Source organism: Novosphingobium sp. Gsoil 351 (assembly GCF_009707465.1).
Lineage (GTDB): Bacteria > Pseudomonadota > Alphaproteobacteria > Sphingomonadales > Sphingomonadaceae > Novosphingobium.
Map to the genome: position 1 here is coordinate 1,520,918 of NZ_CP046120.1, position 110,527 is coordinate 1,631,444.

Consider the following 110,527-nt stretch of genomic DNA (forward strand, 5'->3'; position numbering starts at 1 on the left):
CGGTCGCTTGATCAGGCGTGGCAGCGCGTCGCGCTTGGGCTTTGCGGTAAACCGCGCGGTGGCGACCCCGTTGGGGATCAGGTGGACCTTGGAAAGCGGCTGGCGCCAGGTCTCGAGCGCGATGTTGCGGAGGATCGTCGAGGGTACGACCAGCGCCTGCGCCCGCGACAGCGCCAGGATGCGGTAGGCGTTGCGTGTCGCCATCAGCCCATCGGCCTCGTCGGCGTTGAACCCGTCCTCGTGGTGGATCAGCCCGGCGAGCCCAAGCGACGGGCCGAACGCCGAATGCGCAAGAACCGCATTCATCGCTCCCCAGTTGTAGGTCAGGATCAGGTCGTAGGGCTTCATCGCATTCGCCAGCGCGCGCAGCTTGAGCGGACCGGGCTTGCCGCTAAGCCCGGGGAGGTTGATCGCGAGCACGGGGATGCCCCGTGCGACATGGCGCATCGCCCCGGTCGCGCCGGGCACGGCCGAGACGATCGTATGCATCACGCCCTTGCCGAAGCGGTTGATCAGCTGGACGGTCCGCAATTCCTTCCCGCCGGGATCGAAGCTGGAAAGGACGTGGAGCAGGCGCAGCGGGCGGCCGCGCGATGGATCGGCCACTACTCCGCCCGGTCGAGCAATCGCTCGATTCCCGCGACCGCCTCGGGCTCATCGAGCGTCGGGGCGTGCCCCACCCGGGGCAGCGTGACGAGCTCGGCCTCTGGCAGTTCGGCGATCATCCGGGCCGCGGTTTCGGGGGCGAGAATGTCGGACAGCTCTCCGCGCAAGACAAGCACCGGACGCCCGCCCAGCGCCCGCCAGCAGGGCCACAGGTCGGGTGGCGCAGCGTTGGAGGGCGTGGCAAACGGCTCGGCGATCTTCATGTCGTAGTCGAACACGATCCTGCCGTTCGAACCCAAGGTCATCGCCCGCTTGGCAAGCGTCAGCCAGTCGGCGATGTCGAAGCCGGGGAACATCTCGCCCTGGCCTTCCTCCAGCGCGCGCGCGGCATGCATCCAGGTCTCGAAGCTGCGCCCCTGCCCGACATAGCCGCCGATCCGCGCGATCCCCACACTCGACACCTCGGGACCGACATCGTTGAACACGGCCCCGGTAAGGCGATCGGGCCGGGCGCCCGCCAACAGCATCGTGACCAGCCCGCCGAGCGAGGTTCCCACCGCGACGAACCGGGCGATGCCCGCCTGATCGAGCAATGCCTCAAGATCGGTCACATACGTCGGCGGGGTGTAAGTCGCCGGGTCCTTGGCATAGGCGCTGTCGCCACGCCCGCGCAGGTCGAGGCACAACACTCGGCGGCGCTTGGCCAGCCGCTCCGCCAGCAACTCGAAATCGCGGGCGTTGCGGGTCAGGCCGGGAAGGCAAATGACCGGAGCCTTGTCTTGCCGCCCGGCGCCCGGCCCCGCGTAGTCGCGATAATGCAGCCGCAGGCCGTCCTCGCTCGTCCAGTGGCGATCTTCGAACTCGGCCATTGCTGGTGATTTACGCCCCCGGGATATGCGCGGCTTGCGCAGGGCGCCGCCGCCTTCCACTATCGCGCGATGCGCGCCGAACCGCAAGCCGCCCCGTATCTCGCCGAGCCGCGCATCCTGCAATTGGCGGGGTGGATCGGCGACGAGGTCGCAGGGGCCGATTTTCCCGAAACGGTCGTGCGTTTCCGCAACGATGCACACGCCGCGACGGTGGGCCTGGCCGGGCTGACCGACGCCGAATGGTGCGCGCATTTCGGCCGCTTCGCCGCCTTGCCGGACAATCTGCCGCGGCCGCTGGCGCTGCGCTATCACGGCCACCAGTTCCGCGTGTACAACCCCGAGATCGGCGACGGGCGGGGTTTCTCTTCGCGCAACAGCGCGACGGGACGAACCGTTTGCTCGACCTCGGCACCAAGGGGTCCGGAACCACCCCGTGGAGCCGCCAGGGTGACGGGCGGTTGACGCTGAAGGGCGCGGTACGCGAGATTCTCGCCACCGCGATGCTGGAGGCGCAGGGGGTCAACACCAGCAAGACCTTTTCGGTAATCGAGACCGGCGAGGCGCTGTGGCGCGGCGATGAACCCTCGCCCACCCGCTCGGCGGTGATGGTCCGGCTCAGCCATGGGCATATCCGCATCGGCACCTTCCAGCGGCTGGCGGCGCTGGGCGAGGTCGGGCACATGGCCGAGCTGGTCGACTACTGCCTAGAGACGTATCCGGGACCGCAAGCAGGCGAGAGCCGCGCTGCGGTCTTGCTCAACCAGGTGGTCGAGCGGCTTGCCGATCTGGCCGCCTCCTACATGACCGCGGGCTTCGTCCACGGCGTGCTCAATTCGGACAACATGAACATCTCGGGCGAAAGCTTCGACTACGGGCCGTGGCGCTGGGCGCCTACCTGGGACGCAAGCTTCACCGCCGCCTATTTCGACCACGCCGGGCTCTACGCCTTCGCTCGACAGCCAGAGGCCCTGCACTGGAACTGCGGCCAGCTCGCGGTGGCGCTGCGCCTGCTCTCCGATCCGCCGCCGCTGGTCGCCGCGCTGGAGCGGTTCCCCGCGCTCTACCGGACCAACCTGGCGCGACGGTTCCTGTGGCGGCTGGGCCTGGAGCCGCGCGGCGAGGAAGCCGACCTGGCGGTGGTCGTCGCCGCCGAAAAGGCCATGCGCGAGAGCGGCGCGGGCATCGACGAGTTCTTCTTCCGCCACCGCGGCGGTCGCGAGGCGGACGCGGAGCTAGCGACCGCATGGGCAGGCCATCGAGGCGAGGCCGAGCATCCCTTCTGGAGCGATGCCAGCCCGCAGTCGATGCTTATCGACGAGGTCGAAGCGATCTGGGCAGCCATCGCCGAGCACGACGATTGGTCGCCGCTCCACGCCAAGCTGGCCGCGCTCAAGCGGATGGGCGAAGCGCTGGGTGAGCCGCCGGTTCCGGCTGGGCACGCCGCCTGAGTTAGAGTCTTTTCTATCGATTGCGCCGCTTGGGCGGAGAAGACGTCGGCGCGGGCTGCGGCTGCGGCGGGGCTGGCTGGGACATCGACCCGGGCTGGACACTGATCCCGAATAGCTTCCAGCGGCCCTGCTCCCACTGGAAATAGAAATCGAAGAATATCGGCGAAGGTCGCAGCGGAAAGTAGCCCTGAACGCGGAATACGTCCGGCTGAAGCAGCGTAGGTCCGCCGGTATAGGTCGGAGCCACGATCAGCGCGTTGCTGAGATCGACTCGCAGCGCGCGGATCGGAGCGAATATTTCAGCCAGCCGCGCGGGATCGTTCTGGATCTGGAAGCCGCTGGCGCTGGAATCGCGGAGTACCGAATAGTTGCCCGATCGGTTGGCGTGATCGACCATGGCCATCGTCGACCAGACCAGCTTGGCCAGTTCGAGTTCGCTCGGCACCGGCTGGCTCGATACCGCTGGACGACCGGGTTGCGCGGCTTGCGCAAGCGCGCTCACCGGTATCGCCGCGACGACCGCGGCGGCAAAAAAAATGGCCGGGGCACGAAGCCCCGGCACGAACAGTCTGCTATTGGTCATTTGGACATTCGGTTCCTTGGGCGATCTCACCAGGCGAACTGGAAGCCGCCTCGCGCGCCGACTTCGCCGCTGTCGACACCGAAGCCGATACCCGCCGAAATCGCCGCATTCTCGCCGACCCGCGCCGCGAACGCCGCGGTCGCCGCAGCCTTGTCGTTATAGTAGCCGACGCCGCCCGAGATTCCGAAGGTGGTCCCCGCCGGAAGCGACGGCGATTCCATCGCCAGCCCCATCGCGACGCCCTCATAGGCCTTGTCGACACCCTTGAACAACGAGTTGATCTGGGCGCCCTGGGCCGCGGTGAGCGTCTGTAGGGTGGTGATATTGGCGGTATTGGCAGCGACACTGGTCTGCAGCGCGGTGAGGTTGGTCGCAGTGGCGAACGACGAAACCAGCGGTCCCGCGCCCAGAGTTCCCGAGGCATCCACCGTCGCGAACGAGAGCGCCCCGGTCTGGGCCGCTGTGCTCGCCGCGATGTCGCCCACGGTCACCGAACTGCCCGTGCCGCCCAGCTTGACTTGGTTGGCGCGCGTGGTCGTCGCGCCGAAGCCCAGCGCAGTCGCTCCGGCCTGCGCCGCATTGGCGTTCTTGCCGATCGCGCTGGCATTGGCGCCGGCCGCATTGGCCTGGTGACCGGCCGCCAGACTGGTCCCGCCGCTAGCGTTGGACTGCCAGCCGAACGCCTGCGCGCCGCGGCCCGAAGCAACCGATTCGCCCCCGACCGCGGTCGAGTGAAAGCCACTTGCCGCGGCCAAGTCGCCGACCGCGACGCCATCCTCATCGGTCGCCGCGGCACCATTCCCGAGCGCGGTAGAGGTCAGGCCAGAGGCCGTCGCGGTCCGCCCAACGGCAACCGCGGTGACCCCGCTCGCCACCGCCGTGTCGCCGATAGCCACTGCGCTGTCGCCGCCTGCATTGGCGGCGAAGCCGAAGGCGGCGGCGTTGGCGCCAGCGGAATTCGCGTTCTTGCCCACGGCGGACGATTGAACGCCGGTGGCGACGGCCTGGTGCCCGGCCGCCAGGCTTAGGTTCCCGGACGCATTCGATTGCCAGCCGAACGCCTGCGCGCCGCGTCCGCTCGCCTTGGCCTCACCGCCGACCGCAGTCGAATGGAAACCCGATGCCGCGGCCTGATCACCGATGGCGACAGCGTCCTCGTCCGACGCCGCGGCGGCGTTGCCGATCGCTACCGACGTGCCCAGCGATGCGACATTGGCGCTTGCGGTCGTGGCGCCGTTGCCGAGTGCAACCGACGAAATCGCCGAGGCGACCGAGTTGCTCCCGCCAGCGAACGAGTTCGCGCCCGAAGCCGCCGCGGTGTCGCCCACCGCGGTGGAGGAAACTCCGCTGGCTGCCGCGGCCTTGCCCAAGGCGGTGGCGCGGACCGCGGTGGCAAGGGCCTGGTGACCCACCGAAGTCGAAAACTGCTGCGTGGCCTGCGCTTGCCAGCCGAACGCCTGCGCGCCGGTTCCGGATGCCAGGGCTTCCCCTCCGATCGCCGTCGAATGGAAGCCCGAGGCGATCGTCTTGTCGCCCAGAGCTACCGCATCCTCCGCGGTCGCCTGGGCAAGGTTGCCGACAGCGACCGAGGTACCTTGCGAGGCCGCGCCCGAGGGCGTGACCCCGTTGGCGGTCGTCGCACCGTTGCCGACGGCGACCGAACTGATCGCCTGGGCGCTGGCAGCGGCGCCGCATGCCAAGCTGGTCGCGGTGCCGTCCGACGTCGCACCGCCGTCCGTGTCGCCCGCGCTCGCCACACCGTTGCCGTCGGTATCGAGCAAGCACTCCGCCGCGGCAGCGCTGGGCGCGCCAAGGCCTGAGAGTGAAGCGAAAGCGAGAACGGCGGCAGACGCACCTAACAAACGGCCCGCGATCCGGGATTTGGCTGGAATGGACATGAAAATTCCCCTGGTTGCTGCTGGCGCGCGGAGTGATCCGGACACCCGTCAATGACCACCCGCGGAGCGTGGCGGCCTGCGTGCGATGCGACCCGCAACTTTCTAGGTTGTCAGCATTGTGCCAAACGGTGCGCGCGAGTCAAACCCTTGTTAGGCCTCGCTGGTTGCGGCATCGACCGCGGCAAAGCTCCTGTTTCGCAGCGCTCCGGCGCGGCGCGCCCATCCTAGAATTCTTTTGTCGCGACAGCGACGCTGTGGCATCTGCCGTGGCATTCCAAGGCTTCGGATGATGGGACTGCAGGGCTTGGCCAGCGAAGAAATCGTTAGTTACGAACCTGCTACCGGGGCCGAAGTCTGGCGCGGCAAGACCGGTGACGTCGACGAAATCGTCGCCCGCACCCGCCGCGCATGGCCCGCCTGGGCGGCGCAGCCGCTGTCCACCCGGATGGAGCTGGTCCGCCGCTTCGCGAACGAAGTGCGCAAGGACGCCGAAAAGCTCGCCACGCTGATCGCGCGCGAGACGGGCAAGCCGATGTGGGAGGCGCGCACCGAGGTCGAAAGTGTTGTCAACAAGGTCGAAATCTCGATCCGTGCGTTCGCCGAGCGGACCGGCCAGCGCAAGCTGGACTCCGCGCTTCAGGGCACTGCCGCGCTGCGCCATAAGCCGCACGGGGTAATGGCCGTGCTGGGGCCGTACAACTTCCCCGCGCATCTTCCCAACGGCCACATCGTGCCCGCGCTGATCGCCGGCAACGCAATCGTGTTCAAGCCGTCCGAAAAGACGCCGGCGACGGGGGAAGCGCTGGTCCGGTGCTTCCATCGCGCCGGGATCTCGGCCGAGGTCGTCCAGTTGGCGATCGGCGGTCCGGACGAGGGCAAGGCGCTGGTCGCGCATGACGGGATCGACGGAGTGCTGTTCACCGGATCGGCCCATGCGGGAATCGCGATCAACCGCGAACTCGCCGGCAACCCGGGCAAGATTCTGGCGCTCGAAATGGGCGGCAACAACCCGATCGTGGTGTGGGATACGCCGAAGATCCAGGACGCCGCGGTCCTGATCGTCCAGTCGGCCTTCACCAGCGCCGGCCAGCGGTGCACCGCGGCGCGGCGGCTGATCGTCAAGGGCGCTCTCTACGACGCGGTGGTGAGCGAGGTGAAGCGCCTCGCCGACCGGCTGATCGTCGGCGCGCCGTTCGACGAGCCCGCGCCGTTCATGGGCCCGGTGATCGACAACGACGCCGCCGACGGCCTGACCGAAAGCTTCCTCTACCTGCTCGGCCACGGCGGCAAGGCGATCAAGCACATGGCGCGTCCGGTCGAGGACAGGCCGTTCCTTTCGCCCGCGATCATCGATGTGACCGCGATGAAGGAACGGCCCGACGTCGAACTTTTCGGGCCATTGCTACAGGTGATCAGGGTCGACGATTTCGATGCCGCCATCGCCGAAGCCAACGCCACCCGTTTCGGCCTTTCGGCCTCGTTAATCGGCGGGAACCCGCAGGACTACAACCGCTTCTGGGCCAACGTGCGCGCCGGCGTGATCAACTGGAACCGCCCGACCAACGGCGCCTCGTCGGCTGCGCCGTTCGGCGGGGTCGGGCTCTCGGGTAATCACCGCGCGAGCGCCTATTATGCCGCCGACTATTGCGCCTATCCGGTCGCTTCGGCCGAATTGGACCAACCCCGCGCGAGCATCGCGGTCGGTTTGCGCGAGGGCTGAGGGCCAAGCCAGGAAGCGAACGGACGAGGACCGCTTCGCGACGCGAAAAGGCCCCGGATCGCTCCGAGGCCTTCGGGTGGGCGCGGGGAAGGGGAAAGCCACGCCCGTTATCGCAATGCCTGCTGCTTAGCGGCAGCGCGACGAACTGTTGCGCTCGACCGAGCGACCGAGCAGCGCGCCACCGGCGGCACCCAGAATCGTGCCGAGGGTGTTGTCGCCGCGCCCCGCGATCGAGCGGCCGAGCAGCGCGCCCGCCGCGCCGCCAACGATGAGGCCGGTCGTGCCGTTCTTCTTCTTGCAATAGTACCGCCCGTCGTTGCCGCGCCAGGTCTGGTATCCATCATTGCTGTAGTACGGCTGCTGATAGGTGCGCTGGCCGTAGCCTTCGTAATAACGCGAGTCGCGATAGTCGCGCTCATGTTTGTCATAGACCATCGACTGGTCGGTGCTGGCGGGCTGCCAGGTGGCGGCGGCGGCAGGCAGGCTCGCGGCCATCACGCCGGGAAGCGCCAACGACAGGGCGGCGGTGCGGAGAGCATTGTTCATTTCGTTTCTCCTTTCGGGGAGTGGCGACCAACCCTTATGGATCGGCTTCGCGTTCATGCTTACGACCCCGAACATGAACGGACCACAACCCCATCGTCAGGATCGAAATTTGCGGCGAAGCGATCCTCGACAGCGCCGGATCGACCTGCCAAGCGCCCGCGATGGCAAACCCCTCCCCCGCCCGAACGGCCTCCCGCTGGCGCTCGGGGCGTATACGATCTGGGGATTCCTTCCGCTTTACATTGCCTTGCTGCGCCATGTTCCCGCGTTTGAGCTGGTCGCCTGGCGGGTCGTCTTCACCTTGCCGCTGTGCCTGGCGATCGCCGCGGTGCGCCGCCAGCTAGGCGAGATCGCGCGCGGGCTGGCGGATTGGCGCGTGTTGCGGCTGATGCTCACCAGCGCGGGGCTCATCGGGATTAATTGGGTGATCTATATCGCCGCGATCAACGGCGGGCACATCTATGCCTCCAGCTTGGGCTACTACATCAATCCGCTGGTCAACGTCCTGCTCGGCACGGTTTTCCTCGGCGAGCGGCTTAGCCGCCTGCAGTGGGGCGCGGTAGCGCTTGCAGCGCTGGGCGTGGGGGCGCTGTTGCTGGGTGCAAGCGACACGCTGGGGATCAGTCTCGCGCTGGCGCTGAGTTTCGCGCTTTACGGCCTGGTCCGCAAGGTCGCCCCGGTCGGCGCATTGCCCGGGCTGACGATCGAGACGATTCTGCTGCTGCCGTTAGCCGCCGCGACCACGCTGTGGTTCGCGCACGGTGAGGGCGTCTCCAGCTTCGGCCACGATCCGCGGATCAGCCTGCTGCTGGCGGGAGCGGGGGTGCTGACCGCGACGCCGCTGCTTCTGTTCGCGCTGGCGGCGCGGCGGATGGACCTGTCGACGCTCGGCTTCGTCCAGTTCCTCTCGCCGACCATCGTCTTCGTGCTGGGGCTGACCGTGTTCGGCGAGGCGCTGCGTCCGGCGCAGCTCGCCAGCTTTGTGTTCATCTGGGCGGCACTGGCGCTGTTCAGCTGGGACCTGTGGCGGCGCCACGCCGGCTCAGCGAAGCCGCCAGCCTAGCGTTTCGCCGAAGTGGAACGGCACAAGCGTGGTGCCACCCACCATGATCTTCGCGGGCACTGCGGTCGCGCCTCGCTCGAGCGTGACGGTGCCTTGGTTGAGCGGCAGACCATAAAAGCGCGGACCGTTCTCGCTGGCGAAGGCTTCGAACCTGTCCAGCGCGCCCTCTTCGTCGAACACCGCAGCATAGCTTTCCAGCGCGAAGGGCGCATTGAAGATGCCCGCGCAGCCGCAATCGGTTTCCTTGGCGCTCTGCGCATGGGGTGCGGTGTCGGTGCCGAGGAAGTACTTGGCCGAACCCGAGGTCGCCGCCCGGCGCAGCGCGAGCCGGTGCTCCTCGCGCTTGACCACGGGCAGGCAGTAGGCGTGCGGACGCAGGCCACCGGCGAACAGCGCGTTGCGATTGAGGTGAAGGTGCTGCGGGGTAATCGTCGCCGCCACGTTCGGCCCAGCGCCGTCGACGAACGCGACCGCCTGTGCGGTGGTGATATGCTCGAACACCACCTTCAGCGCCGGCATGGCCTCCACCAGCGGGGCGAGCACGCGATCGATGAACACCGCCTCGCGATCGAACACGTCGATTTCCGGCGTGGTGACCTCGCCGTGGACCAGCAACGGCATGCCTATCGCCTGCATCGCCTCCAGCGCGCCGCGGATGTTGGCGACATCGGTCACGCCGTGGGCGGAATTGGTGGTGGCATGCGCCGGGTATAGCTTGGCGGCGGTATAGACCCCTTGCGCAAACCCGCGGCGCAGATCGTCGGGATCGCTCGCGTCGGTCAGGTAGCAGGTCATCAGTGGGGTGAAATCGCTTCCTTCGGGCAAAGCCGCGATGATCCGCTCGCGATAGGCGGCGGCCATGGCGGTACTCGTCACCGGCGGCGAGAGGTTGGGCATCACGATGGCCCGCGCGAACTGGCGGGCGGTGTGCCCGACCACGGCCGCCAGCATCGCGCCGTCGCGCAAGTGGACGTGCCAGTCGTCGGGGCGGCGGATGGTGAGAATCGTCGGGTCGGGCATCGGCTTGCCATAGTGATGGGGTGGCCTATCTGTCACCCATGCCTGCAACCCGTCTTTGCGACCGTGCTGTCGTCCGCGTTTCCCCGCTCGAGCCGGACGAGGACGTGGCCGGGTTCCTCCAGGGCCTCGTCACCAACGATGTCACTGGAACGCAGCCCGTGTGGGCGGCGCTGCTGACAGCTCAGGGCAAGGTTTTGTTCGACTTTGTCGTCTGGCCGTCGGGTGCGGACCTGCTGCTCGATTGCGAGGCCGATGCGGCCGAGGCGCTGGCCAAGCGACTGTCACTCTACCGGCTGCGACGCAAGATCGGGATCGCGGTCGATCCTGCGCTGGCGGTCCACTGGCGCGATCATGCCGGAGACGGTGTGGCGAGTGATCCCAGACTGTCGGCGCTGGGCGAACGCTGGATCGCTCCGCTCGCCGACGGCGGCGAACCCGCCGATGCCGCCTGGCTCGCCCACCGCCTGAAACTGGGCGTCACCGAAGGCCGCGCCGAATTGGGCAGCGACGCGACCCTCTGGCTCGAATGCAATGCCGCCGAACTCAATGGCGTGTCGTTCTCCAAGGGCTGCTACATCGGCCAGGAAAACACTGCGCGGATGAACTGGCGGCAAAAGGTCAACCGGCGGCTGGTGGTGGTGCCGCTGGCGGACAGCGACCCCAAGCGGCAGCGCGCGGCCTATCCCGATTTGGGGTTGGCGATCGATCACCGGCGGGTCGAGGATATCGATCCGGCCACCGTGCCGGGCTGGATGGAACTGGCCTGAAGCTACTCCGCCGTCGCGTGCGCCCGCGCGATCGAATCGATCAGGAACCGTTCCGCCGTTTGGCGCGCGGCTTCGCGCGGGAGATCGAGCGCCTTGGCCATCGGCCCGCCCAACAAGGCATCGCCCAGCGCCATCAGGACCAGGGTCAGCGTCGAACGGTGCATCGTCTCGACGCTCTCGCTAACCGGCCCCAACCGGTCGACCAGATCGTGCACCGCCTCGACGATCGGATCGAGCGCGTCCTCGTTGCCCGACAGCAGCATCCACGAGGCAAGCGCGCCCGCGCCCTCCTTGTCGAACGCGTCGAACGTCAGATCGACGATCTCGCGCGCCGAGCCGTGCCCCGCGCGCTGCGCCAGCACGGCTTCGGCAATCGTCGCGCAGACGCTTTCCGACAGATGCCGCGCCAGCGCCTTCTGCAACCCCGAGGCAGAGCCGAAATGATGGAGCAAGTTGGCGTGGGTTCGCCCGATGCGGCCTGCGACCGCCTTGAGCGTCACCGCCTGCGGACCGGTCTCGATCAGCAATTCGCGCGCGGCGACGACCGCCGCGGTGCGGCTCTCGTCCGGGGACAGGCGTTTTCTTATTGACATTGATGTCAGTTAATCTATTGCGACCGTCATGAACGCACCCTTCAAGCCCGATACCGCCCTAGAGTTCGCAGTCCCGGCTCGCAAGGCCCCGACCCCCGCGGACCTGACCATCACCGTGCGCGATCGCCGCTTCGGCCGCGACCAGGCGCCGCCAGCGCGTTGGTGGCTCAACGGCGATCCCATCGGCAGCGCCTGGCACAATGCGCTGTCCGCCACCTTCCCGCGCGGCGAAGCCTATTTCATCGAGTCGGTGAAGGCCAACCGCGCCGATGCCCCACCCAAGCTGGAGGCCGAGATCCGCGCCTTCGTGAAGCAGGAAATCAACCACACCCGCGAACACATCGCGTTCAACCGCACTGCCAAGGATGCCGGCTACGATCTCGACAAGATCGACCGCCGCGTCGCCGACCGGCTGGCGCAGATCGACGGCCGCGCGCCGATTCTCAACCTGGCCGCGACGATGGCGCTCGAGCACTTCACCGCGATGCTCGCCAACGAGCTGCTGTCGAACCCGCGCCACCTGGCCGGTGGCGGCGAGACTTCGGACCTGTGGCGCTGGCACTCGGCCGAGGAGATCGAGCACAAGGGCGTTGCCTACGACACCTGGCTCCACGCCACCCGCGACTGGACGCGGTGGAAGCGGTGGAAGGTCAAGAGCCTGATGATGCTGGTCGTCACCCAGACGTTCGTGACCCACCGCTTCGGCGATACCATCAACCTGCTAGCGCAGGACGGGCTGACCGGCGCGAAGTGGAAGGCGAAAGTGGTGTGGTATCTCGTCGGCAACCCCGGCCTGCTGCGCCGCATCTTCCCCGCGTGGGCCGCGTTCTTCCTCCCCGGCTTCCACCCCTGGAACCACGACGACCGCGCGCTGATCGGCAAGTACGAGAGCGAGTTCGCCGACGCGGTGATGGGGTGAGTAAAGTCCTCCCCGAGCTGGCTCGGGGAGGATGTACAAACTAGGCAGCTCGCATCGCGGCCCAGTTGGCGCTGGCCCCGTCGCAATCGCTGGCCGCGCCGAGATCGCTTGCATATTCGACCGACTCGACCTCGCGCCCGCGGGCCAGGCTGAACCGGTTGACGATCCTGCCGGTGGGCCGGAAGCCGACTTTGGCAAGCACCCGCCCCGAAGCCGGATTGTCGACGAAATGCCCCGCGACCAGCCGCCGGTGCCCCAGCGTCTTCGCCAGGCGCAACACTGCGCGCGCCGCTTCGGGCGCATAGCCGTTGCCCCAATGGGGCCGCGCGATCCAATAGCCGAGTTCGGTCCGGCCTTCGTCGTCACGGCCCAAGCCGACGCTGCCGATCAGCTCGCCGTTGTTGGCGGTGCTGACGAAGAAGTTCGGCCGGCGTGAATCCTGCGGGCGAGCGGCGAAATCGCGGGCCTGATCGGGGCCGTAGGGCCATGGCGCCCGCGCCAGGTTGCGGACGATCGCCTCGTCGGCGATCGCCGTCAGAAGCTCTTCCCAATCCTCTGGCCAGGCCGGCCGCAGGAACAGTCTTTCGCTGCGAATGAACACGTCGTCTCTCCTCGTCGGTCCCTGCGAGAGAGGTCCTAGCCCACCCGCATGACACTAGCGTTGCGCGTTGCGCCAGGTTGTCGGCCCGGTGCGGTTGGCTGAGGGAGACGTGCAAAGAGGGAGACGGGCGGGGCCCCTCTCCCTCGTGACGCTGGACGATTTCACATGTCCAGCGGGGGGCCATCCCGTCGAGGATGGCCCGTTATCGACCATCCGTTATTCGGCTGCTTCGGCCATCATCATGTCTACCGACACGTACTTGCGGCCAAGCTTGCCACCGTGAAATCGGACGCGGCCTTCGCCGAGCGCGAACAGGGTGTGGTCCTTGCCGATGCCGACGTTGGCGCCCGGATAGACCCGGGTGCCGCGCTGGCGAATGATGATGTTGCCGCCGATCACTTCCTGACCGCCGAACTTCTTCACGCCAAGGCGGCGGCCCGCCGAATCGCGACCGTTGCGCGAAGAGCCGCCTGCTTTCTTATGTGCCATCTCGAACTACTCCGGATTCTTATTCAGCAGCGGCTTCGGCGGCAGGCTTGGCAGCCTTCTTCGCCGGGGCCTTCTTGGCAGGGGCGGCATCGGCCGACTTTTCCGCCGGAGCGGCTTCCTTGTTGGCAGCCTTCTTCTCTTCCCCACCAACCGACAGGATGCGCAGCAGCGTCAGCTGCTGGCGGTGGCCGTTGCGACGGCGATAGTTGTGGCGGCGGCGCTTCTTGAAGACGATGACCTTCTCGCTCTTGGCCTGAGCGATGATCTCGGCCGAGACGACGATGCCCGCGGCATCGACGACTTCGCCGCCGTCACCAGCCAGCAGGACTTCGCCCAGGCGAATCGTGTCGCCGGCTTCGCCCGCCAGCTTCTCGACCGCGATCTTGTCTCCGGCGGCAACCCGGTACTGCTTGCCGCCTGTGCGCAACACTGCGAACATCGTTCGATTTTCCATCTATCTGCTTGCCCCGTTTCCGGGGAACAATGCCGGACACCCCGCAAGCGCGAGGGGCCGCAAAGAACGCCGCCGTTAAGCGACCGGCCCTGTGCTGTCAACCACGGGCGAGCAGGATTCGCCAACTCTCCCGACCGTGCTATGGCCGCGCAATGCGCGTCGCAATCCTCTTTCCAATCGTCCTGCTGGCCGCCTGCACGAGCACCGGCGCGGGCAAGTATCCGTCGCTCGCCACGCGTCCCGGCGAGCGCGTGAGCGGATCCGCCGAGCCGGTCGCCACCCCCGCCCCGCCCCCGCCACCGCGGCGACCGGCAGCCGGATCGCGCGGTTGCGGGCCGAGGCCCAGGCGGCGCACGCCCGCTTCGGCGAGCGCCGGGGAAATGCCGCGGCGCTCTCCGCCGTCGCGCAGGGCGCCGCGGTTGGCAGCGAGGCGTGGTCGGTCGCCCAAGTCGCGCTGGCGAGCCTCGAGGCGGCGCGGAGCGAGGCGATGATCGCGCTGGCCGATCTCGATTCGCTCTATGTCGATGCGAAGAACGAGGCGGTCATGACCGGCGGCTCGGGCGATGTGGACGCCATCGGCGAGACCCGCGACCAGGTCATCGCGCTGATCGGCGAAGAAGACGCGACGCTCGCGAGCTTGCGCGGACGCCTTCGCGAGTAGCGATGAGCGTTGCCCTCGCCTGTGCGGGATGCCCGGTTCGCGATCGCGCCGCCTGTGCCGCGCTGTCACCCTGCGAGCGCGCGGAACTTGCCGCAGCGGGCCGTATCGTCGAACTTGCCCGCGGGGAAACGCTGTTCGCGGCCGGCGATGACAGCGACCGGTGCGCGACGCTGATCGAGGGCGCGCTCAAGGTCACCAGCTTCGACCGTGAAGGCACCGAGCGGGTGCTCGCGCTGGTCCATCCGGCGGGCTTCGTCGGCGAGTTGTTCACCCCGTTCGCCCGCCACGACGTCGTTGCGTTGACCGACAGCCGCCTTTGCGTGTTCGGCACGGGCGCGTTCCAGGCGGCGTTGCACCGCTATCCCGCCCTGGCCGAAACCTTGCTCCGCCGCGCTAGCGCCGATCTTTATGAGACCCGCGAGCTGATCGGGTTGATGGGGCGCCGTCAAGCCAGCGCCAAGGTAGCCGGGCTGCTGCTCGCGTTCTCGCGCGCGGCGAGCGAATCGCCGTGCCACGGTGCGGACGCCTTCGATCTGCCGCTGTCGCGCGGCGACATGGCGGGGCTGCTGGGGCTCACCATCGAGACCGTCAGCCGCCAGCTTTCTGCGTTCGAGCGCGACGGACTGATCCGCAAACACGGCGCGCGCGGGATCGAACTGGTCGATCCCGCGCGACTGGGAGGTCTGGTGAACTGAGGGGTCAGGTGAATGCGGCGATGGTCGCCACCGCTACCGCCCACAGCAGGATGAGGGTCGGCAGGACGAGGACCTGGGTCGTGGCATCGGCTGCATTCATCCGCCCGGTGTAAGTCATGATCCCGCGATTGCGGAACTCGCTCCAGCCCATCGCCCGCCCCTTGGTTTCCGGCCGCATCCTTGCCCACAGCGCCGGAACCCCGAAGCCCGCGCCGATGAGGATCGCAATGACCGCGATCGGCAGGATCAGCTCACGCGTGGCGAAGGCGGTTGCCAGAACCGCGACGAAGGACAGATACGCCGCGGCGGTCAGCGCGTAGAGCCGCGGCGGCATCTCAAAGGTGCGCGCCGGGTGCGCGACTGCTCGCGGCGCGGCGGCTTCGTGCGCGACGATCCGCGCGACATCGGCAATCTGGGTGCGGTCGAATTTGCGGGTCATCGTTCGGCTCCTTGTCTCTGGAGCGGTCTGTGCGCGAATCGGATGTCGCGCCTTGATATCCGTCAAACCGGCGGCGAACTTTCCCAGCGTGATTTGTCCGCGTGATCCTCGCTCCGGGGCTCTATCCATCGCCAGCCTGCCGCGGTGCGTTCGCGCTTCCAGAACCAGGCCTCGCTCTTGAGGTGATCCATCGCGAAATCGGCGGCGAGAAACGCGTCGCGGCGGTGGCGCGCCGCCGCCGCGACCAGCACGATCGGCTCGCCGGGAAGCAAGGTGCCGGTGCGGTGCAGGAGGAGCAGGCCATCGAGCGGCCAACGGCTGTGGGCTTCGTCGGCCAAATCCGTCATTCCGGGCAGGGTCAGTGGCGAATAATGGCTGAGCTCGAGCTCGAGCACCGCCGCCTGGCCCGCTTCGGCGCGGACCTGCCCGATGAAACTGGCGATCCCGCCCGACTGCGGGTGCGCGGCGGCGAATCGCGCCAGTTCGATCGCCGGATCGAACGGGCTATCGAGCAAACGGGCATCCCGCGGCATTAGCGGGCTCAGCCGCCACTGACCGGAGGCAGGAACGCGACCTCATCGCCATCCGTCAGCACGCTCGCGCCGATCGCCCCGTTGACCGCGACCCGCACTTTGGGGGAACGCAAGGCTGCCGCCAACGCAGGCTCGAACGAATCGATCAGTCCCGCCACGTGCCGGCGGTATTCCACCATGCGCTCGCCCGCCCCGGCCGCGTCCTGCAGCCGGCCGAGGAACAGCACTTTGAGCGTCACCTCAGCCTCCGGTGACCGACATATGCCGCGCCAGAGCCGGGGCCTCGCCGCGGCGGTCGATGCGAAAAGCGTGGCGCTCGGGCTTGAGCACCATTGCCCGGTCGAGCGCGCTGTCGAGCGCGCCGGCCTCACCCGAGCGCAGCGCGGCGCGCAGATCGACCTGCCCCTCGCCGCCCAGGCACATGAACAGTTGCCCGGTCGCGCTGACGCGCACCCGGTTGCAGCCATCGCAGAAATTGCTGGTCAGCGGCGTGATCAGACCGAGCCGCCCGCCGGTCTCGCGAATGTCGAAATAACGCGCGGGGCCGCCGCTACGGTGTCCGCTGGGGCTCAGCGTCCACAGCCGTTCGAGCCGCTCGCGAACCGCGCTGAGCGGCAGGTAGTGGTCGAATCGGTCGCCTTCGATCTCGCCCAGCGGCATCACCTCGATCAAAGTGATCGCGTGGCCTTCGCCGTGCGCCCACTGGATCAATGTCGGCAGTTCGGCCTCGTTCAGCCCCTTGAGCGCGACGGTGTTGAGCTTGACCTCCAGCCCGATCGCCTTCGCTGCGGCGATACCGGCGAGGACTTGCGACAGCCCATCGCGCCGGGTCAGCTTGGCAAACAGTTGGGCATCGCGGGTATCTAGGCTGACATTGACCCGCCGCACGCCCGCATCCCTCAGCGCGGGCGCGAATTCGGCGAGGCGCATGCCGTTGGTGGTGAGGGTCAGCTCGTCCAGTCCGTTTCCAATCTCGCGCCCCAGCGCATGGACCAGATCGATCATGTCTCGGCGGACCAGTGGTTCGCCTCCGGTCAGACGAATCTTGCGAACACCGCGCCCGATGAACGCCTGCGCGAGCATCCGCAGTTCCTCGAGAGTCAGCACTTCCGCCTTGGGCAGGAAGGTCATCCGCTCGGGCATGCAATAGGCGCAGCGCAGGTCGCACCGATCCGTCACCGACAGGCGCAAGTAGGTGATCGGACGCTTAAAGGTATCCACGAGCGGGGTCATTCACGCCCCATATACACGAAATCGCGCGGGAATGCCTCAAGATTGGCGCCGCTATCGACATAGATAGTCTGCCCGGTGACCGCCTGCGCTCGGGCGAGGTAAACCACCGCGGCGGCGATGTCGGCCGGAGCGGCGAGCCGTTCGAGCGGCATCAAGGCGGTCAGCCTGGCCCATTGCGCGTCTTCGTAGTCCTCGGTCGGCAGCACCAGTCCGGGCGCCACCCCGTTGACGCGCATGCGCGGCGCGAGATCGCGCGCTAGGTTGCGTATGCTCGCGTGAAGCGCCTGCTTGGACAGCGAATACGACAACTGATCGGGCACCGGATTGCGCACCCGTTGGTCGAGCAGCATGACGATCGAGCCCCGTCCATCGTCCAGCGCCGCGGCGAAGGCCCTGGTCAGCAGCAACGGGGCGGTGAGGTTGGTGCGCATGTGCAAGTCGAGCGATTCGGCGGTCAACGTCGCCAGCCGGTCGTCACGAAAGATCGAGGCCGAGTTGACCAAGAGCGTCGGCGCGCGCCCGAACGCCGCGGCGACCTCGTCCACCAACCGCCCCGGAAATTCGGGATCGGCAAGGTCGCCCGCAAAGCCCTGCGCGCGCGACCCGCCGCGCTCGAGCCGCGCGATCATGTCGCGGTCGAACGCCTCGGGATGGTGCGCGTGGAGCGCCAGGTCCCAGCCGTCCGCCGCCAGCGCCTCTGCAATCGCCGCGCCGATCCGCCTCCAGCCGCCGGTGACGAGCGCGAGCGGTCGCACCCTCAATCCCGCCGTTCGCGGGTCAGCGTGATGCCGATGCGTTCGCCGCCCTCGCTGATCGCCAGCTTGACGATCCGCACTGTCACCGCCTCGACCCGCTTGTCCTGGATGAACAGCGTTTCGCAGATGTGGTCGGCGACCGCCTCGATCAGCTTGAAATGGACGCCATCGGGCAGCGCGGTCGAGGCCGCGAACTTGAGGTCCATGTAGTTCTTGCTGCGATTGAGCGGGGTGTCCGGCTCGAACCGGTCGGCCGGTTTGAGCCGGGCCGAGATCGTGAAGCGCAGCGGCTGCGGACGCCCGGTCTCTTCGGAATAGATCCCGGTGAGCACGTCGTGCTCGAAGTCGGCGATTTCGAGGATCAGGCTGTCGGACATCGCGAGGCTCCTAGCGGCGGCTCAGCCGTTGCGCCAGCGCGCGAAAATGGCCGTGGGGAGGAGGCGGCCGTCTGGCGGAGATTCGCGCACCGCCAGATCGCCAAACTCGACCTTGCCGGGAAGGTCGGCGAAGGTCTCATGCAGCAGCCCGGCCAGCGCCAACGCGCTCATCCGCACCGCGTATACGGTCAGGAACAGGAACCGGCTGTCACCGTCGAGCAGTCGCACGCAATCCGCGATCAGCGGGGCGAGGTGATCCTCGAGCCGCCACACCTCGCCTTCGGGCCCTCGCCCGAACTTGGGCGGGTCGAGAATGATCCCGTCGTAACGCCGCCCCCGCCGCACCTCGCGCGCCGCGAACTTGGCGGCATCGTCGACGATCCAGCGGATCGGGCGATCGGCCATGTTGGAGAGCGCAGCATTCTCGCGCGCCTGGGCGACCGATTTCTTCGAGGCGTCGACGTGCGTGACCGGACCGTGGTCGCTCAGCGTCAGCGAACCGACGCCGGTATAGCTGAACAGGTTGAGCGTCTGCGCGTCGGTTCGCCCCGCTAGCTGCTCCCCCATCCAGTCCCACACGGGGGCCATGTCGGGGAAGAAGCCGAGGTGGCGGAACGGGGTACATTGCGCGGTGAACCTCACCTTGCCCCGAGCGAGCGGCCAGCCTTCGCGGGGTACCGGCTTGCGGAACTGCCAGCGCCCTCCGCCGTCCTCGTCCGAGGCGGGGACGAACTCGCCGTCGGCGTCCCACTCGCCCATTTGTGGCTGCCACAACGCCTGCGCATCGGGGCGAATGAAGCTGTACGGGCCGTAGCGCTCGAACTTCAGGCCGTTGCCGCTGTCGAGCAACGCGTAGTCGTCCCAGCCCGCGCCTTCCAGGATCAGGGGACTTGGAGAAAGCTCAGCCAATCCGACCTCCGCTCGCGTCGAGCGAATTGCTTGTCCCTCACGAGCGGGCCACCGCGTGGGCGGTCACGTAATCGACCATCGCTGAGTAGTCGCCGGGCAGCTCGATCATGCGCTCCTCGCGCTTGAACAGGTCGCCCACCCGCGCGGGTAGCGGCGGACGCTGACCGGTGGCGCGTTCGACCGCGTCGCGGAACTTGGCGGGGTGCGCGGTGGCGAGCGTGACCACTGGCACCGCCGGATCCAGATCGGTCTGCGCGTGCGCGGCATGGAGACCGCAGGCGGTGTGCGGATCGATCGTCTGCCCGCAGGCCTCGCTCGCCCAGCGCATGGCCTGCGCCATGTCGCCCGCCTCGGCGCGTGCGCTGGCGAACAAGCCCGCGGCGCCCTCGCGCTGGGCGTTGGTGAGCTGCATGGCGCGGCTCGCCTCGAAGCCCTTCATCTGCGCCGCCAGCGCGATCCCGTCGCGCCCACCCAGGTCGAACAGCAGGCGTTCGAAGTTGGAGCTGACCTGGATGTCCATCGAAGGCGCGATCGTCGGCTCGACGCTGCCTGCCGAGTAGTCGCCCGTGGTCAGCGCGCGGTGAAGGATGTCGTTGACGTTGGTGGCGACGATCAGCCGCTCGATCGGCAGGCCCATCCGCGCCGCGACGTATCCGGCGAACACATCGCCGAAGTTGCCGGTCGGCACGCTGAACGCGACCTTGCGCCGCGGCGCGCCGAGCTGGAGCGCGGCGGCGAAGTAGTAGACGACCTGCGCCATCAACCGCGCCCAGTTGATCGAGTTGACCGCCGACAAGCGCAGCCGCGCGGTGACGGCGGGGTCGCCGAACATCCGCTTCACCATCGCCTGGCAATCGTCGAAGCTGGCGCCCTCGACCGCGATGTTGTGGACGTTGGGGGCGAGCACGGTGGTCATCTGGCGGCGCTGGACGTCGCTCACCCGGCCCTTGGGGTGGAGCATGAAGATCTCCACGTTCTCACGCCCCGCAACCGCGTCGATCGCCGCCGACCCGGTATCGCCGCTGGTTGCGCCGACGATCGTCAGCGGGGCGTCGCCCTGCGTCAGCAACTCCTCGAACAACAGCCCGAGCAGTTGCAGCGCGACGTCTTTGAACGCCAGCGTCGGACCGTGGAACAGCTCGAGCAGCCAGTTGCGCTCGTCGAGCTGGACCAGCGGGGTCACCGCGGCGTGGGCGAAGCGGCCATAGGCGGTCTCGCACAGCGCGAGCAGGCGCTCGGGCGCGATGCTGTCGCCGACGAACGGCTGCATGATGCGCTGAGCCAGCCGGGCATAGGGCAGGCCTGCCAGCGCGGCGATCTCGTCAGGCGTGAACCGCGGCCACTCGCGCGGCACATACAGCCCGCCGTCGGGAGCGAGGCCGGCCAGGGTGACCCCGGCGAAGTCGAGCGGGGGCGCGGTGCCGCGGGTCGAGACGTAGTCCATCGCGGGGGCGGTTAGCGACCCCGCGCCAATCTCACAACCTCCGCTCGCGTCGAGGCGGTCAGGTCGAGCGCAATCGCTTGCGCAAGGCGATCGCGTAGATCGCCGCCGCCACCCCGGCGAACAGGAACCACTGGATCGCGTAGGCAAAGTGGTTGTTGGGGATGTCGTTGGGATCGGGCCGGACCAGCGGTTGCAGCCCGGCAGGCGGCTTGCCCGCGATCAGGCGGACGCTGCCGCCCTCGCCCGGGGCGACCACGCCCTCGATCTCGCCGCCGGGCCACGGGCGGATCGCGGGCGACTGGGTCCAGCCGAGCGCCACGCTCGCCTCGCCGCCGCCGTCGAGGGCACAGCGGGCGGTCTGCGCCCACCCGGTAACCCCGGCCAGATTGCGCCCGGCGGTCGCGTCCTGCGCGAGCACCCGGTCGCAGCGGATTTGCGCATGGCGGAACAGCGCCGCCTCGGCCGCGGCAGGATCGCGCGGCCAGGGGATGGCGGAGGATATCGTCTCGGCCCTGGCGTAGCGCGCGATCAGGGCTTCCTTCCACGCCAGGCGGTGGAGCTGCCACACCCCCAGCGCGATCATTGTCGCGACCGCCGCGGCGACGACCAGCGTCGCGACGACGGGGATGCGGCGGGTCATGGTGCCGGCCGCCGCGCTTCGCCCGCCTTGCGGCGGTATTCGGCAGCGAGCAGCCGGGATTTGCCATAGCGCAAGCCGGCCAGCACCGCGAAGATCGACAACGGCACCCACAGCACCACGTGCACCCAGAACGGCGGCTCGACCGATAGCTGCAGCCAGATCGCCAGCGCCGAGATCAGCCCTCCGACGATCAGGGTGAGAAACGCCGCCGCCCCGTCGCCGACGTTGAAGGCGGAGTAGTCCAGCCCGCAGCCACTGCATTTCGGCGCGAACGAGATCACGCCGGCGAACAGCGTCTTGGCCCGGCAGCGCGGGCAGTGGCCGAATGGCAACTTGGCGGAGAGGCCGCCGGGCGCGGTTTGCTCCCCACCCGGCGCATCTGTCATCAGTGGATCGGCGCGCCCCAGCCGCCCCAGACGTAGACGACGATGAACAGGAACAGCCACACCACGTCGACGAAGTGCCAGTACCACGCCGCCGCTTCGAAGCCGAAGTGCTGACGCGGGGTGAAGTCGCCGTTGTAGGCGCGCTTGAGGCACACGGCCAGGAAGATGGTGCCGATGATCACGTGGAAGCCGTGAAAGCCCGTCGCCATGTAGAACGCCGAGCCATAGGTGTTCTCGCCGAACGCGAACGGCGCATGGCCGTATTCGTAGGCCTGGATGCTGGTGAACAGGATGCCCAGAACGATCGTCGCCCACAGGCCCTTTTTCAGCCCGTCACGGTCGCCGTGGATCAGCGCATGGTGCGCCCAGGTGACGGTGGTGCCCGAACACAGCAGAATCAGGGTGTTGAGCAGCGGCAGATCGAACGGGTCGAGCACCGCCTCGATCCCCTTGGGCGGCCAGGTGCCGCCGACCACGTCGGTCAAGGTCGTGGGAAACAGCGAGAAGTCGAACCAGCTCCAGAACCAGCCGACGAAGAACATCACCTCCGAGGCGATGAACAGGATCATGCCGTAGCGCAGGTGAAGCTGGACCACGGGGGTGTGGTCGCCCGAATTCGCCTCGCGAATCACGTTCGACCACCATTCGAACGCGGTCAGCAGCACCCCGAACACGCCAAGCAGCAGGATGTACTTGCCGAACGGCATCGAATGCATCGCCAGCACCCCGCCGCTGGTCATCGTCACCGCCGCGGCGGCGCCGACCAACGGCCAGATGTCGGGCGGAAGAATGTGGTAATCGTGGTTCTTGGCGCCGGCCATCTGCGGGCTCCCCCCTGTAGGTTTCGAACGGGCCTTAACGCGCCGCCCCGGACGGGTCCAGAGGCTTCGGTGCCGGGTAGCGCGCTTCGTTGAAAGTGTAGCTGAGGGTGATCTCCTCGACGTCATTCGCGTCGGGATCGTCGAGGATCTTGGGGTCGACGTAGTAGATCACCGGCATGTGCACGTCTTCGCCCGGCTTGAGGGTCTGCTCGGTGAAGCAGAAGCACTGGATCTTGTTGAAATACTTGCCCGCCTGCTCGGGGCTGACGTTGAACACCGCAGTCCCGGTGATCGTGCGGGCCGAGGTGTTGCGGGCGTGGAAGGTCGCCATCGCGCGTTCGCCGAAGGGGATCGTCTGGGTGATCTGATCGGGTGCGAACTGCCACGGCATCCCGCGCGCGACGTTGCCATCGAAGCGGATCACCACCGACTTGCCCGCTACCGCCTTGACCGCGGCCGCTTGCGCCGCGGAGGCGCGCTGGGTGGTGCCGCCGAACCCGGTCGCCTGGCAGAACAACCGGTAGAGCGGGACCGAGGCATAGCCCAGCCCGAGCATCGCCAAAGCGAACGCCGCGGCATAGCCCGCGACGCGGCGGTTGCGCGCGGGATCGGGACGGACCGCGACGCTCATTGGTGCTGCGCCCCGATCCGCACGAAGGTGATCGCGTAGAACAGCACCACGAAGAACACGAGCACGGCGCCCAGCGCGCGGTTGCGGTTCTTCTGGCGCTTGCGATACTCGGCCAGCTCTTCGGGGCTGAGCTGAGCGGGGGTCAGCGGATCGCTCATCATTGCCACCCCTGCATGGTCGCCGCGCGATCGAGCACCAGCGCGCCGAACAGCACGAACAGATAGACGATCGAAAACGCGAACAGGCGCTTTTCGGGCCGCATCCCGTCACCGGGAGCCGAGTTGCGCAGCCCCACCGGCACCGACAGCGCGACGAATGCCAGGCTCAGCGCCAGCGCCGCCACGCCATAGACCGCGCCGGTTCCGCCGATCGCCCACGGCGCCACCGCTACCGGCACCAGCAGCACCGAATAGGCCAGGATCTGGCGCCGCGTGGAAGTCTCGCCCGCGACCACCGGCATCATCGGGATGCCGACGTTGGCGTAATCGAGCTTCACCCACAGCGCGAGCGCCCAGAAGTGCGGGGGGTCCACACGAAGATGATCGCGAACAGCAGCAGCGGCATCGCGCTGATGTGCCCGGTCGCCGCGACCCAGCCGATCAGCGGCGGAAACGCGCCCGCGCCGCCGCCGATGACGATGTTCTGCGGGGTGCGGGGCTTGAGCCAGATGGTGTAGATCACCGCGTAATAGACGATCGAGGCGGCCAGCAGCGCGGCGGCGAGCCAGCCGACCGCCAGGCCCATCGTCAGCACCGACCCGACCGACAGCACGATCCCGAAATCGCGCGCGTTTACCGGGTCCATCCGCCCCGCGGGGATAGGCCGCTGGGCGGTGCGCTTCATGCCCGCGTCGAGCTTGCCCTCCCACCACATGTTGAGCGCCCCGCACCCGCCCGCGGCCAGCGCGATGCACAGGATCGCGGTGAAGCCGAGCAGCGGGTGGATGCCGGTTGGCGCGGCGAGCAGCCCGCACAGCCCGGTATAGACCACCAACCGCATCACCTTGGGCTTGGTCAGCGCGAAGAAATCGCGCCAGTCGGTGGGGAGCTGGAGGGTGGTGCCGGGAGTCATCGAGGGGGTCATGATCGGGGCGGCCTATAGTGGGGTCTGGCCAAAGGGGAAAGTTAAACTCTCACGCGTCGCCCCGGCGACGGATCGAAGCTGCGGGGTTAAGGCCGCCCCAGCCAATCGAGCAGCAGCGCGTTGACCTCGGCGGGCCGTTCCTGCTGGGTCCAGTGGCCGACGCCTTCGAGCACGTGGCCTTCGACTTTGGGCGCGAACAGCCGCATCATCGCCACCGGATCGGTCACCGCGCCGAACAGCGTGGTCGCCGGATCGCGCGTTCCGCCGATGAACAGCGCCGGCTGCTCGATCCTCTTGCCGGCGAACCCTTGCAGCCACGCGAAGTCCGCCTCGTGGTTGCGATAGCGGTTGAGCGGGCCGCGGAAGCCCGAAGCCATGAACTCGCCCTCGTAATAATCGAGATCGGCTTCGCTCAGCCACGACACCGGCTGCGGATCGGGCAGGCCTTCGAGGAAGGTCGCGCCCAGCGGCTTGTCCCAGTACGCCCCCGGCGGCACGTCGCCCGAAATCGAGTACATCATCCGCGCGACGAAATCGCGCGGGTCCGCCTCGGCCTCGGCCTCGGCAACGCCGGGCTCCTGGAAGTACTCTTGATAGAAGAACCGGCCCTGGCTGGTGAAATGCTCGCGGAAAACCTCGGTGAACGGGCGCTGGGGCACACCCGCGAACGGTACCGACAGCCCGGCCACGGCGCGAAACCGCGCCGGGTTGGTCAGCGCGGCGTTCCACACGATCGGCGCGCCCCAATCGTGGCCGACCAGGATCGCCGGCGCATCGGGCTGGAGCGCCTCGGCCAGCCCGGCAAGGTCGGCGTCGATCTTTTCGAGCGTATAGGCCGAAACCTCGCGCGGCTTGTCCGACCCGCCGTAGCCGCGCACGTCGATCGCGCAGGCGGTGAACCCGGCCGCGGCCAGGGGTGCGAGCTGGTGGCGCCACGAATACCAGCTTTCGGGAAAGCCGTGGACGAGGATGACCAGCGGGCCGCTGCCCTCGATCGCGCAGCGCAGGCTGACGTCGCCGACGTCGATCATGCGGAATTCGGGCATTCGTCGCTCTCCCTGGACCCCACCCCTATCCGCTCATGTCGAGCGAAGTCGAGACATCACGCGCGACTCTCGACTGAGGACGACGTCGGCAGTTCATCCTGAGGCTGGCGAAGGGCTCGACATGAGCGGGTCAGGTTGACGTGCGGCAAAATACGAAAACGCCCCGGACCTTGCGGCCGGGGCGCTTCGCTGACCAGCCTTGCGGCCGGGCTCAATGGTGCGCGTGGTCGTCGATCACTGGCAGCGTCTCGAACTGGTGGAACGGCGGCGGGCTCGACAGGGTCCATTCGAGCGTGGTCGCGCCTTCGCCCCAATAGTTAGCCGCCGCCTTCTTGCCCGCGGCCAGCGCCCAGCCGATGTTCACGAAGAACACCAGCATGCCGATCGCCATCGTCGAATAGCCGTACACCGACGAGACGTGGTTCCAGTACGAATAGGCCGGGGTGAAATCGGGGTAGCGCCGCGGCATCCCCTGCAGGCCCAGGAAGTGCTGCGGGAAGAAGATGATGTTCACCCCGATGAAGAACAGCCAGAAGTGCACGTGGGCGAGGAACTCGCTGTGCATCCGCCCGCTCATCTTCGGGAACCAGTAGTAGAAGCCCGCGAACAGGCTGAACACCGCGCCCATCGACAGCACGTAGTGGAAGTGCGCGACGACGTAGTAGGTGTCGTGGAGCACGTCGTCGATCCCGCCGTTGGCGAGGACCACGCCGGTCACCCCGCCGACGGTGAACAGGAAGATGAACCCGACCGCCCAGACCATCGGCGACTTGAACTCGATGCTGCCGCCCCACATCGTCGCGATCCAGCTGAAGATCTTGATGCCGGTGGGCACCGCGATGACCATCGTCGCCGCGGTGAAGTACATCTTCGTGTTCACGTCGAGGCCGACGGTGTACATGTGGTGCGCCCACACCACGAACCCGACGACGCCGATCGCGACCATCGCGTAGGCCATGCCGAGATAGCCGAACACCGGCTTGCGGCTGAAGGTCGAGATGATCTGGCTGACCATGCCGAAGCCGGGCAGGATCATGATGTAGACTTCGGGGTGGCCGAAGAACCAGAACAGGTGCTGGTACAGGATCGGATCGCCGCCGCCGGCCTGATCGAAGAAGGTGGTGCCGAAGTTGCGGTCGGTGATCAGCATGGTGATCGCCGCGGCGAGCACCGGCAGCGCCAGCAGCAGCAGGAACGCGGTGACCAGGATCGACCACACGAACAGCGGCATCTTGTGCAGGGTCATCCCCGGCGCGCGCATGTTGAAGATCGTGGTGATGAAGTTGACCGCGCCCATGATCGAGGCCGCGCCCGCGAGGTGGAGCGAGAAGATCGCGAAATCGACCGCCGGGCCGACCGAGCCCGAGGTCGAGAGCGGGGCGTAGACCGTCCACCCGGTGCCCGCGCCGTTGCCGGTGCCGCCGGGCATGAACGGCGAAATCATCAGGCTGGTGAAGCCCGCGACGGTCAGCCAGAACGAGATGTTGTTCATGCGCGGGAAGGCCATGTCGGGCGCGCCGATCATCAGCGGCACGAACCAGTTGCCGAAGCCGCCGATCATCGCGGGCATGACCATGAAGAACACCATGATCAGGCCGTGCGCGGTGATCAGCACGTTCCACAGGTGGAGCGACTGGTCGAAATCGGGGTTGGCGGTGCCGAACCACCGCGCGAACATCCCGAGGTACTGGATGCCCGGCGCGGCCAGCTCGGCGCGCATCATCCCCGAAATCGCGCCGCCGATGATCCCCGCGGTGATCGCGAAGATCAGATACAGCGTGCCGATGTCCTTGTGATTGGTCGACATGAACCAGCGGGCGAAGAAGCCCGGCTTGTGGTCATGCTCGTGCGCGTGGTCGTCATGGTGCGCCTGGAACGCTTCCTGGTCGGCGGGGATGGTAGCCATGGTGTCTAGCCTCTATTCGCGTTCAGGCGGCGGTTTTGGCGGATGCTTCGCCCGCGGCGGGAGCGCCGGGTACGGCCGAAACGGGGGTTTGCGCGGGCGCGGCGGCGGGTGCGGCGGCCGCGGCGGCCTTGCCCAGGGTGCCGCCCGGCTGGGTCAGCAGCCACGCCTCGAACTGCGGCCGCGGCAGCGCCTCCACGACGATAGGCATGTAACCGTGCCGAGCCCCACACAACTCCGAACACTGGCCATAGTAAACGCCCGGCTTTTCGATGAACAGCACCCGTTCGTTTATCCGACCCGGAACCGCGTCGATCTTGAACCAGAACGCGGGGATCGCGAACGAGTGGATCACGTCGGCGCCGGTGGTCTGGATACGGATCGGTTCCCCCACTGGGACAACCATCCGGGTATCCGCGGCCAGGTGCGCCGGGCCATCGGCATCGGTCCGCGCGCGTTCGCCGGGCTTTACCTCGTCTGGCTCCTTGAGCATGTTCGAGATCACCTCGAACCCGCCGTTGTCTGGATAAGTGTAACCCCAGTACCACTGATAGCCGGTTGCCTTGATCGTCAGCGCTCCGGCCGGGGCGGGCTTATACTGGGTGGCGAGCAGGCTGATCGAGGGCACCGCGATGGCGACCAGGATGAGCACGGGCAGCAGGGTCCAGATCACTTCGATCAGCGCGTTATGGGTGGTCTTGGAAGGCACCGGATTAGCGCTGCGGCGGAACCGGAACATCACGTAGAGCAGCAGGCCCAGCACGAAGATCGAGATCGCGAAGATCAGCGGCACCAGGATGCCGTCGTGCATCCACTCGCCATAGTGACCGATCGGCGAGAACTGCTGCTGCAGGCCCATCCGTCCATCGACCGGCATGCCGATCCCGGGGGTCGGTGCCATCGGGGTATAGGACCCGCCGGCAGGGGCAGCGGCCTTCGTCGCGGCGTTGTCGTTTGCAGCGGGAGCGGGGCTGGCCGCGACCTTGTCGAGCGGGGCCGAAGGCTGGGTCGGCACGGCCGCGGGGGCAATGGCCGGCGCCGCGGCCGGAGCCGTGGCGGGAGCCGTGGCGGGAGCTTGGGCCTGCGCCGCCGGCGCGCCGGCGAGCATGCCTGCCGCGGCCAGTCCGATCATCGTCTTGCCCAGCGTGCGGGCGATCCTGCCAAGCTTCATGCGTTTCGCTTTCGCTTCCCTTTTCGCGGGTCCGCCACTAAGCGCGGCCCCCGCGACACCCCCCTGGGGCACCGATGCTTGCGGCGTCCTATACGCGCGGACGCCAAGGGCCTCAACACCCCGCGGGCAGTTTTTTCCAAACGCGCGAAACCGCGGGAAGCTGCGGGTTTCGTGCCCCCGGATGCAGCGCCGGGACAGAATTGACGGAACCGGACAGAGCATGGGCGACGACGAGATTCTCGATGAGTTCCGCGCCAGCGAGGCGCTGCTCGAAGGCCATTTCATCCTCTCGTCGGGGCGGCATTCGCCGGTGTTCCTCCAGAAGATGCGGGTGTTCCAGTATCCCGATCGGACCGAACGGCTGTGCCGCGCGCTGGCCGCCGCAATTACCGCCAAGTTCGGCCGGATCGACATGGTCGTCTCCCCGGCGATGGGGGGGATCATCCCCGGCTACGAGACCGCCCGCGCGCTGGCCTGCCCTGCGGTGTTCGTCGAGCGCGAGGACGGCGCGTTCAAGCTGCGCAGGGGTTTCCGGATCCCGGCGGGCGGGCGCGTGGTCATGGTCGAAGACATCGTCACCACTGGGCTTTCCTCGCGCGAGTGCCTCGCGGCGATTCGCGAGCATCCTGGCGAGCTGGTCGGTGCGGCGTGTTTGATCGACCGGTCGAACGGTAGGGCGGAGGTGGGTGTTCCGCTGGTGTCCCTGCTGCGGCTCGACGTGCCCGATTATGCGGCCGACGATCTGCCTCCCGATCTCGCTGCAATCCCGGCGGAAAAGCCCGGCAGCCGGGACCTCAAGGCGTGACGGTGCGCCTGCGCCTTGGTGTCAACATCGACCACGTCGCCACGATCCGCAACGCGCGCGGCGGCGAGCATCCCGATCCGGTGCGCGCGGCGCAGATCGTAGCGGCATGCGGCGGCGACGGGATCACCGCGCACTTGCGCGAGGACCGCCGTCACATCCGCGACGACGACCTCGCCCGGATCCAAGCCGCGACCGACCTGCCGCTAAACCTCGAGATGGCGGCAACCGAGGAGATGCTGGCGATCGCGCTGCGCCATAGACCCCACGCCGCCTGCATCGTCCCCGAACGGCGCGAGGAGCGCACTACCGAGGGCGGCCTCGACGCCGCCGGCCAACATAACCGCCTCGCCCCGATCGTCGCGCGGCTGAGCGACGCCGGCATCCGCGTCAGCTTGTTCATCGCTCCGGAGGAACGCCAAATCGAGGCCGCACTGCGCCTGCGTGCGCCGGTAGTCGAACTCCACACCGGCGAATACGCCCACGCCGAAGGCGAGGCTGTGGCAAATGAATTGCGCCGCCTGAGCGACATGGCCGCACTCGCCGCCAAGAACGGGATCGAGCCGCACGCTGGGCATGGGCTGACCTATGACAACGTCCAGCCGATCGCTGCCATTCCCCAACTGGCCGAACTCAACATCGGCCACTATCTGGTAGGCGAGGCGATCTTCGTCGGGCTGGAGGCAAGCGTGACCCGAATGCGCGAACTGATGGATGCGGCGCGATGAGTTCAAGGGAATGATCCTCGCCCTCGGTTCGGACCTCTGCAACATCGAGCGGATCCAGGCGTCGCTCGACCGCTTTGGCGAGCGGTTCGAGAAGCGCGTGTTCACGCCAGTCGAGCGCGCCAAGGCTGCCAAGCGCCCGTATACCCGCGCCGGAACTTATGCGAAGCGGTTCGCCGCCAAGGAGGCTTTTTCCAAGGCGGTGGGGACCGGATTCAAGGCAGGGGTGTTCATGAGGGACATCGGTGTGGTCAACTTGCCCTCGGGCGCGCCCACGCTTGCCCTGACCGGCGGCGCGGCGGCGCGGCTGGCGTCGCTGACCCCCGCCGGACACGAGGCCCTGGTGCACCTCACCCTGACCGACGACCATCCTTGGGCTCAGGCCTTCGTCATCATCGAAGCGCGCGCGCTTGGCTGAGGCCGATCCCTCGCCGCCGGTTGCCGAAGTCCCTGCCGGGCCTGAGCGCGAGCGGGTCGACTGGCTCGCCGAGCTGCGGGGGCTGACGCTAATGCTGTTGGCGGTGGTCGGTTTTCACTCTCTGATCGCCAAGCCGTTCTACATCCCGTCGATCTCGATGATGCCCAGCTTGCTGGTCGGGGATCGCCTAGTCGTGTCGAAGTATCCCTATGGCTGGTCGTGGGTCTCGGCATCGTTCCATGTTTTTCCGCGGGAGACATGGCGGCTCTTGGGCCGCACGCCCGAACGCGGCGACATCGTCATCGTCGTGCCCCCCGATCGCGATGTCGATTACATCAAGCGCGTTATCGGCCTGCCCGGCGATCGGATCGCGGTGGTCAACGGCCAGATCGTCCTCAACGGTAAGCCGGTGCCGCAAGCGGTCGAGCCGCCGCTCGAGCTGGCGATCGATCCCAACGAGCCGTGCGACCAGGACACGTTCCCGAACCTCGCCACTCGGCTCGCTTCTGGCAAGAAGGTCTGCGAATTGCCGATTTTGCGCGAAACTTTGCCCAACGGGGTCAGCTATCCGATCATCGATCACCTGCAGAACCAGCCGCTCGACAACTACGACGAGATTCGGGTGCCCGAGGGCCACGTCTTCCTAATGGGCGACAATCGCGATCACTCCGCCGACAGCCGCGCCTCCGCTGGGTTCGAGCAGGGACTGGGCGGCCCCGTACCGCTGGCGGACGTTGGCGGGCGCGCCGAGTTCATCACCTTTTCGCTCGATGGCAGCACCACCTTCGACCCGCGGACGTGGATTGCGTCCTTGCGGCGGGACCGCGCCTGGACCAACCTGCGCCCGGCCCAGGCTGTGCGAAAGGACCGCAATTGAGCGACGATCATATCGGCGCGGGCGAGGTCCCGGCCGCGGAAAGTCAGCTCAGCCCCGCCGACATCCACGATGCCGGACTGCGGCGCGAGGCGCAGAAGGCCGCTATCTGGATCGGAATGGCGGCGCTCGCCGCGCTGGTGGTGTTCTTCGCCCAGCCGCTGATGGTGATCTTCGGGGGGATCGTTTTTGCCGCGATGATCGATGGCGGCGCGCGCCTGCTCGGTCGCGTGCTACCGATTGGCCGTGGTTGGCGGATCATCTTGGTGCTGCTGTTCGGCGTGCTGTTCCTTGTCTGGGCGGGCTATTTCACCGGCAACCAGATCGCCGCGCAGGCCGCCGAGATGCCGGCCATCGTCCAGCACCAGATCGAGCGCGCGGTGGCGTGGGCGCGGGGCCACGGGATGGACGTCGATCCGGGCAGCCTCAACGGGATCATTGAGCAGATGTCGAGTGGGGTCGGACCGGTGACGCGCGCGCTGGGCGGGCTGCTCGGCGGGCTGACGACTCTGTTCCTGATCGCGGTTCTGGGCATCTACATCGCGGTCGAACCCAAGCTTTATGAGCGCGGTATCGCGTGGATGCTGCCGGTCGAAGAACGGCCCTACCTGGGCGAAACGCTAGGCCGAATGGCCTTCTCGCTGCGCCGCCTGCTCGCCGGGCGCCTGCTCGGAATGGCGGTGGAAGGCGTCGCCACCGGGATCGCGCTCGCCGCCTACGGGGTACCGATGGCGGCGCTGCTGGGCCTGCTGACCGGACTGCTGGCTTTCCTGCCCAACATCGGCGCGCCGATCTCGGGGGCTTTGATGGTCCTCATCGGATTCTCGGGCGGAACCGACATGGGGATCTACTGCATCGCGGTCTACATCGTGGTCCAGACGGTGGACGGCAACGTGATCGTCCCGATGGTCGCCAAACGGACGGTCGATCTCGCGCCCGCGCTGGTCCTGGGGGCACAGCTGATCTTTGGGGTGATGTTCGGCATTCTCGGGCTGGCGCTGGCCGATCCGCTGGTGGCAATGTGCAAGATTCTGCTCGAGCGCCGCTCGGAGCGCAACACCGCCGCCGCGCAGGGCGATGAGATGCAGGCAGCTTCGGGCGCGGCGAGCTGAGCGATGGTCCGCAAGTTTCTTTATTTCATCGTCTTCTGCATCGTCGTTGGCGTCGCGGGGGTAGTCGCACTGCGCTATTACGCGCGCGACCTTACCGAGCTGGCGTTCGTCCCCAAGGTGCGGTTCGAGACGCAGAATCCGCTCGCGGGCAATGCCTACGACGATCCGGCGATGTGGATTTCGCGTCCGGGGATGAGCACGAGCGACCCGGTTCGCTGGCTTCCGGCGGGGCTGACCGAAGACGGCGATGCGCTTGGCGCAGCGGTATTCTTCGTCCACCCCACCAGCTATCTCGCCCGCGAGCACTGGAACGCCCCGCTCGCCGATGCCGAAGCCAACGATCGCGCGCGGCTGTTCGTGCGCGGCATGGCCAGCCCGTTCAACTCCAGTCCGGAAATCTGGGCGCCGCGCTATCGTCAGGCCACATTCGGCGCGTTCCTGACCAACCAACCCGAAGCGCAGCAGGCCATCGAGGCGGCCTATGCCGATGTCGCCAAGGCGTTCGATTACTTTTTGGCGAGCGTCCCCGCCGGTCGGCCGATCGTGCTCGCCGGGCACAGCCAGGGCTCGCGTCACCTTATCCGCCTGCTCAAGGAGAAAGTCGCCGGAACCCCGCTGCAACGGCGCGTAGCCGCGGTCTATGCGATCGGATGGCCGATTTCGGTGGCTCATGACCTGCCCGCGCTGGGTCTTCCAGCCTGCGCCATCGCGGGCCAGGCGGGCTGTATCGTCAGCTGGTCGAGCTTTGCGGAGCCGGCCGATCCCTCACAACTCAAGAGCGTTTATGCCGAATCGACCGGGTTCGACGGTCAGCCGCGCGGCGGCAGCGAAATGCTGTGCACGAACCCATTAACGGGCAAGCTCGGCGGAACCGCGCCCGCCGATGCGAACCTGGGGACGCTGGTTCCCGACGCGGCGCTCGGTGCGGGCAAGCTGACCCCCAAGCTCGTCCCGGCGCGGTGCACGGCAGGGCTGCTGCTGATCGGGCCGCCGCCCGCGCTCGGACCCTACGTCCTGCCGGGCAACAACTATCACGTCTACGACATTCCGCTGTTCTGGGCCAACTTGCGCGCGGACGTGAAGGCCCGGGTGCAAGCGTGGAAACCCTGATCACCGCGCAGGCGGGCGCGTTTCGCGAGGCATTGCCCGACGGCGGCATTCTGTTGGGGATCGACACCGGGACCAGGACCATAGGCACCGCGATCTGCGATGCCGGCTGGCGCTTCGCCACGCCGGGCAAGCCGATCCCCAAAGGCAAGTTCATGCGCGACAAGGCGGCGATCGAGGCGATCGTGGAAGAGCGCGGCGTCGCCGGGCTGGTAATCGGTCTGCCCCTAAACATGGACGGCAGCGAGAGCCCGCGAAGCCAATCGGCGCGCGCCTACGCCCGCAACCTGGGCGCGCTGGGGCTGCCGGTGCTGCTGTGGGACGAGCGCTGGTCGACCCAGGCCGCCGCGCGCGACCTGATCGAGCAGGACATAAGCCGCGCCAAGCGTGCCGAGCGGATCGATTCGGCGGCGGCGGCGACGATCCTCCAGGCCGCGATCGACGCGCTGGCAGGGAGCGTGGTCTAGCGCTGCGGCATGTCGCGAGCGGTAGCCCGCGGCAGCGTCTCCGTGCCCCCGGTTTCAGGACCCCGCGATGCGTCGTCAGTTCACGCGGCATTGCCGAATTTTAAGCATTGTAATCGGTGGATACGCTGGCCACAGGCGGGCTCGATGAACGACGGCCCCAGTCCCTTTCCGATCGATCCCGGCACGCCGTTCGATCCCGCGGTCGTCTCGCGGCTGATGAACGGCCGCGGTCACGGCGGCTTCATCGGGCTGCGCTATGTCGCTCATGGCGACGACTGGATTGAGATTGCGCTGCCGTGGCGCGCGGATCTGGTCGGGGTGCCCGAGACCGGGGTGCTCGCCTCGGGTCCGATCATCACTCTGCTCGACAACGCCACTTCGATGAGCGTGTGGGTCAAGAGCGGCGCGTTCCGGCCGCAGGCGACACTCGATCTGCGACTCGACTATGTCCGCGCAGCGAGCCCGGGCAAGACCGTCATCGCGCGAGCCGAATGCTATCGTTTGACCCGCAGCGCCGCGTTCGTCCGCGGGCTGGCGCACGATGGAGACCCGGCCGACCCGGTCGCGCATGCGGCGGGGGTATTCATGTCGGTGGAGCCGACGTGAGCGACGCGAACGAGACCTTCGCCCGGGTATCCGCCAGCCTCCCGCCCTATGCGCTAGCGCTGGGGATAGCGGTCGACCGGATCGACGGCGCTGTGCCCGTGCTCTCGCTCGACTTTTCCGAGAAGGTGCTGGGCCGTCCCGGCTTCCTCCATGGGGGAGCGATCGGCGGGTTACTCGAGATGGCGGCGATCGCAGCGCTACGGGCCGCATTGGCGGAGCGAGGCGCGGTGCCGCGGCTCAAGCCGGTGAACATGACGGTCGAATTCCTGCGCGGCGGAACCGAGCGGCGAACCTACGCCGTGGGTCGCGTGACCCGTGCCGGACGGCGCATCGCCAACGTCAGCGCAGAAGCGTGGCAGGACGATCCCGCCCGCCCGATCGCCAGCGCGTGGATGAACGTCCTCCTTGCTTCGGCGTAACCTCAAGTCCGCTTGAGGATAACGGTCCGGCCATGGTCGGGCCGGGGATCGTCAAGCGCCCAGCGTTCGGCATCGGCGCGCGCGCGGATCAGGATTGCGGGCGGGACGTCGCAGGAATGGCGGATCACATCGGCGGTGCCGAGCAGCCGCGCTTCGCGCAGGGTCAGGTCGTCGGGGTCATCACTGCGCAGGACGATTTCGACGGTGACGGGGCCGGGGGCTGTACCTTCGCCGCTCAGCCAGTGTTCGATTGCGCTTTCACCATACCCAGCTAGCGGATCCAGCGCCCCGCCCTCGGCCAGTGCCGCATCGATCGCCCCGCGCCGCGCGGCGGCATCAGGCCAGCGCGCCCGCATCGCTTCGCGCGCCGCCGCGAGCGCCTCGGCCAAAGAGCCGAGCGTAGCAGGCAGCAGCGTTTCGAGACGCAGCCGCAGCGCCTTGGCCAGTCCGGCAGAGGCCCCGCCGGTGCTCACCGCGAGCAGCACCGGACCGCGTTCGAGCACGCTCGGCAAGGTGAAATCGCACAAATCGGGACGGTCGGCGACGTTGACCAGCACGCCCCGCGCGCGCAGCCGGGCGGCGGCGGGCTCGGGTTCGGGTTGAGCGATGAACGCCAGCCGCGCGCACGCATGGTCCTCGCCGACGATGACCCCGCCAGCGCGCTCGACCAACCGGGCCTTGGCTTCGGCCGCCGCGCCCTCGCCCAGCACGATCACTGGCTGTCCGGCGATCCGGTGGAACAGCGGGAGGCTGTGCATCAGCCTAGAGCCATTCGGGCACCCGCTCCGCCGCCAGGATCGTGGCCGGCTGGATGCGGTCGGCGACCACCGCCCACTTTGCCCCGTCGACCATCGTTTCGGGCACCAGCGGGCGGCTGTTGTAGGTGTTGGCCATGGTCGCACCGTAGGCGCCAGCGGTGCGGAATACCGCCAGATCGCCCGCGACGACCCGGTCGGTCTCGCGGTTCATCGCGAAAGTGTCGCTCGATTCGCAGATCGGTCCGACGATGTGCGCGGTGAAGCGCTCGCCCGATGGGGCGACCGCGGCGAAATCGTGCCAGGCATCGTACATCGCAGGGCGGACGAGATCGTTCATCGCCGCGTCGACCACCACGAACGGGGCGCTCGCCCCCGGCTTGACCCGGATCACCTCGGTGATCAGCACGCCAGAATTGCCGGTGATCACCCGGCCCGGCTCGAAGCAGATCGTCGCGTCCCAATCGCGCACGACATCGGCGACCATCGCACCGTATTCGGCCGGGCCGGGCAGCACTTCGCCCGCGCGATAGGGCACGCCGAGCCCGCCGCCGAGGTCCATGTGGCTGACCGTGTGTCCGGCGACGCGAATTGCGCGCATCAGCTCACCCATCTTGACGAACGCGGCGCGCGAAGGTTCGAGCGTAGTGATCTGGCTGCCGATGTGGACCGCCAGCCCTCGCATCTCGAGGCCCGGCAACGAACTCAGTCGGCCGTAGATCGCCGCCGCCCGATCATAGGCGACGCCAAACTTGTTGTCGGCTTTGCCAGTAGAGATCTTGGCGTGGGTGCCCGCGTCTACATCGGGATTGACCCGCAGCGCGCAAACCGCGCGTAGGCCTTTGGCGGTGGCGATCTCCGCCAGTTCGACGCCTTCCTCTTCGCTTTCCAAGTTGAACTGGCCGATCCCGGCATCGAGCGCCGCGGAAAGCTCGCTGCCGGTCTTGCCCACGCCCGAGAACACGATCGCCTCCGCGGCCATACCCGCCGCGAGTGCGCGGTCCATCTCGCCCTGCGAGACCACGTCCGCGCCGTAACCCTCGTTGGCAAGCACACGCAGCACCGCCAGGTTGGGATTGGACTTCACCGCGAAGGCGATCTCGACGCGTGCGATGCCGCTCAACGCCTCGCGAAATACGCGCGCGTGGCGGGTCAGCGTGGCGCGCGAATAGACGTAGACCGGCGTACCGACCGCCGCTGCGATCGCCGGCAGCGGCACCTCTTCGGCGTGGAGCACGCCGCTGTTGTACGAAAAGTGATCCATGACGCTCGATGCCCCTACCCGCTCATGTCGAGCTAAGGCTGATGTTTGCTTTCTCTAGTTCCCGTCGGGCGGCGGCAGGTCGAACGGGTCGTCTTCGCGCTCTTCCGAGCGCGTGCGCAATTCGACGCTGCGCTGCGGCGCGGCCTGCTGCGGACGAACGAGCAGTTCCTCGGCGGTCGGCCGGTCGGTGCGGCCCAGCGGCGCTACCGGCAACGACTGGCCCGCTCGGGGCCTGAGATCCGCGCGGCTGCCGCACGCGCCGAGCGCCATCAACAGGGCCAGGGCTGCGATCGTCCGGCTCATCCTTGCGACTCCATGCCGAGCGCGTCACGCGCCTCGGCCACACGCCGCCTTACTTGGTCCGGCGCGGTTCCGCCATAACTGGTGCGCGCCGCGACCGAGGCATCGACCGAGAGCGCCGCGAACACCTCGTCGTCGATCCGCGGGTCGATGGCCTGGAGATCGCCCAATGGCACCTGGTCGAGCGCCAGGCCCCGGCTTTCGGCGAGCTTGACCGAAGCTCCGGTAATGTGATGCGCCTCGCGGAACGGAATGCCGCGCGCCCGCACCAGCCAGTCGGCGAGATCGGTCGCGGTAGCATAGCCTGCTTCGGCCGCCGCACGCATCCGGTCGGTGCGAAATTCGCTTTCGGCGACCATTGCGGTCATCGCCGCCAAGCTGAGGGCAAGCAGTCCCGCCGCCTCGAATACCGGCGGCTTATCGTCCTGCATGTCCTTCGAATAGGCGAGCGGCAGGCCCTTCATCGTCACCATCAGCGCGGTCGCGCAACCAACGATCCGGCCCGAATGGCCGCGGACCAGTTCGGCGGCGTCAGGGTTCTTCTTCTGCGGCATGATCGAACTGCCCGTGCTCAGCGCATCGGGCAAGCGGACCCAGCCGAATGGCTGGCTGGCCCACAGCACAAATTCCTCGGCCAGCCGCGACAGGTGGAGCGCGCACTGGGCGGCGGCCATCAGGTAGTCGAGCGCGAAATCGCGGTCCGAGACGCCATCGAGGCTGTTCGCGGTCGGGCCCTCGAAGCCGAGCCCGGCGGCAGTCGCGGCGCGGTCGATCGGAAAGCCGGTCCCGGCAAGCGCCGCCGAACCCAGCGGACACTGGTTGAGCCGCGCTCGCGCATCAGCGAAGCGCGACCGATCGCGCCGGGCCATCTCGTAGTATGCCATCAAGTGGTGGCCCAGCGTAACCGGCTGGGCGGCTTGCAAATGGGTGAAGCCGGGCATGATGCTCGCGGCGTGTTCGTCGGCACGCATTACCAATGCACGCTGGAACGCCGCGAGCCCGGCGTTGGCCTGATCGAGCGCGTCACGGACCCAGAGCTTGAAATCGGTCGCGACCTGATCGTTGCGGCTGCGCGCGGTGTGGAGGCGCCCGGCGACCGGCCCAATCGCCTCGGCGAGGAGGCTTTCGGTGGTCATGTGGATGTCCTCGAGGTCCCATTCCTCGGGCACGCCTTCGGTCTCGTAGCGTGCTGCGATGCCGTTGAGACCCGCTGCGATGGCCGCGGCATCCTTGGCCGAGACGATGCCCTGCGCGCCCAGCATCGCGACATGCGCCTGCGATGCGGCGATGTCCTGGCGCCACAGCGCTTTGTCGAACGGGATCGAGGCGTTGATTTCGCGCATGATCGCGCTAGGCCCGGCAGCGAACCTGCCACCCCACATACTGTTGGAGCCTGCCTTGCCGACTTCGCGCTCGCTCACTGTCCTGACCCTCGCCGCCGCGCTGTTCGCGGGGGGTTGCGATAGGCAAACCGCCGAACCCGCGCAACCGGCGGCGGCAGACTCCGGCGCGGGAGGTAAGCAGAAAACCTTCAACGGCACGCTCAGCATCGAGAATCGCGGCGCGCGTATGCCCGATTTCGCGCTGGAAGATCCCGCGGGCAAGAAGCTGACCAGCGCCGACCTCATGGGCAAACCGGTGCTGATCAACCTATGGGCGACGTGGTGCGGGCCGTGCGTGCTGGAGATGCCGATGCTCGATCAGCTGGCGGCGGACGGCAAGCTGCGGGTGGTGACGGTGAGCGAAGACTTGCAGGGCGCAGCGAAAGTCGTGCCGTTCTTCGCCGAACGTAAGTTTGCAAACCTCGAACCATGGCTCGATCCGGATAATACGCTGGGCGATCACTACGCGACTGGCATCCTGCCGACTACGGTGCTGTACGACAAGGACGGCCGAGAAGTGTGGCGGATGATTGGCGGGCACGACTGGGCGGGGCCGAGGACCACGGCGATGCTTGCGGATACGGTGGGGTGACTACAGCGTCTTGATTATCGCCGAGAAATCGAGTCCGCCGTTGCCCGCTTTGTCGAATGCATCGTAGAGTTCCGCCGCGCGCTGGCCCATCGGCACTTGTGCGCCGGCATCCTTCGCCGCCGCCATCGCCAGTTTCAGGTCCTTGAGCATCAGCGCGGTGGCGAAGCCGCCCTGATAGCCGTTGTCCGCGGGGGTCGTCGGGCCGACGCCGGGAACCGGGCAATAACTGGTCATGGACCAGGTCTGGCCGCTGGCCTTGCTGGCGATGTCGAAAAAGGTCTGCCCGTCGAGCCCGAGCTTGTTGGCCATTGCGAAGGCTTCGCAGGTGGCTATCATCGTGGCGCCGAGGATCATGTTGTTGCAGATCTTGGCGGCCTGGCCCGATCCGGCCTGACCGGCGTGAATCACGGCCTTGCCCATCCTGGCGAGAATCGGTTCGGCGCGGGCGAAGGCGGGGTCGGTGCCGCCGACCATGAACGTAAGCGTCCCGCCGTTGGCCGCGGCGATCCCCCCCGAGACGGGGGCATCGACCATGTCGTAGCCCGCCGCGGTGGCCGCCGCGGCCACCTCGCGTGCGCTGGCGACGTCGATGGTCGAGCAATCGAGCAGCAGCGCGGTGGTCGGCGCATGGCCGATCACGTCGGCCGAATAGACTTGCTTCACGATCGCGCCGTTGGGCAGCATCGTCACCACCGCCTCGGCCCCGTCGACCGCCTCGCGCACCGAACCGAAGGTCTGCGCGCCATTGTCACGCGCGCGGCTCGCGGCCTCGTCGCTGAGGTCGAAGGCGCGGACCTCGTGCCCGGCCTTGACCAGGTTCGCGGCCATCCCGCCGCCCATGTTGCCGAGGCCGATGAAGGCGATTTTCATGTTCTGCTCCTTGCCTCGTCCCTTCAGGGGCGAGGGCTTTCTACCGACCCGTGAAATTCCCGGCCCGCTTCTCGATGAATGCGGCCATGCCTTCCTTCTGGTCTTCGGTGCCGAACAGGCCGTTGAACAGGCGGCGTTCGAACAGCACGCCCTGGGCCAGCCCGGTTTCGAACGCCGCGTTGACCATTTCCTTGCACGCCAGCGCGGCGAGCGGAGGCATCGCGGCGATCTCGCCGGCGGTCTTGAGGACGGCATCCTTCAGCTCCGCCAGCGGGACGACCTTGGCGACCAACCCCGAAGCCTCGGCCTCGCGCGCGTCCATCATCCGCCCTGTCAGGCACATCTCCATCGACTTGGCCTTGCCGATCGCGCGGGTCAGCCGCTGGCTGCCGCCCATGCCCGGCGTCACGCCCAGCTTGATCTCGGGCTGGCCGAATTTCGCGTTGTCGGCGGCGACGATGAAATCGGCCATCATCGCCAGTTCGCACCCGCCGCCCAGCGCGTAGCCGCTGACCGCCGCGATCCACGGCTTGCGCGTTGCGGTGACCCGGTCGTAGCCTGAGAACAAGCCGCCGCCATAGACCGCGCCGAAGCTCTGCTCGCCCATCTCCTTGATGTCCGCGCCCGCAGCGAACGCCTTGTCGCTGCCGATCAGCACCGCGCAACGCTGGCTTTCGTCCGCATCGAACGCGCTGAACGCGCCGATCAGGTCGTTCAGCACCTGCGAGTTCAGCGCGTTGAGCGCCTGCGGCCGGTTGAGCGTGATCAGCGTAACCGCGCCGTGCTGTTCGACGAGGATCGTTTCGTAACTCATAGGGGCTTCCATTCCTTATCGGCGGGCAGGGCCGCGAAAATCGCGTCGATCAGGCTGTCCGGCACGGCTTCGGGGGTCGCCGGGTCCCACTTTGGCGCGTTGTCCTTGTCGACGATCACCGCGCGCACGCCCTCGGCGAAATCGGGGCGGGTCAGGATCCGGCTGACGATTCGGTATTCCATCGCCATCGCTTCGGCGAAGCTTTGGCAGCGTGCGCCATCGGCAAGCTGACGCAGCGCCACCTTGCTCGACAGCGGACTCTTCGCACGCACCGCGGCCAGTTCCTTGGCGGCCCAGACGCTGTCATCCGCTTCGAGCGACGCGATCGCGTCCTCGAGCCGGTCCGAGGCGAAGTGCCGGGCGATCTGCGTCGCGTTGTCCTCGATCCGGGGGTGCGGCGGCGTGACCGACAGCGCGCTGAGAACCCCGCCGGGCTCGTGGCCATGCGCGATCCGTTCCTTGGCCTCGGCCAGCGCGTCGGACGGCAGATAGTGCGTGGCGAGCCCGCTCCACAGGCATTCCGCCCCGTCGAGCCGCGCGCCGGTCAGCACCAGGAACTGCCCGATCCGCCCGGGCAGACGTGAGAGATACCAGCTGCCGCCCACATCGGGGAACAGCCCGATACCGGTTTCGGGCATCGCGAAGCGCGTGTGCTCGGTAGCCACGCGAAAGCGCGCGGGCTGCGACACCCCTACCCCGCCGCCCATCACGATCCCGTCGACGAACGAGACGATCGGATTGTGATACTCGAACATCAGGTGGTTGAGCTGGTATTCGTCGTGGAAGAACTTCAGCCCGCGCTCCCCGGCGTCGTCGAGAACCGATTGGCGCAAGTAGGCGATGTCACCTCCCGCGCAGAACCCCCGCCCCTCGGCATGATCGACGATCACGGTATGAATCGCCGGGTCATCGCGCCATTCGATCAGCGCCGCGGTCATCGCATGGACCATGTCCACGGTCAGGGCGTGCAGCGCCTTGGGCCGATTGAGCGAGAGGAAGCCCGCGCTGCCTTCGGTCCGGATCAGAACCTCGTCCGTCATCCCCACCTCCGCTCATGTCGAGCGAAGTCGAGCCATCGCGCGAGACATCTCGACTTCGCTCGATGTGAGCGGACTTGGGCCAGGCGCGAGCGCGTCATTGCCGCAACAGGTCCCGCCCGACGATCATCCGCATCACCTGGTTGGTGCCCTCGAGGATCGAATGGACCCGAAGGTCGCGCCAGAAGCGCTCGATCGGATAGTCCTTGAGGTAACCGTAACCGCCGAACAGTTGCAGTGCGTCGTTGACGATCTTGCTGCCGTTGTCGGTCGCCAGGCGCTTGGCCATTGCCGAAAAGCGCGATTTATCGGGTGCGTTCGCGGTGACCTTGCCCGCCGCCAGATAAAGCAGAGCCCGCGCCGCCTCGAGATCGGTGGCCATGTCGGCGAGCATGAACTGGGTGTTCTGGAAATCCGCGATCGGCTGGCCGAACTGCTGGCGCTCCTTGGTGTAGTTGACCGCCTCGTCGAGGCAGCGCTGCGCCCCGCCCAACGAGCACGCGCCGATATTGAGCCGGCCGCCGTCGAGCCCGGCCATCGCGAAGCGGAACCCGTCGCCCTCGGCCCCGACGCGGTTGGAAACCGGCACGCGGCAGTCTTCGAAGATCACCTGTGCGGTGGGGCTGGCATTCCAGCCGAGCTTCTTCTCCGGCGCGCCGAACGACAGACCCGGCGTGTCCTTCTCGACCACCAGGCAACTGATCCCCTTCGCGCCATTGTCCGCGGTGCGGACCATGCAGACGTAAACGTCGTTGTAGCCCGCGCCCGAGATGAACTGCTTGGTGCCGTTGACGATGTAGTGGTCGCCATCGAGGCGGGCGGCGGTCTTGAGCGCGGCGGCATCGCTGCCCGATCCCGGCTCGGTCAGGCAATAGCTGGCGATCGTTTCCATCGACACCAGCGAGGGCAGGTAGCGCGCCTTGATCTCCTCGCCGCCGAAGCGTTCGATCATCCACGTCGCCATGTTGTGGATCGAGATATAGGCGCTGGTCGCGGGGCAGCCATAGGCCATCGCTTCCATGATCAGCGCGGCTTCCAAACGCCCCAGCCCGATCCCGCCGTTGTCCTCGGCGACGTAGATCGCGCCAAAGCCCAGCTCACCCGCGGCCTTCCATACGTCCCTGGGGTAATGATGATCTTCGTCCCACTTCGCCGCGAAAGGCGTGATCCGGTCGGCGGTGAACCGCTGCGCCATCTCCTGGATGGCGAGCTGGTCGTCGGTCAGTTGGAACTGGTCGCTCATCGGGTCCCCCTAGCAGCGGGCTGGGCCGCATTTCCAGCCGCGAGATTGCTAGGCTGACGATTTGTCGGTCACGCGGCGCACGCTGGTTCCGGGTCGGCGGCGTCGATTGCCAGCGCGATTGCCCCCAGTGGCCCGGCGTCGGCGCCCAGCGCGGGGGGCCCGATCATCATGCGTAAAGCGGACAGATCGAGTTCCGGCAAGTATCCGGCGAGGATCGCGGGCAGTCTGGCGATGGCGCCGTCGAGCAACCCGGGCACGCCCAGCCCGGCGCCCCCGCCGACCAGGATCCTTTGCGGCGCCAGCATCAGGATCAGGGCCGCCAACAGCTCGGCAAGGTCGGCGGCGAGAAATCCTCGGCGCGGATCGTCGGGCGCGGCGTCATGTACGCTTCCGCCAAAGCGGGCGGCGATCGCTGGTCCGCAGATCAATCCCTCGATGCAATCGCCATGGAACGAACAGACCCCCGCGAACCCGTCGCCGGCCGCCCGCCGCAGCCGCAGGTGTCCGAGTTCGGGATGGAGCGCGCCGTGGACCGCCCGGCCATCGATCGCGATTCCCCCGCCGACTCCCGTGCCGACGGTCAGATAGACCAGGCTGGAGCAACCCTGCCCCGCCCCCCAGCGATGCTCGGCGATCGCCGCGGCATTGACGTCGGTATCGATTGCCGCCGGACATCCGACCCGCCCGGCAAGCGACGCGAGCACCGCCGCGCCGCTCCAGCCGGGCTTGGTCGTCGCGAGGATACGGCCATGGTCCCCGCAAGCGGGATCGAGGCGGACGGGCCCGAAGCTGGCGATCCCCAGACCGGCGAACGCGTTCCGCAACGGATGTTTCGCCAACCAGCGGCCGAGTTGGTCCAGGGTCTGGTCCGGGTCGGTCGTGGGCACCTTGTAACGATCGACGATCGCGCCCTCGCGCCACACCAGTGCGATCCCCTTGGTGCCGCCAAGCTCGACCCCAGCGAAAACGCGGTGGTCGGAGGGTGAGACGAGGTCGGCCATCCCTCGACGTCACCCGTAGGGCGGCAAATTGCAACCGCTCGATGCGAGCGGTGGGACGGTCGCGCCGCAAACCGATCGTGCGCGTGCGACGAGTGCGCCGCGCGAGCACGCGCAAGCACGCACAACTTGGTTCCAAACCCCGCGCGCGAGGCTTATCCCGGCCAAGGCGCTTGACAGCCACCGGGCAAACTGAAAATTTGTCCGGACATTTCGAATGGAATCGCCCATGGCCGCCGAAGTTCCCCCGCCTTACACTGCGCTTACCAAGCACCCGATGCTGCCCGAAGTCGGCCACGACGAGGCGGCGCGGTTCAACTTCCTAGCCAATTTCAATCGCCACCTTTCGGGCGCCTTGGGCGCGGGCAACCGGATTGCGTACGAGAGCCGGGTTCTCCCCGCGTTCCGCGCCGAACACGGCCGCGATCCGGAGCATCGCTACGAAATCCGCGAGGCGATGGCGCGCGATCCGTGGCATCGGATGTGGTCGGCAGCCAAGCGCAATTCGATGGAGATGCGCCAGCACAATGGCCGCCAGATCGTCTTGCGCCAGCTCGACCGGCTCGACGCGATGGCGCGCCAGTTCAACGAGCATTCGGGCCAGCTCGAGCTCGATCCCGGGGTGGAGCATCCGTTCTACCAGACCGCGGTCGACATCCATTGCCAGCCCGGCGGCTACGACGGCGAGGAACGCCCGGGCGACGTCTCGGCCGGCGCCAACTACGATGTCGGCATCTTCGCGACGACCGGCGGACAGCTCGGCGGGCTCAACGACGGCGGTGGGCAGGCGGTCGCGGCGTGGGTCCGGAAGGAACGGCCCGACTGGCAACCGCGCCGCATCCTCGATGTCGGGGCGACCGTCGGCCACAACGCGGTCCCGATCGCGCAGGCGTTTCCGGACGCCGAAGTCATCGCCATCGACACCGCCGGAGCCTCGCTGCGCTATGGCGCGGCGCGTGCGGCGGGGCTGGGGGTGCGCAACATCCGCTTCGTCGAAGCCAATGGCGAGGATCTGTCGCGCTGGCCCGACGGCCATTTCGACTGGGTCCAGACGACGATGTTCCTCCATGAACTGTCGGCCAAGGCGATGCCGCGCCTGCTCAAGGAGTGCCACCGCGTGCTCGCCCCCGGAGGGCTGATCTTCCATATCGAGCAGCCGCAGTATTCCGCCGCGATGCCGCTGTACGAACAGTTCATGCGCGACTGGGACGCGTTCAACAACAATGAGCCATTCTGGACCGCGATGCATGCGCAAGACCTGAAGCAAGTGATGGCCGAGGCCGGGTTCCCCCTGGAGAACCAGTTCGTGGTCGGGGTGCGGGCGGTGGTGGATCGCGATATCTTTCCCGATGCGCCGGCGGCCGAGGAAGAGGACTACGGCCGGTCGGCGGTGTGGAACGCCTATGGCGCGTGGAAGGCCGCATGAGCGAAGTCGAAGAACCGCTCGACTGGATCGCTCGGGCGGGCAAGCGCGCCAAAGGCCGCCGTCCCGAATACTTCGACGACCCCGCCGTCGACCGCCTGGTGTCGATGGTCCTTGCGCTGGTCGGCGAGGTATCGGTGCTGCGCGAGCGGCTCGACACGGTCGAGCGCCTGCTCGACGCCAAGGGTACGATCGCGCGCGAGGATATCGAGCGCTACGCGCCCGATCGCGCCGCGGGCGAGGAACGCGGGCTGGCGACCAAGGCCTACATCGCGCGGGTCATGCGCGGCCTTCAGCAAGAGCTGGAAGCGATGCAGAACCCCGATCCGCCGATCATGGAATGGGTCGAGCGGTTGGCGAAGGAATAGCGCGCCTACTTCAGCAACTGGTTCATCTCGATCAGCACGCCGTCGGGATCGAAGAAGTTGCAGCCCTTGACCCGGATCGGCGGCGCGCCGTCGCGGCCGGGATATTCCTGCATCCGCGGTTCCGCGGTCGGCGTCACCCCCGGCACCGTCTTCGCCGCGGCGCAGCGCCCGTCGACGTCGTCGGTGTTCATTACGATCACCACTCCGCCCGGCCCCATCCGCCGGGGATACGGTCCCGGATCGGCCAGCGGCGGAGCGATCCATTGCATCAGGCCGATCCAGCCGATGAACGGATCGTTGGCGTTGAGCAGCACCAGCCGCGCCTTCGCCCCCGGCACACCGGCGGGTAGCGCCACGCCCGAGGTTTCGACCACGGTATCGTAGTTGACCTTCATCCCGACCACGTCGCGATAAAGACGCAGGCTGTTCTCCATGTCGCGGACGATGATCGTCGTGCGGCGGACGTCGGTGGGCAGGCGCGCCGCGGGCGCGGCGACACCGGGCGAGGATGTCGCGGCTTGCGGGGGCGGCGCGGCGCCGGCGCAGGCCGACACGATCAGGGCCAGGACGGCAATGCGCTTCATCGGCTTTCCTCCACCGCGCCATCGGCGATCAATTGCGCGATCCGGGCCTCGTCGTAGCCCAGTCCCGCCAGCACCGTGCGGGCGTCGGCGCCGGGTGTCGGGAGCGCGGCGCCGCCGCCAGGGCGTTTGCCGCCCATCTCGAGCGGGATCGTCGGCAGGCGGGTTTCGCGCCCGTCGTCGAGCGTGACCGGCTCGAGGCCCCCAGCGGCCAGATGCGGGTCGTCGAACAGGTCTTCGGGCTTGCCGATGGGGGCGAACGGCATGCCGGTCCCGTCGAGCCGGGCGATCACCTCGGCGCGGGTCATCCCGGCGATCAGCGCGCGGATTGGCGGCAGGATGCGCTCTCGCGCCAGCACGCGGCTGTTGTTGGCGCGGATCGACTGGTCCGCCCAAAGCTCGTCGAGCCCGAACAGAGCGCAGAACTTTTCCCACAGCGCGTCGGTGACCACGCCGATGAACACCGGCTCGTCGCGGGTCTCGAATACGTCATAGATCGCCCAGGCGCTGACCCGGGCGGGCATCGGCGCAGCCGGCTTTCCGGTCACCGCGAACTGCGCCATGTGCTGGCCGACGAGATAGGCGGTGGTCTCGAACAGGCTGGCGACGACCTTCTGGCCGCGCCCGGTGCGGTGGCGCTCCTCGAGCGCGGCGAGGATCCCGATCGCGCCGAACATGCCGCCGGTGACGTCGATCACGCTGGCGCCCGCGCGCAAGGGCCGGCCCGGCGGTCCGGTCATATAGGCGAGGCCGCCCATCATCTGCGCGACCTCGTCGAGCGCGGTGCGCGCCTCGTAGGGACCGGGCAGGAACCCCTTCTCCGAGCAATAGACCAGCCGCGGATTGGCTTCGGCGAGCACCTCGTAGCCAAGCCCCAGGCGGTCGAGCGCGCCGGGGCGGAAGTTTTCGACCAGCACGTCCGCCGCGGCGCACAGATCGCGCGCCACCGTCAAACCTCCAGTCGACTTGAGGTCGAGGCAGATCGACGCTTTTCCGCGGTTGTACATCGGAAAATAGCCCGATCCGGAGCCGAGCAGGCGGCGGGTCTGATCGCCGCCGTTCGGTTCGACCCGGACGACTTGGGCGCCCAGCCCGGCGAGGATATGGCCGACCGTCGGCCCCATCACCATGTGGGTGAATTCGACCACCCTGATGCCGGCCAGAGGCGTAGGACTCGTCATCGGCTGGCCCTTTCCGCATAATCCAGCATCGGCCCAGCCTCGGGAGTAAATCCGTAGAGCGGCTCACCGGGCAGCGCCTCGGCGAGGATCACACGCACCGCGAGCAGCTTTTCCAGATCGATCCCCGTGTCATAGCCCATGGCGTTGAGCATCAGCACGAGGTCTTCGGTGACGATGTTGCCCGAGGCGCCCGGCGCGTAGGGACAGCCCCCCAGCCCGCCGAGCGAGGCATCGAGCGTGGTGATCCCCCTCGTCGAGCCCGGCCAGCGCGTTGGCGAGGCCCAGGCCACGGGTGTTGTGGAGGTGCAGCGTGGTCAGCTTTTCGCCGACCGCCCCGCGTACCGCGCGCACCAGCCGCCGGACCTGCGCCGGATCGGCGTAGCCGGTGGTGTCCGACAGGCTGAACTCGTCCGCTCCCGCCTCGGCGGCGGCGGCGGCGAGGCGAACCACCTGGGTCTCGGCCACCGCGCCTTCGATGGTGCAGCCGAACGCGGTCGACAGCCCGACGGCGAAGGGCTTGCCCGCAGCGTGGGCGATGGCCGCCGCCTCGCGGATCTCGGCGAGCATCGCCGGGTGATCCTTGCGCACGTTCTTGATCGAGTGGGTCTCGCTCATCGAGAACGGAATGCTCATCGCATCGACCCCGGCCTCGACGGCCCGCGCCGCGCCCCTGGCGTTGGGCACCAGCGTCACGACGTTGAGGCCGGGAATGGTTTTGGCGAAGGCGACCAGTTCCGCCGTATCGGCCATCTGCGGCAGCAGCGCGGGCGGAACGAAGCTGCCCACCTCGATCTCGCGCACCCCGGCCGCTGCCTCGGCGGCGATCCACGCTTTCTTCGCCTCGAGCGGCATCACCCGATCGATCGACTGCAACCCGTCGCGCGGGCCGACTTCGGAGACGAGGATGCGGGTCATCCGGCCCCGCCCTGAACCGCAGGAAGGAAGGCCAAACTCTGTGACTTTTGCGAGGCAAGCGGCGGATTTCCTGGGTCAAACGCGCTGCGCCGGGTGGCGGGGTGTGACCTTTCGAAGCGCGGACCGCGGGCCTGGCATCGGGTGCTCCGGCGATCGCCGATGCGACAAAGAAGCGGTTGTTCCTGCATTGCTCGAAAGGTCTCGCAGCGAAAGGGGAGTGTAGGAAAATGGAAAAGTGAAGCCCTCACCCCCGCGCACGCAAAGGCGACGGGGATGGATGGGCGCGAGGTGGCTCCGCTTCTCATGGATAGACCCACGGCCTGTTTGCGCGGTCCTGCGCCAGCCAGGCCTCGTAGGCTGGCCGCTGCTTGAGGGTCAGGGCGATGGCGTCGAGCCCTTCGACAAGCATGGCCTTGGCTTCGGCGTCGATCGAAAAGGTGTGACGCGTATCGCCGTCCATCACGACCTGTTCGGGCAGATCGACGGTGACCGTGCGCCCGGCCAGGCTCTCGACCGCGTCGCGATCCAGTTCGACCGGCAGCAGCCCGTTGCGGATGCAGTTGTTGCGAAAGATGGGCGCGAAGCTTGCCGCAACGATGCAAGCGATACCCCATTCCACAAGCGCCCACACCGCGTGCTCGCGGCTCGAGCCACAGCCGAAGTTGGCGCCGCCGAGCAGGATTTGGGCGCTTTTATAGGCGGGACGGTTGAGCACGAACGCCGGATCGGGCGTCCGCGCGTCGGCATCGAGGTACCGCCAAGGGGCGAACAGTCCGTCGGCCAGACCGGTGCGTCCGGTGCTCCGCATCTCGCGGCTGGGGATGATCGCGTCGGTATCGACGTTGTCGCGCAGCAGCGGCGCGGCGACCGAGGTGAGCGTGACGAACGGGTTCATGCCGCGACTGTCCCCGACGGGATTTGAGCGAGCAGCGGACGCGGATCGGCGATGCACCCGGCGATGGCGCTGGCGGCGACCGTCTCGGGGCTGGCGATATGGGTGCGGATGCCCGGACCCTGGCGGCCCTCGAAATTGCGGTTGGTCGAGGAGATCACCCGGCTCCCCGCCGCGAATCCCTCGCCGCCCGCATAAAAGCACAGCGAGCATCCGCTCATCCGCCATTCGAACCCGGCGGCCTCGAACACCTTGTCCAGCCCCTCGGCCTCGGCGGCGCGGCGCACCGCCATGCTACCCGGCACGACCAGCGCCTTGGCGATCGACGGGGCGATCCGCTTGCCGCGCAGGACGGCGGCGGCGCGGCGCAAGTCGGATAGCCGCGCGTTGGTGCAGCTGCCGATGAACGCGGCGTCGAGCGGGGTTCCGAGCAGGCGCGCGCCCGGCTCCAGCCCGATGTAGTCGTGAACGCGCGCCGGACCCCGCGGCACCGCCGCTTCGACCGGAACCGCGTGCTCGGGGCTGGTCCCCCAACTCACCATCGGCGCGATGGCCGCGGCATCCATCGCGATCTCCGCGTCGAATCTCGCGCCCGGATCGCTGGACAGCGTCGCCCAGTATCGATCGTCGAACCCTGCCGGAGCATGCCGCCGCCCGGCCAGGTACGCGAAAGTCTTGGCATCGGGCGCGATCAGCGCGGTCATCGCGCTGAACTCGGTCGCCATGTTGCACAGCGTCATCCGCGCTTCCATGTCGAGCGCGCCGACCGCCTCGCCCGCGAACTCGATCGCCCGGCCCGCGCCGCCGCCCGCGCCGTGCCGCGCGATCAGCGCCAGCGCCATGTCCTTGGCGGTGACCCCGGGCGCGAGCGTGCCATCGAACCTCACCCGCATCGTGCCCGGCCGCTCCAGCCGCAGCATCCCCGTGGCCATCGCATGCTCGGCCTCGCTGGTGCCGATCCCCCAGGCCAGCGCGCCGAACGCCCCTTGCGTGCACGTGTGGCTATCGGGCGCGACCAGGGTGACCCCTGGCAGCACGATCCCGAGTTCGGGCGAGATCACATGGACGATGCCCTGGTCGCGATCGCCGACATCGATCAGCGTGATCCCGGCGGCGCGGCAGGCCTCGCGGGTCTCGGTGATGAACGCCTGCCCGCCAGGCATCAGCGTCGCGTCTCCCCGCCCCGGGCGGGTATCCACGATATGGTCCATCACCGCGAACACCCGCGCGGGATCGGTCACCGCGCGCCCCGCCGCCGCCATGCTGTTCAGCGCCGCCGCGCCGGTGCGCTCATGCAGGAACACCCGGTCGATCGCCACGAGGTCCGCCCCGCCCGGTGTCCCGGCAACCCGGTGCGCGTCCCAAATCTTGGCGAAGAGAGTGCGGGGCAAGGTAATTGGAGCTGTCCCTGATTAGCCGCCGAAGCCCGGCCCGCCACCGAACGGGACTTGCCGTCCCTCGCTAGCCGCAGCCTGCATCTCGGCGTCGACGCCGCGCCAGTCCTTCGTCACGAAACGCTCCTGGATCGCGGTGCGCGTCTCCAGCATGCCGTTTCTGATCCAGTGCCAGGTGCGGCAGCGGTTCTGGCCGTCATCGGAGATCTGGATCTGTTCGTACAGATACAGCGTGGGGTCCCCGGTGCGCTGCCAATAGAGCATCATCGTGCGGTTGAATTCGTCGAGCGGAACTTCCGCCGCCCAGCCCTGGATGAGCTCGTTGTCCCACCAGATCCGGCCATCGCGGTAGGTTGCCGGAAAGTCGCGAATTTCGGTGCGGCCATCGGGCCAGCGATAGTGATTGGTCTGATGATACGGGAAATCGCCGCCGTCGGGCACCCGGCAGAGCAGGCGGCTGGCGTGCTCGTCGACCTTCTCGTTGGCGGCGTTGAAATAGCTGTAGACCCCGTCCCACACGCCCTCATGGCGTGCGAGCAGGGGCATTTCGCGGCGAATATCGGTCATCGGCCGTCTCCCGTTAGGCTGGTGAGGAACTGGTGATAGCGCGCGGCGGCACCGCCCGCGCGCAAGCGGGCGCGGGCGCGGCGGGCGATGGCCGCGGGATCGAGCGCAGCCGTATCGATGGGAATCGCGTGATCCTTGTCCGCGGCATACCACGGACGAAACAGCGCCTCGGACCGCGCCGCGCTCCACGCGCGCAGCAGATGCGCGCCGAAGCGGTCGGGCGCGAGATCGGGATAGAGCAACGCGGGGTCTCCGGCGGGGAGCGCGGGCCAGGCGATGTCCGCCGCGCCCAGCGCGGCGCGCGCAGCCTCGATCGTCGCGCCGATATCGGCGAAGTCGCTCGACAGCCCGTGACCGGGGACGTCGATGGCGACGTCGCCGGATTCCGGCTCGGCCAATTCCGCCGCCGGCGCGTGGAGTGTCATCCGGTTGGCGCCGCGCGTGCCTTTCCAGTGGACCAGCCCTTGGCCCACGGCGAGCCACCCTTCGCCGGCGTCCTCGCCCAGCTTCGGCGGGGCGCCCGCTGCGTGGTGGCGCAGGAAGGCAAGGCTCTGCGCCTCGTGCTCCGCAGGCTTGGCGACCGCCGCGGCGCGCCAGTTCGGCGGCATCGCGCCGATCCGGGCGATGTGCGACTGGAGCGGGTCGCCGGCGTAGGCGGTGATCAGGACGGGCGGGGAAACGGCGTCTGGCGGGGGAATGTCGCGCGGCGCGCGCAGCACCGCGCCATAGCCCGCGCGATAGGCGTCGCCCGCGTCGAGCATTTCCAGCACGGCGGCATGGACCCTGGCGGGATCGGCATGCGCACCCGGAAGGCGCGCCGCATCGCGCACGTCGAACCACGGGAAGACCCAGCTCTGCTCGAGCATCCGGTTCCACAGCCAGGTCAGATGCTCGCCATAGGCGGAGGGTCGAAAAGGCGGGAGATAGCTTTCGCCAAAGACGCGCATTTCGTCGGCGGTCCAGATCGCATAGCCGCCGATCGCCAGCCCGGTGAAACGCGCGGGGTGACGCTGCATCGCCGCGACGAGGATGATCCCGCCCGAATGGAAGCCATAGGCTGGGCACGTCTCGACACCGAGTGCGCCGAGGAATTCGTCGAGCGCATCGGCGAAATCGCCGATCTCGGGCTCGCCCGGCAGCGGATCGGACTGTCCGAACCCCGGAGAATCGGGCGCAACGCAGGTGAAGTGCGCGCTCCATTGGCCCATCAGCCGCTCGTATTCGGCGGAGCTGCGCGGGCTCTGGTGAACCATCAGCAGCAACGGCCCCGAACCGCTGCGGCGGTAGTGAACCTTGCGCCCGGTAGCGGGAATGGTGAGGACGTGGCGGGTGATCACGATTGCCAAGTTGTCCGGACAAATTTCACTCGACAAGCCACTACGCGGGATTATCATCGGGGTCAAAGCGGAATCGAGGGCTTGCAATGCAACTGATCGGCACGCGGATGATCAGCGACGGCAAGACCGCGCGCCAGTTGTTCGAGGAGGTGATGGCCAACCCGGCGCGCAGGAAGTTCGGGTTCGGCAGCAAGCTGGCGATCGTCAACGTCGATTTCCAGCAGGCCTATACCCGGATCGACAAGTTCGCGACCGCTTACGAGACCGATCCGCGACAGATCGAATACGTCAACACGGTCAGCCGGCTGGCGCGCGAACGCGGCATGCCGGTGGTGTGGACCCACGTCGCCTACAAGGCCGACGCGGGCGATGCCGGGGTCTGGGGCACGCGGACCGATACCCCCGACAGCTTGCAGAACATCAAGGTCGACAGCGAGCGTCACGCTTACGACGAGCGCTGCGAGATTCACCCCGACGACCTGCAATACACCAAGCGCATGCCGTCCGCGTTCTTCGAGACCCCGCTGGCGAGCTATCTGGTGTGGCACAAGGTCGATACCGTGGTGGTCACCGGCGGCAGCACGTCGGGCTGCGTGCGCGCCACCGCGGTCGATGCGCTGAGCCATGGCTATCGCACGATCGTCCCGATCGAGACCTGCGCCGACAAGCACGAGAGCTATCACTTCGCCAACCTCACCGATCTCCAGCTCAAGTACGCGGATGTCGAGCCCGTCCAGACGGTGATCGATTGGCTGCAAGCGCGGTGATGGAACCCGGCCCGCACATCCCGAGCGAAATCGAGGGATCTCGCGCGACGCGTCTCGACTTCGCTCGACACGAGCGGGGGAGGGACGATCCGGCATGAATGAGGGTGCCGCCGATCCCGGCCTCTACGCCTACGCGCCCTATCGCGGCCGGCCCCGGATCGTCTGGCCCGGCGGCAAGAGCGTGGCCGTGTGGGTCGCGCCCAACCTGGAATACTACGAGATCGACCCGCCCGCGCACCCCCAGCGCAAGGCCTGGGCGCGCCCGCATCCGGACGTGGTCGGCTATGCGCACCGCGATCATTCCAACCGCGTCTCGCACTGGCGGATGGCCGAGGTCATGTCGAAGCACGGCTTTCCCGGCTCGGTCAGCCTCTCGGTAGCGCTGTGCCAGCACCATCCCGAGGTCGTGGCCGACGCCAACGCGCGGGGCTGGGAGTTCTTCAGCCACGGCATTTACAACACCCGCTACGCGTATGGGATGGACGAGGCCCAGGAACGCAGCATCATCGAGGACTCGATCCGCACGGTCGAGGACGCGACCGGCCAGCGCATCCGCGGCTGGCTCGCCCCGGCGCTGACCCACACCCCGCGTACGCTCGACCTGATCGCCGACTACGGTCTCGACTACACCTGCGACCTCTATCACGACGACCAGGTCCAGGAGGTGAAAGTCGCCAAGGGCCGGCTCGCCTCGATCCCCTACAGCCTCGAGGTCAACGACCACTACGGCTTCTTCGTCTACAACATGAGCGGTCGCGAATACGCCGACACGCTGGTCCGCCAGTACGAGCGGCTGGCCGCGGAGGGGGAGCAGTCCGGCACGGTGATGTGCATTCCCTTGCACGCCTACCTGATCGGCCAGCCGCACCGGATCGGGCCGTTCGAGGAGGCGCTGCGCCACATTGCGGCGGACGGCCGCGCCTGGATCGCGCGCGCGGGCGAGATCGTCGATGCGTGGCGGGCACAGCAGCCATGACCCTCGACCCCGCCTATCTCGAATACCCCAAACGCCGCGAGGGCTACGACCACGATCTCTACCCGTGGTCGAACCTCCACCACCGCCCGCCCGTCACCTGGCCCCGGGGTTCGGTCGCGGTGTGGGTCTGCGTCAGCCTCGAGTGGTTCCCGATCACCCCCGCCGACGCCCCGTTCCGCGCGCCGGGGCACATGCAGACCGCCTATCCCGACTACCGCCACTACACCGCGCGCGATTACGGCAACCGGATCGGCGCGTGGCGCTTTCTCGACGCCTTCGCCCGGGCGGGCGTGACCGCCAGCTTCGCCACCAACGCCGCGGTCGCCGAACGCTATCCCGAACTGCTGCGCGCCGTGCTCGACGGCGGGCACGAGGTCGTCGCCCATTCGACCGACATGAACGGCACGATCGACAGCACGCTGGCCGAGGCCGACGAGCGCGCGCTGATCGGCGACGCCGTGGCCCGCCTCAAGGCCTGCGGGGTCGAACCCACCGGCTGGCTCTCGCTCGCCCGCTCGCAAAGCTGGCGCACGCTCGACCTGCTGCACGAAGCGGGGCTGACCTACTGCTGCGACTGGGTAAACGACGAGCTGCCCTATCGTTTTACGAATGGCCTCATCGACCTCCCGCTCAACCACGAACTGTCCGACCGCCAGATGATCGCGGTCCAGCAGCAATCCGCCGACGTGTGGGCGCAGAGCCTGGAGGACGCGTTCGACTGGCTGGCCGCCGAAGCCGCGCGGGAAGGCGGGGGACGGATGCTCCCGATCCACGTCACACCCTACATCATGGGCCTGCCCTACCGGATCGCGGCCTTCGAGCGCCTGCTCGAGCGCCTGACCGCAAGGCCCGAAGCGTGGTTCGCGCGCGCAGACGAGATCGTGGCGAGCTGGGCGGCGCAGGCGTGAAAGCCACCAATCCGCGCACCGGCGAGTGCGACCATGAATTCGCCGAGAGCACGCCGGAGGACGTCGCATCCGTCTCCGCCCGGCTGCGCGCCATGCAGCCCGAATGGGAGGCGCGCGGGGCCGCCGGCCGCGGCGCCATCCTGTGCGCATTCGCCGACGCGCTAGAGCGCCATGCGGGAGCCATCGTCGCCGCGCTGGCGATCGACACCGGGCGCAGCGCGATCGCCCGGGTCGAGCTCGACACCATTGTCCGCCGCCTGCGCGGCTGGTCGGCGCGCGCGGCCGAACTGTTCGCCGCCCTTCCCGGTGAGGCGACGCAATCGGCCACCCCGGGCATCCTGATCGAGCCGCGCTGGTCGGCCTATCCCCTGTTCGGCGCGATCGCGCCGTGGAACTTTCCGCTTTTGCTCAGCCATATCGACGCGATCCCCGCGCTCGCGGCGGGCTGCGCCGCGCTGGTCAAGCCGAGCGAAGTGACGCCGCGCTTCGTCGCTCCGCTGAGCGCCGCGCTGGCCGAAGTGCCGGAGTTGCCGCTGGCCTATGTCCTGGGCGGCGCCGGGACCGGCGAGGCGCTGGTCGCCCACGCCGACTACGTGTGCTTCACCGGATCGACCGCCACCGGGCGAAAGGTCGCCCTTGCCGCCGCGGCGCGCCTGATCCCGGTCAATCTCGAGCTCGGCGGAAAGGACCCGCTGATCGTCGCGGCCTCCGCCGACCCGGTGGACGCGGCGCGGATCGCCTTGCGCGCCAGCGTGGTCGCCACCGGGCAGGCCTGCCAGTCGATCGAGCGGGTCTATGTCGCCCGCGCCATCGCCGAGCCGTTCCTCGCCGAGCTGGTCCGCGCGGCCAACGCGGTCGAGTTGGCCTGGCCCGATCCGGGCCGCGGCCACCTCGGCCCGTTCATCTTTCCCGCCCAGGCCGACAAGGTCGCCGCCCAGATCGCCGACGCGCGAAGCCAGGGCGCGCAAGTCCTGGCCGGCGGCGAGGTGGAAACGCTGGGAGGCGGCAAGTACTTGCGCCCCACGGTGCTGACCGGGGTGACCGCGGACATGGCGGTGATGCGCGACGAGACGTTCGGGCCGGTGATCCCGGTGATCCCGTTCGACACCATCGACGAGGCGGTGGCGCTGGCCAACGCGGGCGAATTCGGCCTTTCCGCAGCGGTCGTCGCCGGAACCGTCGAGGAGGCCGCCGAGATCGGCGCGCAGCTCGATGCCGGGGCGATCTCGCTCCAGGATGGCGCGCTGACCAGCATGGTCGGCGACGCCACCAACCATTCGCGCAAGGGTTCCGGACTGGGGCCGAGCCGGATGGGCGACGAGGGCCTGCTGCGCTTCCTCCGCCGCCAGGCACTGCTCCGCCAGACCGGCGCGCCCGCGCCGATCGCCGCTTTTGCCGAGGATCATCGTCGAGAGGAGCATCATCGATGAGCAACCGCGCGCAACTCGCTGCTGCCATGCCCGCGATGCTGCTACACGAGGGCGACTGGGAGGGCTGGTACCGCCATTTCGACGGCGACGGCGCGCTGCTCGATGCGCACCGGGTCAAGACCTGGTGCGAGTTTCCGGACCACGGCGAATGGCACTACATCCAGCACAACGAGCTGATCTGGGATGATGGCCGGACCGCGTTCTACGAGTTCGGCGGCCGCCTCGAAGGCCAGCAGCTCGTCTGGCGCACCGATCGATTCGCGGGCTACGGCTGGCAGACCCGCGAAGATGTGCTGATGCTCCGGCTCGAACGCCAGGACGTCGCCGACGCCTATTATATCGAGATGATCGCGATCTCTGCCGACCGCCTCAGCCGCTCGCGGACGTGGGAATGGTTCCAGGGCGGGCGCCCATGGAAATGGACGCTATGCAACGAACGCAAGATCGCACCCACCGGACCCGAAGGAGCCTGACATGCATTGCTGGGAAATCGGACCGCGCGGCGGGATCGACAGCTTGCGGCAGTCCGAACGCCCCGAACCGGCGCCCGGACCCGGCGAGGTTGTGGTGCGCGTTGCCGCCGCCGGGCTCAACTATCGCGACCTGATGGTGCTTGCCGGGCAATATGGCAGCGGCCTGCCGGATACGCGGATTCCGTTGTCGGACGGGGTGGGCACGGTCGCTGCTCTGGGCTCTGGAGTGTCCGGGGTGAGCCTGGGCCAGCGGGTGATCGCGCCGAACTTCACCGGCTGGCGAGACGGGGCGTTCGGACCGGGGCTGTTCGGGCACGATCTGGGGGTGACCGCCGATGGCTGGCTGGCCGACACCATCGTCTTGCCCGCAACCTCGCTGATCGCGGTGCCCGACAGCGTCTCGGACGCGACCGCCGCCACGCTTGCGGTGGTCGGGGGGACGGTGTGGCACGCAATGGTGGCGTTCGGAGAGGCCGGCCCCGGCAAGCTGGTGCTGGCACAGGGCACCGGCGGCGTCTCGCTGTTCGCGCTGCAACTCGGCAAGGCGCTTGGCGCGGAGTTCGCGATCACCTCGTCGCGTGCGGACAAGCTGGAGAGATGCCGCGAGCTGGGCGCCGATCATGCGATCGATTACCGCGCCCGGCCCGATTGGGCGGCGGCGCTGCTCGAGGCCACCGGCGGGCGCGGCGCCGATGTGGTGGTCGACACGCTCGGCTTTCCCGCGTTGGCCGAGACCGTCACGGCCTGCGCGGTCGAAGCGCGGATCGGGACGCTGGGCGCGCTATCCGGCTCGCCTGCGGCGACCGCTTCGGCCAGCCAAGGCGCGATCATCGGCAAGAACCTGACGATCAAGGGCATCGCCTCGGGCAGCCGGGCGATGCTCGCCGCCGCGCTCGACGTGGTCGCAAGGCACAAGATCGAGATGGTCGTGGATCGCCGCTTTGCCTTCGCCGAAGCTCCCGCCGCCTATCGCCATCTCGAAAGCGGGGCGCATATCGGCAAGGTACTGATCGAAATCGTCTAGCGCGCGAGCTCGACCAGCTCGTAGCGGTTCATCATGTACCCGTCGATTGCGGCGTAGACGAGGATGCAGTCGTCATCGGCGGTGGCCCAGATGTCATAATCAGGGTGCGGCGTGCCTCCCATGCCGTCGTCGCTCTCGTCGACAAAGCGGAAGTGGCGGCAGGGGAAGGTGCCCGCGGCGACCGTCTTCTCCTCCTCACCGACGTATTCGAGCGCAATGCTTACTTCGGCGATCAGCGGCGGAGTGGCGCCGCGGTGATCGGGCGACGGCAGGAAGCAGCGCATGGTCCGCCGATGCGGCCCGCGCGACAAGTCGAGGCGCTTGGCGAGAAAGGCGTCGCCGACCACCGGATGGGTGCCGAAGCCGTCGAACGGGCCTTGGGTGCCCACCCGCTGCGAGACGCGGCCGATCGAAGGGCCGAAGCTTTCGCACTCGATCACGCCCCCGGCGGCATCGTGGCGCATCCAGCCCGAGCCCATGAAAGAGTCGCCGACGGTCAGCTGAACTTGAAGGTGCTGCGGGATCATCCCAGGACCGAGATGGTACACCACGTCACGCAGGACTTTGGGATCGGGCTCCTCGATCTCGCAGGTCGCGCGCATCACCGTGCTGCCGTCGCGATGATGGGTGAAGCGGAACCACTCGCGCCCGCGCTCGGCGCCCTCCATCCCGGGTTTGGCCGAGGTATAGCGGATCATGCCGGTGACGCTGCGGTGCTCCATCAGATCGCTCCGGCTTTGGCGAGTGTGTCGATCACTGCCTGCTGCATGCGGTGGAAATCGCCGCGCTCAGGGACTTGCGCCTCGCCATCTCGAAGCATCGCGTTGCCCGCCTGGCCATTCGCCGCGGTATAGACGGGCGCGAACAGCGAGGGACGCTGGCGGGCGAGGCTGTTGGTCATCGCCGGGGTGCGGCGGGTGGCGCGCAGGGCTTCGATGTCGAGCGTTGCGAACGCGGTGTAGGTCTCGCCCGACAGTGATTGGGCGAGGATCTTGCCATCGGGGCCGACGACCTGGCTGTTGCCGTCGGCCGAGGCGAGCGGCATCACGGTGCCGGAAATGCCCGCGGTGTTGGCCGAAACCACGTAGGCCATGCTCTCCCACGCCCGCGCCCGCTTGGCGACGTCCTTGGCGGTGGCGAGCGGCGAGCCGATCTCGCTCGAGGAATGGCACAGCACTTCTGCCCCGCGAAAAGCGAAGGCGCGCGCGATCTCGGGATAGAGGATTTCCTCGCTGGCCACGCAGGCGAGATTGCCGATTTCGGTGCGCGCCACCGGGAACACTCCGTCGATTCCGTAGTGGTCGAGATAGGCGTCCCAGATATCGTGCGGACTCGGCGCGAACATCGACAACAGCCGGCGATAGCGCAGCACAACGCTGCCCGATGGCGCGACGATGAAGCTGGTCTGGAAATAAAAGCCGGGAAAGTGCCGGTCGCTTTCGTAGGCGTTGCCCGCCAGGAACAGGCCCAGCCGCTGTGCCACCCCGCCAAGGGCGGCGTATTCCGGCCCATCGGCGGCGAAGCCCACCCGCTCGGCGAATTCGGCGATGCCGACGCGTCCGGGATAGCTGGTGAACAGGTACTCGGGAAGCACCGCCAGCTTGACCGGGCGTCCGGCGTATTGTTCGATGAAGATCGCCGCGGTGCGGATCGCGCCCTCGATCTCGCCGATGTGGCTCAGGATTTGCGCCCGCGCGGCGGCCGTATCGGCGCAACGCTCGGTGGAGCGCGCGGTAAGTTGCATCGCGACGGCGGCGTAGGGCGCAACGTTCAAAGGGCGAGGCTTCCCGGGTTCATCAAGCCGCGCGGATCGAGCTGGCGCTTGACTGTCTCTAGCAACGCCCACGCGGCGGGATCGTGGCTGGCCTTGAGCGGATAGGTCCGCGCGATCTGGAGATGGATCGCGCCGAGCGTGGCAAACACCTCTATCACTCCCTTGCGCAGGCGATCGACCAGCGCGGCGCTGTCGGGATTCGCCGGAAAGCCCTTGAGCTTGGCCAGATGTCCCGCCTCGACCGCATGGCGATGCAGCGGGTTGAGCGCGTCGGGCCAGTAGAAGACCGGCTCGATCAGGCACGCCTGCGGACTGACGGCAGCCAGCATCGCCCCGGCCTGCACGCCCAGCCCCTCCATCTCGGCGCGATGCGCGGCGAACAGCGCCTGGATCGCGTCCCACCCTTCGACCAGCCGCGAGTGCGGCAGAAAACCGTGCACCGGCACCCAGCGCTCTCCCGCCGGACCGACCATCGAGTTGACTGGGGGAAACGGATTGGCGCGCAGGATCTTGGGAATCGTGTTCTCGACCGCGCGTCCGCCGGCTTGGGTGACGAGCCGTGCGATTTCGGCCATGTCCGCGTCGGCCTCGCTCTGGCGGCGACGTTCGGCGATGCAGTGCAGGCTGAACGGCACACCGTCGAGGAACGAGCGCCCGGCCAAGGCCACTCGCGCACCTTCCTTGACCCCTTTCAGGAGCGAGCCCTGCGCCTTCATCATTCCGACCAGACTCTTCGCATCCGCCGCCAGGCTGTCGCGCTTCATCCGTTGGGCTTGCAGGAACGGGTCGAAGCCAAAGCTTTCCGCCGCCAGCCCCTCGCGCGCGACCGCGCTCAAGCCCGCGAAGAACGCCGCGGCATCGTCGAACGCGAAGCTCCCATAGGCAAGGCCCTGGCCTTCACGCACCAGCCGCAGCGTCGCGCGCGCCTTGATCCCCAGCGCGCCGCAATCCGCCGCGAACAGCCCAGTCAGGTCGGGGCCATAGGGCCGGAAGAAGCCGCTGCCCGTCGATACTGTCGTCCCGTCGGCAAGCACCACATCGAAGCTGAGCGCGCTGTCGACCACGCTGCCGTCGGCCGCGCCCCAGAACACCCCGTTCTGGCTCATCCCGCCGCCGACCGTGGCGTTTACGCCGGAAAGCGTGCCCCACGCCTTGACCCGCAAGCCGCGGGGTTGGAGCGCGCGGCGCAGCGCATCCCAGGTGACGCCGCATTCGACCGTCACCGTCATGTCGGCCTCGTCGATTGCGACGATCCGGTCGAGCCCGGCGGTATCGACGAGGATGAAATCCGGCGTGGGCGAGAGGTAGCCGCCGGTATAGCTCATCCCTCCGCCGCGCGGGATCACGGCCAAGCCCGCGGCGGTCGCTGCGGCGACACCTTGGGCCAATTCCTCTACGGTCGCTGGGCGAAACACCGCGCGCGGCGCTGGTCCCGTCGCATAGACGTCGTGGCTGTACAGCTGGAGCGCACCCGCACCGTCGTCAATTGCAGCGGGTGCGATTTCGCGCAGTGCGGCGAGCGGATCGGCGGCAACCGTGTTCATCCCGCCAGCACCGGTCCCGCCGCGGCCTCCGTGCTCACGGCGGCTGGATAGCGCCCGAGCGTCAGTAGCAGCAGTGCGCCCACCGCAAACAAGATCATCGCCACCTGGAGCATTCCGTCATAGCTTCCCGTCGTGTCGCGCACCCGTCCATAAAACACCGGCGAGATCGCCGAGGCGACCCCAAAGGGCATATACAGCATGCCATAGATTTTGCCGTAGTGAGCCAGCCCGAAATAGCGGCTGGCGAGATAGGCTATCACGTCACTCTCTGCCCCCGCGGCGAAGCCGAGCATGAACGCGGCGAGGTAGATCGTCGTCTGATCGGTGCCTGTCCCCAGCAACAGCCATGCGGCAAACGCGGGGATCAGCAGGATCGGCAGCGTCACCAGCGGCGCCCAGAAGCGGTCGAACAGCCAGCCGGTAACGATCCGCCCGGCCATCAGCGCGATCCCGATCATCCCCATGATCCCTGCACCGTCCGCCGCGGTCATGCCGTGCTGCTTGACGATCTCGGGCATGTGGATGTGCGCCCCGCCATAGGCCAGCGCGACGCAGAAGATGGACAGCCAGATCGTCCAGAAACGCCGGTTGCGGATCGCCTCGCGCAAGGTCATTCCCGCGCGCAGGCCCCCTTCGGCGATCTCTGGCGGGGCCTCCTCGGGCCGCGGCTCACGGAACCACAAGTATGCGACCGGCAGCGAAATCAGCAGCGGGAACAGCGCGAGGATCATGTACATCCCGCGCCAGCCGTAAGCGGCGATCGCCCACACCGCGACGCGGGGGATGATCAGCGCGGCGATACTGGTCCCCAGCAGGAGGATGCCGAGCGCGAGGCCGCGGTTGCGGAAGAACCACATGTTGACCGCGCGGCTCCAGGTCACCGGGGTCGAACCGATGCCGACCAGTCCGATGAGGAACCACAGACCATAGAAAGCCATCAAGCTGGCCGGGGTGAAGCCCAACGCGGCAAACGCGAGGGCGAAGGTGAAAGTCGACCACAGCGCCACCGGGCGTACGCCGTAGCGGTCGGCCATCGACCCGAACACCGGTGCCAACAGCCCCGCGACGATCCCGTAGATGGTGATCGCGCCGCTGATTTCGGCAAAGCTCCATCCGGTCTCCGCGTGGATCGGAGCGAGAACGAAACCGATCGAATTGAACGGCAGCGGCGAGGCCCCGCAAGCGACCCCGACTATCCCGGCGGCGAGCGGCTTCCACCCTCGACGGAATTCGCCACCGCTGCTCATCCGCGCAATTCCTCCAGCTCGAAGACCGAATCCATGTACCCTTCGACCACACCGCGAACGTAGAGAAAATCGCCGTCGGCGCTGATCCACATCACGTAGGGCGGGTGCGCGTTGGTCATGCCGACGAACGCCACGCGATGGCAGTCGAACGTACCCGCGGGGACCGTGATCGTTTCGCGCGCCTCGTAGCGCAGGCCGCTGGTGGAAACTTCCAGTCGCGGTCCGCTGGCGCCGAAGTGATGCAGGCTGTGGAGCAGATTGCGCCCGAAGAAATGCTCGGTGCCAGGACCTTTCGCGAAAGGAAACGTCGCAGAAAGCCAACCGTCGCCCATCAGCGCGTGGATGCCGAAGCCGCGCATCGGCCGCTCGATCGCCATCCGCTGCGAGAGCCGTCCGGCATCGTTGCTGAAACTTTCGCCCTCGGCCTCGTCGCCAGCGAAGCGGAACCAGCCCGAGCCGGTCGGCACGCCGTGGTTGAGGATCCGGACATAGGCCTCGAGCGGCTGGAATTCGGCGTCGACCGCGAGGATGCTGTCGCGCACGACGTCGTCGCTGCCGAACGCCATCTCGCAATGCGCGGTCAGGCAGCGATTGCCCTTGGCGTCGCGAGTCAGCGACCACGTCTCCTCGCCCCAAAGCCTGCCGTCGCGGTGACGATAGGCGATCCGCCCCGACCGCGCCGGCAGGCTTTGGAACGCGCGCATCAGAAGTTGTAGCGCGCCTTGACCATCCACGTCATCGGCTGGTTCAGGTAGTTGTAGTTGGCCAGCGCAGACTGGAAGAAGCTCTCGCCCAGACAGTTGGTGCATTCGACCGAAAAACGGATCCGGTCCTCGGGCGTGCTCAGCGCCAGGCTGGCGTTGACCAGCCACGCCGCCAGCGAGCGCGACCCCAGTATGATGTCGCCGCTGTTGGGGTTGACCGGAAACGGCCCGGTGGCGGGTTGGTTGACGCCCGAGATCGACCCGGTGAAGAAGGTCAGGTTCGAGGTCGCCACCTCCTGCTTGGAGTGATAGCTCGCCGCCACCGACGGGGTCAGGGCCCAGCCTCCGGCAAATTCGGCGCGGTAGCTGCCGCCCAGAGAAAGTGTCCAGTCCGGGGTGCGCACCGGCTCCGCGATGGTGCCTTGCGCGGTCACGATCGACGAGGCGCAGGCGGCGATCGAGGGCTGGGTCGCCGGGGTGTTCGGTCCGGTCGGAACCTTGCCCGCGGCCAGCGCCTGCTTGCACGCAGCCTGTTGCGCGACAATCGACTGGATGCCGTACTGGTCGAAGGCCGGGACGTTCTTCTTTAGGCGATAGTTGTCGTCCGAATAGCCGACGTTGACGAAGAGGTTGAGGCCTTCCGCCGGCACCGCAGTCAGTTCCACCTCGACCCCGCGGTTGCGATAGTTGGCGGGATTGCGGGTGATGAAGGTTAGCGCCCCGGTCGTCGGGTTGAGGATGCCCGACAGCACCTGAAGATCGGTCACATCCAGTTGGAAGGCAGTGACGTTGGCGCGAAGGCGGCGGTCGAACAGTTCGGTTTTGGCGCCGATCTCGTAGCTCCAGACCTTTTCCGGTCCGAACGGCAGGATCCGCGACGGCGCGGTCTCGCGCGCGTTCCAGCCACCCGACTTGAACCCGCGGGTGGCGCTGGCGAACAGCAGGATGTCGTTGTTCGGCTTCCAGTTGATCGCGAACCGCGGGGTCCACAGCTTGGTCGAAAGCTTGGTCGGGATCGGCACCGCGACGGGCACGGTGGTGCCGTTGGCGGGCACAATCAGGTTGCGGGTATCGAGGCAGGTCGGGCCGACGACCGCCTGGCAAGAAGCGCGGTTGTCGTGGAAGCCGAGCCGTTTGGTCTCGTCGGTGTAGCGCACCCCGGCGGTGAACTTGAACTGGCCAAGGTTGAGGTCGGCCTGGGCGTACCCGGCTAGAGCCTTGGTCGAGTTGCGCAGGATGCGGTCGGCGAGCACCAGGTTGAGCGTCCCGAAGAAATCGCCGAAGTCGTCGCGGACATTTTCTTTCAGGTAATAGGCCCCGGTCACGTAATCGATCAGGCCATCGCCGAGCGAGCCGTTGAGCTTGATTTCCTGGGTGAACTGCTCGGACTGCTGGTCGGACACGAAGGTGAAGCCCCCCGTGGCCAAGCCGAGCACCGCGGGACTCGGGACCGCCAGGGTGGGCGAGGAACGCCCGTCGAAGAAGTCGAGACCGTACTGCTGGACCTGGCTGAGGTAACCGGTGATCAGGCTCAGGGTGGCGTTCTCGCCGATGCCGATGTCGAACTTCGAGGTGACCAGATCGGTGTCGGTGTTGTTGCCCAGCGGGTAGTTCTGCTTGCGGCCGGTGAAGCGGCCGGCGAAGACCGGAGCGCCGGTTGGGTGCTCGCGGTATCCTGTGGTGGCGAACCGGCCGTTGCAATTGCTTGGCGCGCGCGGATCGCACTCGAAATTGAGCAGATAGTCGCTGTCGTTGACGACGTGCATGTAGCTGCCGTTCCAGGTCACGTCCGGGCTCAGCTCGCCCCTCACCCCCAGTCGCGCGCCCCAGCCGTCGTCGTCGTTGAGCCGCTCGCCGGTGGTGGTGTTCTTTACGTAGCCCTTGTCGTCCTGCCAGTATCCCGAGAGCTTGATCGAGAACGTATCGGCCAGCGGCAGGTCGATCGATCCGCGCGCCAGCTTTTTCTCGAAGCGGCCATAGCCGACTTCGGCGTAGCCGCCGATTTCGTGGCCCGGCTGGCGCATGATCACGTTGATCGCGCCGCCGGTGGTGTTGCGTCCGAACAGCGTGCCCTGCGGCCCGCGCAGCACCTCGACCCGCTCGACATCAAACAACGACAGGTTGTTGGCGTTCTGGCGCGAGAGATAGATGTCGTCCACATAAGTGCCGACCGGCGGATCGAACGTCGGGATCGTCTCGGTGCTGCCCAGCCCGCGCAGATAATAGGCGTTTGCGCTGCCCAGCCCGGTGTTGTTCTGCGCGGTCAGGTTGGGCACGAACTGCGCAATCTGAAGCGCGTTGGACACGCCCTGGCGCTCGAGCTGCTCGGCGGTGAACGCGCTGATTGCGATCGGCACGTTCTGGACGCTTTCCTCGCGGCGCTGCGCGGTGACGACGATTTCGCCGACCCGCGAATCGTCGGTGGCTTCCGCCTGCGGCTGGTCCCCGGCCTGGGCCGGAGCGGACTGAGCGTGCGCTAGCGTCGGAATTGCCAGGATCGCGGCGGAGGCCAGCAATATGGTTCGAACCATTGCGAATTTCCTTCCCTGTCAACGCTGTTTCGAGGCCCCTCGTCCTCGCCGGAGCAACCTTGTTCGCGGCCATCCCCAGGCCGCCAATTTGTCCGGACATTTTCGCTTTTGTCAACAGGTGAAATGTGATTTGTCCGGACATATCGCACGCGCCCTGGCGCATCTCGGAGCCATTCGATGACCTTAGCCGATCTCGCCTACCCGACGCTGGTCTACGTCCACCTGCTGCTGTTCGTGCTGTGGCTGGGGGCGGACGTAGGCGTGTTCCTACTTGGCCAACATTTTCGCAAGCGGCATCTCTACACGCTCGACCAGCGCCTCGCACTGCTCAAGCTGCTGGTGCTGATCGACATGACCCCGCGCACCGCCTGGGCGCTCATGGTGCCGCTGTCGCTCAGCGTGTCGGCGGCGGGCGGCTGGTGGCAGGTGCCCGGCTGGCTGGTCGCAGCCGGATGGGCCATCGGTGGCGTCTGGCTGGGCCTCGTGTGGGACGCGCACAAACATGACCAGACCCCGCGCGCGGCGCGCAACCGTCGGATAGAAGGCTGGATCCGCTATCTGCTGGCCGCCTTCTACCTGTGGCTGGGCGGCCTGTCGCTTGGCTCTGGATGGCCGATCGCGGTCGGCTGGCTGGCCTGGAAAGCGTTGCTGTTCGGCCTGATCTTCGTCGCCGCCATCATGATCGACGTCAGCTTCAAGCCGGTCGGCGGGCAACTCGCTGCGGTTCTCCGCGATGGGTCGAGCGACGCCACCGAAGTGCCGCTGCGCCGGACGATGGACCGCACCCGGATCTGGGTCTGGGCGACCTACCTGCTGCTCGTCGCCACGTCCTACCTCGGCGTAACCAAGGCGATCCCCTGACCGGGCAGAGTTGCACCATTGCCACAGTCGGCCGAGACACTTCTGGTATACAAAATTTGTCTGGACAAATTTTGTATACCGATGGAAACCAGTGCGCGCTGGACCTTGAGGGAGGGAATCATGACTATTGGCCGCGCGGCGCTGCTGGGCGCGACGATTTTGGCGACGGGGCTGGGATTTGCCGGGTCCGTCTGGGCCCAGGAGGCACCCGCAGACGAATCGACCGCCGACAACAGCAACGAGATCATCGTCACCGCGCGCAAGCAGGAGGAACGCCTCCAGGATGCGCCGACCACGGTTTCCGTCGCGACCGCCGATACGATCGACCGGCTCGGCCTCGACAACCTAACCGACATCGCCAAGACTACACCCGGGCTGGTGTTCGACGACACCTTCGGACGTGACGCCAACCGCCCGGTGATCCGCGGGCAGGCGAACATCCTCGGTTCTTCGGGCGTCGCCTACTTCATCGACGGCATCTACTATTCGGGCAGCCTGGCCGACTACGACGTCGACACCATCGAACGGATCGAGGTGGTCAAGGGTCCGCAATCCGCGCTTTACGGTCGCAACACCTATTCGGGCGCGATCAATCTCATCTCCAAGATGCCGAGCAAGGAATGGACTGGACGCGTCCAAGCCGACATTTCCGAGCACGACCGCTACGAGTTCACCGCCGGGGTGCGCGGGCCGCTCGCCGATGGCCTCGGCATAGCGCTGGGCGCGCGCTATTACGATAACAAGGGCGAGTTTAAGAACGCTTACGACGGCAGCCGCCTCGGCAAGCAATCGACCAAGTCGGCCTATGGCAACATCCGTTTCGACAACGGCGGCCCGTTCCGCGCCTCCTTGCGCGCCAACTACAACGACACCGACGACGGCCAGCCTGCGATCTTCTCGCAGAGCGCCAACGCCAACAACTGCTTCAACGACAACGGCAATCTCTATCGCGGACGCGGGCGCTACTTCTGCGGGGTGATCCACCCGCAGACGCCGAGCAGCGACTATAAGCGCCAGTTCGTCGATCCCCAGAACGTCGGGCTGGAGGCGCGCACCTTCAACGGCGCGTTCCGCATGGACTACGATTTGACCGACCAGCTCACGCTGACTTCCCTGACCGGCTACAACAAGCGCACCGCCAACAACAAGACCGACGGCGACTACTCAGGCAACAGCTTCAACCTTGTGATCTTCGCCTACACGCCGGGCTTCCAGACCACTCCTGCGGGTCCGCCGCGCACGCGCAACGTGACGCTGCTGTCGACCTCGGTGCAGGACTTCACGTTTTCGAACCACGTCGAAACCAAGGACGTTTCGCAGGAACTGAGACTGGCCTACGACAACGACCGGCTGCATGTGCTGGTCGGTGGTTACTACTTCGACCAGTCGGACGATTCCAGCGACACCCGCGTCGTGCCCCCGGGCTCGCTCGCGCTGGCGCAGGCCAATGCCGATGCAGCCCGGGCGCGGCTGTGCGCCGAGCTGTCATACTGCGCCTCGACAACGCCGCTGACCATCACTGCGGCGAGCTTGCCCGAATCGCGCAACACCAACTTCTTCGACGTCACCAACAAGGCGGTGTTCGGCTCGGTCACGTTCGATGTCGCCGAGGGCTTCTCGCTGAGCGCGGAAGGCCGCTACGCCGCGGAAAAGATCCGGCAAACGACCGTCACCGTCAACAACGGCTCCGCCTGCGTGGTGACGGCAACCAACCTGTGTCCGCGCGTCGTCCAAAAGACGTTCAAGGAATTCACCCCGCGCTTCACCGCGAGCTGGCAGGCGAGCCGCGATCATCTGCTCTATGCGGTCTACGCTGAAGGCCAAAAGCCTGGCGGGTTCAACTCCAATCAGGCAATCGTTGCGGGCTTTCCCACGTTCGATCCCGAAGACAACAAGACCTACGAGCTGGGCAGCAAGAACCAGTTCCTCAACGGCCAGCTCACGGCGAATCTCGCGGTCTACCACACCAAAGTCAAAGGCTATCAGATCACCCAGAATATCTCGGTTCCGCCCAACCAGGTGTCGCTGACCCGCAACGGCGGCAATGCCCGGGTCAACGGCGCCGAGCTCGAGCTGCTGATGCGTCCGAGCCGCAACTTCACGGTGACCGCGAACTATTCCTACGTCGATGCGCAATTCACCGCCGGCAGCGATGAAAATCTCGGCCTGATCTTCGACGTGGCGGACGACGGGCTGGTCAACTGCTCGCAGGGCGATCAGTTCACCGACATCGCGGGATGCCAATCGAAGTTCGGGTCGATCAAGGGCAAGAGCATTCCGCGCGCGCCCAAGCACACCGCGTTCGTCGATGTCGACTGGCGCCAGCCTGTGGGCGGCAGCGACTGGACTGTGTTCGCCGGCGCCAACGTCAGCATGGTCTCGTCGAGCTTCGATCAGGTGCTCAACTTCGCTGAAACCGGCGGGTCGACGGTGGTCGATGCACGGCTTGGCGTCCAGAACGACCGCTTCAAGATCCAGGCCTACGTCAAGAACCTGTTCGACGAGGACGCGATCGCCCAGATCATCCGCTATGCCGACGCCAACAACGATCTGCGCCGCAACTTCATCGCCGGGCTACGTCCTGGCCGGCGGGTCGGTGTGATCTTCAGCGCCGGGTTCTGACGCGGCTTCAAGCTTCAGGGCCGCAAATAAAAAGGCCCGGCGGAACCACTCCGCCGGGCCTTTTTCATGGGCCGTTTGCGGCTTTGTCTATTTTCCGTCGGCCTTGGCCCGCGCGGCATCGACCTGCGCCTTGAACACGGTCCAGGTGGTCGCATTGGGACGCGGATCGTCGCCCGGGGGCGGCGCGGTATAGATCGGATAGTTGGCGGCGATCTCGTCCTTGATCACGGCGGGAAGAAGGTCGTAGCTCTTCAGCTTGGCGCCCATCGCATTGAACACGATCTGGCCCTGGCGGTCACCCATCTTCATCCACGGCATCCACCGCGAAATCCGTACCCAGGCGACCGACGGATAGACCGTGGCGAACCTGGTATCGAACAGCTCATTGGTGGGCATGGTGAAATCGAAGATTTCCATCGCGTGATAGCTGCCGCCGACGAAGTCCTGATACTCGCCCGCCAGCGGATTCTTGTAGAACAGCGGCGCTTCGGAACGAAGCTGGGTATAGTCGCCCACGGTCTGCAGGCTGATCGTCGCCGGCTTGCCGTCGGCGGAAATCGGGAAGCTGGGGCGCGCGTTCACCGGATCGTTGTTGATGTGCATCACCGGCACGGTCTCGCCAGTCCACGGGTTCTTCCACTCGCGAATGATCTTGCCGGTGACCGGATCGGTGAAGAACATCACCTCGCGGCTGACGTGACGATAACCCTTGCCCCGCTGCGGGTCGGTAACCGCGACGCATTGGCGCACGTTCATCCCTTCGCCATTGAACAGCAGCTTGTCCGGCTCACCATCGACGCGCGAATAGATCTTGCCCGACCAGTAGTAGACCGCGGGCTTGCCGTCCGCTTCGCCGCAGCCCACTCGCTTGTTGAGTTCGAGCGCGTCGGCCGGCACCGCCGGATCCAGCTTGCGTGCGATCGCTGGCGTGGCGTTCAAAGCCACGGCGGCAATACAAACGCCTATGCGAAGTGCGACACTTGTCCGAAGTGCGGTCAACATGGCTGTCAATCTCCCTGAAGGGCGCCCAGTGGCGCTTTCGGCTTGACTTTAAAGTTGTCCGGACAAATTGTGAAGTCCAAAGTTGAACGGTTGGCCGTTCGAAGGGGATTCGGTATACCATGTTCGCGGCCAGCAGCTTGCTCTTCGTTCCCGGCTCGCGCCCCGATCGCTTCGCCAAGGCGCGCGCGGCAGGGGCGGGGCTGACGATCGTCGATCTGGAGGATGCGGTAGCAGCAGTCGACAAGGACACCGCACGCGCGGCCGCGCTCGCCGAGGCGGGGCGGGATCGCACCGATCTGGCGATCCGGATCAACGCCGTGCCGACCGCGGCCGGGGCCGCCGATCTGGCTTCCTTCGCCGCCGCCGAAATCCTGCCTCCGGTCGTTCTGGTCCCGATGGTCGAGACCGTCGATGAATTGCATGCGGTGTCCGCCGCGCTGGGCGAGCGCTGCCCGGAGCTTATCCCGCTGATCGAAACGCCGCGGGGCTTGCGTCACGCTCTGGCGATCGCGCAGGCGCCGAATGTCGCCGCGGTGATGTTTGGCGGGGCGGATTTCGCCGGAGAGTTGGGCGTCGCGATCGCCTGGGAGCCGCTGCTGGCGGCGCGCGGGGCGCTGATCCTGGCCTGTGCCGAGGCACGTGTCCCGGCCATCGACGTCCCCTGGGTCGCGCTCGACGATGCCGCCGGGCTGGCCGGGGAATGCGAGCGCGCCAAAGCCCTGGGATTTTCGGCCAAAGCGGCCATCCATCCATCGCAGATCGCCACGATCGAAACCGCCTTCGCTCCGTCCGACGCAGAGGTGGCCGAAGCAATCGAAGCGCTCGCCGCCTATCGTGACGGCGGCGAGCGGGCGATCCGGTTCAAGGGTCGGATGCTCGAGGCGCCGATCGTCAAGCGCTACCGCGCCGTCCTCGCCAAGAAGGGAATGTTGGAGAATGCGTGAAGCAGTCAAAGAAGTTGCGCCTGGCCGTTTCCGCGAGGTGTTTGGCCGCAACTTCGAGGAATTCGTTGTCGGCCATGTCTATGAGCATCGTCCGGGCCGTACGATCACCGATGCCGACAATGTCTGGTTCACGTTGTTGACGATGAACACGCATCCGGCGCATTTCGACTACGAGTTCGCCAAGAAGACCGAGTTCGGCAAGCCGCTGGTGGTCAGCCCGCTGACGATCGCGCTGATGACCGGGATGAGCGTGTCCGACACCAGCGCCAAGGCGGTGGCCAACCTGGGCTGGGACGAGGTCCGAATGGTCCACCCGCTGTTCGTCGGCGACACGCTCTATTGCGAGAGCGAAGTGCTCGACAAGCGCGAGAGCAAGAGCCGCCCCGACCAAGGCATCGTGACCTTCAAGACCATCGCCAAAAACCAGGATGGGGTGATCGTGAGCCATTACAAGCGCACCGTTCTGGTGTGGAAGCGGGGCTTTGGCCCCGTGGACGACTGAGGAGACTTCCGTGGCGACCGCCGCTTCCCCCATCATGGCCGACCAGGGCCGCACCATTGATCCCGCCGAGGAACAGGCTTTTCTCGACGCCGTCGACCGCTGGCTCGAACGCTCGGTGATCCCGGTGGTCATGCACCACGATCACAACGACATCTGGCCCGAGAAGCTGGTAGCCGAAATGGCCGAGATGGGCCTGTTCGGGGCAACGATCGGGCAGGAATACGGCGGGCTCGGCCTACCTGCGACGACCTATGCCAAGATCGTCATGCGGATTTCCTCGTACTGGATGGCGCTGACCGGCATCTTCAACTCGCATCTGATCATGGCCGCGGCCGTCGAACGCTTCGGCACCCCCGCGCAAAAGGCAAGGTGGCTGCCCAAACTCGCCACCGGCGAAATCCGCGCCGGCCTCGCGTTGACCGAGCCCAACGCGGGGACGGATCTCCAGGCGATCCGCACGGTCGCGCGGCGCAACGGCGACCATTACGTGGTCAGCGGCACCAAGACCTGGATTTCCAATGCCCTGAACGGTTCGGTCTTCGCGCTGCTGGTCAAGACCGATCCCGATGCCGATCCGCGCTACAAGGGAATGAGCCTGCTGATCGCGGACAAGAGAGAGGGATTCAGCACCGGCAAGAAGTTCGACAAACTCGGGTACAAGGCGATCGACAGTGCCGAGCTGATCTTCGAAGACTACCGCGTCCCCGCCGACCAGCTGATCGGAGGCGTCGAAGGCCAGGGCTTCTTCCAGGCCACGGGGGGCCTCGAACTGGGCCGGATCAACGTCGCCGCGCGCGGGGTGGGCCTGGCCGAAGGCAGCCTGCGCCTCGCCACCGAATACGCCCAGCAACGCCAGACGATGGGCAAGCCGATCGCGGAGCACCAGGCGATCCAGCTCAAGATCGGCGAAATGGTCACCCGCGCCCGCGCCGCGCGCCTGCTCACCCTCGACGCGGCCGAAGCCTATGACCGTGGCGAACGCTGCGACATGGAAGCGGGAATGGCCAAGTTCTTCGCCTCCGAATCCGCGGTCGAGAACAGCCAGGACGCGATGCGGATCTACGGCGGCTACAGCTATTCCAAGGAATACGACATCGAGCGGTTCTATCGCGATGCGATGCTGATGTGCATCGGCGAAGGCACCAACGAGATGCAACGTATGATCATTTCCAAGCAGTGGGTTAAACGGAACCCTGCGTGAGCGCTCTGCACCTCCCGCTTTCGGGTTTCCGCATAGTCAGCGCCGAGCAGTACGGCGCCGGGCCGTATGGCACGATGTTCCTTGCCCAGCTCGGGGCCGAGGTGATCAAGATCGAGCCGCCGCACAAGGACGGCAAGGGCGGCGGCGATACCGCGCGCGCGGTCGGCCCGCACTTTCTGCGCCAGGACGAAAGCCTGTATTTTCAAAGCTTCAACCTCAACAAGAAATCGCTGACGCTCGACCTTGCTCGGCCCGAGGGCCAGGCGGTGCTGCACCGCTTGCTCACCCGCTCGCACGGCATGGTCAACAACTTGCGTGGCGATCTGCCCGCGCGGCTGGGCCTGACGTACGCGGCGCTCAAGGACCATAACCCGGCGATCGTGTGCGCCCATCTGTCCGCCTACGGCCGCGACAATGCTCGCAGGCGTTGGCCGGGCTACGACTACCTGATGCAGGCCGAAGCCGGCTATTGCGCGCTGACCGGCGATCCGGCGGGGGAGCCGCAGCGAATGGGCCTGTCGATGGTCGATTTCATCACCGGCACGATTCTGGCCACGGGCTTCCTCGCCGCATTGGTCGATGCGCAGCGCAGCGGCATCGGCCGGGACGTCGATACCGACCTGCTTTCCGCGGCTGTCCACCAGACCAGCTATCCGGCGCTGTGGTACATGAACGAGGGCGACGAGACGGTCCGCACTCCCCGCTCGGCGCATCCCAGCGCAACCCCCAGCCAGATGGTTCGCGCCGCCGACGGCTGGTTGTTCGTGATGTGCCAACTGCCCAAGTTCTGGACGATCATGATCGACAAGATCGGCCACAACGAACTTGGCGAAGACCCGCGGTTTCGTGGCAATGCCGATCGCCTGGCCCATCGCGATGCCTTGACCGCGGTGCTCGACGGCATCTTCTCCCAGGCTCCGGTGGCACACTGGCTGGAACTGCTTTCGGGAGCGATCCCCATCGCCCCGGTCAACGGGTTGGGCCAAGCGCTGGACAACCCCTGGCTCGAGACGATCGGGATGCGCGAGACCATCTCGCACCCGGACCGCGCCGATCTTGCGGTGCTAGCGAACCCGTTGAAGCTGGACGGCGAGCGCCTGCCCAACCGGGCGGCCCCTTTGCTGGGCGCCGACAGCGACGCGATTCTCGGCGATGCGGGCTACGACGCAGACGCCATCGCGGGGCTGCGCGCCGCCGGGGTGGTCTGAGCCCATGGGCAAACTTTCCGGCATCACCGTCGTCGATCTCAGCCAGTTCCTGCCGGGCCCGATGCTCAGCGTGATGATGGCCGACCACGGCGCGCGCGTGATCAAGATCGAGCCCGCAGGCGGCGATCCGACGCGGAGCCAGGCGCCGTTCGAGAACGGGCACTCGGTGTGGTTCGCGAACCTCAACCGGGGCAAGGAGAGCGTCGTCCTCGATCTCAAGACCGAGGCCGGAAAGGCGGCGCTGGCCGACCTGATCCGCGATGCCGACGTGTTCCTCGAAGGCTTCCGGCCCGGCGTGATGCAGCGGCTGGGCTTCGACTATGCTACGGTCCGCCAGCTCAATCCGAAGATCGTCTACTGCTCGATCTCGGCGTTCGGCCAGCAAGGCGCGCTGGCGCACCATCCCGCGCACGATCTGGCGGTCCAGGCGCTTGCCGGGTTCCTCAGCGTCAACGATGCGGCCGATGGGACGCCAGCCGTCCCCGGCGCGCCCGCGGCGGACATGGCGGCGGGGCTCACCGCGCTAGCGGCCGTGCTCATGGCGCTGCTCGGGCGCGAGAAGACCGGCGAGGGTGACTATATCGACTGCGCGATGTTCGACAGCATGCTGCCGTGGTGCGCGCACACCGCGGGCGGCGCGATCGCGGGCGGACCCGCGCCGGTATCCTCGCGGCAACGCTCGCTGGGCGGCGCGGCCTTCTACCAGGTGTACCGGACGCACGACGATCACCACGTCGTGCTGGGTGCGCGCGAACTCAAGTTCGCCCGCAACCTGCTGAGCGCGCTCGGACGGCTGGACCTGCTCCCGTTTGCCGAGGCGGAGGCGGGCGAGCAGGAGCCGCTGATCGCCTTCCTGCGCGAAACGTTCGCCACCCGCACCCGCGCCGAATGGATCGAGTGGTTCGCCGACAAGGATGTCGCCTTCGCCCCTGTGCTCGACTTTCGCGAGGCATTCGACGAGCCGCACATCACGGAGCGTGGCCTGACGATCGCGGCCGACGGACGCCACCACATCGCACCGCCGATCCGGTTCGCATCCGACCGCCCATGGACGCCCGGCAAAGTGCCTGGCCTTGGCGGCGGATGACCGCCTCAGCCGTCCAGATCGATGTGCATCGAATACGCGAAACGGTCACCGGGATGGTGACTGACCGAAATCTCGAAGATGCGACCCGCTCCATCCCAGTAGCAGCGCAAGATGCGCAGCACGGGCGCGCGGCGGGGGATACCCAGCACATCGGCGATATCGGCTCCGGCGGCGATCGCCTGGATATCCTGGGTGACCCGCCCCACGCTGATCCCGGCGAGTTGCTCGAGCTGACCGAACAGGGTGTTGGCGCCCAGATCGAAGCGGGCGACGGCGTCGGCGAGGGATGCGTGGAAATACGCGTCGGTGGCCGCGATCGGCAGCGCGTCGCCCTCGCGGCGGCGGACCCCGCGCAGCAAGATCCAATCGGCGGTCGCATCGGCGTCGGTCTGTTCCGCGACTTTGCGCGGCAGCGGCATCGCCCCGGCGACCGCGTACACCACTTTCGAGCCGCGCGCGTATTGGAGGATTTCGCCGACGTTCGAGAGCGGCTGGTGCAGCGTCCCCCCCTTGCCGCGGCGGGCTGAACGGTGGTGCCCGAACCGCGGCGGCGCGCGATCAGGCCTTCGTTCTGCAGCCGCCGCAAAGCCTCACGCACCGTGAAGCGGCTGACCCCGTAGCGTTGGCAAAGCTCGTTCTCGGTCGGAAACAGATCGCGTGCGGTAAACTTGCCCGAGAGGATCTCGCCGCGCAGTTCGCTCGCCAATTGCAGATAACGGGGCATTTCGCGCTGCTCGGCAAGCTCGGCCGTGGTGCTCAAGTCGGTCTCCCGCCACAGCCGGAAAGTTGTCCGGACGTTTCAGCGCCTGGGTATGGGGTTTGCGCCCGATGAGCGCAACCACCGACCTGCTCGAATTCGCCAGCAGCGCGCATCGGCTTCCCGTGCATGTTCGCGAAGCCACCGTGCGCTTCGTTGCCGATACCCTCGCCGTGGGCGCGGCGGGGTGGACCGGTCCGGGAACCGCTGGAGTGCTCGAAACGGCCAAGACCTGGGGCCAAGACGGCCCCTGCCGTCTGCTTGGCGACGCCGATGCGCGCCTGCCGGCCAACGGCGCGGCCTACGTCAACTGTTTCGCGATCCACTGCCTCGAATGGGACGCGGTCCATGAAGGGGCAGTGGTCCACGCGATGACCGCCGTAGTACCCGCGGTCCTCGCCGCCCTCGACCGCGCCGGGCGCTCGCGCGATCCCGAAGAGGCGCTTGCGGCGATCGCGGTGGGCGTGGACATCGCCGCCGGGCTTGGCCTCGCCGCGCGCAGCGGCTTGCGCTTTTTCCGCCCGGCCATCACCGGCATCTATGGCGCCGCCGCTGCCGTGGCGCGGCTGGAAGGACTGGAGGCGAGGGCTTTTGCGGACGTTCTCGGGCTCGCCCACGCCCATGCCGCGGGGACGATGCAGGCGCACTCCGAAGGTTCGATCGCGCTCCCGCTACAGTTCGCCAATGCCGCGCGCGGGGCGCTTCAAGCGGTCGATCTTGTCAAGCACGGCCTGACCGGGCCGCACGATCCGTTTGAAGGTCCGTTCGGGCATTTCGCGCTGTTCGAGGATGGCGATCTGGCGGCTTATACCGCGAACCTGGGCACGTGGCGGATCGCCGAGCTGAGCGTGAAACCGTTTCCCTCGGGCCGGGCGAGCCACGCGGTTCTCGGTGCGCTGGCGGCGTTGCCGGAAAAGCCGGTTCAGCGCGTCGTCGCCCATGTGCCGTCGTTGATCCGGCATCTGGTTGCCCGGCCAATGGTTCGCGCGATGACCCCGGCCTATGCCCGTCTGTGCCTGCCGTTCCTCGTCGCGCTGGTGGTGAGCGAGGGCGCGATCGACCCGCGCGAGTTCACGCCCGAAACTTTCGCCCGTGCCGATCTCGCCGTGCTGGCGGCCAAGGTCGAGATCGTCGACGACGGCAATCCGGACCCCAACGCCATGGCCCCGCAACGGGTCGAGATCGTCTTCACCGATGGCTCTCGCCTTGATTTGGTGGTCCCGGCCACACTGGGGTCACCCGAACGTCCGCTCTACGGCGACGAAGCGGAGCGCAAGTATGCGTTGTGCCGCGCGCTGTCGCCGGGATCGGCCGATCCGCGGCTGTTCGACGATCCCCTCGATTATCTGGTCCGCGCATGAACCATCCCACCTACTTCGAGACCTTCGACATCGGCGAGCTGCTCGCGGCCTATCCCATCGGCGACGCCTTTACCGCGCGTTATGCCCGGATGAGCCGCGATGAGTTGTTCGCGCTGCAGGACGAGCGTTTTCGCAAGCTGATGAAGCGGGGCTGGGAAATCCCGTTCTACCGCCGCCTCTGGGGCACACAAGGAATCCAACCGGGCGACATCGCTGGGCTGGCCGACATCGCCAAGCTGCCGGTCTACGACAAGTCGGACCTGATGGCCTCGGTCGAGGCGCACCCTCCGTATGGCGATTTCGCCGGTCGGGGCGATACGCCGGTGGTTTTGCACACCACCAGCGGCACCACCGGCCGCCCGCAACCCCTGCTATTCGGGCCAAAGGGGCGCGAGATCGGCAACCTGCTGGTCGGGCGGATGTATCGCTGGATGGGCTTGCGCGCCGACGACGTGGTCCAATCTGTCTATGGCCACGGGATGATAAACGGCGGGCATTACATCCGCGAAGCGGTCACGCACTTCACCAATGCGACGTTCCTCTCGGCCGGAACCGGGATCGAGACCCGCTCGGCCCAGCAGGTGCGGCTGATGGCCGACTTCGGCGCGACCGTGCTGGTCGGGTTCGTCGATTACTTGCGCAAGCTGGCCGAGGTCGCCGAGGGCGAGGGCCTGAAGGATGCCATCTCGATCCGGATGATCATCGGCCACCTCGGCACCGAGGACCGCGCCGCGATCGAGCGCACCTGGCCTGGCGCGAAGGCCTACGACTGGTACGGGGTCGGCGATACCGGATCGATCGCCGGCGAAGGCCCCGAGCGCGATGGGCTATACGTATGGGAAGACGCGCATTTTCTCGAACTGCTCGACGTCGATAGCGGCGCCGCCGTCGATCCGGGCGGCACCGGCGACATGGTCGTGACGTGCCTCTACAAGGACGACATCGCCCCCTGCATCCGCTTCAACACCCACGACATAACCCACGAACGCGATGGCCGTGGCGAGATCGCGTTCAAGCGCATCGCCGGGTTCAAGGGGCGCAGCGACAACATGGTCAAGCTGCGCGGGATCAACGTCTTTCCCCACGCGGTCGCCGCGCTGATCGAGGATCGCGCCGACCTGACGGGCGAATACGTTTGCCGCGTCCGCCGCGACGCCGCGGGGCGCGACAGCATGGAAGTTACGCTCGAAAGCCGCGGCGGGAGCGACCTGGCGCAATTGAGCGACTTGCTGCGCCGCGGTCTGGGGGTGGAGATCGAAGTGGCGCTGTGTGAGCCAGGCGGTACCGCGGCGGCGACCCAGGTCGATGTCCGGCAGAAGCCGTTGCGGCTGATCGACGAGCGCAGGCCGTGATCGACTTCGCCGATCTCGAAGCGCGCAACGCCCCGCTCGGTGCGTTCGTCGATTTCGATCGCTCGGCAGCGTTCGGCCAGGGCCCGCTTTCGGGTACCACCGTCGGAGTCAAATCCAACATAGCGGTGCGCGGACTGCCGTGGACCGCGGGGATGGGACTGCGCCGCGGGGTCGTAGCCGAGCAGGACGCCGCGGCGGTCGCCCGCCTTCGCGGCGCCGGTGCAGCGATCCTCGGCACGCTCAACATGCACGAAGCGGCGCTGGGCTCCACCACCGACAACCCGTTCTACGGACGAACCCACAACCCGCACCGCCCCGGCCACACGCCCGGCGGCTCCTCGGGGGAAGCGCGGCGGCGGTTGCGGCGGGATTGTGCGATCTTGCGCTGGGCACCGATACGCTGGGTTCGATCCGGATTCCGGCTGCTTACTGCGGTGTTTACGGGCTCAAGCCCGGAGAGGGGGCGGTCTCCGACGACGGACTGTTCGCGCTCGATCGCTCGCTCGACGCGGTGGGACCGCTGGCGCGCGATCTCGATACGCTCGCTCGCGCCTGGGCGGTGATGGCGAGGGATTCGCACCCTTCCGGAGGCTTCACACGCAAGCTGGTGTTGCCCGGATTAGGACAAGTGGAAATCGAACCCGCTGTCCGCGCCGCGTATGAGCGGGCCGTAGCGGCGACCGATCTGCCCGCAGCCGATCTCATCCTGCCCGCCTCGCTGGACGCGATCCGTTTGGCCGCGTTCGCCCAAATCGGACGTTCGCTCGCCGCGGAACTCGGCCAGAGCAGGCACGGCGACGGCGTTTCGCGCGATCTTGCGTTTGTGATCGAGGCGGCGCTCGCCCTGCCCGCGAACCCGCCGTTGCTCGGTGAAACGCGGGCCGCGTTGCGCGAGGCCTTGGGCGAAGACGGCGTGCTGATCCTGCCCACCGCGCCGCAGGCCGCGTTCCCCCACACCCCCGCCCACCGGCGAGCCAGCCGCTGTTCACCGGCCTGGCCAACGTCGCCGGGCTGCCTGCCCTCGCCTGCCCGGCGGGCCGCGACGGCGAGGGTCTTCCGGTCGGCATCCAGCTCATCGGCCCCCAAGGGAGCGAGGCGGCGCTGATCGCTCTCGCCCGCCGTCTCGAACCTGCCCTCGGCGGCTCCACCCCGCCGCTCGTTGCCGTCTGAAAGGAGCCCGTCATGCGCATCGTCTGCCTGTTCAACCTCAAGGAGGGCGCAAGCCGCGAGGACTATGAGTCGTGGGCGCGCGGATCCGACATTCCCGGGGTCAATGCCCTGCCCAGCGTGGCCTCGTTCACCGTCCATCGCGCCACCGGCCTGTTCGGGTCCGACGCCAAACCGCCCTACGATTACATCGAGGTGATCGATATTCACGGGATGGACGGCTTCGTCGCCGACGTGTCCGATCCCGAATTCCAGAAGGTCGCCGCCGCGTTCGGCCAGTTTACCGACAACCCCACTTTCATCCTGACCGAGGACCTGTGACGTGACCAGGTTCGCGGGCAAGACGATCGTCGTGACCGGGTCCGGCCGCCAGAAGGGCCTGGGCCAGGCGATCCTGCAACGCTTTGCAAACGAAGGCGCCAACTGCGTGGTCTCCGACGTGACGATCGGCGACGAGGCTCGCGACGTCGCCGAAGATCTGCGCGGTCGCGGCGCGCAAGTGCTGACCGTGGCTTGCGACGTCTCCGATTCCGCGCAGTGCGATGCGCTCGTCGCCGCCGCGGCCGATGCCTTCGGCGGGGTCGACATCATGGTCAACAACGCCGGGATCGGGTTCATGATGAAGCCGCTGCTCGAAGTCGATCCCGCCGACTGGGCCAAGGTCGTCGCGGTCAACCTTTCGGGCGCGTTCTACTGCACTCAGGCGGCCGCGCGCGACATGGTCAAGCGCGGAAAAGGCGGCCGGATCGTCAACATCGCCAGCCAGGCGGCCAAGACCGGTTTCCCGCACCTGCCTGCCTACGTCAGCTCCAAGCACGGCATGATCGGCCTGACCCGCGCCAGTGCGGTCGAACTGGGCGCGCACCGGATCACGGTCAACGCGGTCTGCCCCAACCACGTCACCACCGCGCTGGGCGCCGAGCAGAACGAATACTTCTCCAAGCTGCTCGGCTTTCCCGATGTCGCGGCCTATCTCGCCAACATGGCGGCGAAGAACCCGATGGGCCGCCCCGGCCTGCCCACCGACACCGCCGCGGCGGTCGCGTGGCTGGCGAGCGACGAGGCCTTCTACGTTACCGGCGAAGCGCTCAACGTTTCAGGCGGCGAGGAAATGCACTGATGCGCGAAGAACGGATCGACTGGCCGGGCGGGGCCAAGCTGGCGCTGTCGATCGTCGTCAACGTCGAGGAAGGCTCCGAGCAATCGGTCGCGCGCGGCGACAAGGGCATGGAGCAGGTCGATGAGCTGGGCGTCTTCGTCAAAGGCCCGATCCGCAATTACGCGAACGAATCCAACTACCTCTACGGGATCAAGGCGGGCGCCCCGCGGGTCGTCAAGTTGCTGCGAGACTACGATGTCGCGGCGAGCTGGACGGTCGCAGCGCAGAGCCTGGAGAACCACCCGGAATTGGCCGAGGCGATCGTTTCGCTCGGTCACGAGCCGGTCAGCCACGGCTGGCGCTGGGTCCACCAGTTCCGGATGGACGAGGACCAGGAACGCGCCTTTATCCGCAAGGCCGTCGCCAGCCTCGAGGCCACCTGCGGCGTCCGCCCCTATGGCTGGCTCAGCCGCTATCTGCTCACCGACAACACCCGGCGGCTGTTGATCGAGGAGGGGTTCAGCTATCACATGGACGATTTTTCGGGCGATGTGCCGTTCTGGGATCGCACAACCGTCCCCGGCAAACCGATCGCAGTTGTTCCCTACCAGGTCGATACCAACGACATGAAGTTCTGGACCGACCCGGCCTACTCGCCCGACGATTGGCTGACCTATGCCAAACGCAGCTTCGATCAGCTCTATCGCGAGGGCGAGGCCGGCAATCCCAAGATGATGAGCCTTGGCTTGCATCTGCGGATCATCGGTCGGCCGGGGCGGATCTGGGCGTTCGAGGAATTCCTGCGCCACGCCAAGGCGCACGACGGGGTGTGGATCGCGACGCGCAAGGGCATCGCCGACCACCTCGCGACGGTCGATCCGGCATGAGCGTCCGGCTCGAACGCGAGGGCGTGGTCGCCCACCTGCTGATCGATCGGCCGGACAAGCGCAACGCGATGACCCTGGCGATGTGGCAGGCGATCCCCGGGCTGGTCGAACAAGCCATCGCCGATCGCGCCGTCCGCGCGCTGGTGATCCGCGCCGCCGCCCCAGGGCCGTTTTGCGCAGGCGCCGACTTGGGCGAGATCCTGGACCGCAAGGACGATCCGGCCTGGCTCGCCGAAAGCCAGGCGGCAATCAACCGCACCCAGCGCGCGGTAGCCCGCGCCACCTTGCCGACCATCGCTTTCGTCGAGGGCGACTGCATCGGCGGCGGCTGCGGGTTGGCCGTCGCATGCGACTTGCGCGTGGCGACCGCCGAGGCGCGGTTCGCGGTGACCCCCGCGAAGCTGGGCCTGGTCTATCCGCTCCACGACGTGAAGCTGTTGGTCGATCTGGTCGGTCCGGGCCAGGCCAAGCGCCTGATGTACAGCGGATCGATCATAGATGCCGACGAAGCGCTGCGGATCGGACTGGTCGAGACGATAGCGGCCAGTCCGGCAGGGCTGCTGGAACCGATCCTGGAAGTCTCCCCGTTCTCGATCCGCGAGACCAAGGGCTTCGTCCGCCGGGTGCTGGAGGGGCAGGCGGAAGACGACGACGCCACCTGGAGCACCTTCGCCGGAGCCTTCGCCGGGTCGGATTTCCGCGAGGGTGTCGGCGCGTTCGTGGCGCGGCGCAAAGCCAGGTTCGACCGATGAGCCCGACCCATGGCGCGATCGTCGGCGGGGTGGTGACGGTTCCCGATATAGACGCGGCGCTGCGCGACTACCGCGACGTGCTCGGGCTCAGGGTGATCGCGGATGGCCCCGTGGGCGACGCGCTGGCAGCCAGTTGGGGGTGCCCGGCGAATGCGGTGAGCCGGATGGCGACGCTGCGCCCGGCAAGCGGCGCGCACAGCTTCATCCGCTTGGTCGAGCAGTCCGTTCCCGAGGCATTCGTCCCGACGACCAGCTTTGGCTGGGCGTCCTACGAGCTGACCGTCCAGAATGTATTCGGCTGGCCCAAGCGGCTCGAAGGCAGCGGCTTCGACATCGTCGGACCGCCCAAGGAAATCGCGGGACTGCCCTGGTTCGTTGCGATGCAAGTCCATGGGACGGGCCGGGAGATGCTCTATTTCAACGAAACCCGCAGCAACACCCCGACCAGCGACCTGCCGTTCGCGATCTCGCCGATCGATCACATCTTCATCGTGATTCTCGCCGCGCGAGATCGGAATGCGAGCGTCGCCTGGTATCGCGAGAACCTTGGCCTCGACGAAGGCGACACCCACGTCATCGAATACTCGATGATCAACAAGGCCTTCGGGCTGCCCGCGGGAACGCAATCGGGTCTGACCATGATCTGCAAGGGCCGGATGCCGATCGTGGAGATCGACGACTACCCCGCGCAGGCCGGCGATCGCCCCCGCGACCCCGGGCATCTTCCGCCCGGCAACGCGCTGGTGAGCCTTGCAGTGAAGAGCCTCGACGCCTGCCGCTGCGACTGGATCGTAGGCCCCGCGGTGCATGACGGTTCGCTTTATGCGGGACGGCGCAGCGCAACGACGCTGGGTCCTGCCGGCGAATTGCTCGAACTGATAGAACTCGCCTGAACATGGCGCGGCGATCCTACGTCGATGGCCCGTTCGGCCAGGTCCACCTCCGCGAGGCCGGAATTCCCTTCCCCGACCAAGCCCAGCCTGGTTTGCCTCCACCTCAGCCCGATGAGCAGCCGGGTCTACGAGCACTTCATCGATGCACATGCTGCGCAAGGCGGCCATGCGCTCGCGATCGACACTCCCGGTTTCGGGCTATCCGACCGGCCGCCATCGCCGCCTGACATCGCCGATTACGCTCGCTCGCTTGTGGCGACGCTCGATGCACTCGGCTTGTCCGGTAGGGTCGATTTGATGGGATACCATACGGGTTCGATGATCGCCGCCGAGACCGCGATCGCGGTCCCTAATCGGGTGCGCAGGCTAGTGCTGGTCGCTGCACCCCAGTTCACGGCGGAAGAGCTGACAGCGCTCCAAGACGAATTCGCCCCAGTCGAGCCACGGGTCGACGGCGGACATCTGACGTATCGATGGCGCCGCTTTGCCCAGCATTATCTCGGCAACGGATTGCCGCTGGAAGATGCCGCGGAGCTTTTTACCGAGGGATTTCTGGGAGGTCGCTTCGAATGGTGGGGTCATCGCGCGGCGTTCGCTTATCCACCCGGCATGCGACTGGACGAAATCGCGCAGCCGATCCTCGTGCTGAATCCTGCCGACGACCTGCGCAACGCCACCAACCGCGCGGAGGGACGACTGCGCAAAGGCCGGATCGTAGACCTCGACGACTGGGGCCATGGCTTTCTGGATGTCCACACGACTGCCGCTGTTCGGCTCGTCCGCTCGTTCCTCGATGCACCCAGCGATGCGCCGTTAGCCAATCTGGCGATGCCGGAATGACTTACGGCGCAGCGCCGGAATCGCGCGTGCAACTGCCCTGGACCCAGCGCAAGTTGATCCCGATCAGGCGCGCATCGGGATCGGCCCACGAATAGGAAACCGCCTTCTCGGGCGCATCGGGTTTGATCACGTAGAGCACGAGCGATGGGCGGTTTGTCGAGGGGGCGGGCCAGACGACGTTGCGGACGCGAAAGATCGCTTGCGGCGCGCCGCTGCCACCGCCGCCCAGCGTCACCCGGCCACCCTGATCGTGGAGCTTGAGCTTGCCCGCGAACAGCGTGTCGTCGCTGCCATCGGCCTTCCTGGCGAAGCGCGGGATCGCCATCCAGCACGTGAAGGGCGTGCCATGGCGCAATTCGGTGCGGCGCCCGTCGGCCAGCGCCATCCACCAGCGCCCGTCGCCGTCGCGGGTCATGCCCGAGACCGGCAATTCCCGCCAATCGCTGTTGGCCGCGCCATAGGCATCGACCTTTCGCCAGCGGCCGTTTGCAATCTCTATTCCGAGCCAATCGAGCGCGGCGGCGCCCCTTTCGGCGGTGAAATAGCGGTCCTCTTCGTTCGTCCATGATCCTTGCGCCGGCATAAGCGCAAGCGGGGGCGCCGCGCCGATCGCGAGCAGCGCAGCGAGCGCGAGGAAAGGCCTGGAATCCATGCACGATGCTTATCCTCAAAAGCGCCGATTGCAAATATGTCCGGACAACTTAAAGTCGCCCGAGGAGGATCCGGATGGTGAGGAAGATCTTGCTGGCGTTCGTCCCGGCGGCAGTCGGGGCCGCGGCGGGTCACGCCCAACCTCCCGCAGATGCACGCGCCGTTGTCGAGCAGGCGATCGCCGTCGCGGGGGGTGTAACCTGGCTCAGTCCCACCACACTGGCGCTCGAAGGGACCGCCGACTTCTACGCGCCCAACCAAGCAGAGCCGGTCAGCCATGCCGACGACTACCGGATGTGGCGGGCGATGGACGCGAACCGCACCGTTGCCCACGGCGCCGACGGCAAGGTCAAGATCCTCGCCCGCGCGGGGACGCGGACCCTGTTCGAAGTGGGTTACGACGGGGACACCACCTGGAACGACAAGGGCATCGCTCCCAAGGCCGAGGCCGAGGCGCTGTGGGCGTCCAACTTCGGCTTCGGCATCATTCGCCAGGCGCTAAAGGACGGGTTCAAGCTCGAAAATGCGCCACCGCGGGAGTTGGCCGGGCATACCCTGGACATGGTCCGGATCGTCGATCCGCACGGCCAAGCAACGTTGTTCGGGATCGACCGGGAAAGCCACTTCATCCGCTACATGGGCTTCGCCACGCCCAAAGGCTGGCACGAGCGCCACTACGACGACTTCGTGATGCTGGAGAACCCGCGCTGGCTCCAGGCGCGCGAGGTCACGCTGTTCTACAATGGGATCAAGGCCAACACCGTCCACTGGCGCACCGCCCGGGTCAATGCGCCGTTGGATGCCGCCACTTTCACGGTCCCGGCCCGGTTTGCGCAGGAGAGACCCAAATGACCGCTTGGCTGATCGTCACCGCGCACGTCACCGATCGCGAAGGCTTCATGGCGGGCTACGCCCCGGCCGCCGCCGCCCTCGTCGAGAAGTTCGGAGGCCGCTACGTTGTCCGCGCGCCGGGCGCCCAGCAACTCGAGGGCACCGGCGGGGGCGGCGCATCGGTGGTGGTGTCCGAATGGCCCGACAAGGCCGCCGCGCTCAGCTTCTGGAATTCAGCCGAGTACGCCGCAGTGAAGCGCCTGCGCGAAGGAAAGGCCGACGTTTCGGTGCTACTGGTTTAGCGACGGACCTTCGCCCCCCGCGCCTACATGACCGGGCGTACCGCCACGCCATTCATGCGCATCTCGTAGTGGAGGTGAGGTCCGGTCGAACGGCCGGTGCTGCCGACGTAGCCGATCACTTCGCCTTTGCGCACCGCCTGGCCAGGCGCCACCGCGAGGCCGGACATGTGGCCATACCGGGTTTCGAGGCCGCCGCCGTGCTCGAGCCTGACCGACAGCCCATAGCCACCGCTCCAGCCGGCCTGGCCGACCACGCCGTCGGATGTGGCGAGGATCGGCGACCCGGTCGGGGCCGCCAGATCGATCCCGGAATGCATTCTGATCCCGCCGAGCAGCGGGTGCGTGCGCAACCCGAACCCGCTCGTAAGCGCGCCTCTGCTCAACGGCATGCGTGAGGGTAGCGACATAGTCCCCAGCACAGGCCCCACCACGGGGCGGGTCCTGGAGAAGGTTGCGATGGCGGCAATCCCCGAAAATGCCGACTTTCCCGCATAGACCGGGCGCCCCTCGAAATCGAGCGCGCGGCCGACTTGAATGCGGACAGGCTGGCCATCGTCGGCGGTGGCCGTACCGGCGGCGATTTGGGGATGACCAGCAGCGGAGTTCCCGAAAGCTTCGGGCGGCATTGCATCGCCGGCCAATGCCGGGCTCACCACCAGCGACGGGGCGAGGGTCACGCAAAGAGCCTTCAGCGCCCAGGTGGGGCATCCGGCGAAGGCGGACCTCATGACACCAGCGCCTGCGCCGCGACCGCGCCGGTGGCGATGGCGACCCCATAGGGGACCAGGGCCGACCCCGCTGCCGCTTTCGGTTTGGCCGAACCGCCGATACGGCGCGCAACAAACCACACCAAAAGCAGCAGCAAACCTGCAAGTGAGACGCATAGCAACAGCGTTAAACCCATCCGCAACGGAAACCAGGCAGCGCACGCCGCATAGAATTTGGCGTCGCCGCCACCGATCCAGCCGACGCGGAACAGCCCCATTCCGCCGATCAGGGCGATCGCCATGTGCGCCAGCGGCGACCAGATCGCGGCGCCTCCGTTGCTCGCGACATACGCTCCCAAACCCGCCAGCGCCGTCACCAGACACAGCCAATTGGGAAGCTGCCGTCGCGCGAGGTCCAGCCAGGCGCCACCAAGCGCGCACAAGCCGAGCAACGCGGTGGCGACGGCCGGCATCGCTTCAACGTTTCGCAAGCGCGGCGAGATCGAGCCGCACCGGATAGGCTTGGCGCGCGCGCGGCGCCGCGATCTGGCCGAACTGAGGATTGCGGCGCCGCGGATCGCGCGAGACCGCGGGCGGCTCGGCAGGCGAGGTGCGGATCGCCACCTCCTGGCGCGACACCCGAGTCAGCGCCGCGGAAGGCGTCGGCAGCGTGATACGAACCACCGAAGGCCCGGCACGAAACTGGCGCTCGAGCGGCGCCGCTTCGTCCGCCGCGGCGACTGCGTCCGGTTCGGTCGCCGAAGCCGGTTCGACCGCGGGTACAGCCGCGGACTTGGCCATGGCCGCCTCACGCGTTCTATAGAATCGCGCCAGGTTCGCAGCGAACCGCGGATCGCCCGGGTCCTCCGCGATCGCCGCCTGAAAATAACGTTCGGCCAGATCGCCACGGTCGAGCATGGCATAGGCCACCGCAAGGCCGTTGTGAGCTTGCGGTGCGGTGGTAATATCGAGCGCGGCGGCCCGGAATGAGGCGATCGCCGAGGCGACCTGACCGTCGCGCAGAAATTGGCGGCCCTCCTCGAGCGCGATCGATGATTGGGCCGGTTGGATTTCCGCACCTATCGGGCGCACTTCCAGCTTGGCGTGATGCCCGAATATCGATTGGCAACCGCTCAAGAGCAGCACCGCGGTGGTCCCTGCGAACAGCTTCTTCATGATTTGCCCCCTTGGTTGAACTGGCTAACCCCCGGCCAGCAGCGGAAGAATTTGCCGGACCACCCGCACCGCCGCGGGCAGCATCAACACCCCGATCATCGTCGGCAGCATGCAGACCACCAGCGGGATCGAAATCAGCACCGGCAGCCGGTGCGCCTTCTCTTCGGCGCGCATTCGCCGCCGCTCGCGCATTTCGGCGGCGTAGACGCGCAAGGTCGTCGAAATGCTCGTGCCAAGCTTGTCGGATTGGATGAGCAGCGTGGTGAACGAGCGGATCTCGTCGACCCCGGCGGTGTCCGCCATCCGGCGGAAGGCATCCTCGCGCGAGGCACCGGCGCGCAACTGGAGGGTGGTGACCGAGATCAGCTCCGCCACCAGCGGGTGCGAATGGACCATTTCCCGGCCGACCCTGTCCATCGCTGCCTCGATGCCAAGGCCCGCCTCGACACAAACGAGGATCAGATCAAGGCAGTCGGGAAAACCATTGATGATCTCTTCACGGCGCCGGTCGGCCCTGGCACGGACATACAGGTTCGGCATGTACAAGCCGAGCAGCGCGAGTCCGACGCCGATCGCATAAGTCTTGAAGAACGAAGGCGGCTGGTCTCCGGAATAGGCGAGCGCGACATATCCCAGCGGAAGGACGAACACGAGCGCGAGCCTGACGAGGGTGTAGATTCGCGGGGCCGAAGTCGCGCGAAACCCCGCCGCGACCAGCTTGGCGCGGAGCCGCTCGTTCTGGGTATCCGCCAGGCTCAGGCCCGCGCGTTCCACCGCATCGGCCAGCTTCGCCCAGGCGGTGTCGTTGGAAGCGCGCAGGCTGTCCTTGACCTTGCCGTGGACCAACAGGCCACCGGTGGTCAATTCGCGCAGTTCGCTGCGAACCAGGGAGCGGCGGGACAAGAAGGTCATCACCACGAACGCCGCGGTGACGACCAAGCCGAACACGATAAGCAGGATGGTGATGCGGGCGATGCTGCTGGTGGCGGCGAGCTGGAACATGACCTTAGACCTTCAGATCGACCATGCGGCGGATCATGATGAAACCGATGAGATAAATGACGATCAGCATGGGGAACCCGATGACGAAAATCGGGTCCTTGGCGACATCGAGATAAAACCGCGGGTTGACCAAGAACAGGCCGACGAATGTGAGGATCGGAAGCACCGTGAGCATCCACCCGGTCATCCGCCCTTCCGAGCTCAGCGCGCGGACCTTCATGTAGAGGCTCGATCGCGCCCGGATGACCTCGGAGAGGTTTTGCAGGATCTCGGCAAGGTTGCCGCCGGTTTCGGACTGCACCGAAAGCGAGACCACGAACATCCGCATGTCGTCGAGATCCCAGCGCTCCGCCATGTCCTCGAGCGCTTCCGACAGCTCCGCGCCATAGGCGACTTCGTCGGACACCAGTCCAAACTCGCTGCCAATGGGATCTTCCATCTCGGTGGTGAGCAGGTCGATCGCCGAAGCGATCGGATGGCCCGAACGCAAGGCGCGGACGAACACGTCCAGGGCGATGGGGAACTGCTCCTCGATCCGCTTGCGGCGCCGCTGCGAGATGAAGTTGATCGCCAGCAGCGGGAGCGCGACGGCCGCGGCGAAAGCCACCGACACCGTCATCTGCAGCACGCCGAAATTGAGCGGAAACCCGCCCGCCCTGGCCCCGAGCAGCAGCAACACGCACAGCAGCAGAAACAGCCCGCCCATCGCGACGACGATCTGCGACGGCGACAGCGGCAACGCCGATCCCATCAGCATGCGTTGCAACTGCTGCAGCCGGGTCGCGATCATCGGCGGCCAGCCGGCGAAGTCGCGCGGGGTGTTCTTGCGCAACCGTGCGACGACATCCTCGCGGCTTCCGCCTTCGCGAATCATCCGCAGCCGCAAATTGACCGCACCGGTCTCGGCGCGGCGCCGCCAGGCGCTGCCGACCACGACTTGGCTGACCATGAAGATCGACGCGAAGATCGCCGACAGCAGCAGGATCCTGATCAGAGCGTCCTGCATCTCAGGTCTTCAGATCGGGGCGGAACAGCTCGGCCGGCAGTTCGATGCCGTGCGCCGCCGCGTCGTTGAGGAACTTGGGCCGGATCCCGGTCGCTTCGAAGTGGCCCAGGACCATGTTGTCGGCATCGCGGCCGGTCATCTTGAAGCGGAATATCTCCTGCATGGTGATCGTCTCGCCCTCCATGCCGGTGATCTCCGAGATGCTCATCACCTTGCGCCGCCCGTCGGAAAGGCGGCCGACCTGAACGACCACGTTGATCGCCGAAGCAATCTGCGCGCGCGCCGAGCGCGGAGAAATCTCGATCCCGCTCATCCCGATCATCTGCTCGACGCGCGAAAGCGCATCGCGCGCGGTGTTGGCGTGGACCGTGGTCATCGAACCATCGTGGCCGGTGTTCATCGCCTGGAGCATGTCGAAGGCTTCGCCGGCCCGAACCTCGCCGACGATGATCCGGTCGGGCCGCATCCGCAGCGCGTTCTTGACAAGATCGCGTTGGGTGACCTCGCCCTTGCCCTCGATGTTGGGGGGCCGGGTCTCGAGCCTTGCGGTGTGTTCCTGCTGGAGTTGAAGTTCGGCGGAGTCCTCGATCGTGACGATGCGCTCGCGCTCGTCGATGTACGACGACATCGCGTTGAGCAGCGTGGTCTTGCCCGAACCCGTTCCCCCGGAGATCAAGACGTTGCGGCGCGACTGGACGATCGCACGCAAGGCGTCGGCGATGGACTCGGGAATGCTGCCGAATTCGATCAAGCGCGCGATGCTGATCGGCCGCTTGGCGAACTTGCGGATCGAGAGCAGCGAACCGTCGATCGCCAGCGGCGCGACGATGGCATTGACCCGAGATCCATCCGCGAGGCGAGCGTCGACGAAGGGTGAGGACTCGTCCACCCGGCGGCCGACCGCGCTGACGATCTTCTGGATGATCCGCAGCAGATGACGCTCGTCCTGGAAGCGGGTCGCGACTTTCTCCAGGATGCCCTGCCGCTCGACGAACACGGTCTCGTGCCCGTTGACGAGGATATCGGTGATGCTCTCGTCCTTGAGCAGCGGCTCTAGCGGACCCAGGCCGAGCAATTCGTCGAGTACATCGAGGACCAGCGCGGTCTTCTCGCGCGAGTTGAGCGGCTCGCGCTGCGCCTCGAGCAATTCGCCGACGATCTCGGCGATCTCCGCCTGAATCTGCTCGCGCGAAAGCTTGTCGAGGGCCGACAGGTTGATGCGTTCGAGCAGCGAGCGGTGGATCGAGACCTTGAGGTCGATCATCCGATCGAGCGGCGCCTCGGGCGGCACGGGACGGACGATCGTGCGCGGGGTGGCTTCGGCGGGCTCGAACCGCTCCGCTTCGTCGGGCCGTTTGACGCTCCACAAAGCCATGTTCAGCCTCCCCATTCTCGAGTCAGCCCGGCCGCCAGAGCGACGATGTCCTGACCGAACTTGCTCTTTCGGTTGGCCTCCCAGGCCAGCAACCCCTGGTCCTGCGAAGTCGCGAGGAGGGTGGGTTCGCCGGCGAGGGTCGCGTGAACCGGGTGCCCCAAGGTGCGCCGCACTTCATCGAGCCCGATCATCCGGAACAGGCGTTTTTCGACGCGGTTGACGATGAGCCGGACGCGTTCCCGAGCGATGCCGACCGTGTCGAACAGCTCGAGCCGCCGCTTCGTCTGGCGCAGTCCGGGGATGGTCAGATCGGTCACCAGCAAGATCTCGGTCGACGCCAAGGCGGTAGAGAGCGCCCAATTGGTCCAGTTGGCGGGCAGATCGACGAGGACGGCGCCGTATTCGCGCCGGGCGATCGTCAGCATGTGAAGCAGCTGATCCACGTCGATCGCCTCGAGCGGCGTGATCGCGTCGGGAGCAACGATCAGGTCGAACTGACGCCCGCTCGCAACCACCGCGGCGCGCAAGAATTCGGCATCGAGGCGATTGCCGGCTTCGAGCAGTTCCAGCGCGGTCGTCTTGGCCGACTTGCCGAGCGCGGCCCCGATGCTCCCGTACTGGATGTCGAGATCGATCAGGCAGACCCCCCGCGCCGGAGGATCGTTGGCGGCGAGCGCGGCCGCGAGGTGCGTGATCACGGTCGTAGCCCCCGCTCCGCCCGCACTGCGGACCACCGAAACGAGCGGGGCGAGGGGGACGTGGGCAACCTGCTTTTCGCGCATCTGCGCCGCCAGATCGAGCAGTTGCGCGGTCAGCTCGTCGAGATCGAAGGGAATGGCCGCGACGTCGTTGACACCCTGACGCACGAGCGTCCGCACCGTCGCGACGTTGGCGTCGTGCAGGGCGACGACGAGCGGCAAGTTGGGCCGCGCGCTGCGCACCTGGGCGATCCGCCGCATCGACGCGCGATCCGCAGGATCGACCTCGATCACCAGCAGGGCGGCCGAAGCGATCACGTCTTCGGGGAGCGGTTCCGCCGGCGAGGCCGCGATCAGACGCAAATCGGCCAGGCGGCGAAAGGCGACCCCGGCGCGCAAGCGATCGATCTCGACCCCATTGGCGACCACGAACACGTCGGATGGCATGCCTATCGCCATGCCGCCGCCGAGATCGAAAGGAGTATCGAGAGTTCCCATTTCATAACCGCCTAATTCGAGACCGTTCCCTGGCCGTCTTCCAGCGTCATCGAATAACGCGAGGTCGGCAGCGCGACGCTGGTGCCAAGCATGAACAGCATCGGAAAACTCATGTTCTGGACCGACACGGTGACGATCGGCGCCACATCGGGACCGTTGGGATCACCGGAAAAGCCGAGGCCGGACCAATCGTAATCCACAACCAGGTTTTCCGGTCGGATCGACGGATAGACCTGCCGCATCCGCCCGATCAGGTTGTCGAAGGCGGTCTGGCTCGCGGTTGTGCCGAAGGCACAGGTCCCGCCCGTCTTGCAGGTGCAAGTTGGCGCTCCCGCGGTCGATGCCACGCAATGGACGCCCGGGAATGCCGAAATCGGCACGATCGTTCCCTGGGTGATCCCACCCTGATCGGCGTAGCTGTAGGTGATCAACCCGCTGGGAATCACATCCGTCGCCACCGCCCAGCGCGCGCCGGCCTGGGTGGCCTTCTCGAGTTGGGCAAAAGCCCAGGCGAACCGGCCGACGTCGGTCAGCCCGAGCAGGAATGTCAGGAAGATCGGCAGGATCAGGGCAAACTCGGCCGCCGAAGCTCCGCGATCGTTGCGCCAGAAAGGGCGAGTCCCGCTCATAGCCCCATCACCACGGCCTGTTCGGAAGCACGCAGGCGCAACGTACCCGCCGGGAAACCGAGCAGGATGAACAGTGAGGTGTAGGGCACGTCGGCGCTGACCGTGACGGTTACTCGGACCGGGCCAGTGACCCCGTCTCCGAACAATCCCTTAGATGTGGTATCGCAGCCCGTCACAGAAACCGTCGTGTCGCTGGTCGCCGTATCGCCCCAATTGGGCAGCAAGGGCGTGCCAGTTCCGTCGAGGGTGCCGGTTCTGGTCAGCTTCAAGATGCGATCCTTGGTCGCCTGAACGATCGAACCGCCGCCGGTGCACGTATACTGATCGACCGACTGGCGTCCGGCATAGCGCGCGCCGTCGCGCACCGCCTTGACCACGCGATGCTCAGCCCAGAAGAAATAGGCGCCCTCCATCCCGCCGAACATCAGGGTTATCAGCATCGGCAACATCAGCGCCATTTCCGCGGCGGCAGCACCGCTAGTGTTGCGCAAGAGGGCACGCAGGGTGGCCATCAGCGGATCAGGTACGGCACGTCGCGCCGAACCTGCTGGGTGCTGTAGGTGCCGTTGCCGGCGATCTTCGACTTACCGATCACCTCCATGTAGATCGCGTCCTTGAACGCGTTGTAGCGGATCGGATCGTCCGTCGACGGCTCGACCAGGAAGACATCGGCGAACTCGTCGATCACGACCGGTTGGCTCGACCCGTTGAGCGAGGCGCAATTGGAGACGACGGCAACAGTCATCACCCGCCGTTCACGCCCGCCTGGCGTAGTTCCGGTATAGCAAATGGGGCTGCCCCGTTGCCCGTTGGCGCCATTCAGATTGGGAACCTTGGCGTTGTCGAGCTCCCAGAGATAGGTCTCGTAGCGGGTGATGTTCTGCCAGTTGGGCGGGTAGTCGACGGTCGAGCCGGACTTGTGGTTGACCGCGAAATAGTCCGCGCGGTCCCACACCCCGTCACCGAACCGTCCGGTCCCGCCGTTCGCGCACAGCCCGGTGCCGTTGTAAGACGTGTAGTGGCAATTGTCGCGCGGCAGGCCCATCCAGTCGATGACGCCATTGTCGTCGAACGAGGTCGCGTTGGTAGACCCCGCCTTGGTCACCGGTTTTAATTCCTTGTTCTGGGCAGGTAACTCCCAGCCGCCGTTGTTGCCGTTGCCCTGTTTGATCTTGCAGCTGCTGTTCGGCTTGCTGTTGATCATGTCCTTGACCACGTTCGGCGCTGGCGGGCAGCTCCCACCCTGGCACGATGCGAGCACGTTGCCGTTGCCGTTGCTGTTGAAGTCATAGATGTCGAAGCGGGTGTTGATCGCGTCGTACAGACCCTGCGGATTGCCGGTGCTGACCTTGTTGCCGTCGATCGGGGTGCAGTCGGTGGGCGGGTTCACATAGGCGAGCGCCTTGAGCAGCTTGGCGTTGCGGCTAGCGTTGTCGCTGGTGTCGTTGATCTGGAGGAAGCCGAAGTCCCCTGGTGCCCAGGTATTGTTGCTGCCAGTCCCGCCGTCGCCGTTTTTGTTGCTGCTCTTGCCGGTGCTGTGTCCGGTCGCGACGACTCCCCACCCCTTCTTGGCGTCGGCGTTGAACGGCTGGGTCGGATCGGGACTGCAGATCATCACCGGCGGCACCTTGCACACCGAGCTGCCCAGCCCGGCCATCGCCGCCGCGACCATCGGACTCGACGCAAGCGCCCCGACCACGGGCGTCAGCGCGTAGAGCGCGCCGCGCGCATCGACGATGACCTCGACGTAGCGGGCGTTGGCGTCGCTGGTCGCCGCTGTGGTCTTTTCCTTGTCCTGCCAGAAGCGGATGTTGCCGGTGGCGTCACACGCGGTTTCGTTCTGGAAGGTCACCGCCGGAGCGATGCCGTCGTTGGCGAAGCGGGTGTTGTTGGTGACGAACGTCCGCACCGCGCCGACCGCTCGCGCGCAGGCGCCCGGGGTGCCGCCGGCCGCCGCCTTGCCATCGAGCTGGCTGGCGCCCGCCAGCGCCGCCTGGTCGGCCGCGTTCTGGAGTTCGGTGTCGAGCGAGGCCATCCGGCCATAGTCGAACCCGACCCCGGCGATCGCCACCAGCGCAGTGAGCGCGATCGCGTACGTCGGCGCGACCGCCCCGGCGCAGTCTGTCGCGAAACTGCTCAGCCGCCGGTCAGCCACGGCCACATACCCTCAGTTGCCACCCGACTGGGTCTGCGTCGAGCGGACCCGTTCGGGCTGCTTGACCGCGCCCTTGCGATAGCGGTCGATGGCTTGCGCGGCATGCTCGCCGCTCGTCGCGGGATCGAGGTATTCGTATTGCGGGTCGGGATCGACGATCTGCGCCGCCATCGTCGCGTTCTTGGCCTCGCCGAAGGTCGATTCGTCGAGCCGGCCGGTTTTCGGGTCCCAGCTGGCGCAGCCGCCCAGGGCCAGGGTCGCCGCCACGAGCAGGATCGATCGCTTACAGCTCATAGCCGGGGTCCTTCTTGGCTTCAGGCCCCGCTCCGTCCGCCGATGGGGCGGCGGGCGGAGCGAGCTTGCGTTGCTGGTAATCCTGGCCGTTGAGGATCGTATCGAGGACTTTGGGATCCTTCACCCGGTCGGTCGGCAGCACCACCTGATTGGGGCGCAAGGGGGCGACCAGATGCGGCGTCACCACGATCAGCAGCTCGGTCTCGCCCTTCTGAAAGCTCGACGAGCGGAACAACGTGCCGATGATCGGGAGCGAGCCGAGGATCGGGAGCTGGCGGATCGTGGTCTGGAAATCGCGCCGCAGCAGGCCGGCGATGGCGAAGCTCTCGCCGTCGCGCAGTTCGATCGTTGTGCTCGCGCGCCGGGTTTGCAGACCGGGCACGACCAGCCCGTTGACGGTGATCGAAGCGGTCGGATCGATCGAGCTCACCTCGGGCTCGACCACCAGGTTGATCACCTTGTCGCCCAGCACCGTGGGGGTGAAGCCCAGGCTCACCCCGAACGGCTTGAACTCGACCGTGATCGCATTGCCGCCGCCGCCGTTGGTGCCGCCGCCCCCGCCGCCGCTCTGCACTACCGGGATCGGGAACTCGCCCCCGGCGAGGAACGAGGCGCGCTCGCCCGACAGCGCCAGCAGCGTGGGTTCGGCCAAGGTCTTGGCCATGCCCTTGCGCTCGAGCACGTTGAGCGCCGCGTCGATGTTGAGGTTGCCGACGCCGAACATCTTGCGGAAAATCCCGAAGGTTCCCGTGATAGCGTCGAGCTTGAGCACGCCCGTACCGTCGGTGCCGGGGACCAGCTGGGCGCCTTCGCCGACAGCGCCGCTGAACGTGCCGTTGTTCGAGATGCCGAAGCCGCTCACCCCGATCTGTTCGCCGAAGTTGCGGTTGACCTCGGCAAAGCGGACTTCGAGCATCACCTGCTGGCTGCCGCCCACGCTGATCAGGTTGATCACCTTGTCGCCAGCATAGGCCTTGGCGATCTGCGCGGCGCGATCGGCCGCGCCGGGATCGCTGACCGTTCCCGAAAGGATCACCGCGTCGTTGGATATCCGCGCGTCGATCGTCTGCCCGGGGATGAGCTGGCGGAACTGGGTCCGCATGCTGTCCACGTCCGGCCCGACCGCCACGTCCATCACCGCCAGCACCCGGTTGTCGCGGCCGTAGAGGGTGAGGCTGGTGGTCCCCATCTTCTTGCCCAGGACATAGACCGAGCGTTCGGAGATCGGCAGGACGTCGGCGATCTCGGCGTTGCCGACGAGCGCCTTGCCGATCGCCCGGTCGACCGTGACCACCTGGCTCTTGTTGACCGGCACCTCGAGCGCGCCGGCGTGGAGACCGGCGCCGCTGTCGTACTGCGCGAAGGCGGGAGGGGAAAAGGCGGCCGCGAGCGCGAACGCCCCGACAATGCTCCTGAAAATCACCCTATTTCCCCCCAATTGGCCGACCGGATAGTCGGACTTGGCGGTGCCGCGGTAGACCGACATCATCGGTCCGCCGGGAAGGATCGCGACCATCCCCCCGGAATTGGCGGGCATCGGCGCCTTGGGCAGGAGTGCCCCGAAAAGTTGCGGCAGGATGGGCGGAATCCCGATCTGGGCGACCGTCTGCGGACGGCCCCGGCGATAGTAGCTGCCGCCCGGCAGATCGCGCAGGGTGACCGTGGTCAACGCCGCCGGCTCCTGGCTCTCGACATTGCGCAGAGCCAGGCTGAGCGTGCCGATCTTCTGGGCGATCGCCAGCTTCTGGGCGCCATAGAGGTCGGTCTGGAGCGTGGCGGTGGCGCCGACCTTGGGATCGCCGGTCTTCTCGTCGGCGAGCTGGTCGATCGCCAGGACCTGGACGTTCTCCATGATCACGTCGGACATCTGGTCCTGCTGGCTGGAGCCCTCGCCCGGGATTTGCCGGGTGAGCAGCACGTCGACCGTGGTCCCGGGCAGGACGAAGCCGGAAACGCCGGTCACGCTGGAGATCGGGATCGAGGTGGCGCGCATCCCGGCCGGGAGGTTGGCGGCCAGCGTCGCGCGACCATCGAGCCCGCTGACCTTGTCGGCCAGCACCGGCTCGCCCGGAACGATCGGACGCAGCGCGACGCGGTTGTTGCTCAGTGCCCCTTCGAGGCTGGTGAACGCGCCTTGCGGCACCGATCCGGCGGGAAAGTTCTGGAGGCGGATGTTGTCCGTGGTCAACCTGGTGCCGAACGCTAGCGGCTGGCTGGCGACGACGATCCGGGCGAGCTTCTGCTCTTCCGCGATCTGCGCCTGGCGCTCGTCGACCCCGCTGAAATACGCATTGGCGATGAATACTGCGATCAGCCCCAACAGCAGGGCCAAACCGAGAATCATCAGGTTACGCTGCCCCCCCATGGGCCGTCTCCCTTTCGACTAGCGATAAAGGTGCGGCCCAGCGAACGCTGAGCCGCACAAATTTCGGTTAATTGCAGTCTGCAGGAACGGTCGTCTTGTAGGCGGTAGCGGCAGTACCGTTGGCTTTGCTGCCACATTTACCAACCGTGACCGCTGACTTGTTGATCGATAGACCAACGTTTTGGCCCAGCGTGAGCGCAGCCGCGCCGATAGCTACGCCAACCACAGCGAGGATCAGAGCGTATTCCGCGGCCGAAGCACCGGACTCGTCCTGAAAAAATTTAGACAGAAACTTTTTCATAACACGTAACTCCGTTCATAGAGTCAGCAGCTTGCGGGAACAGTTGTTTTGTACGCCGTGGCGGCGGTTCCATTGGCGGCCTTGCCGCACTTGCCGACCGTGACAGCTGCTTTGTTAATCGAGAGACCAACGTTTTGGCCCAAAGTAAGCGCCGCTGCGCCAATGGCCACGCCGACGACGGCAAGGATGAGGGCGTACTCAGCAGCGGAAGCGCCGGATTCGTCCCGCAGGAACGTCCTGAGAAAAGTGGTCATGATTATTTACCCCATGGCTCATGCGGGCCCGGCAGGCAGGCGCATGCGTTAAACGAGAGGTGCCGGAAATGTCCGGATACCCCCGCTCCGAAGGGTGAGTTTGTTGGAACCGGCGCGACCCCACATCATTGAAGACCTACGGTCTACGCCGTGTCCTCCAAACGCCTGTTCCCTCGGAACTGCCTAAGCGTCCTCCTAACTATGGTTAGTCGTCAAGATGAATCGGTTAGTTGAATGTTAACCAGTAACTGCAATGACTTGGTGGCATCATTCTCGGAACGGGACAGTTGTCTGTGACTTTGTCGACACGCCAGACGGTCGCGACTCGCGTCGACTCGGCGAGTCACGCGATCCGGCTCAATTCCGCGATTAGCTCCTGTCGCGACATTATCTTCCGCTATGGCGTAACATTGAAACGCCGCAGCACGGTTGTGGCCCGCTTCCTCGAATCCCGGATGGAGACTATCGCGGTTGCCTGGGTCGCGGTTTTCGCGCTCGGATGCCTTCCGCGGGTTCTGTTCCCAGTAACTCCGATCGCCGGCCTGGGCGGCTGGTTGAGCCTCGTGGCTCCCTACGCCCTGGTCGCCCTCGCGCCGGTGGCCGGGTTCTTGATCGCCGCGGGCAGCTTTCCAAGGGGGATACTCGCCGCGCAGCCGAAGCTGCGGCTATCGATCTATGGCCGCTGGCGCCGGCTGGGGATACTCGAGGCGCGCCGCAGCCCGGTGTTCGGGCCAGCCGGGTTCATGGCTTCGCTGCTGATAGGCCTGCTGCTCAACGTCGTCGTGCGCAGCTTCGAATTCCTCCTGGCGATGCCCGCGATGGGCAGCACGGCGCCGCTGTGGGGCGATCGCCTGTTCGCCCTGATGGCCGGTGACGTGATCGCGATGAGCTTTGTCTACATGGTCTGCTTCGTGATGGCGCTGCGCTCGATCCCGCTGTTCCCGCGGATGCTGCTGTTCGCCTGGACGCTCGACATCGCAATCCAACTGGGAATTGCCCGCACCATCGCCGCCACGCCGGGTGTACCGACGGACGTGACCGTCCCGCTTCACGGCCTGCTGGAGGGCAATATCACCAAGGTGTTGATCAGCGCGGTCATCTGGTTGCCCTACCTGATACTGTCCGACCGGGTGAATGTGACCTATCGCTGGCGAGCGCCGCATTGAGACATCATCACCTTGTCGCATCTTTGAAACCTTGATCTTCAGTTTAGTTAATTTGGTTGATTCCACTCCGAGCTTGATCACAATCGCGCCATGCTTGGCAGATATCGCGTCATTCATCTCGGGCTGATTGCCATCTGCGCGACGACCTTGCTGGCAGGTCTCATTCTCACAAAGCGCGACCTCGACTACTATTTTGGTATAAGCATTACAGGTGAAATGTTCCCGGTGTGGATTTCGCCACTCCTGATTTGGTTGGGTATTGTGAGCGTGCGTTTGACGCTTCGTCGCGTCCCAAGGCCCACTATTACGCTATGGCGCACCATCAGACGAGAAAGGAACTGGCTTGCCAGAGCCGCGATTTTGACCGGTCTCGCGTTGCCCTTCGGACGGGCAATCGGAGCTGTGAAAGACGCTATTCCACAAATTGTTCCTTTTTACGCAGACCGGTACTTCATCAGAGCAGATCAAATTATATTCGGCACTGATGCATGGGTGGTGACCCATAGACTTATCGGCCCTATGGGTACGCTTGTCATCGACCGGATCTATATCTTGTGGTTCTTCGTCATGATGGGGATTTTGGCGTGGCTGGCCTTTACGCGAGATGAGAAGTTTCAAGCGCGCGGATTGCTAACTTTTTATCTTATTTGGGCCATTCTTGGAAATATCATGGCCATGTGCCTATCTTCCGTCGGTCCCTTATTCTTAAATATCTATATGCACGACCCTCATTTCGTTCCGCTCGTTTCGAAGCTTCGGTCATACGATTCTGATTACGGCCTTAACGCGCTTTGGGCAGTAGATTATCTTTTGGCGTCCCGAGGGACACCCGCTATTGGTGCTGGTATATCCGCGATGCCTTCAATTCATGTTGCTATCGCATTTTTGCTTATTCTCATTTGCTTTGATCGCTTCTCCAAAATGATCATACGCGCCCCGGCCATTGCGTTTTTCTTGGTAATTTTTGTAGGATCAATTCATTTGGGCTGGCACTACGCGGTCGATGGCTTAGTCTCGATTGTGGGAACATTAATCATTTGGAGTGTTTCAGGTCGAGCTGTAAATTGGATAGATGATCGTGAGTTTCGGTCGCGCGAAACGCAGCCTGCCGAGCATACTATGGCCGCGCAGCTTAGCCGAGCTTAGCGACTCGGCGTTATCAACATCGCCTCGGGTTCCTCGCGGGCGCCGAACAGCTTTTCGCTGAGCTGGTCGATGTCGTCGGTGCAGACGATGTTGTCGCCCGAGGAGAAGAAGATCTTCGTCCCGTAGATGTCGTGGTTCAGATAAGTGATCTGGTCGACGTTGACGATCGTCGTCTGTTCGCTGCTCTGGCGAACGGTAACAAAGCGCATCGAACTCCTCCGTCCGTGCGAGCTTGCGACTCCGATTGTGGCCTTACCACCATCCGCGCCGCGGAAACACGCAAAAACCCATGGCTCACAGATAGCCGTATCGCTGCAACAGCAAGGCGAGTTCGGTGCGGGTGGTCACGCCCAGCTTCTTGAACACCGTGTGGAGCGCGAACTTGACCGCGCCTTCGCTCAGTTCGAAGCGCTGCGCGATGTCCTGGTTGCGCATCCCCTTGCCGACCTGCCAGGCCATCTCTGCCTCGCGCGGGGTCAGTCGCTTGAACGGGCTGTTGGCTCGCGCCTCGCCGACCCGCTCGGCATGATCGAGCAGTTCGGCGGGAATCCACCGGCGCCCGGCGTGGACCTCGCGAAGGCATTCGAGCAGATGGTCCTCGCCGCCCTGCTTGAGGACGATCCCCTGCACCCCGGCCTCCAGCGCGGCGAGCAGAACACCGTCCTCGAGGTCTGCGGTGAGCAGCACCACGGGGCGTTCGTCGCCGCGTCCGCGCATGGCCTGGAGCACTTCAAGGCCGTCGCCTTCGGGCATTCGAACGTCGAGAATCGCCACCGCGGGGTCCAGGCGCGCCACCCCGGCCAAGGCTTCCGCCCCCGTCCCGACCGCCGCGACGACCTCGAACTCGGAATCGCGCAGGACGCTTTCGACACCGCTGCGGATGAACGGGTGGTCGTCGGCGAGAAGGACCCGGATGCTCATGCGCTGAGCCGGGGAACGGTGATGTAGAGCCGGGCGCCCGCCGGCCCGCACCGCGCATCGAGCTTGCCGCCCAGCGCGGCCACGCGCTCGGCGATCGATCGGGGCTTGAACGGGTGGCTCGATCCGGTGACCCGCCCGCCATTGCCGTTGTCGACGATGTCGAGATGGAACGCGGTCGGCGCAGGATCGACGGTGAAGACGATGCGGCTCGCGAAGCCGTGACGGGCGGCGTTGGCGACCGCCTCGCGGGCGATCTGACGAAGTTCGTGGATCTGCGACAGGCCGACGTCGAGCGGTTCCGGGGGGGCGTAAACTTTATCTCCACGCGCCATTGCTCGCCCAGAGTGCCGAGCAAGCCGGTCAGATCCCGGCCCAGGTCATAGCGCACGCGCGCCGCCCGCCCCTGCCGCAACCGCTGGATGATGGTGCGGACGTGGGCTTGCTCGGAAAGCAGGGCGTCGTGGACCTGCCGCAGGTCTTCGCTCGCGCCGGAACCATCGGGCAGCTTTTTGCGCGCGGCCTCGACCCGGAACGATGCGCCCGCCAGCGACTGGGCCACGCTGTCGTGGAGATCGCGCGCAATGTCCTGGCGCATCGTTCCCATGCGATCGGCCAGCGCGCGATGGGACAGTTCGTGCCGGTCCAGCGCGGCGGCAATCTCGCGAGCGGCCGGTTTCGCCAGATGCAGAAGGTCGCGGCCCGGGGTGTGGAGATCGCTCAGCAGCAACACGGCGCGCAGGTTGTCGGTCGCGACCGGCAGGGACACGGTGGGCGGCCGGCCCGTCAGTATGGGCAGATGCTCGAATCCGGCCGGATCGCAGACAGCGAACCGATCGGCCCCATCCAGCGACAGCGCTCGTCGCGCGGACGAGTCGAACAGGCACGGGGCGCCGGCCAGGATGCCCAGGCTGTCGAACGAATCCGGCTTCACGCGCCAGTCCGCCGCCCCCTGACCCCCGGCAATCTCCAGCCGCGGCTCGCCACCGTCGCCGGTCGTCCAGATCGCCGCCGAGGACTTCGCCCCGAATACGGAACAGGCGTAGCGCAACGCCTCCGACAGTGGGAGCTTGGCGTCGAGATCGGCGGGAAGCGCCAGCGCGGGCATAACGGGCGCCGTCCGCCGCCCGCCGAACCATACCGCCAGCGCGGTGATCAGCAGGAAGGAACCGATCTTGCGCCCGGTCCTGAACGGATCGATCGCTTCGTGGAAGAAACCCAGCGCCACCACGGCACAAGTCGCCCCTACCGTAAACGCGATGCCGATCTTGACCGCCAACCGCCATCCCCCGATGAAGATCGCCTCGACCAGGATGAACATCAGGAACGCCGCCAACGGAGTCGCCATGTCCACCGCCGCGCCCTCGGTCAGGAAGAACGCCGCGATCCCCGCGGAAAGATCGACCAGCAGGGCGCTGCGGGCCAGGTGGAATTCGATCCACCAGTTGCGGAACGCCGCCCAGGCGTTGATCGCGCCCCATCCCAGGTAACCCGCCGTAAGCAGATGACCCAGCCGGACCAGCCTGAGCGGCTGCAGGGGGTCGAGCCAGAACGCCAGGACCACGACGAGCGTGATCGCGATCCGAAACGTCGCGATGAAGCGCGTCGATAGCAGTGGCTCGAACCTGTAGATCGCCTTGCCCCCCGAACGGATATACATCCTTGAGAGCAGAGCGCCTAGATACGCCCGCGGCTGGTCAGCGATTCCCGCATGGCCTTGCCGCGCGCCAATTCTACCGGGCGCGGAAGACGCGTTGGCCGATAACAGCCTCCGCGGATCCGGGGGGTGGCGCTGGTCCGCGCCATGGGTCTAGTCGGCTTTGCCGACAGGCTCCCTGAGGGGGGCGAGAATGCGGCGGACGAAGTCGGCGGCCGCCTGATCGTAAGCCGGGTCGGTCTCGGTCTCACGCCCGATCGCCTCGAGTTCGGCCGGGTCGATCACGTTACCGCGCGCCAGCAGCCGCGTGAGGTGGGCGAGCTTTTCGGACTGGATCCAGTGTTCGGAGAGCAACCGCATGAAGGCGGCGGTAAGGCGGTCGAGCGCCGGGTCGGCCTCTTGCCGCCGCGAGCCGCCGGCGCTCGCCGCGCCATCGTCGCCGTCGCTTCCTGGCGCTGCCTTCATGCGCTCTTCCACGCCCCGAAGCCGAACCACTGGACGCCGTCGGCCAAGCGCCCGGTCGTTTCCTGATCGACGTCGATGTCGCCACGCGCGGCCTCACGCACCGCCTCGTGTCCGTAGATGCCGATGCTGGGGACCACGAACTGGAGATAATCGCTTTCGGCAAACCCGGCCCCAACACACAGCGCCTTGGGATCTTCGTCGCGGTAACCCTTGTAGAACGGCTCGGTGTTGTACCAGCAGTCCCAGTCCAGATAGAACCCGTCGAAAGCGCTCATCTGGCTGTTGGGCGGCAGCTCCATGTTCAGCAGCAAGCCCCCGGGACGGAGCAGGCGATGCGCTTCGTCGAAGAACCGGGCGCGAGTCTTGGCGGACAATTCATGGAGGAACATCGAGGTGAAGACGAGATCGAAGCTTTCGTTCGGAAACTTCAAGTCCTCGGCGTTCATCTGGTGGAACCGGGCGTCCACCCCCTGAAGCTTCGCACGGGCGGCGCCGTAGACCAGCCCCGGCGCGGCAACATCGGCCGCGTGGAGCTCCGCGGCCGGATAGGCCTGCTTCCAGGGCAGCGAGTTGTGGCCGATGGTGCAACCGACGTCGAGCATCGCGGTCGGGGCGAAATCGGGGAAGCGCGCCTTGATGTACGCCGCCATCGACAGGCCGATATCGTCGAGGTTCGCGCCCATCAGCCCCATCGAAAAAATGGCCAGACCACGATCGTAAACCGCGCCGGGGCCAAGCAACGAGCCGCCCACCGCGCCGGAATAGGCCCCCGGCATCAGGTGGACATCGATTGCCGAGACATTGCGCGGCACCACCAGATCGGGATCGAGCGCGACGCTTTGCACGGCGCCGTCGTTGCGCGCCAAGTTTTCGAGCTGCTCCCGCTCGCGCTCCACGCCGGGGATCACGCTCTCCCAGACCATGTGCTGGGCCTCGATTCGCGAAGCGGTGTAAAGCGCGAATGTCGGATCTCCGCGCAGCGCGTCGTGCACCTCGTCGCTGTCCGCGGGAAGATGGCCCGTGCGGTCGCGAAACGCCGACGCGGCGCGCCGGTCGTAGGCGGTCCTGAGATCCGCCGCGAGGTCGTTGAGGATGAAGCTCCGCAGTCCGGAAACGAAGCGGGCTCGGGCAACCTCGTCCGCCGTCCGGGTGGGCGCCATCGCATGCTGGAGGGTCATCACCATCGCTCGTCTCCGTCGTGGCAAGCCCGCTTGACCTGGATCATCGCCTGCCACAAACAGTTCTACTCATCGATCTTTGTCCAAAGAAACAAATATCCTGGATACCTTTGAATGCTTCCCGACATCGATCTGGTCCAGTTGCGCCGCTTCCTCGCGATCGTCGAGGCGGGAAGCTTCATCGAAGCCGCGCAACGTCTGAACATCACCCAGCAGGCGCTCAGTTCGTCGATCGCGCGGATGGAAGCGAGCGCCGGCGTCCGCTTTCTCGACCGCAAGCGCGGCGGGCGCATCAGCCTGACGCTGTTCGGCCGGCTGCTGCTCGCGCGGGCGCGCACCCAGATCGCGATGTCGGAGCGGACGATGTCCGAAATCGGCCTGCTCCGCGACGCGCGCGGCGGCAGCGTGACCGTCGGCATCGGCGAGACCATGGCCGGCCGGCCGGTCGCCACTGCGATCCGGCGCTTCCACCGCGAGCAGCCCGACGTCCAGATTCGCCTGATCGAAGGCTACACCGAGATGATGATCGAGAAGCTCATCGCCGGAGAAGTCGATTTCGTCGCCGGCGGGCCGAGCCACGATCCCGCGCACACCGCCGACCTCGAATACCGTCATCTGTTTGAAATCCGGGATATTCTTGCGGTCAGACGGAAACATCCCCTGGCCGAGGGCGGCCCGGTGACACTGGAGGCGCTCGCGCGCTTCACCTGGATGGTCCCGGCGTTCCGGGGCGATGTCTACGATGCGATTCTGCTGGCGTACATGCGCGCCAAGTGTCCGCCACCCAGCCATTTCATCCGTACCGATGCGATGGCCGTGGGATCATGGCTGTGTCTCGACGACGATTATATCATCACCGTCTCCCCCGATCTGATCGGAACACTTCTGGAGTTCGGCGAGCTGGTGCCGCTCGATCTGGCCGAGACGACGCTGGTCCGGCACGCCTGCGTCATCACGCGTCGCGATGCCCGGCTGAGCCCGCCCGCCAACCGCCTGCTCGAGGAAATCGTGTTCGAGGCCGAGCGCAGCGCCACGGGCTTGTTGTCCCCCCGCGCCAGACAGGATCACTGATGAGCGAATTGCAATTGGGCGCCCTGAAGGGCTTCACGTTCGTTACCCCGGACATAGGCGCGTCATGCGACGCCTATGCCGCCTATCTCGACTATCGCGGGCCGAGGCCCGAGCCCGTCGGCCAGGCGCGCGCCGGTCTCTGGGGCGCCCCCGCAGCGGCCGGGGCGCTGATGACCGAGCTACGCCCCGCAAACGGCGGCGAGCGATTCTTGCGCCTGGTCGAGGGCGACGCGTCCGATTTCGTGCCCTTCCGCAGCTTTGGCTGGGCAGCGGCGGAGATCGTCGTCGCCGACCTGGATGCGTTGGCCCAGCGCCTCGACGGCGGCCCGTTCAGGACGATCGGTCCGCCGGAGGTCCTCGACTTCGAGTTCACCGATCAGATCCGGGCGATGCAAGTCGAAGGGCCGGGGCGCGAAGTCCTGTATCTGACCGAGATCGGGGCCGAGATCCCCGGCTTCGATCTGCCGCGTGCGACCGGCCCCGTGGGCGAGCCGTTCATCGCGGTGCTTGGCGGAGCATCGCTCGCCGTGCTCGGCGAGGGATACGGCGCCCTGGGTCGCCCGGCGGGCCCGGTCATCGAGGCCAGGATCGGCGTGCTCTCAAACGCGTACGATCTGCCGGAAGCGACCCGGCACCGGCTGGCGACGATCGCGCTGCCCGAGCGAAGCCTGATCGAGATCGACGCGTTTCCGGAGGCGGCGATACCGCGTCCGATGAGCTCGATCGGGCTGCCGGCGGGCATCGCCATGGCGAGCTTTGCCGCCACCGTGGCAGGCGCGCCGATCGCGGAACCCCGCCTGCTAAGAGGCGCGGCGGGCGAGCTGATCGAGCTGCTGCCGTGATCCGACCTTACAAACAGAAAGTGTAGGACGCGCCGATTGTCTTCTGACAGCTTGTTTCCCGGGATAAAACATGGGAGGCGTCGTGAAGATTACATCGATTGCGCTGGGCGCCGCCGTCGGAACGGTGCTTTGCACCACCACCCCCGTCTTCGCGCAAACCGCCGAGCCGCCCGCCGACGACAGCCCCCAGGGCACGCTGAACGACATCATCGTCACTGCGCAACGGCGCGAGCAGAGCCTTCAGGATGTGCCGGTCGCGGTTTCGGCGTTTACCGCGGCGGACTTGACCGCGAAACAGATCGACACGACCCTCGATCTCGCCCGGTTGGTGCCCAACATGGTCGGGACCAGCAACGTCGGGATCGGCTCGGCCAATACCTATTTCATTCGCGGGCTGGGCAACACCGAATCCATCGCGACCTTCGATCCGCCGGTCGGCACTTATGTCGACGACATCTACATCAGCCGCCAGAACGCCAACAATTTCTCGTTCTTCGACGTGGAGCGGATCGAAGTGCTGCGCGGACCCCAGGGCACCCTGTTCGGCCGCAACACGACCGGCGGCGCCATCAACGTCATCCTCAAGAAGCCATCGAGCGAACTCGGCGGTTACGCCGAGGCGAGCTATGGCCGGTTCGACAGCTGGCGCGGCCGCGCTTCGGTCGATCTGCCGCTGTCGGACAAAGTGCTGACCAAATTCTCGGGATTTGCCTTGCGCAGCGACGGATATGTCAAGAACCTGACGACGGGTGAGCGCAACAACGGCGAGAAGAGCTATGGCGCGCGCGCGGCCCTCCGGCTGCTGCCAAGCGAGACGATCACCTGGGATGTCGCCGCCGACTACATTCGGGGCAACCAGGTCAACCTCCCTTCCGTGCTCGTCGGTGACGATCTCGTCAGTCGCACAGGACTTAACCGGAACACCGCCGCGCTGGCGGGCCTGGTCATCGGCCGCAAGGCCGGGTTCAAGCTGCAGAACATCACCAAGAACGCCTCTGTCACCTCGAACCTGCAGATCGATACCGGCGGCCCCACGATCAACATCATCACCGGCTATCGCAATCTCAAGCAGGATTATCTCTCCGATCTGTTCGACGGCCCGCTGACGACCGGAGGCTTCGCAATCGTCAATGCCGGCCGGTTCGAGCAGTTTACCCAGGAAGTGAAGCTGACGGGGAAAGCGGGGACGATCGATTACGTCGCCGGCGCCTTCTACATCCACGAAAAGAACCGCACCGATTTCGCCGACGTCTTCACCATCAACCTGGGCGGCGGCGTCGGCATCCCGCTGGTCCTCTCCGATCGCGTGCTCGGCAACACCACCTCCGCGCCCGCGGTCTACGCGCAGATCGATTGGCACGCGACCGACGAGCTGACCCTGACCGCGGGCGGCCGCTACACGCACGAAGATAAGCATGTAAGAGTAATCCCAAACCCCAACCCTCTGCTCTTCGGCGTGCCCTATGGCACGGCCGACATCCGCGCGGCGGGCATCCCGCTCAAGCAATCCATCTCGTTGTTCACCCCACGCGTGGCGGTCGAATACCGCACCAGCTCCGAATTCATGATGTTCGCCTCGGCCACCCGCGGCTTTCGATCGGGCGGGTGGAATGCGCGCGCGCTGTCCGCCGAGAACTTCCTGGTGTTCGGGCCGGAAAAGGTCTGGTCCTACGAGACCGGTCTTCGCTCCGAATTGCTCGACCGCACGCTGCGCTTCAACCTGACCGGGTTCTATACCGACGTGAACGGCTTCCAGGTGCCGCTGGGCTTTGTCGATTCGACCGGGGCGATCAACTTTGTCACCCAGAACGGCTCCGATTTCCGCGATTATGGCGTCGAAGCCGAGGCCCAGTTCGTACCCACCGCCGGTCTCTCGCTGTTCGCCAACGTCGGTCTGCAACGCGCGAAGTATCGCAATCCGGATTCCACGATCGTGGCGCAGCAGGCATCGTGCCGGGCGGGCAACGCGGCAAGCTGCGGTCAGGGCATCGTCGCCCCCGACGGCTCGCTGGCGATCCCGGAACGCACCCCCAAATTTACCACGAGCTTTGGCGGCAGTTACGACATCCGGCTCGGCGGCGTCCGCCTGACCCCCGCCGCAAACGCGAGCTACACCTCGCGTCAGACGGTGGGTACCGCGGGCGTCCCGGGCGATTTCGTCGGCGGCGAATGGCTGGTCGGCGCATCGCTGACCCTTCGTCCGGACGAGGGCCCGTGGCGGATTGGAGTCGATTGCTCCAACTGCTTCGACAACCACTTCGTCGGCAGTAACTTCCCGCCGGGGTTCAAGTTCTACAATGAACCGATGATGTGGCGCATAACCGCTGGGCTGGAGTTCTAGCCGACCGAGCCGTCCCCATATCGACGCGAATTCGCGCGCACATCCGACGATTTTGCCGATGGCATTGGAGCCTTTCGGTGGCTACCGGATGTCGGGAAAGGGGAATTCAAGGCCATGAGCAGGATCGAGTCAATCGCGCTGCGCGAACGCCCGAACCCGAGCGTCGCGCCAGCCACAAGCGCGCCCCGCACCGACTGGACCCGGCCTGAGATCGCCGCCCTCTTCGACCTGCCGTTCACCCAACTGGTGTTCCGCGCCGCCGAGGTCCATCGCGCGCATCATGCGGCGGACGAGATCCAGCTCTGCACCTTGCTCAGCATCAAGACTGGCGGCTGCCCGGAGGATTGCGGCTATTGTGCGCAGTCGGTGAAAGCCGACGCGGGGGTCGAGGCGACCAAGCTGATGGATGTCCGCAGCGTGCTGCAAGCGGCGGCGCAGGCCAAGGATCACGGGAGCCAGCGGTTCTGCATGGGCGCGGCCTGGCGCAACCCCAAGGACCGCGACATGCCCGCGCTTCTCGAGATCGTGAAGGGCGTGCGCGCGATGGGGCTGGAGACCTGCATGACGCTGGGGATGCTCAGCCCCAGGCAGGCCGATCAGCTCGCCGAGGCCGGGCTCGACTACTACAACCACAACATCGACAGCAGCCCCGAGTACTACGAACGCGCGATCACCACGCGGACGATGCAGGACCGGCTCGATACGCTGGGCGAAGTCCGCCGCGCTGGCATCGCGGTGTGTTCGGGCGGGATCGTCGGGATGGGCGAGACCCGCGAGGACCGGGTCGGGTTCATCCACACCCTGGCGACGCTGCCGCGGCATCCCGAGAGCGTCCCGGTC

Annotated in this window: 119 protein-coding genes and 6 pseudogenes (2 of these 125 cut by a window edge); 50 read left to right on the forward strand and 75 right to left on the reverse strand. The window is 66.8% G+C overall.

Translation table 11 applies throughout. From position 1 onward, the window contains the following. Both GKE62_RS07240 and GKE62_RS07245 read right to left on the reverse strand, forming a co-directional pair. Nucleotides 1-606, reverse strand: the 5' portion of a protein-coding gene (locus GKE62_RS07240) for a glycosyltransferase family 4 protein (protein ID WP_230206978.1). 546 nt of this gene lie to the left of the window's left edge; the window shows 606 of its 1,152 coding nt (coding positions 1-606); it begins with the start codon at nt 604-606; the stop codon falls past the left edge of the window. Further along, the gene (locus tag GKE62_RS07245; protein WP_154691665.1) at nt 606-1,475 is read right to left on the reverse strand and encodes an alpha/beta fold hydrolase; all 870 of its coding nucleotides are present in this window, start codon (nt 1,473-1,475) and stop codon (nt 606-608) included. Before GKE62_RS07245 ends, GKE62_RS07240 begins: the two co-directional genes overlap by 1 nt. A 69-nt stretch (nt 1,476-1,544) precedes the next feature. Here GKE62_RS07245 and GKE62_RS07250 point away from each other — a divergent pair. Further along, nucleotides 1,545-2,923: pseudogene (locus GKE62_RS07250) on the forward strand (protein adenylyltransferase SelO family protein). A gap of 13 nt (nt 2,924-2,936) precedes the next feature. On the opposite strand, the gene GKE62_RS07255 reads toward GKE62_RS07250, so the two are convergent. Together GKE62_RS07255 and GKE62_RS07260 are read right to left on the reverse strand one after the other, a co-directional pair. Continuing rightward, nucleotides 2,937-3,506, reverse strand: coding sequence for a hypothetical protein (locus tag GKE62_RS07255; RefSeq protein WP_195908651.1), 570 nt, complete (start codon nt 3,504-3,506; stop codon nt 2,937-2,939). A 26-nt stretch (nt 3,507-3,532) separates the two neighbouring features. Continuing rightward, entirely contained in the window at nt 3,533-5,287 is a 1,755-nt protein-coding gene (locus GKE62_RS07260) for a YadA-like family protein (protein ID WP_195908652.1), read from the reverse strand. A gap of 406 nt (nt 5,288-5,693) precedes the next feature. Between GKE62_RS07260 and astD the strand changes: the two genes are divergently transcribed. Then, on the forward strand, nt 5,694-7,124 hold the full coding sequence (gene astD / locus GKE62_RS07265) for a succinylglutamate-semialdehyde dehydrogenase (protein WP_154691667.1): 1,431 nt from the start codon (nt 5,694-5,696) through the stop codon (nt 7,122-7,124). A 126-nt stretch (nt 7,125-7,250) separates the two neighbouring features. On the opposite strand, the gene GKE62_RS07270 is transcribed toward astD, so the two are convergent. Then, nucleotides 7,251-7,670, reverse strand: coding sequence for a glycine zipper 2TM domain-containing protein (locus tag GKE62_RS07270; RefSeq protein ID WP_154691668.1), 420 nt, complete (start codon nt 7,668-7,670; stop codon nt 7,251-7,253). A 109-nt stretch (nt 7,671-7,779) separates the two neighbouring features. Here GKE62_RS07270 and rarD point away from each other — a divergent pair, with 109 nt between their 5' ends. Beyond that, nucleotides 7,780-8,733, forward strand: coding sequence for an EamA family transporter RarD (gene rarD, locus GKE62_RS07275; protein WP_370516074.1), 954 nt, complete (start codon nt 7,780-7,782; stop codon nt 8,731-8,733). Here the strand turns inward: rarD and pyrC are convergent. Continuing rightward, the gene (gene pyrC / locus GKE62_RS07280) at nt 8,713-9,753 is read right to left on the reverse strand and encodes a dihydroorotase (RefSeq protein ID WP_154691670.1); all 1,041 of its coding nucleotides are present in this window, start codon (nt 9,751-9,753) and stop codon (nt 8,713-8,715) included. The genes rarD and pyrC overlap by 21 nt on opposite strands. Nucleotides 9,754-9,791: 38 nt before the next feature. On the opposite strand from pyrC, the gene GKE62_RS07285 reads away from it, so the two are divergent. Then, on the forward strand, nt 9,792-10,520 hold the full coding sequence (locus tag GKE62_RS07285) for a folate-binding protein YgfZ (RefSeq protein WP_154691671.1): 729 nt from the start codon (nt 9,792-9,794) through the stop codon (nt 10,518-10,520). A 2-nt stretch (nt 10,521-10,522) separates the two neighbouring features. Here the strand turns inward: GKE62_RS07285 and GKE62_RS07290 are convergent, their stop codons facing one another. After that, on the reverse strand, nt 10,523-11,113 hold the full coding sequence (locus GKE62_RS07290) for a TetR/AcrR family transcriptional regulator (protein WP_154691672.1): 591 nt from the start codon (nt 11,111-11,113) through the stop codon (nt 10,523-10,525). Nucleotides 11,114-11,141: 28 nt separating this feature from the next. On the opposite strand from GKE62_RS07290, the gene GKE62_RS07295 reads away from it, so the two are divergent. Then, entirely contained in the window at nt 11,142-12,032 is an 891-nt protein-coding gene (locus GKE62_RS07295; RefSeq protein WP_154691673.1) for a metal-dependent hydrolase, read from the forward strand. A gap of 40 nt (nt 12,033-12,072) precedes the next feature. On the opposite strand, the gene GKE62_RS07300 is transcribed toward GKE62_RS07295, so the two are convergent. From GKE62_RS07300 to rplU, 3 genes are all read right to left on the reverse strand, one after another. Beyond that, nucleotides 12,073-12,633, reverse strand: coding sequence for a GNAT family N-acetyltransferase (locus tag GKE62_RS07300; RefSeq protein WP_154691674.1), 561 nt, complete (start codon nt 12,631-12,633; stop codon nt 12,073-12,075). Between the two features lie 216 nt (nt 12,634-12,849). After that, the gene (gene rpmA / locus GKE62_RS07305) at nt 12,850-13,122 is read right to left on the reverse strand and encodes a 50S ribosomal protein L27 (RefSeq protein ID WP_154691675.1); all 273 of its coding nucleotides are present in this window, start codon (nt 13,120-13,122) and stop codon (nt 12,850-12,852) included. Between the two features lie 19 nt (nt 13,123-13,141). Continuing rightward, a complete protein-coding gene (rplU, locus tag GKE62_RS07310) occupies nt 13,142-13,561 on the reverse strand; it encodes a 50S ribosomal protein L21 (RefSeq protein WP_154691676.1) in 420 nt (139 codons plus the stop codon). 343 nt (nt 13,562-13,904) lie between these two features. Here rplU and GKE62_RS07315 point away from each other — a divergent pair, with 343 nt between their 5' ends. Beyond that, entirely contained in the window at nt 13,905-14,237 is a 333-nt protein-coding gene (locus GKE62_RS07315; protein WP_154691677.1) for a hypothetical protein, read from the forward strand. A gap of 2 nt (nt 14,238-14,239) precedes the next feature. Continuing rightward, a complete protein-coding gene (locus tag GKE62_RS07320; RefSeq protein ID WP_154691678.1) occupies nt 14,240-14,932 on the forward strand; it encodes a Crp/Fnr family transcriptional regulator in 693 nt (230 codons plus the stop codon). A gap of 4 nt (nt 14,933-14,936) precedes the next feature. Here the strand turns inward: GKE62_RS07320 and GKE62_RS07325 are convergent, their stop codons facing one another. The 17 genes and pseudogenes from GKE62_RS07325 to coxB all read right to left on the reverse strand — a co-directional run bounded on the left by GKE62_RS07325 (nt 14,937) and on the right by coxB (nt 28,303). Next, nucleotides 14,937-15,371, reverse strand: coding sequence for a hypothetical protein (locus tag GKE62_RS07325; RefSeq protein WP_154691679.1), 435 nt, complete (start codon nt 15,369-15,371; stop codon nt 14,937-14,939). 62 nt (nt 15,372-15,433) lie between these two features. After that, nucleotides 15,434-15,904: a molybdenum cofactor biosynthesis protein MoaE gene (locus GKE62_RS07330; protein ID WP_154691680.1), complete on the reverse strand. Its 471-nt coding sequence runs from the start codon at nt 15,902-15,904 to the stop codon at nt 15,434-15,436. Nucleotides 15,905-15,912: 8 nt separating this feature from the next. Next, complete coding sequence (locus GKE62_RS07335; protein ID WP_154691681.1) at nt 15,913-16,143, reverse strand: MoaD/ThiS family protein; 231 nt, start codon at nt 16,141-16,143, stop codon at nt 15,913-15,915. A 1-nt stretch (nt 16,144) separates the two neighbouring features. Next, nucleotides 16,145-17,137 (reverse strand): GTP 3',8-cyclase MoaA, encoded by a 993-nt coding sequence (moaA, locus tag GKE62_RS07340; protein ID WP_154691682.1) that lies wholly within the window; start codon nt 17,135-17,137, stop codon nt 16,145-16,147. Beyond that, nucleotides 17,134-17,892, reverse strand: a complete 759-nt coding sequence (locus GKE62_RS07345) for an SDR family oxidoreductase (protein WP_230206979.1) — start codon at nt 17,890-17,892, stop codon at nt 17,134-17,136. The genes moaA and GKE62_RS07345 overlap by 4 nt, the downstream gene beginning before the upstream one ends. A 2-nt stretch (nt 17,893-17,894) precedes the next feature. Then, nucleotides 17,895-18,269: a dihydroneopterin aldolase gene (locus GKE62_RS07350; RefSeq protein WP_154691684.1), complete on the reverse strand. Its 375-nt coding sequence runs from the start codon at nt 18,267-18,269 to the stop codon at nt 17,895-17,897. A 21-nt stretch (nt 18,270-18,290) separates the two neighbouring features. Then, nucleotides 18,291-19,178, reverse strand: a complete 888-nt coding sequence (locus GKE62_RS07355; protein ID WP_154691685.1) for a class I SAM-dependent methyltransferase — start codon at nt 19,176-19,178, stop codon at nt 18,291-18,293. Between the two features lie 37 nt (nt 19,179-19,215). Further along, nucleotides 19,216-20,622 carry a threonine synthase gene (gene thrC / locus GKE62_RS07360; protein WP_154691686.1) on the reverse strand — a complete coding sequence of 469 codons (1,407 nt, stop codon included), beginning with the start codon at nt 20,620-20,622 and terminating at the stop codon, nt 19,216-19,218. A gap of 58 nt (nt 20,623-20,680) precedes the next feature. Next, nucleotides 20,681-21,262 (reverse strand): SURF1 family protein, encoded by a 582-nt coding sequence (locus GKE62_RS07365; protein ID WP_154691687.1) that lies wholly within the window; start codon nt 21,260-21,262, stop codon nt 20,681-20,683. After that, complete coding sequence (locus GKE62_RS07370; protein WP_154691688.1) at nt 21,259-21,648, reverse strand: DUF983 domain-containing protein; 390 nt, start codon at nt 21,646-21,648, stop codon at nt 21,259-21,261. The genes GKE62_RS07365 and GKE62_RS07370 overlap by 4 nt, the downstream gene beginning before the upstream one ends. Beyond that, nucleotides 21,648-22,469: a cytochrome c oxidase subunit 3 gene (locus GKE62_RS07375; protein ID WP_154691689.1), complete on the reverse strand. Its 822-nt coding sequence runs from the start codon at nt 22,467-22,469 to the stop codon at nt 21,648-21,650. The genes GKE62_RS07370 and GKE62_RS07375 overlap by 1 nt, the downstream gene beginning before the upstream one ends. 34 nt (nt 22,470-22,503) lie before the next feature. Then, nucleotides 22,504-23,100, reverse strand: a complete 597-nt coding sequence (locus GKE62_RS07380) for a cytochrome c oxidase assembly protein (RefSeq protein ID WP_154691690.1) — start codon at nt 23,098-23,100, stop codon at nt 22,504-22,506. Next, nucleotides 23,097-23,258: a hypothetical protein gene (locus GKE62_RS18445; RefSeq protein ID WP_195908653.1), complete on the reverse strand. Its 162-nt coding sequence runs from the start codon at nt 23,256-23,258 to the stop codon at nt 23,097-23,099. Before GKE62_RS18445 ends, GKE62_RS07380 begins: the two co-directional genes overlap by 4 nt. Continuing rightward, a pseudogene (locus tag GKE62_RS07385) lies at nt 23,258-24,171 on the reverse strand (heme o synthase). The gene GKE62_RS18445 and the pseudogene GKE62_RS07385 overlap by 1 nt, the downstream one beginning before the upstream one ends. Nucleotides 24,172-24,269: 98 nt before the next feature. Next, nucleotides 24,270-25,229 carry an alpha/beta fold hydrolase gene (locus GKE62_RS07390; RefSeq protein WP_154691691.1) on the reverse strand — a complete coding sequence of 320 codons (960 nt, stop codon included), beginning with the start codon at nt 25,227-25,229 and terminating at the stop codon, nt 24,270-24,272. A 211-nt stretch (nt 25,230-25,440) separates the two neighbouring features. Next, on the reverse strand, nt 25,441-27,135 hold the full coding sequence (ctaD, locus tag GKE62_RS07395) for a cytochrome c oxidase subunit I (RefSeq protein ID WP_154691692.1): 1,695 nt from the start codon (nt 27,133-27,135) through the stop codon (nt 25,441-25,443). A 22-nt stretch (nt 27,136-27,157) separates the two neighbouring features. Beyond that, nucleotides 27,158-28,303 carry a cytochrome c oxidase subunit II gene (coxB, locus tag GKE62_RS07400; RefSeq protein ID WP_230206980.1) on the reverse strand — a complete coding sequence of 382 codons (1,146 nt, stop codon included), beginning with the start codon at nt 28,301-28,303 and terminating at the stop codon, nt 27,158-27,160. Nucleotides 28,304-28,523: 220 nt separating this feature from the next. Here coxB and pyrE point away from each other — a divergent pair, with 220 nt between their 5' ends. From pyrE to GKE62_RS07445, 9 genes are all read left to right on the forward strand, one after another. Further along, nucleotides 28,524-29,108 carry an orotate phosphoribosyltransferase gene (gene pyrE / locus GKE62_RS07405; RefSeq protein ID WP_154691693.1) on the forward strand — a complete coding sequence of 195 codons (585 nt, stop codon included), beginning with the start codon at nt 28,524-28,526 and terminating at the stop codon, nt 29,106-29,108. Further along, nucleotides 29,105-29,833, forward strand: a complete 729-nt coding sequence (locus tag GKE62_RS07410; protein ID WP_154691694.1) for a pyridoxine 5'-phosphate synthase — start codon at nt 29,105-29,107, stop codon at nt 29,831-29,833. Before pyrE ends, GKE62_RS07410 begins: the two co-directional genes overlap by 4 nt. A gap of 10 nt (nt 29,834-29,843) precedes the next feature. Beyond that, the gene (gene acpS, locus GKE62_RS07415) at nt 29,844-30,248 is read left to right on the forward strand and encodes a holo-ACP synthase (RefSeq protein ID WP_154693603.1); all 405 of its coding nucleotides are present in this window, start codon (nt 29,844-29,846) and stop codon (nt 30,246-30,248) included. Beyond that, the gene (gene lepB, locus GKE62_RS07420; protein ID WP_230206981.1) at nt 30,241-31,125 is read left to right on the forward strand and encodes a signal peptidase I; all 885 of its coding nucleotides are present in this window, start codon (nt 30,241-30,243) and stop codon (nt 31,123-31,125) included. Before acpS ends, lepB begins: the two co-directional genes overlap by 8 nt. Continuing rightward, a complete protein-coding gene (locus GKE62_RS07425) occupies nt 31,122-32,234 on the forward strand; it encodes an AI-2E family transporter (protein WP_230206982.1) in 1,113 nt (370 codons plus the stop codon). Before lepB ends, GKE62_RS07425 begins: the two co-directional genes overlap by 4 nt. A 3-nt stretch (nt 32,235-32,237) precedes the next feature. After that, a complete protein-coding gene (locus GKE62_RS07430) occupies nt 32,238-33,344 on the forward strand; it encodes a DUF3089 domain-containing protein (RefSeq protein WP_154691695.1) in 1,107 nt (368 codons plus the stop codon). Then, on the forward strand, nt 33,341-33,808 hold the full coding sequence (gene ruvX / locus GKE62_RS07435) for a Holliday junction resolvase RuvX (RefSeq protein ID WP_154693606.1): 468 nt from the start codon (nt 33,341-33,343) through the stop codon (nt 33,806-33,808). Before GKE62_RS07430 ends, ruvX begins: the two co-directional genes overlap by 4 nt. A 144-nt stretch (nt 33,809-33,952) precedes the next feature. Continuing rightward, complete coding sequence (locus GKE62_RS07440; protein WP_154691696.1) at nt 33,953-34,414, forward strand: PaaI family thioesterase; 462 nt, start codon at nt 33,953-33,955, stop codon at nt 34,412-34,414. Beyond that, nucleotides 34,411-34,833, forward strand: coding sequence for a PaaI family thioesterase (locus GKE62_RS07445; protein WP_230206983.1), 423 nt, complete (start codon nt 34,411-34,413; stop codon nt 34,831-34,833). The genes GKE62_RS07440 and GKE62_RS07445 overlap by 4 nt, the downstream gene beginning before the upstream one ends. 2 nt (nt 34,834-34,835) lie before the next feature. Here GKE62_RS07445 and GKE62_RS07450 read toward each other — a convergent pair whose 3' ends face one another. Genes GKE62_RS07450 through argH form a run of 4 tightly spaced genes read right to left on the reverse strand, consistent with a single transcriptional unit; the run spans nt 34,836 to nt 38,534 of the window. Then, on the reverse strand, nt 34,836-35,591 hold the full coding sequence (locus GKE62_RS07450; RefSeq protein ID WP_154691698.1) for an NAD(P)-dependent oxidoreductase: 756 nt from the start codon (nt 35,589-35,591) through the stop codon (nt 34,836-34,838). Nucleotides 35,592-35,595: 4 nt separating this feature from the next. After that, nucleotides 35,596-36,852, reverse strand: a complete 1,257-nt coding sequence (gene lysA, locus GKE62_RS07455) for a diaminopimelate decarboxylase (protein ID WP_154691699.1) — start codon at nt 36,850-36,852, stop codon at nt 35,596-35,598. A gap of 54 nt (nt 36,853-36,906) precedes the next feature. Continuing rightward, a complete protein-coding gene (locus tag GKE62_RS07460; protein WP_154691700.1) occupies nt 36,907-37,155 on the reverse strand; it encodes a hypothetical protein in 249 nt (82 codons plus the stop codon). Further along, nucleotides 37,152-38,534 carry an argininosuccinate lyase gene (argH, locus tag GKE62_RS07465; RefSeq protein WP_154691701.1) on the reverse strand — a complete coding sequence of 461 codons (1,383 nt, stop codon included), beginning with the start codon at nt 38,532-38,534 and terminating at the stop codon, nt 37,152-37,154. The genes GKE62_RS07460 and argH overlap by 4 nt, the downstream gene beginning before the upstream one ends. A gap of 16 nt (nt 38,535-38,550) precedes the next feature. On the opposite strand from argH, the gene GKE62_RS07470 reads away from it, so the two are divergent. Further along, the gene (locus GKE62_RS07470) at nt 38,551-39,126 is read left to right on the forward strand and encodes a TlpA disulfide reductase family protein (protein ID WP_230206984.1); all 576 of its coding nucleotides are present in this window, start codon (nt 38,551-38,553) and stop codon (nt 39,124-39,126) included. Here GKE62_RS07470 and mmsB read toward each other — a convergent pair whose 3' ends face one another. From mmsB to GKE62_RS07495, 5 genes are all read right to left on the reverse strand, one after another. Beyond that, nucleotides 39,127-39,996, reverse strand: coding sequence for a 3-hydroxyisobutyrate dehydrogenase (mmsB, locus tag GKE62_RS07475; protein WP_154691703.1), 870 nt, complete (start codon nt 39,994-39,996; stop codon nt 39,127-39,129). A 40-nt stretch (nt 39,997-40,036) separates the two neighbouring features. Beyond that, entirely contained in the window at nt 40,037-40,810 is a 774-nt protein-coding gene (locus GKE62_RS07480) for an enoyl-CoA hydratase-related protein (protein WP_154691704.1), read from the reverse strand. Then, nucleotides 40,807-41,850 carry an enoyl-CoA hydratase/isomerase family protein gene (locus GKE62_RS07485; protein ID WP_154691705.1) on the reverse strand — a complete coding sequence of 348 codons (1,044 nt, stop codon included), beginning with the start codon at nt 41,848-41,850 and terminating at the stop codon, nt 40,807-40,809. The genes GKE62_RS07480 and GKE62_RS07485 overlap by 4 nt, the downstream gene beginning before the upstream one ends. Before the next feature lie 94 nt (nt 41,851-41,944). After that, nucleotides 41,945-43,090 carry an acyl-CoA dehydrogenase family protein gene (locus GKE62_RS07490; protein ID WP_154691706.1) on the reverse strand — a complete coding sequence of 382 codons (1,146 nt, stop codon included), beginning with the start codon at nt 43,088-43,090 and terminating at the stop codon, nt 41,945-41,947. 68 nt (nt 43,091-43,158) lie between these two features. Continuing rightward, nucleotides 43,159-44,091, reverse strand: coding sequence for an ROK family protein (locus GKE62_RS07495; RefSeq protein WP_154691707.1), 933 nt, complete (start codon nt 44,089-44,091; stop codon nt 43,159-43,161). A gap of 226 nt (nt 44,092-44,317) precedes the next feature. Here GKE62_RS07495 and GKE62_RS07500 point away from each other — a divergent pair, with 226 nt between their 5' ends. Together GKE62_RS07500 and GKE62_RS07505 are read left to right on the forward strand one after the other, a co-directional pair. After that, nucleotides 44,318-45,514, forward strand: a complete 1,197-nt coding sequence (locus tag GKE62_RS07500) for a class I SAM-dependent methyltransferase (RefSeq protein WP_154691708.1) — start codon at nt 44,318-44,320, stop codon at nt 45,512-45,514. After that, a complete protein-coding gene (locus GKE62_RS07505; protein ID WP_154691709.1) occupies nt 45,511-45,879 on the forward strand; it encodes a hypothetical protein in 369 nt (122 codons plus the stop codon). The genes GKE62_RS07500 and GKE62_RS07505 overlap by 4 nt, the downstream gene beginning before the upstream one ends. A 5-nt stretch (nt 45,880-45,884) precedes the next feature. Here the strand turns inward: GKE62_RS07505 and GKE62_RS07510 are convergent, their stop codons facing one another. The 8 genes from GKE62_RS07510 to GKE62_RS07540 all read right to left on the reverse strand — a co-directional run bounded on the left by GKE62_RS07510 (nt 45,885) and on the right by GKE62_RS07540 (nt 52,746). After that, nucleotides 45,885-46,463, reverse strand: a complete 579-nt coding sequence (locus GKE62_RS07510; RefSeq protein ID WP_154691710.1) for a VOC family protein — start codon at nt 46,461-46,463, stop codon at nt 45,885-45,887. After that, entirely contained in the window at nt 46,460-47,641 is a 1,182-nt protein-coding gene (locus tag GKE62_RS07515; protein ID WP_154691711.1) for a CaiB/BaiF CoA-transferase family protein, read from the reverse strand. Before GKE62_RS07515 ends, GKE62_RS07510 begins: the two co-directional genes overlap by 4 nt. Beyond that, the gene (locus GKE62_RS18890; RefSeq protein WP_230206985.1) at nt 47,638-47,781 is read right to left on the reverse strand and encodes a hypothetical protein; all 144 of its coding nucleotides are present in this window, start codon (nt 47,779-47,781) and stop codon (nt 47,638-47,640) included. The genes GKE62_RS07515 and GKE62_RS18890 overlap by 4 nt, the downstream gene beginning before the upstream one ends. Further along, the gene (locus GKE62_RS07520; protein WP_230206986.1) at nt 47,771-48,556 is read right to left on the reverse strand and encodes a hydroxymethylglutaryl-CoA lyase; all 786 of its coding nucleotides are present in this window, start codon (nt 48,554-48,556) and stop codon (nt 47,771-47,773) included. Before GKE62_RS07520 ends, GKE62_RS18890 begins: the two co-directional genes overlap by 11 nt. A gap of 301 nt (nt 48,557-48,857) precedes the next feature. Continuing rightward, nucleotides 48,858-49,451 (reverse strand): 3-isopropylmalate dehydratase small subunit, encoded by a 594-nt coding sequence (leuD, locus tag GKE62_RS07525; protein WP_154691712.1) that lies wholly within the window; start codon nt 49,449-49,451, stop codon nt 48,858-48,860. After that, a complete protein-coding gene (locus GKE62_RS07530) occupies nt 49,448-50,839 on the reverse strand; it encodes a 3-isopropylmalate dehydratase large subunit (protein WP_230206987.1) in 1,392 nt (463 codons plus the stop codon). Before GKE62_RS07530 ends, leuD begins: the two co-directional genes overlap by 4 nt. Before the next feature lie 21 nt (nt 50,840-50,860). Next, the gene (locus tag GKE62_RS07535; RefSeq protein ID WP_154691714.1) at nt 50,861-51,409 is read right to left on the reverse strand and encodes a DUF3598 domain-containing protein; all 549 of its coding nucleotides are present in this window, start codon (nt 51,407-51,409) and stop codon (nt 50,861-50,863) included. Further along, complete coding sequence (locus GKE62_RS07540; RefSeq protein ID WP_230206988.1) at nt 51,406-52,746, reverse strand: alpha/beta fold hydrolase; 1,341 nt, start codon at nt 52,744-52,746, stop codon at nt 51,406-51,408. The genes GKE62_RS07535 and GKE62_RS07540 overlap by 4 nt, the downstream gene beginning before the upstream one ends. An 86-nt stretch (nt 52,747-52,832) precedes the next feature. Between GKE62_RS07540 and GKE62_RS07545 the strand changes: the two genes are divergently transcribed. The 6 genes from GKE62_RS07545 (at nt 52,833) to GKE62_RS07570 (ending at nt 58,324) form a co-directional block, all read left to right on the forward strand. Beyond that, nucleotides 52,833-53,513: an isochorismatase family protein gene (locus tag GKE62_RS07545; RefSeq protein ID WP_154691715.1), complete on the forward strand. Its 681-nt coding sequence runs from the start codon at nt 52,833-52,835 to the stop codon at nt 53,511-53,513. Nucleotides 53,514-53,607: 94 nt separating this feature from the next. Beyond that, on the forward strand, nt 53,608-54,489 hold the full coding sequence (locus tag GKE62_RS07550; protein ID WP_154691716.1) for a polysaccharide deacetylase family protein: 882 nt from the start codon (nt 53,608-53,610) through the stop codon (nt 54,487-54,489). Beyond that, nucleotides 54,486-55,397: a polysaccharide deacetylase family protein gene (locus GKE62_RS07555; RefSeq protein WP_154691717.1), complete on the forward strand. Its 912-nt coding sequence runs from the start codon at nt 54,486-54,488 to the stop codon at nt 55,395-55,397. The genes GKE62_RS07550 and GKE62_RS07555 overlap by 4 nt, the downstream gene beginning before the upstream one ends. Next, nucleotides 55,394-56,827, forward strand: a complete 1,434-nt coding sequence (locus GKE62_RS07560) for an aldehyde dehydrogenase family protein (protein ID WP_154691718.1) — start codon at nt 55,394-55,396, stop codon at nt 56,825-56,827. The genes GKE62_RS07555 and GKE62_RS07560 overlap by 4 nt, the downstream gene beginning before the upstream one ends. Continuing rightward, nucleotides 56,824-57,300, forward strand: a complete 477-nt coding sequence (locus GKE62_RS07565; RefSeq protein ID WP_230206989.1) for a hypothetical protein — start codon at nt 56,824-56,826, stop codon at nt 57,298-57,300. Before GKE62_RS07560 ends, GKE62_RS07565 begins: the two co-directional genes overlap by 4 nt. A 1-nt stretch (nt 57,301) precedes the next feature. Next, nucleotides 57,302-58,324 carry an NAD(P)-dependent alcohol dehydrogenase gene (locus tag GKE62_RS07570; RefSeq protein WP_154691719.1) on the forward strand — a complete coding sequence of 341 codons (1,023 nt, stop codon included), beginning with the start codon at nt 57,302-57,304 and terminating at the stop codon, nt 58,322-58,324. Here the strand turns inward: GKE62_RS07570 and GKE62_RS07575 are convergent. The 6 genes from GKE62_RS07575 to GKE62_RS07600 are packed head-to-tail and all read right to left on the reverse strand — an operon-like array spanning nt 58,321 to nt 66,124. Further along, nucleotides 58,321-59,046, reverse strand: coding sequence for a hypothetical protein (locus GKE62_RS07575; protein ID WP_154691720.1), 726 nt, complete (start codon nt 59,044-59,046; stop codon nt 58,321-58,323). The two genes, GKE62_RS07570 and GKE62_RS07575, sit on opposite strands and share 4 nt — an antisense overlap. Further along, nucleotides 59,046-60,098, reverse strand: a complete 1,053-nt coding sequence (locus GKE62_RS07580; protein ID WP_230206990.1) for a nitrilase-related carbon-nitrogen hydrolase — start codon at nt 60,096-60,098, stop codon at nt 59,046-59,048. The genes GKE62_RS07575 and GKE62_RS07580 overlap by 1 nt, the downstream gene beginning before the upstream one ends. Next, the gene (locus tag GKE62_RS07585; protein ID WP_154691721.1) at nt 60,095-61,642 is read right to left on the reverse strand and encodes an FAD-binding oxidoreductase; all 1,548 of its coding nucleotides are present in this window, start codon (nt 61,640-61,642) and stop codon (nt 60,095-60,097) included. The genes GKE62_RS07580 and GKE62_RS07585 overlap by 4 nt, the downstream gene beginning before the upstream one ends. Beyond that, nucleotides 61,639-62,889, reverse strand: a complete 1,251-nt coding sequence (locus GKE62_RS07590) for an MFS transporter (protein WP_154691722.1) — start codon at nt 62,887-62,889, stop codon at nt 61,639-61,641. The genes GKE62_RS07585 and GKE62_RS07590 overlap by 4 nt, the downstream gene beginning before the upstream one ends. Beyond that, on the reverse strand, nt 62,886-63,593 hold the full coding sequence (locus tag GKE62_RS07595; RefSeq protein ID WP_154691723.1) for a hypothetical protein: 708 nt from the start codon (nt 63,591-63,593) through the stop codon (nt 62,886-62,888). Before GKE62_RS07595 ends, GKE62_RS07590 begins: the two co-directional genes overlap by 4 nt. Next, nucleotides 63,593-66,124, reverse strand: a complete 2,532-nt coding sequence (locus tag GKE62_RS07600; RefSeq protein WP_154691724.1) for a TonB-dependent receptor — start codon at nt 66,122-66,124, stop codon at nt 63,593-63,595. The genes GKE62_RS07595 and GKE62_RS07600 overlap by 1 nt, the downstream gene beginning before the upstream one ends. Before the next feature lie 177 nt (nt 66,125-66,301). On the opposite strand from GKE62_RS07600, the gene GKE62_RS07605 reads away from it, so the two are divergent. Together GKE62_RS07605 and GKE62_RS07610 are read left to right on the forward strand one after the other, a co-directional pair. Further along, nucleotides 66,302-66,985 (forward strand): hypothetical protein, encoded by a 684-nt coding sequence (locus GKE62_RS07605; RefSeq protein ID WP_154691725.1) that lies wholly within the window; start codon nt 66,302-66,304, stop codon nt 66,983-66,985. 120 nt (nt 66,986-67,105) lie between these two features. Further along, nucleotides 67,106-69,607 carry a TonB-dependent receptor gene (locus tag GKE62_RS07610; protein WP_195908654.1) on the forward strand — a complete coding sequence of 834 codons (2,502 nt, stop codon included), beginning with the start codon at nt 67,106-67,108 and terminating at the stop codon, nt 69,605-69,607. 87 nt (nt 69,608-69,694) lie between these two features. Here GKE62_RS07610 and GKE62_RS07615 read toward each other — a convergent pair whose 3' ends face one another. Next, nucleotides 69,695-70,546: a DUF1838 family protein gene (locus GKE62_RS07615; RefSeq protein WP_195908655.1), complete on the reverse strand. Its 852-nt coding sequence runs from the start codon at nt 70,544-70,546 to the stop codon at nt 69,695-69,697. 182 nt (nt 70,547-70,728) lie between these two features. Between GKE62_RS07615 and GKE62_RS07620 the strand changes: the two genes are divergently transcribed. The 5 genes from GKE62_RS07620 to GKE62_RS07640 are packed head-to-tail and all read left to right on the forward strand — an operon-like array spanning nt 70,729 to nt 75,551. Next, complete coding sequence (locus GKE62_RS07620; RefSeq protein WP_154691728.1) at nt 70,729-71,553, forward strand: CoA ester lyase; 825 nt, start codon at nt 70,729-70,731, stop codon at nt 71,551-71,553. After that, complete coding sequence (locus GKE62_RS07625) at nt 71,546-72,055, forward strand: MaoC family dehydratase (protein ID WP_154691729.1); 510 nt, start codon at nt 71,546-71,548, stop codon at nt 72,053-72,055. Before GKE62_RS07620 ends, GKE62_RS07625 begins: the two co-directional genes overlap by 8 nt. 10 nt (nt 72,056-72,065) lie before the next feature. Next, nucleotides 72,066-73,256 (forward strand): acyl-CoA dehydrogenase family protein, encoded by a 1,191-nt coding sequence (locus tag GKE62_RS07630; protein WP_230206991.1) that lies wholly within the window; start codon nt 72,066-72,068, stop codon nt 73,254-73,256. Further along, complete coding sequence (locus GKE62_RS07635) at nt 73,253-74,464, forward strand: CaiB/BaiF CoA-transferase family protein (RefSeq protein ID WP_230206992.1); 1,212 nt, start codon at nt 73,253-73,255, stop codon at nt 74,462-74,464. Before GKE62_RS07630 ends, GKE62_RS07635 begins: the two co-directional genes overlap by 4 nt. A 4-nt stretch (nt 74,465-74,468) precedes the next feature. Beyond that, nucleotides 74,469-75,551 carry a CaiB/BaiF CoA-transferase family protein gene (locus tag GKE62_RS07640; protein ID WP_154691730.1) on the forward strand — a complete coding sequence of 361 codons (1,083 nt, stop codon included), beginning with the start codon at nt 74,469-74,471 and terminating at the stop codon, nt 75,549-75,551. Nucleotides 75,552-75,556: 5 nt separating this feature from the next. Here GKE62_RS07640 and GKE62_RS18895 read toward each other — a convergent pair whose 3' ends face one another. Together GKE62_RS18895 and GKE62_RS18900 are read right to left on the reverse strand one after the other, a co-directional pair. Continuing rightward, entirely contained in the window at nt 75,557-75,994 is a 438-nt protein-coding gene (locus GKE62_RS18895) for a UTRA domain-containing protein (protein ID WP_230206993.1), read from the reverse strand. Between the two features lie 143 nt (nt 75,995-76,137). Further along, nucleotides 76,138-76,275 (reverse strand): annotated as a pseudogene (locus GKE62_RS18900) (GntR family transcriptional regulator); the annotation flags it as partial. Between the two features lie 104 nt (nt 76,276-76,379). Between GKE62_RS18900 and GKE62_RS07650 the strand changes: the two are divergent. The 10 genes and pseudogenes from GKE62_RS07650 (at nt 76,380) to GKE62_RS07695 (ending at nt 84,659) form a co-directional block, all read left to right on the forward strand. Then, nucleotides 76,380-77,669 carry an MmgE/PrpD family protein gene (locus GKE62_RS07650; protein WP_154691731.1) on the forward strand — a complete coding sequence of 430 codons (1,290 nt, stop codon included), beginning with the start codon at nt 76,380-76,382 and terminating at the stop codon, nt 77,667-77,669. Then, entirely contained in the window at nt 77,666-79,021 is a 1,356-nt protein-coding gene (locus tag GKE62_RS07655) for a phenylacetate--CoA ligase family protein (RefSeq protein WP_154691732.1), read from the forward strand. Before GKE62_RS07650 ends, GKE62_RS07655 begins: the two co-directional genes overlap by 4 nt. Continuing rightward, a pseudogene (locus tag GKE62_RS07660) lies at nt 79,018-79,541 on the forward strand (amidase family protein); the annotation flags it as partial. The gene GKE62_RS07655 and the pseudogene GKE62_RS07660, both read left to right, overlap by 4 nt. Nucleotides 79,542-80,032: 491 nt before the next feature. Continuing rightward, nucleotides 80,033-80,191, forward strand: a complete 159-nt coding sequence (locus tag GKE62_RS19690) for a hypothetical protein (RefSeq protein ID WP_370516091.1) — start codon at nt 80,033-80,035, stop codon at nt 80,189-80,191. A 12-nt stretch (nt 80,192-80,203) separates the two neighbouring features. Beyond that, nucleotides 80,204-80,509 (forward strand): REDY-like protein HapK, encoded by a 306-nt coding sequence (locus GKE62_RS07670; RefSeq protein WP_154691734.1) that lies wholly within the window; start codon nt 80,204-80,206, stop codon nt 80,507-80,509. A gap of 1 nt (nt 80,510) precedes the next feature. Continuing rightward, entirely contained in the window at nt 80,511-81,308 is a 798-nt protein-coding gene (locus GKE62_RS07675; RefSeq protein ID WP_154691735.1) for an SDR family NAD(P)-dependent oxidoreductase, read from the forward strand. Further along, nucleotides 81,308-82,174 carry a polysaccharide deacetylase family protein gene (locus GKE62_RS07680; RefSeq protein WP_154691736.1) on the forward strand — a complete coding sequence of 289 codons (867 nt, stop codon included), beginning with the start codon at nt 81,308-81,310 and terminating at the stop codon, nt 82,172-82,174. Before GKE62_RS07675 ends, GKE62_RS07680 begins: the two co-directional genes overlap by 1 nt. Continuing rightward, entirely contained in the window at nt 82,171-82,926 is a 756-nt protein-coding gene (locus GKE62_RS07685) for an enoyl-CoA hydratase/isomerase family protein (protein WP_154691737.1), read from the forward strand. Before GKE62_RS07680 ends, GKE62_RS07685 begins: the two co-directional genes overlap by 4 nt. Continuing rightward, complete coding sequence (locus GKE62_RS07690) at nt 82,923-83,819, forward strand: VOC family protein (RefSeq protein WP_154691738.1); 897 nt, start codon at nt 82,923-82,925, stop codon at nt 83,817-83,819. The genes GKE62_RS07685 and GKE62_RS07690 overlap by 4 nt, the downstream gene beginning before the upstream one ends. 24 nt (nt 83,820-83,843) lie before the next feature. Beyond that, complete coding sequence (locus GKE62_RS07695) at nt 83,844-84,659, forward strand: alpha/beta fold hydrolase (RefSeq protein ID WP_154691739.1); 816 nt, start codon at nt 83,844-83,846, stop codon at nt 84,657-84,659. 1 nt (nt 84,660) lies between these two features. On the opposite strand, the gene GKE62_RS07700 is transcribed toward GKE62_RS07695, so the two are convergent. After that, nucleotides 84,661-85,311 carry a hypothetical protein gene (locus GKE62_RS07700; RefSeq protein ID WP_154691740.1) on the reverse strand — a complete coding sequence of 217 codons (651 nt, stop codon included), beginning with the start codon at nt 85,309-85,311 and terminating at the stop codon, nt 84,661-84,663. Nucleotides 85,312-85,385: 74 nt separating this feature from the next. On the opposite strand from GKE62_RS07700, the gene GKE62_RS07705 reads away from it, so the two are divergent. Beyond that, complete coding sequence (locus tag GKE62_RS07705; RefSeq protein ID WP_154691741.1) at nt 85,386-86,162, forward strand: hypothetical protein; 777 nt, start codon at nt 85,386-85,388, stop codon at nt 86,160-86,162. Next, nucleotides 86,159-86,443, forward strand: a complete 285-nt coding sequence (locus tag GKE62_RS07710; RefSeq protein ID WP_154691742.1) for a DUF1330 domain-containing protein — start codon at nt 86,159-86,161, stop codon at nt 86,441-86,443. Before GKE62_RS07705 ends, GKE62_RS07710 begins: the two co-directional genes overlap by 4 nt. A gap of 23 nt (nt 86,444-86,466) precedes the next feature. Here GKE62_RS07710 and GKE62_RS07715 read toward each other — a convergent pair whose 3' ends face one another. The 15 genes and pseudogenes from GKE62_RS07715 to GKE62_RS07780 all read right to left on the reverse strand — a co-directional run bounded on the left by GKE62_RS07715 (nt 86,467) and on the right by GKE62_RS07780 (nt 98,903). After that, nucleotides 86,467-87,171 (reverse strand): M23 family metallopeptidase, encoded by a 705-nt coding sequence (locus tag GKE62_RS07715; RefSeq protein WP_230206995.1) that lies wholly within the window; start codon nt 87,169-87,171, stop codon nt 86,467-86,469. Further along, nucleotides 87,168-87,623, reverse strand: a complete 456-nt coding sequence (locus GKE62_RS07720; RefSeq protein WP_154691743.1) for a prepilin peptidase — start codon at nt 87,621-87,623, stop codon at nt 87,168-87,170. Before GKE62_RS07720 ends, GKE62_RS07715 begins: the two co-directional genes overlap by 4 nt. A 4-nt stretch (nt 87,624-87,627) precedes the next feature. Further along, the gene (locus GKE62_RS07725) at nt 87,628-88,326 is read right to left on the reverse strand and encodes a tetratricopeptide repeat protein (RefSeq protein ID WP_154691744.1); all 699 of its coding nucleotides are present in this window, start codon (nt 88,324-88,326) and stop codon (nt 87,628-87,630) included. Nucleotides 88,327-88,350: 24 nt separating this feature from the next. Beyond that, entirely contained in the window at nt 88,351-89,328 is a 978-nt protein-coding gene (locus GKE62_RS07730) for a type II secretion system F family protein (protein ID WP_154691745.1), read from the reverse strand. 4 nt (nt 89,329-89,332) lie between these two features. Next, the gene (locus tag GKE62_RS07735) at nt 89,333-90,334 is read right to left on the reverse strand and encodes a type II secretion system F family protein (protein WP_154691746.1); all 1,002 of its coding nucleotides are present in this window, start codon (nt 90,332-90,334) and stop codon (nt 89,333-89,335) included. A 1-nt stretch (nt 90,335) separates the two neighbouring features. Continuing rightward, complete coding sequence (locus GKE62_RS07740; protein WP_370516092.1) at nt 90,336-91,703, reverse strand: CpaF family protein; 1,368 nt, start codon at nt 91,701-91,703, stop codon at nt 90,336-90,338. Between the two features lie 8 nt (nt 91,704-91,711). Next, the gene (locus tag GKE62_RS07745) at nt 91,712-92,905 is read right to left on the reverse strand and encodes a pilus assembly protein CpaE (RefSeq protein WP_154691748.1); all 1,194 of its coding nucleotides are present in this window, start codon (nt 92,903-92,905) and stop codon (nt 91,712-91,714) included. A gap of 11 nt (nt 92,906-92,916) precedes the next feature. After that, a complete protein-coding gene (locus tag GKE62_RS07750; protein WP_154691749.1) occupies nt 92,917-93,534 on the reverse strand; it encodes a TadE/TadG family type IV pilus assembly protein in 618 nt (205 codons plus the stop codon). Next, nucleotides 93,531-94,046, reverse strand: a complete 516-nt coding sequence (locus tag GKE62_RS07755; protein WP_230206996.1) for a TadE/TadG family type IV pilus assembly protein — start codon at nt 94,044-94,046, stop codon at nt 93,531-93,533. The genes GKE62_RS07750 and GKE62_RS07755 overlap by 4 nt, the downstream gene beginning before the upstream one ends. Next, nucleotides 94,046-95,695: a pilus assembly protein TadG-related protein gene (locus tag GKE62_RS07760; RefSeq protein WP_154691750.1), complete on the reverse strand. Its 1,650-nt coding sequence runs from the start codon at nt 95,693-95,695 to the stop codon at nt 94,046-94,048. The genes GKE62_RS07755 and GKE62_RS07760 overlap by 1 nt, the downstream gene beginning before the upstream one ends. A 6-nt stretch (nt 95,696-95,701) precedes the next feature. Next, on the reverse strand, nt 95,702-95,983 hold the full coding sequence (locus tag GKE62_RS07765) for a hypothetical protein (protein WP_154691751.1): 282 nt from the start codon (nt 95,981-95,983) through the stop codon (nt 95,702-95,704). Beyond that, nucleotides 95,973-97,406: a type II and III secretion system protein family protein gene (locus tag GKE62_RS19695; protein ID WP_370516093.1), complete on the reverse strand. Its 1,434-nt coding sequence runs from the start codon at nt 97,404-97,406 to the stop codon at nt 95,973-95,975. Before GKE62_RS19695 ends, GKE62_RS07765 begins: the two co-directional genes overlap by 11 nt. 255 nt (nt 97,407-97,661) lie before the next feature. After that, nucleotides 97,662-98,348 (reverse strand): annotated as a pseudogene (gene cpaB, locus GKE62_RS19700) (Flp pilus assembly protein CpaB); the annotation flags it as partial. Nucleotides 98,349-98,415: 67 nt separating this feature from the next. Beyond that, a complete protein-coding gene (locus GKE62_RS18910; RefSeq protein ID WP_154691753.1) occupies nt 98,416-98,649 on the reverse strand; it encodes a Flp family type IVb pilin in 234 nt (77 codons plus the stop codon). A 23-nt stretch (nt 98,650-98,672) separates the two neighbouring features. Next, entirely contained in the window at nt 98,673-98,903 is a 231-nt protein-coding gene (locus GKE62_RS07780; protein ID WP_154691754.1) for a Flp family type IVb pilin, read from the reverse strand. Nucleotides 98,904-99,334: 431 nt separating this feature from the next. Here GKE62_RS07780 and GKE62_RS07785 point away from each other — a divergent pair, with 431 nt between their 5' ends. Then, a complete protein-coding gene (locus GKE62_RS07785) occupies nt 99,335-100,069 on the forward strand; it encodes a DUF2569 domain-containing protein (protein WP_230206997.1) in 735 nt (244 codons plus the stop codon). Nucleotides 100,070-100,159: 90 nt separating this feature from the next. Next, a complete protein-coding gene (locus GKE62_RS07790) occupies nt 100,160-101,215 on the forward strand; it encodes a phosphatase PAP2 family protein (protein ID WP_154691756.1) in 1,056 nt (351 codons plus the stop codon). On the opposite strand, the gene GKE62_RS07795 is transcribed toward GKE62_RS07790, so the two are convergent. The 6 genes and pseudogenes from GKE62_RS07795 to GKE62_RS07815 all read right to left on the reverse strand — a co-directional run bounded on the left by GKE62_RS07795 (nt 101,212) and on the right by GKE62_RS07815 (nt 105,439). Further along, nucleotides 101,212-101,424: a hypothetical protein gene (locus GKE62_RS07795; RefSeq protein ID WP_154691757.1), complete on the reverse strand. Its 213-nt coding sequence runs from the start codon at nt 101,422-101,424 to the stop codon at nt 101,212-101,214. The genes GKE62_RS07790 and GKE62_RS07795 overlap by 4 nt on opposite strands. 85 nt (nt 101,425-101,509) lie before the next feature. Beyond that, complete coding sequence (locus GKE62_RS07800) at nt 101,510-102,136, reverse strand: response regulator transcription factor (protein ID WP_154691758.1); 627 nt, start codon at nt 102,134-102,136, stop codon at nt 101,510-101,512. After that, entirely contained in the window at nt 102,133-102,468 is a 336-nt protein-coding gene (locus GKE62_RS18455; RefSeq protein ID WP_195908729.1) for a hypothetical protein, read from the reverse strand. The genes GKE62_RS07800 and GKE62_RS18455 overlap by 4 nt, the downstream gene beginning before the upstream one ends. A 128-nt stretch (nt 102,469-102,596) precedes the next feature. Then, a pseudogene (locus GKE62_RS19705) lies at nt 102,597-103,793 on the reverse strand (histidine kinase dimerization/phosphoacceptor domain-containing protein); the annotation flags it as partial. A gap of 150 nt (nt 103,794-103,943) precedes the next feature. After that, nucleotides 103,944-104,255 carry a hypothetical protein gene (locus tag GKE62_RS07810; protein ID WP_154691760.1) on the reverse strand — a complete coding sequence of 104 codons (312 nt, stop codon included), beginning with the start codon at nt 104,253-104,255 and terminating at the stop codon, nt 103,944-103,946. Further along, the gene (locus GKE62_RS07815; protein WP_154691761.1) at nt 104,252-105,439 is read right to left on the reverse strand and encodes a class I SAM-dependent methyltransferase; all 1,188 of its coding nucleotides are present in this window, start codon (nt 105,437-105,439) and stop codon (nt 104,252-104,254) included. The genes GKE62_RS07810 and GKE62_RS07815 overlap by 4 nt, the downstream gene beginning before the upstream one ends. Nucleotides 105,440-105,547: 108 nt before the next feature. On the opposite strand from GKE62_RS07815, the gene GKE62_RS07820 reads away from it, so the two are divergent. The 4 genes from GKE62_RS07820 to bioB form a co-directional block, all read left to right on the forward strand. Beyond that, nucleotides 105,548-106,504, forward strand: a complete 957-nt coding sequence (locus GKE62_RS07820) for a LysR family transcriptional regulator (protein ID WP_154691762.1) — start codon at nt 105,548-105,550, stop codon at nt 106,502-106,504. After that, on the forward strand, nt 106,504-107,346 hold the full coding sequence (locus GKE62_RS07825) for a hypothetical protein (RefSeq protein ID WP_154691763.1): 843 nt from the start codon (nt 106,504-106,506) through the stop codon (nt 107,344-107,346). The genes GKE62_RS07820 and GKE62_RS07825 overlap by 1 nt, the downstream gene beginning before the upstream one ends. 82 nt (nt 107,347-107,428) lie before the next feature. Continuing rightward, nucleotides 107,429-109,687 carry a TonB-dependent receptor gene (locus GKE62_RS07830; protein ID WP_195908658.1) on the forward strand — a complete coding sequence of 753 codons (2,259 nt, stop codon included), beginning with the start codon at nt 107,429-107,431 and terminating at the stop codon, nt 109,685-109,687. A 114-nt stretch (nt 109,688-109,801) separates the two neighbouring features. Next, nucleotides 109,802-110,527 carry the 5' portion of a biotin synthase BioB gene (gene bioB / locus GKE62_RS07835; protein ID WP_154691765.1) on the forward strand. 345 nt of this gene lie beyond the right edge of the window, so only the first 726 of its 1,071 coding nucleotides appear in the window; the start codon lies at nt 109,802-109,804; the stop codon falls past the right edge of the window.

Bases quoted from the DNA above. Each gene is read 5' to 3' on its own strand.
- GKE62_RS07745 (WP_154691748.1), bottom strand. From the start codon at position 92,905: ATGGGAACTCTCGATACTCCTTTCGATCTCGGCGGCGGCATGGCGATA.
- GKE62_RS07620 (WP_154691728.1), top strand. From the start codon at position 70,729: ATGTTCGCGGCCAGCAGCTTGCTCTTCGTTCCCGGCTCGCGCCCCGAT.
- GKE62_RS07545 (WP_154691715.1), top strand. From the start codon at position 52,833: ATGCAACTGATCGGCACGCGGATGATCAGCGACGGCAAGACCGCGCGC.
- GKE62_RS07750 (WP_154691749.1), bottom strand. From the start codon at position 93,534: ATGAGCGGGACTCGCCCTTTCTGGCGCAACGATCGCGGAGCTTCGGCG.
- GKE62_RS07350 (WP_154691684.1), bottom strand. From the start codon at position 18,269: ATGTCCGACAGCCTGATCCTCGAAATCGCCGACTTCGAGCACGACGTG.
- ctaD (WP_154691692.1), bottom strand. From the start codon at position 27,135: ATGGCTACCATCCCCGCCGACCAGGAAGCGTTCCAGGCGCACCATGAC.
- GKE62_RS07605 (WP_154691725.1), top strand. From the start codon at position 66,302: ATGACCTTAGCCGATCTCGCCTACCCGACGCTGGTCTACGTCCACCTG.
- GKE62_RS07575 (WP_154691720.1), bottom strand. From the start codon at position 59,046: ATGGAGCACCGCAGCGTCACCGGCATGATCCGCTATACCTCGGCCAAA.
- GKE62_RS07535 (WP_154691714.1), bottom strand. From the start codon at position 51,409: ATGACCGATATTCGCCGCGAAATGCCCCTGCTCGCACGCCATGAGGGC.
- GKE62_RS07825 (WP_154691763.1), top strand. From the start codon at position 106,504: ATGAGCGAATTGCAATTGGGCGCCCTGAAGGGCTTCACGTTCGTTACC.
- coxB (WP_230206980.1), bottom strand. From the start codon at position 28,303: ATGAAGCTTGGCAGGATCGCCCGCACGCTGGGCAAGACGATGATCGGA.
- GKE62_RS07585 (WP_154691721.1), bottom strand. From the start codon at position 61,642: ATGAACACGGTTGCCGCCGATCCGCTCGCCGCACTGCGCGAAATCGCA.
- GKE62_RS07625 (WP_154691729.1), top strand. From the start codon at position 71,546: ATGCGTGAAGCAGTCAAAGAAGTTGCGCCTGGCCGTTTCCGCGAGGTG.
- GKE62_RS07595 (WP_154691723.1), bottom strand. From the start codon at position 63,593: ATGCGCGCGTTCCAAAGCCTGCCGGCGCGGTCGGGGCGGATCGCCTAT.
- GKE62_RS07600 (WP_154691724.1), bottom strand. From the start codon at position 66,124: ATGGTTCGAACCATATTGCTGGCCTCCGCCGCGATCCTGGCAATTCCG.
- GKE62_RS07715 (WP_230206995.1), bottom strand. From the start codon at position 87,171: ATGAGGTCCGCCTTCGCCGGATGCCCCACCTGGGCGCTGAAGGCTCTT.
- GKE62_RS07755 (WP_230206996.1), bottom strand. From the start codon at position 94,046: ATGGCCACCCTGCGTGCCCTCTTGCGCAACACTAGCGGTGCTGCCGCC.
- GKE62_RS07375 (WP_154691689.1), bottom strand. From the start codon at position 22,469: ATGGCCGGCGCCAAGAACCACGATTACCACATTCTTCCGCCCGACATC.
- GKE62_RS07795 (WP_154691757.1), bottom strand. From the start codon at position 101,424: ATGCGCTTTGTTACCGTTCGCCAGAGCAGCGAACAGACGACGATCGTC.
- GKE62_RS07815 (WP_154691761.1), bottom strand. From the start codon at position 105,439: ATGGTGATGACCCTCCAGCATGCGATGGCGCCCACCCGGACGGCGGAC.
- GKE62_RS07245 (WP_154691665.1), bottom strand. From the start codon at position 1,475: ATGGCCGAGTTCGAAGATCGCCACTGGACGAGCGAGGACGGCCTGCGG.
- GKE62_RS07285 (WP_154691671.1), top strand. From the start codon at position 9,792: ATGCCTGCAACCCGTCTTTGCGACCGTGCTGTCGTCCGCGTTTCCCCG.
- GKE62_RS07290 (WP_154691672.1), bottom strand. From the start codon at position 11,113: ATGTCAATAAGAAAACGCCTGTCCCCGGACGAGAGCCGCACCGCGGCG.
- GKE62_RS07555 (WP_154691717.1), top strand. From the start codon at position 54,486: ATGACCCTCGACCCCGCCTATCTCGAATACCCCAAACGCCGCGAGGGC.
- GKE62_RS07270 (WP_154691668.1), bottom strand. From the start codon at position 7,670: ATGAACAATGCTCTCCGCACCGCCGCCCTGTCGTTGGCGCTTCCCGGC.
- GKE62_RS07570 (WP_154691719.1), top strand. From the start codon at position 57,302: ATGCATTGCTGGGAAATCGGACCGCGCGGCGGGATCGACAGCTTGCGG.
- GKE62_RS07735 (WP_154691746.1), bottom strand. From the start codon at position 90,334: ATGCAGGACGCTCTGATCAGGATCCTGCTGCTGTCGGCGATCTTCGCG.
- GKE62_RS07680 (WP_154691736.1), top strand. From the start codon at position 81,308: ATGCGCGAAGAACGGATCGACTGGCCGGGCGGGGCCAAGCTGGCGCTG.
- GKE62_RS18910 (WP_154691753.1), bottom strand. From the start codon at position 98,649: ATGAAAAAGTTTCTGTCTAAATTTTTTCAGGACGAGTCCGGTGCTTCG.
- GKE62_RS07520 (WP_230206986.1), bottom strand. From the start codon at position 48,556: ATGACCCGCATCCTCGTCTCCGAAGTCGGCCCGCGCGACGGGTTGCAG.
- pyrC (WP_154691670.1), bottom strand. From the start codon at position 9,753: ATGCCCGACCCGACGATTCTCACCATCCGCCGCCCCGACGACTGGCAC.
- GKE62_RS07495 (WP_154691707.1), bottom strand. From the start codon at position 44,091: ATGGCCGACCTCGTCTCACCCTCCGACCACCGCGTTTTCGCTGGGGTC.
- GKE62_RS07765 (WP_154691751.1), bottom strand. From the start codon at position 95,983: ATGAGCTGTAAGCGATCGATCCTGCTCGTGGCGGCGACCCTGGCCCTG.
- GKE62_RS07685 (WP_154691737.1), top strand. From the start codon at position 82,171: ATGAGCGTCCGGCTCGAACGCGAGGGCGTGGTCGCCCACCTGCTGATC.
- GKE62_RS07800 (WP_154691758.1), bottom strand. From the start codon at position 102,136: ATGAGCATCCGGGTCCTTCTCGCCGACGACCACCCGTTCATCCGCAGC.
- rpmA (WP_154691675.1), bottom strand. From the start codon at position 13,122: ATGGCACATAAGAAAGCAGGCGGCTCTTCGCGCAACGGTCGCGATTCG.
- GKE62_RS07640 (WP_154691730.1), top strand. From the start codon at position 74,469: ATGGGCAAACTTTCCGGCATCACCGTCGTCGATCTCAGCCAGTTCCTG.
- GKE62_RS18445 (WP_195908653.1), bottom strand. From the start codon at position 23,258: ATGAGCGATCCGCTGACCCCCGCTCAGCTCAGCCCCGAAGAGCTGGCC.
- GKE62_RS07695 (WP_154691739.1), top strand. From the start codon at position 83,844: ATGGCCCGTTCGGCCAGGTCCACCTCCGCGAGGCCGGAATTCCCTTCC.
- GKE62_RS07820 (WP_154691762.1), top strand. From the start codon at position 105,548: ATGCTTCCCGACATCGATCTGGTCCAGTTGCGCCGCTTCCTCGCGATC.
- GKE62_RS07550 (WP_154691716.1), top strand. From the start codon at position 53,608: ATGAATGAGGGTGCCGCCGATCCCGGCCTCTACGCCTACGCGCCCTAT.
- lysA (WP_154691699.1), bottom strand. From the start codon at position 36,852: ATGGATCACTTTTCGTACAACAGCGGCGTGCTCCACGCCGAAGAGGTG.
- GKE62_RS07490 (WP_154691706.1), bottom strand. From the start codon at position 43,090: ATGAGCGACCAGTTCCAACTGACCGACGACCAGCTCGCCATCCAGGAG.
- GKE62_RS07365 (WP_154691687.1), bottom strand. From the start codon at position 21,262: ATGACCCGCCGCATCCCCGTCGTCGCGACGCTGGTCGTCGCCGCGGCG.
- astD (WP_154691667.1), top strand. From the start codon at position 5,694: ATGGGACTGCAGGGCTTGGCCAGCGAAGAAATCGTTAGTTACGAACCT.
- GKE62_RS07255 (WP_195908651.1), bottom strand. From the start codon at position 3,506: ATGACCAATAGCAGACTGTTCGTGCCGGGGCTTCGTGCCCCGGCCATT.
- moaA (WP_154691682.1), bottom strand. From the start codon at position 17,137: ATGACCCCGCTCGTGGATACCTTTAAGCGTCCGATCACCTACTTGCGC.
- GKE62_RS07505 (WP_154691709.1), top strand. From the start codon at position 45,511: ATGAGCGAAGTCGAAGAACCGCTCGACTGGATCGCTCGGGCGGGCAAG.
- GKE62_RS07810 (WP_154691760.1), bottom strand. From the start codon at position 104,255: ATGAAGGCAGCGCCAGGAAGCGACGGCGACGATGGCGCGGCGAGCGCC.
- GKE62_RS07690 (WP_154691738.1), top strand. From the start codon at position 82,923: ATGAGCCCGACCCATGGCGCGATCGTCGGCGGGGTGGTGACGGTTCCC.
- GKE62_RS07330 (WP_154691680.1), bottom strand. From the start codon at position 15,904: ATGCCGCGGGATGCCCGTTTGCTCGATAGCCCGTTCGATCCGGCGATC.
- GKE62_RS07450 (WP_154691698.1), bottom strand. From the start codon at position 35,591: ATGCACAGCCTCCCGCTGTTCCACCGGATCGCCGGACAGCCAGTGATC.
- acpS (WP_154693603.1), top strand. From the start codon at position 29,844: ATGATCCTCGCCCTCGGTTCGGACCTCTGCAACATCGAGCGGATCCAG.
- GKE62_RS07480 (WP_154691704.1), bottom strand. From the start codon at position 40,810: ATGAGTTACGAAACGATCCTCGTCGAACAGCACGGCGCGGTTACGCTG.
- GKE62_RS07670 (WP_154691734.1), top strand. From the start codon at position 80,204: ATGCGCATCGTCTGCCTGTTCAACCTCAAGGAGGGCGCAAGCCGCGAG.
- GKE62_RS07720 (WP_154691743.1), bottom strand. From the start codon at position 87,623: ATGCCGGCCGTCGCCACCGCGTTGCTCGGCTTGTGCGCGCTTGGTGGC.
- GKE62_RS07650 (WP_154691731.1), top strand. From the start codon at position 76,380: ATGAGCGCAACCACCGACCTGCTCGAATTCGCCAGCAGCGCGCATCGG.
- GKE62_RS07460 (WP_154691700.1), bottom strand. From the start codon at position 37,155: ATGAGCCGGACGATCGCAGCCCTGGCCCTGTTGATGGCGCTCGGCGCG.
- GKE62_RS07430 (WP_154691695.1), top strand. From the start codon at position 32,238: ATGGTCCGCAAGTTTCTTTATTTCATCGTCTTCTGCATCGTCGTTGGC.
- GKE62_RS07790 (WP_154691756.1), top strand. From the start codon at position 100,160: ATGCTTGGCAGATATCGCGTCATTCATCTCGGGCTGATTGCCATCTGC.
- GKE62_RS18455 (WP_195908729.1), bottom strand. From the start codon at position 102,468: ATGGCGCGTGGAGATAAAGTTTACGCCCCCCCGGAACCGCTCGACGTC.
- GKE62_RS07390 (WP_154691691.1), bottom strand. From the start codon at position 25,229: ATGCCCGAATTCCGCATGATCGACGTCGGCGACGTCAGCCTGCGCTGC.
- GKE62_RS07655 (WP_154691732.1), top strand. From the start codon at position 77,666: ATGAACCATCCCACCTACTTCGAGACCTTCGACATCGGCGAGCTGCTC.
- GKE62_RS07380 (WP_154691690.1), bottom strand. From the start codon at position 23,100: ATGAGCGTCGCGGTCCGTCCCGATCCCGCGCGCAACCGCCGCGTCGCG.
- GKE62_RS07590 (WP_154691722.1), bottom strand. From the start codon at position 62,889: ATGAGCAGCGGTGGCGAATTCCGTCGAGGGTGGAAGCCGCTCGCCGCC.
- thrC (WP_154691686.1), bottom strand. From the start codon at position 20,622: ATGGACTACGTCTCGACCCGCGGCACCGCGCCCCCGCTCGACTTCGCC.
- GKE62_RS07370 (WP_154691688.1), bottom strand. From the start codon at position 21,648: ATGACAGATGCGCCGGGTGGGGAGCAAACCGCGCCCGGCGGCCTCTCC.
- GKE62_RS07705 (WP_154691741.1), top strand. From the start codon at position 85,386: ATGGTGAGGAAGATCTTGCTGGCGTTCGTCCCGGCGGCAGTCGGGGCC.
- leuD (WP_154691712.1), bottom strand. From the start codon at position 49,451: ATGAACCCGTTCGTCACGCTCACCTCGGTCGCCGCGCCGCTGCTGCGC.
- GKE62_RS07325 (WP_154691679.1), bottom strand. From the start codon at position 15,371: ATGACCCGCAAATTCGACCGCACCCAGATTGCCGATGTCGCGCGGATC.
- GKE62_RS07500 (WP_154691708.1), top strand. From the start codon at position 44,318: ATGGCCGCCGAAGTTCCCCCGCCTTACACTGCGCTTACCAAGCACCCG.
- GKE62_RS07565 (WP_230206989.1), top strand. From the start codon at position 56,824: ATGAGCAACCGCGCGCAACTCGCTGCTGCCATGCCCGCGATGCTGCTA.
- GKE62_RS07725 (WP_154691744.1), bottom strand. From the start codon at position 88,326: ATGAAGAAGCTGTTCGCAGGGACCACCGCGGTGCTGCTCTTGAGCGGT.
- GKE62_RS07320 (WP_154691678.1), top strand. From the start codon at position 14,240: ATGAGCGTTGCCCTCGCCTGTGCGGGATGCCCGGTTCGCGATCGCGCC.
- GKE62_RS18890 (WP_230206985.1), bottom strand. From the start codon at position 47,781: ATGGGCTATGACACGGGGATCGATCTGGAAAAGCTGCTCGCGGTGCGT.
- GKE62_RS07295 (WP_154691673.1), top strand. From the start codon at position 11,142: ATGAACGCACCCTTCAAGCCCGATACCGCCCTAGAGTTCGCAGTCCCG.
- GKE62_RS07730 (WP_154691745.1), bottom strand. From the start codon at position 89,328: ATGTTCCAGCTCGCCGCCACCAGCAGCATCGCCCGCATCACCATCCTG.
- GKE62_RS07700 (WP_154691740.1), bottom strand. From the start codon at position 85,311: ATGGATTCCAGGCCTTTCCTCGCGCTCGCTGCGCTGCTCGCGATCGGC.
- GKE62_RS07610 (WP_195908654.1), top strand. From the start codon at position 67,106: ATGACTATTGGCCGCGCGGCGCTGCTGGGCGCGACGATTTTGGCGACG.
- GKE62_RS07485 (WP_154691705.1), bottom strand. From the start codon at position 41,850: ATGACGGACGAGGTTCTGATCCGGACCGAAGGCAGCGCGGGCTTCCTC.
- GKE62_RS07710 (WP_154691742.1), top strand. From the start codon at position 86,159: ATGACCGCTTGGCTGATCGTCACCGCGCACGTCACCGATCGCGAAGGC.
- pyrE (WP_154691693.1), top strand. From the start codon at position 28,524: ATGGGCGACGACGAGATTCTCGATGAGTTCCGCGCCAGCGAGGCGCTG.
- mmsB (WP_154691703.1), bottom strand. From the start codon at position 39,996: ATGAAAATCGCCTTCATCGGCCTCGGCAACATGGGCGGCGGGATGGCC.
- argH (WP_154691701.1), bottom strand. From the start codon at position 38,534: ATGTGGGGTGGCAGGTTCGCTGCCGGGCCTAGCGCGATCATGCGCGAA.
- GKE62_RS07780 (WP_154691754.1), bottom strand. From the start codon at position 98,903: ATGACCACTTTTCTCAGGACGTTCCTGCGGGACGAATCCGGCGCTTCC.
- rplU (WP_154691676.1), bottom strand. From the start codon at position 13,561: ATGTTCGCAGTGTTGCGCACAGGCGGCAAGCAGTACCGGGTTGCCGCC.
- GKE62_RS07440 (WP_154691696.1), top strand. From the start codon at position 33,953: ATGAACGACGGCCCCAGTCCCTTTCCGATCGATCCCGGCACGCCGTTC.
- GKE62_RS07515 (WP_154691711.1), bottom strand. From the start codon at position 47,641: ATGACGAGTCCTACGCCTCTGGCCGGCATCAGGGTGGTCGAATTCACC.
- GKE62_RS07510 (WP_154691710.1), bottom strand. From the start codon at position 46,463: ATGAAGCGCATTGCCGTCCTGGCCCTGATCGTGTCGGCCTGCGCCGGC.